The organism is Arsenicicoccus dermatophilus, from assembly GCF_046267915.1.
Lineage (GTDB): Bacteria > Actinomycetota > Actinomycetes > Actinomycetales > Dermatophilaceae > Arsenicicoccus > Arsenicicoccus dermatophilus_A.
This window is the reverse complement of sequence record NZ_CP176520.1, coordinates 956,576-1,071,918: the sequence shown is the minus strand read 5'-3', so window position 1 is coordinate 1,071,918 and position 115,343 is coordinate 956,576. Positions and strand designations below refer to the sequence as shown.

The following is a 115,343-nucleotide window of genomic DNA, read 5'->3' as shown; positions in this document are numbered from 1 at the left end:
CACCACCCCTGGGCGGCCCGGCGCGGCGCGGTCGAGGACATGGCGCGGCGCGACCCCACGCTGGACGTGACCCTGGAGCCGGGCGACGTGCTCTACCTGCCGCGCGGCACGGTCCACGCCGCCTCGACCTTCGGCGAGATCTCCTCCCACGTCACCATCGGGGTCCACACCTGGACGCCGTATGCCGCTGCCGAGGTGATGGCCGAGCTCGCCCTGGAGCGCGCCGCGGCCGACGTGGCGGTGCGGCGCTCGCTGCCGGTCGGGGTGGACATCACCTCGGACACCTCGGGATTCGACGACGCCCGGGCCGCACTCGTCCGCGCGGTCGAGGAGCTCGACGACGCCGCGGTCAGCCGGGCGCTCGCCCGCCGGGACGAGTGCAGCCGCCGGCTGGCGCCGCTCTCGCCGATCGCGCAGGTGCAGGCCGCCCTGGACCTGGACGGGGCGAGCCGGGTCCGGCTGCGGCCGCACCTGGCCGTGACCGTCGAGCCGGTCCCGGCTGACGACGCGCAGCTGATGCTGACCAGTCGCCGCGGGACCCAGCGGGTGCCCGCGGACCGTGGTGAGGCCGTGGCCGCCCTGGTCTCCGGCGAGCCGGTGACCGCGGACGAGCTGGGCCTGGAGACGACGCGGGCGCTGCTGCGCGCCGGGGTGGTGCTGGGCGGCTGACCCGCACGGCCGGCGCAGCCGGCTCCCGCCGGAGAGCGGCCCCGACCAGGCATCCTGGGCGGGGCCGCTCAGTCGTGGGCGGGCCCTGCCCGGCAGGAGCCGGGGGCTCGTCGGCGGGGTGTCCGAGACGGCCGCCCCGCGACGGTGGATCGACATCGGTGCGCGAGGTGGGCCCCTTCCGACCCCACTGATGATTGCTTGCAGTAGTTTTATATCTACACAAAGTGACTACTGGCAGGAGTCCCGCTATGCCCGCACACCCCACGCCCCGCCCGGGTCGGGTGCTTCCCCTCGTGACCGGCGCCGCTGCCGTCACGCTGGGTCTCACCGCCGCCGGCGTCCCCGCCCAGGCTGCAGGCACGGGCCCGGACCGGCTCACCATCGCCACCGCCGACCTCACGACGCCGCGCACCGCGCGCCCCGCGGCCGGCGCCCGCGCCACGCTCGACGCCCGCACCCGCGACACCGCACCGCGGGTGGCCGGCGCCGCCCGACGCGCCGCCACCACCGCCAAGGGCCGGCTGAGCATCGCGGGCACCACCCAGGCCGTCCCGGCCGGCTGCGCCCCGCTCGGGCTGCAGGCCGACCAGCTGCGCGACCGCACCTGGATCCTCTGGAGCACCACCGACGCGTCGGGTGCCCCCGTGGTGTCGGGCACCGCCACGGTCTCCCGGCTGCGCGAGGGCTCGACGACCTGGCAGACGGTCGGCACCGTGCCCGCGACCGCCGGTGCCGTCCTCGACGGCAGCCAGTCGCCCGCGGGCCCCGCGTCGTACCGGATCACCACCACCGTCAACGGCGCCACCCTCACCTGCGAGATGGCCGACGCCGCCGGCGAGCCCGTCGGCGGGCTGAGCATGTTCCCCGACGCCGGCCCCGGCATCCCGGACTTCGCGGCCGCCACCACCGCCACGGCGAGCCTGCAGCTGCAGAACGACAGCTCCCTCGCGATGCCGCTGGAGCCCTCCTCGAGCCTGCCCGACACCGTCACCCCGGCCTTCAGCGCCGACGGGCAGTGGCTCGCCTACAGCCGCTGGACCGACGGCTCGCGCACCGGCGCCGACCTGGTCCTGCAGCGCGCCGACGGACGCGGCACCCCCAGCATCCTGCGCGGGGCGGCCGCCGACACCACCGCCCCGGTCAACCTGGAGCCGAGCTTCTCCCCCGACGGCCGCTGGCTGTCGTGGGTGCGCTACGCCCCGGACACCGCAGGGCGCTACGTCCCCCGCGACATCCAGATCCGCGACAACGCCACCGGCGCCGTCCGCACCCTGTCCAAGGCGTACGGCGCAGCGACCTGGGACCGCGACAGCGCCCACCTCGTGGCCGCCGACGTGCTCACCCCCACGGGCGGCCTGGTCCGGATCGACGTGACCTCCGGTGCGGTCACGGCCCTGTCGGGCACCGCCGGGGGCTACGACCCCACCGTCACCCGGACCGGTCAGGTCGTCTTCGCCTTCGACACCGGCACCGCGCGCGGCCTGCGGACCCGCAGCAGCACCGCCACCACGGGCACGGTCGCCACCCGCTACTCCGCGGGCGCCGGCGCCTCCCTGAGCAACCCCCGTGCGACCCGGGACGGCTCGGCCGTCTACTTCCGGATGGACCTGGACCCCGACGCCAGCCCCGCCTCGGGCGACGAGACCACGGGCGTCTACCGGCTCGTCGGCAGCAGCGCCACCCCCGAGATCACCGCGGTGGGGGCCACCGCCACGGACCAGTCCTCGGTCGCCGTCAGCTTCGACCTGCGGATGGCGTCCGGCAAGGGCACCTCCGACCTCGACGGCGACGGCGCGAACGACCTGGTCGGCAAGGACGCGTCGGGCAACCTGTGGCTCTATCCCAACACCCGCGTGGACGGCGCCCCGTTGCGCACCCGCACCCAGATCGGGGTCGGGTGGAACGTCTTCGACCTCGTCCTGACCCCCGGAGACCTCACCGACGACGGGATCGGCGACATCCTCGGCCGGGACGCCTACGGCAACCTCTTCCTCTACCCGGGCAGCGGCGTCGGCACCGTGCGGGGCAAGGTCCAGGTCGGCAAGGGCTGGACCGGCTACACCATCGTCTCGGTCGGCGACTGGGACCGGGACACCCATGCCGACCTCGTGGCACGCGACTCCGCCGGCGCCCTGTGGCTCTACCGCGGCTCCGGACGCACCCACGTCTCCAACGTGCTCTTCGGCAGCCGGGTCCAGATCGGCGCCGGCTGGTCCGGGCTCGACGCGATCGTGGGCGTCGGGGACGCGAACTACGACGGCAAGGCCGACCTGCTGGGTCGGGTGGCGAGCACCGGGCGGCTGGTGAGCTACTTCGGGCCCGGCGACGCGTCCCGCAACTACGGCGCGTCCACCACCACCAACCCCACGTCCTCCTTCGCGTCCTACTCCCAGATCGTCGGCGCGGAGCGCTACTCCGGCTACGGCACCAGCATGATGATGGTCGACGGGGCGGGGAACATGCAGGACGTGCTGTTCACCGGGGACGGACAGCTGGCCTACCCCTACAGCACGCAGCAGATCGCGACGGGCGGGTCGGCCTTCCGCTGGGCGCCCTGACCTGCCGCCCCCGAGCGCGGGCGCAGCGGGGGCGGCACCCGACCCGGACGCGGCGGGGGCGGTGCACCGAGGCAGGGTGCACCGCCCCCGCAGTCCCGCGGTTACGCTCTCAGGCGCGCCGGGAGCGCAGCTTCTCGCCCTTGGCGTGCGCCTGGTCGCGCAGGTCGGCCTGGAAGGTCGCCATCGCCGCGCGCACCCGCCGGGCCTCGTCGTCGGTGCCCGCGCCGATGATCCGCGCCGCCAGGAGCCCGGCGTTGCGGGCGCCGCCGATGGACACGGTGGCGACCGGCACCCCCGCCGGCATCTGGACGATGGAGAGCAGCGAGTCCATCCCGTCCAGGTGCTTCAGCGGCACCGGGACCCCGATCACGGGCAGCGGCGTCACCGCAGCCAGCATCCCCGGCAGGTGGGCGGCGCCCCCCGCGCCCGCGACGATCACCTGCAGGCCCCGCTCGGCCGCGGTCTCGCCATACCGGATCATCTCGGTGGGCATCCGGTGGGCCGACACGACGTCGGCCTCGTAGCCGATGCCCAGCTCGTCGAGCGCCTGCGCCGCGAGCTCCATCGTCGGCCAGTCCGAGTCCGAGCCCATCACGAGCCCGACCACGGGGCGCGGAGATTCGGTCATTCGGTCACCACTCCTTGCAGGTAGTCGCAGGCATGCCGCGCGCGCTCGCGCAGGTCGTCCAGGTCGTCGCCGGACACGTCGACGTGGCCGATCTTGCGACCCGGTCGCACGTCCTTGCCGTACAGGTGGAACTTCATGTCGGGGTCGCGCGCCATCAGGTGCAGGTAGGTCGGGTAGAGCTCGGGATGGTCGCCGCCGAGCACGTTGCCCATCACCGTCCAGCGCGCCCGGGGCCGGGTCGAGCCGAGCGGCAGGTCCAGCACCGCGCGCAGGTGCTGCTCGAACTGGCTGGTGACCGAGCCGTCGATGGTCCAGTGACCGGAGTTGTGGGGGCGCATGGCCAGCTCGTTGACGACGTATGCCGGTCGCTGCGCTCCGTCCGCCCCGGCCTCGCGGGTCTCGAACAGCTCGACCGCCATCACCCCGGTCACGTCGAGCTCGCCCGCGATCCGCAGCGCCGACTCCGCGACGAGCGAGGACAGCGTGTCGTCCAGGTCGGGTGCGGGCGCGAGGACCTCGGTGCAGATGCCGTCGACCTGCACCGTCTCCACGACGGGCCACACCGCCGCCTGCCCGGAGCGGGAGCGGGCGACGAGCACCGCGAGCTCGCGGGTGAAGTCGACGGCCTGCTCGGCGAGGAGCCCGTCGGACAGGCCACCCTCGCCGGCGGCGACCTGCTCGGCGGCCGCGTCCAGCCAGTCCTGGGCCTCGTCGGCGGACGCGACCAGCCGGACACCCTTGCCGTCGTAGCCGCCTCGCGGGGTCTTGAGCACCAGCGGCCACCCCGCCTCGGCGCCGAAGGCCTCGAGCTCCTCACGGTTCCGCACCTGCGCCCACCGTGGGCAGGGGATCCCGAGGTCGGTCAGCCGACGCCGCATCACGAGCTTGTCCTGGGCGTGGACGAGGGCCTCCGGCCGCGGCTCGACGGTCACCCCGGCCGCCTGCACGGCCCGGATCACCTCGGTGGGCACGTGCTCGTGGTCGAAGGTCACCACGTCGCACCGCCGCGCGAAGGCCACGACGTCGTCCACGCTCGTGTGGTCGCCCACCGGAGAGCTCGGCACGACCAGGGCCGCCGCGGCGGTGTCGGACTCGGCGAGGACGGACAAGGTGACGGCCAGGCCGACGGCGGGCGGCGCCGACATCCGGGCGAGCTGGCCGCCGCCGATGATCCCGACGACGGGGAAGCCACCGGGGGCGCGAGGAGGAGCGGAGGTCACGGCCCACAGACTACGGGCTGTGGCCGAGCGACCCCGCGATCACCCCGAGATCCAGCCTGCTGTCGCCCGATTCGGCATCTACCCCGCGGTAAGGCTAGGGTCCGGGCCTCATGGGAGCCAGACGGCAGGGGCGGGGCCAGGGGGCACCCGGCCGGCGTGGCCGGCGGGTTCTCGCCCGCCGCTCCTGCGGGGTCGAGGTGTGGCTGCCCGAGCCGGACCAGAGCCGTCCGGGCGCGGTCTCCCGCCCACCTCGAGCCCCGCGTCCCGCCCAGGCCCCGCGTCCCGCGCAGGCCCTGCGGCCGGCACCCTCCTCCCGCACGGCGCCGGACCCGCTCCCGGTGCCGTCCCCCCGCCCCAGGGCTCCTGCACGTCCGCAGCCGTCCCCACGGCTGGCACCACCGCCCTCGGACCGCCGTCGACCGGACCCGCCGCGCCGCGCGGAGCCGGGGCGGGTGTGGCCCCCCGAGGCCGCCGAACCACCCCGGCGGCGCCGCCGCCGGCGCCGCCGGGCCCCTCGCCCCTCCCGGGGCCGTCGGCCGGAGATCCAGGGGCTGCGCGCCCTGTGCATCGCCCAGGTGCTCTGCTACCACGCGTGGGGTGTCGGGTCTCCCGTCGGCGTCGACGTCTTCATCACCATCTCGGCCTATCTCATGACCGGTGCCTTCCTGCGCCGCGCGGAGGGGGGCCGGACCCCCTCCGTGGTGGAGCGCTGGGTGCTGACGTTCAAGCGGCTCCTGCCCCCGCTGGTGGTCACGGTGATCGCCGCCGTCCTGGCCGCGCTCGCCCTGCAGCCGCAGAACCGCTGGCACGGCGTCCTGTGGGACGGGCTGGCGTCGGTGACCTACTGGCAGAACTGGCGCCTGGCCGCCCTCGCCGCGGACTACTTCGCCGAGGACCACAGCGCGGCGTCCCCGCTGCAGCACCTGTGGTCGATGTCCATGCAGGGGCAGGTGTTCCTGCTCTGGCCGGTGCTGATGGCGGGCTGCCTGCTGCTGGCCCGGCGCGCGGGCCGCGGGGTGCGCTCCGTGGTGGCCCTCGCCTTCGCCCTGGTCGCCGCGGGCTCGCTGGCCTGGCTGCTGCTCGCGGCCCCCGCCGGGGGCGCGGTGTACTTCGACACGCGCGCCCGGCTGTGGGAGTTCGCCCTCGGCTCCGCCGTCGCCGCGGTCGCCCCGTGGGTGCGGCTCCCCCCGGCCGCGGCCCGGCTGACCGCAGCAGCAGGGCTGGCCGTCCTCCTGCTGTTCTTCGGCGTGCACCTGGGCAGCTACCCGGGCCCGGCGGCGCTGGGCCCGATGCTCGCGGTGAGCGCCATCCTGGTGACCGGCCAGGGCGAGGGCCGGGGCCGGGTCACCGAGCTGCTGTCGGCGCGCCCGCTGATGTGGGTGGGCGACATCTCCTACGCGCTCTACCTCGTCCACTGGCCGGTCTTCGTGAGCTACCTCGTCGCCACGGACCGCCAGCGGCTCGGGCTCGGGAGCGGGATGCTGCTCACGGTCCTCTCGCTCGGTCTGGCCCAGCTGCTCACCGTGCTGGTGGACCGACCGGCCCAGGCCTTCCCCCGGCGTGGGCCCTCCCTGCGGCTGCAGGCCGCGCTGGTGGCGGGCAGCCTGGCCGTCGGTCTGCTCCCGCTGCTCGGGGGGCAGGCGCTGCTCGAGCGCACCCACGCCCAGCAGGTCCGGTCCGCCGCGGCGGAGGCGGGCTCGGCCGCGCACCCGGGGGCCCGGGCCCTCGTGCCCGGCGCCCCGGTCCCGACCTTCGACGGACCGCCGATCCCCGGCCCGCTGGCCCTGTCCCAGGAATGGGTCCCCGGCTTCCCGGAGCCCTGCTCGGCCCGGCAGACGGCCCGGCTCGCCGGCCTCAGGACCGGCTGCGGCACCCTGGCCGCGACCCGTCCGGGGGCCCGCACGGTGCTCGTCGTCGGCGACTCGCACACCGAGCAGACGACCGTGCCGCTGGTGACCGAGCTGGCCCGACGGCACGGGTGGCAGGCGACGTCCTACCTCACCGGGGGGTGCGCCTTCGGGCAGGTGCGCCACTACGCCGGTCCCTGCGCCCGGCGCAACCAGGCAGTCCTCGACCTCATTGCCCAGGACCGCCCCGACGTGGTCTTCCTGCACACGACCTATGCCGTGGCCGACTCCCCCGCGGAGGAGCTGCGCCCCGGGGTGGAGCCGCTGGTGCGCGACCTCACCGCCCGGGGGATCACCGTGGTCGGCCTGCGGGACAACATCCGGTCCACCAGGCACCTGTACGAGTGCTCCTCCTCCCGCCCGGACCGGGGGGCCACCGGGGGATGCGTCCTGGACCGGACCCGCCACCTGGCTGCCACCGACCCGGGCCGGGCGCTGGAGCGGATCCGCGGCTACCACCACCTGGACCCGACCGACCTGTACTGCACCGGCACCCGCTGCCCGACCGTCATCGGCAACGTCTTCGTCTACCTCGACGCGCACCACCTCACGGCGACGTACTCCCGCACGATGGCCCCCCTGCTCGCCGATCGGGTCGACCGGCTCCTGCAGCTGCGGTGACGACCGTTCACCGCACGGTCATCCCTGCTCCCACCCCCTGTCGGCCCCAGGACAGGTCGGGTACGGTGCGACCGTGACTACCCCCCTCGTCCCCCGGTTGCAGCGTCTCGTCGAGGTGCTCTGGCGCGAGGTCGCGAAGTTCGGCGCCGTCGGGCTCGTCGCCTTCGTGGTCGACGTCGGCATCTCCAACGCCCTGTGGGGCACCGACGGCAGTCCCGGCCCGATGCACGACAGCGCCACCAAGGCCAAGTGCATCGCCGTGGCCGTGGCGACGGTCGTGGCCTACCTCGGCAACCGCTTCTGGACCTATCGGCACCGGCGCCGGCCGGCCATGGCGCACGAGTTCGCCATGTTCCTGTTCTTCAACGTCGTCGGCATGGCGATCGCTGCCGCCTGCCTGCTGGTCAACGACTACCTGCTGGGACGCACCGACGCCCTGTCCCGCAACATCGCCGGCAACGGGGTCGGCCTGGTGCTGGGCACCCTGTTCCGGTTCTGGGCCTACCGCACCTTCGTCTTCCGCGAGGAGCGCCCGGGCGACCCGCAACCGCTCCCGACCGAGGTCGCGCAGGCCCGGAGCGCGGAGCCCAGCGAGCCGTCCACCACCGTCGCCTGACGGGGCGGCTCCCGGCCCTGACGGGTCGGCGCCCGACGGCCGGTGGCGCCGGACGCCGACCGGGGCCGGTCAGACCCCCGGCCAGCGCGGGGTGCGCTTCTCGGCGAAGGCCCGCACGCCCTCGGCGCGGTCGCCGCTGAAGGCCGTCGCCCGCCAGCAGCCGTCCTCGATCTCCAGCCCGGCCACGAGGTCGACGTCGGTGCCCAGGCGCATGGCCTTCTTGGCGTTGCGGACGCCCACCGGCGAGTGCTGCGCGACGACCTCGGCGATCTCCAGCGCCCGGTCCCGTGCGGTGCCCGCCTCGACGACCTCGTCCACCGCCCCGAGCGCCACGGCCTCATCGGCCGTCATCCGGGCGGCGGTGAAGATCATCCGGGCCGCGCGGGACCAGCCGACGCGGCGGGTCAGCAGCTGGGTGCCACCGCCGCCGGGGATGACGCCGACGGACACCTCGGGCAGCCCCACGGTGGCGCCGGACCCGCAGACGATCAGGTCGCAGGACAGCGCGATCTCGAAGCCGCCGCCCAGCGCGAACCCGTCGACCGCCGCGACGGCGGGCACCGGCAGCGCCAGCACCCCGCCGTACGCACCACGGGCGACGGGCCGTTGCGCCATCAGGTCGGCGTCCGTGAAGCCGTTGCGCTCCTTGAGGTCCGCGCCCACGCAGAAGGCCTTGGGGTGGGTCGAGGTCACCACGACCGCGCGTACCTCACCGGTGAGCGCGAGGTCGGCGAGCGCCCGCGTGGCGGCGCCCAGGTCGCGGGCCAGGGCCGTGGAGACGGCGTTCATGGCCTCGGGCCGGTCGAGGGCGAGCTCGGCGACGTGCCCCTCCTGCCCGTGGCGGGTGATGGTGACGTTGTCGAAGGTCGGCGTGCTCATCGGCGAGGCTCCTGTCGGGCGCGGGTGATGGGGTCGGAGGCGATGGTGCGACGGGTCAGGGGTGCCGCGGCAGCGGATGCGGTATGGCGGGCCGCAGGGCGTCCATGGTCGAGGCCGGCACCGCCCGCTGCAGCAGGGAGGGGGTCACCACCCCGACGCCGCGCAGGGTGCGGGTGCGCTGGCGGGCGGTGCGCAGCTCGGGCACGCCCGTGAGCAGGCTCGCGAGCCGGTCGTCGACGAGGACCTTGCCGGAGGGCGCGACGGCGGTCAGCCGGGCGGCGCGGTTGACGGTGTCGCCGAAGACGTCGCCGAGGCGGGACACGAGCTTGCCGTGGGCGAGACCGACGCGCACGGGTGGCAGCAGCTCGTCGTGGCGGATCTCGTCGACCAGGTCGAGAGCGAGCCGGGCCCCGTCGACGGGGTCCTTGGTGACGAAGAGCACCTCGTCGCCGACGGTCTTGATGACCCGGCCCCGGTGGGTGGTGATGACGTCGGAGCACAGGGCCTCGAAGCGCTGCACGACCTGGGCGAGCTCCCGCTCGGACAGGCGTCGCACGAGCGAGGTGAAGGACACCAGGTCGGCGAATCCCACGCAGCGGCGCAGGCCCTGGGTGCTGACGGTGGGGTCGGCGTCGGCGACCATGCGGGCCGTGGCGGCGGCCAGGTGCCGCCGCCAGGCATAGACGAGGAGCGGCTCGAGGACATCGGCGAGCTCGGCCACCTTCTCCGCCGTGGCGATGGCGGTGGCCTCGTCGGGCTCGGCGCGGGTGGAGTCGTGGCCCTCGTCGGCCACGGCCGCGCGGTGCAGCTCGACGTCACCCTGGGCCCACGGCGAGAGGGACTCGGCGAGGACCGAGCACTGCCAGACCGAGAGTCGGTCCGCGGTGCGGGCGAAGGCGCGGGTCAGCCCCAGCGCGGTGTCCTCGTCGATCTGACCGCTGCGCACCAGCGCGGTCATCTGGTCGATGGCCTCCAGGTCGTAGCGGGAGAACACGGTGTCGCCCTGCGGGCTGACGGGGAAGCCCAGGGCCTTCCAGAACTTCTCGGCGGTGCGCACCGAGACGCCGACGGTGCGGGAGACGTCGCGGCGGTCGCGGTCGAGGGGGCCGCCCAGGATCGCGGTCTGGACGGTCTCCAGGCGCGGGTCGAGCCTGGCCTGGGCCTGCGAGAGGGACCGGGGCCGGCCCGTGGCCTCACCCATGGCTGCCTCCTCCCGGCCGCGCCCGCGTCGGCGCGCCGGGTCCATCTTGCCTCAGTCCGCGAGGCGGGCGTGCACGACGTCGCCGGCCGCGTGGGCGGTCTCGCCGGCGTCGGTGCGCACGACGAGCCGGCCGGCGGCGTCGACGCGCAGGGCCCGCCCCTGACGCAGCGACCCGTCCGGCAGGCTGATCGCCACGTCCCGGTCGATCGTGGCGCAGGCGTCGGCGTACTCCCGGACGAGCGCGGGCAGCCGGGCGGGGAGCGCCCACTGGGCATGGCGTCGGCCCAGGGCGGTGAGCACGGCGACGACCACGTCCTCGCGACCGACGTCCAGGCCGCACAGGGCCAGCGAGGTCGCGCGCTCCACCGGCAGGTCGGCCCGCCCCTGGTGCACGTTGATCCCGAGGCCGAGCACCGCCAGCCCCGCCGCGGGCACGAGCTCGCACAGCACGCCGCAGACCTTGCGCTCGTCGTCGGTGGTGACCAGGACGTCGTTGGGCCACTTCAGGACCGCGCCCGACAGGCCCAGCGAGACGAGCGCGTCGCGGACGGCGAGGCCGGTGAGCAGCGGCAGCCACCCGAGGTCGGCGGCCCGTCCGACCGGGGCCGGCACGCAGGCCGACAGGGTCACCGCCATACCGGCAGGCGTCTGCCAGGAGCGGGTCAGTCGGCCCCGGCCGGCCTGCTGGTGGTCCGCGGTCACGACCTGCCACGGGCGGGGGTGACGGACGAGCTCGGCGTTGGTGCTGTCCACCCGGTCCAGCACGGTCACCCCCTGCCAGGGGGACGAACCCCCCTCCGGACCAGCGGACATGGCGTCGGTCACACGTGCGGTCAGGGCGTCTGCTCGGAGGGCGGAGGTCACGACCCCAAGGCTATGGTGACTGCCATGGCTGACGCTTCCTCCACCCCTCCGGCCGAGTTCGACCTGGCGACCACCGCGGGTCGGCTGGCCGACCTGCACCACCGCGACGACCAGGTGCGGCGCGGTGCCTCCGACAAGGCCGTCGAGAAGCAGCACGCCCGCGGCAAGCAGACCGCCCGGGAGCGGGTCGAGGCCTTCCTGGACGAGGGCACCTTCGTCGAGCTGGACCAGTACGCCCGTCATCGCTCGACGGCCTTCGGCCAGGACAAGGTCCGCCCCTACGGCGACGGCGTGATCACCGGCTACGGCACGGTGGACGGTCGCCAGGTGTGCGTCTTCGCCCAGGACTTCACGGTCTTCGGCGGGTCGCTCGGCGAGGTCTTCGGCGAGAAGATCGTCAAGGTCATGGACTTCGCCATGAAGATCGGCTGCCCGGTCGTCGGCCTCAACGACTCCGGCGGCGCGCGCATCCAGGAGGGTGTCGCCTCCCTGGGGATGTATGGCGAGATCTTCCGTCGCAACGTCCTGGGCTCCGGCGTCATCCCGCAGATCTCGCTGATCATGGGCCCCTGCGCGGGCGGCGCGGTCTACTCCCCCGCCATCACCGACTTCACGGTCATGGTGGACCAGACGTCGCACATGTTCATCACCGGCCCGGACGTCATCAAGACGGTCACCGGCGAGACGGTGGGCATGGAGGAGCTCGGGGGCGCCACGGCGCACAACGCCAGGTCCGGCTGCGCGCACTACCTGGGCTCCGACGAGCAGGACGCGATGGACTACGTCAAGGAGCTGCTCAGCTATCTGCCCAGCAACAACCACGAGGACCCCCCGGTCTTCGACCACGAGGTCGACCTGGAGCCCACCGAGCTGGACGTGGCCCTGGACACGATCATCCCGGACTCGCCCAACACGCCCTACGACATGCACGAGGTCTTCACGGCGATCCTGGACGACCAGGAGTTCCTCGAGGTCCAGTCCCTGTTCGCCCCCAACATCATCACCGGCTTCGGCCGGGTCGAGGGCCACAGCGTGGGTGTGGTGGCCAACCAGCCGATGCAGTTCGCCGGCTGCCTGGACATCGACGCGTCCGAGAAGGCCGCCCGCTTCGTGCGCACCTGCGACGCGTTCAACGTGCCGGTGCTGACCTTCGTGGACGTGCCCGGCTTCCTGCCCGGCACCGACCAGGAGTGGAACGGCATCATCCGCCGCGGCGCCAAGCTGATCTACGCGTACGCCGAGGCCACCGTGCCGCTGGTCACCGTGATCACGCGCAAGGCCTACGGCGGCGCCTACGACGTAATGGGGTCCAAGCACCTCGGCGCCGACGTCAACATCGCCTGGCCGACCGCGCAGATCGCCGTCATGGGCGCGCAGGGCGCCGTCAACATCCTCTACCGCAAGGAGATCGCGGCGGCGCAGGCCGAGGGTCGCGACGTCGAGGCGACCCGGGCGCAGTTCATCAAGGAGTACGAGGACCACCTCGCCAATCCCTATGTCGCGGCCGAGCGGGGCTACGTCGACGCGGTCATCGCACCGCAGGACACCCGCCGCAACGTCGTCCAGGCGCTGCGGGCCCTGCGGACCAAGCGGGAGACCCACCCGCCGAAGAAGCACGGCAACATCCCGCTCTGAGCGGCCCCGAGCCCACCCCGACCGCGCGACCCCAGCCATCCCAGGAGCCCGCATGAGCGAGACCACCACCACCGCTCCCGAGGCGACGCCCGAGCAGCCGGCCGCCCTACCCACGCTGCTGACCGTCACCAAGGGCGACCCGACGGACGAGGAGCTCGCCGCGCTGCTGGTCGTGGTGGCCGCCGCGTCCGGCGACGAGGCCGACGACGGCGGCCCGCAGCACGGCATCTGGGCCAGCCGCGCCCGCAACCTCGGGGTCTCTTCGCTGGGGCACCGCCGCCGCTCCTCGTGGGCGTGGCGCTCCGCGCGCTGACCTGCCTGCACCTGACCACGGCCCGCCTGCCCGCTCCCCGGAGCGCGGCACGCGGGTCGTGGCCGTGCCAGGTCCGACGAGGTGGGCTACGGTCGGACGGGTGAGCAACCCCAGGATCGCCAGCCCCACCGCCGTCGACCGACTCGCCGAGGAGTTCGTGCGCGAGAGCCTCGCTCTCAGCCCGCTGCTCGCGACCTACATGGGGGTCGGCGGCCACGACGACGAGATCGACGACTTCTCCCCCGACGGCCTGCGCCGGCGCTCGGAGCTGCGCACCCGGACCCTGGCCGCCCTGGCCGCCGTCGAGCCACGGACCGACGCCGATCGCGTCACCGTGGCGGCGATGACCGAGCGGCTCCAGCTGCAGGAGGAAGTCTACGCCGCCGGCCTGGAGGAGGCCTCGCTCAACGTCATCGGCTCGCCGCTGCAGGACATCCGCGCGGTCTTCGACGTCATGCCCCACCACTCCGTGGAGGAGTGGGCGACGATCGCGCTGCGCATGGCCCGGGTCCCCCTCGCGCTGGAGCAGTACCAGGAGTCCTTGCTGACGGCCCGCGAGAAGGGCAACGTCTCCAGCCGCCGACAGGTCGAGGCGTGCGTGCGGCAGTGCCGGGACCTGGTGGCCCCGGACGGCTACTTCGACGGCTTCCTGCGGGGCGCGCTCGCCCCCACCGTGCCCCTGCCCGCCGAGCTGCGCGAGCGGCTGCACAACGAGGTGGGCGCCGCCCGCGCGGCCTACGCGCGGATGGCGGACTTCCTGCGCGACGAGCTGCTCGACGACGCCCCCGAGCAGGACGCGGTCGGCCGGTCGGTCTACGAGCTGTGCTCGCGCCTGTTCCTCGGCGCCACCGTCGACCTGGAGGAGACCTATCGCTGGGGCCAGGAGGAGCTCGCCCGGATCACCGCCCAGATGCAGGAGGTCGCCGAGCAGATCAGCCCGGGCGCCACCGTCGCCGAGGCGATCGCCGTCCTGGATGCCGACCCGGCCTACACCCTGCACGGCACCGACGCGCTGCGCGAGTGGATGCAGGGCAAGGCCGAGGAGGTGATGACCATGCTCGACGGTCGCCACTTCGACATCCCCGACCCGGTGCGCCGGATCGAGTGCTGCATTGCCCCCACCCAGACGGGCGGGATCTACTACACCGCGCCGTCGGACGACTTCTCCCGCCCCGGTCGCATGTGGTGGTCGGTGCCCAAGGGGGTCACCTCCTTCTCCACCTGGCGTGAGCTGACGACCGTCTACCACGAGGGCGTCCCCGGTCATCACCTCCAGCTGGGCCAGGCCGTCGCCAACCGGGAGCAGCTGAACTCCTGGCGGCGCCAGCTGTGCTGGACCTCCGGGCACGGCGAGGGGTGGGCGCTGTACGCCGAGCGGCTGATGGCGGACTTCGGCTACCTGGACGACCCCGGCAACCGCCTGGGCTGGCTGGACGGGCAGTCGCTGCGGGCCGCCCGCGTGGTCCTCGACATCGGGGTGCACTGCGGCTTCGAGGCCCCCGCCGAGGTCGGCGGCGGCGACTGGACCTACGACAAGGCCTGGGCCTTCCTCGACGCCCACGCCGCCATGGACGAGGCCTTCCTGCGCTTCGAGCTGGACCGCTACCTCGGTTGGCCGGGGCAGGCGCCGGCCTACAAGATCGGCGAGCGGCTGTGGCTGCAGCTGCGCGACGAGGTCCAGCAGAGAGAGGGAGAGTCCTTCTCCCTCAAGGATTTCCACCGTCGGGCTCTCGACCTGGGCGGACTGCCCCTGGACGTGCTGCGCGACGCGGTGCTCGGCACCCTGTGACCTGCGCCGCGCGCACCGGGCGGTGACCCGGGTCGCGCTGCGCTGCGCCGCCGAGCCGCGCACCCTCCTGGACGGGCCGGTGCCCGCTAGGGTCGCGGGTATGCCGGTGCCCCTGGTCCTCGCCTCCGCCTCCCCCGCCCGCCTCGCCACCCTCCGGGGTGCCGGTATCGTGCCTCACGTCCAGGTCTCCCAGGTCGACGAGCCGGTGGTGGTGTCCCGGATCGAGGCCGGGCGCGGCCCTCTCTGCCCAGCCGACCACGCCCTGGTGCTGGCCGAGGCCAAGCGCGACGACGTCGCCGAGGCCCTTCAGGTCCAGGGCCGCACGGACCGGCTCGTCCTCGGCTGCGACTCGGTGCTCGAGCTCGACGGCCAGGTCCACGGCAAGCCCGGTCTGGCGCAGGTCGCGATCGAGCGCTGGCGGACCATGCGGGGCCGCTCGGGCACCCTGCACTCCGGGCACGCTCTCATCGACCTGCGCACCGGCAGGTCGGTGAGCCGGACCGCGAGCACCGTGGTGCACTTCGCCGACCTCACCGACGACGAGGTCGTGGAGTACGTCGCCACGGGCGAGCCCCTCCGGGTCGCCGGCGCGTTCACCGTCGACGGCCTCGGCGGGGCGTTCGTCACCGGGATCGAGGGCGACCACCACAACGTCGTCGGCGTCTCCCTGCCGCTGCTGCGAGAGCTGCTGCTGACGCTGGGGGTCGGCTGGTTCGACCTGGAGCGCGTCACCCCCGGCACGACCGTCTGACCTGCGCCAGGACACCGCAACCCGTCCGCGACGGGCGTCCGGGATCGGACGTCCGGCACGACCACCCGGGGTCGCGGCGGAGGGTGGACCTCAGATCACCGTGCGGCAGCCATCTATGCGCCGGCGCGAATTTGTAGTCACCCGTTCGGCGCAACTCCGAGGTACAGCCTGGACATATCCGCCGCGAGCGGGTGTGATCTTCCAATCAGCCTTGGATCGAAGTCTGGCACCTCACAGCCAATTTCGTCCCTGTGGCACCTCCTCCCGCCGGCACCCCCCATCGGCTGGCGGCCTCGAGAAAGACGCACCAGATGAAGCGTTTCACCGTCGCAGCGACCTTCACCCTCGCCTGCGCCACGGCCATCACCCCGATCGCTCTCACCGCCGGCGCCTCGGCCGCCGGTGGCGACAACGGCGGCCGTCAGGCCGTTCTTCTCGCCCCCTCGGCGCGAGCCTCGGCCATGGCCTCGGCGCAGGACGCCGCCGGTGACATGGTCAAGGCGCTCGGTCTGACCTCCGACGACTCCTTCAAGGTCAAGGCCATCATCAAGGACGCCGACGGCTCGACCCACGTCCGCGTCGACCGCTTCCACAAGGGCATCAAGGTCGTCGGCGGCGACCTGATCGTCCACCGCGACAAGGCCGGCAAGGTCACCGGCCACGACGGCATGTTCACCGGCAAGATCACCGTGGACACCAAGCCCTCCATCGCCAAGGCCACCGCCGAGACCAAGGGACTGGCCGCCGCCAAGGCCGAGGCCGGCTCCAGCAAGCAGAAGCGCGGGCTCAACCAGGCCGCCCTGGCCGGCAACACCCTGGTCATCCACGTCGACGACAAGGGCACCCAGAAGCTCGCCTACGAGGTCAAGACCACCGGCTTCGCCAGCGACCGGACCCCCTCGCGGATCAAGTCGTACATCGACGCCGACACCGGCGCGACCATCTCCGCCTACGACGAGATCGCCTTCGGCTCGGGCAACGGCATCTTCGTCGGCAACGTCACGCTGAACACCACCTCGTCCGGGGGCAGCTACCTGCTCAAGAACCCCACCACGGGGAACTACACGACGGACGCGAACAACCAGAAGATCAACGGCACCACCTTCACCGACCCGGACGACACCTGGGGCAACGGCTCCAACTCCAACCGTCAGAGCGCCGGTGTGGATGCGCAGTTCGGTGCGGACAAGACCTTCGAGTACTACAAGAACGTCATGGGCCGCAACGGCATCTGGGACAACGGCACGGGTGCTCGTTCCCGGGTGCACTACGACAACAACTACACCAACGCCTTCTGGGACGGCACCCAGATGACGTACGGCGACGGTGCGGGCAACAACGCCCCGCTGACCGAGATCGACGTCGCCGCGCACGAGATGAGCCACGGCGTCACGGAGAACACCGCCGGTCTGGCCTACGAGGGTGACGCCGGTGGTCTGAACGAGTCCACGTCGGACATCTTCGGCGTGGCGGTGGAGTTTTACGCCAATCTGCCGAAGGACAAGCCGGACTACTTCATGGGCGAGGCCATCAACCTCAACGGCGACGGCACCCCGCTGCGCTACATGGACAAGCCCTCCAAGGACGGCGTGTCCTACGACTGCTGGTCCACCAGCGTGGGCAGCGCCGACCCGCACCACTCCTCCGGCCCGGGCAACCACTGGTTCTACCTCGCCTCCGAGGGTTCCGGCGCCAAGACCATCAACGGGATCAGCTACAACAGCCCCACCTGCAACAACTCCACGGTGACCGGCGCCGGTCGGGAGAACATCGAGAAGGTGTGGTACCGCACCCTGTCGACCAAGCTCACCTCCACGTCCAACTACAAGGCCGCTCGTGAGGGCGCCATCAAGTCGGCCATCGAGCTGTACGGCGAGAACAGCCAGGTCTGCAAGTCGGTCGAGGCCGCCTTCAGCGCGATCTCGGTCCCCGCGGGCACCGCCAAGTGCGGCACCGGCACCCCGACCCCGGCCCCCACCGGCACCGCCACGCCGACCTCCTCGCCGTCGCCGACCGGCACGGCCACGCCGACCAGCACCGGGACCGCGACGCCGACCTCCACGCCGCAGCCCGGCGGCAGCGTCGTCGTCAACGGTGACTTCGAGGCCGGTCAGTCCGGCTGGACCGGCTCGACCGGCCCGATCACCGACAACTCGGGTCGCAAGGCCCACTCCGGCAACTGGAAGCTCTGGCTGGGCGGCAACGGCTCCAGCGGCACCGAGTACGAGCAGCAGACCATCAAGGTCCCGGCCGGCTCACCGAAGCTGACCTACTGGGTGGCCATCGACACCGCCGAGACCTCGTACTACTCCAAGTACGACACCGCCAAGGTCCAGGTCATCGACGACGGCACCAAGGTCGCCTACACCGTGGCCAGCTACTCCAACCTGGACAAGACCAGCGGCTATGTCCAGAAGACCGTCGACCTGTCCTCGTACGCGGGCAAGACGGTCACCCTGAAGTTCACCTCCACCGAGGACTCCATGAACCAGACGTCGTTCGTCTTCGACGACGTCGCGGTCCAGTGACCGGAGCCTGACGGCACCCCGCTCGACGCGAGCGCCCCGGACCTCACGGGTCCGGGGCGCTCGCCCGTGTCGACGGCAGGGTGGCAGCGGCCCGAGGACCCTTGGCGGTCGTCGCAGGTCAGACCGGGGAGATGCCGGTGTGCCGCGCGGTGAAGTAGCGCGAGCGCCCTGAGGCGTAGCCGAGCCGGTGGATGATCTGGGCCCGCAGGTCCTCGGGCTCGCAGATGTCGTCGATCACCAGGTCGGCGGCCAGGCGCTCCAGGTCGATGTCCTTCTCGTACTCCTCGCGTCGTGCCTGCACGAAGGCGTCGCGCTCGGGCCCCTCGGGGATCTCGGCGATCTTGTTGGCGTAGACCGCGTTGACCGCGGCCTCGGGACCCATCACGCCGATGCGCGCCGTCGGCAGCGCGATCGTCGCGTCCGGGGCGAAGCCCGGGCCGCCCATCGCGTAGAGCCCCGCCCCGTAGGCCTTGCGGACGACGACGCACAGCTGGGGCACGGTCGCCGCGGACACGGCATACACCATCTTGGCGCCGTGGCGGATGATCCCGCCGCGCTCCACCTCGGAGCCGATCATGAAGCCGGGCACGTCCGCCAGGTAGACGATCGGGATGGAGTAGGCGTCGCAGGTGGTGATGAACCGCGCGGCCTTGTCGGCCGAGTCGGTGAACAGCACGCCGCCCTTGACCGCGGAGTTGTTGGCGACGAAGCCGACGGTCTGACCGGCCACCCGCCCGTAGCCGACCACGAGCTCGGCCGCGAAGGTGGGCTTGACCTCGAAGAACTGCTCGTCGTCGACGAGCCGGTCGATGACCTGGTGGATGTCGAAGGGCACGGACTCGACCTCGGGGATGTCCGCCCGGGTCAGGGGTTGGACGGGCTCCTCCGCGGCGAACACCGGGGTGGGCGAGCGCCAGGAGAGCGGCATGTAGGAGAAGTACTCCCGCGCCAGGTCGATGGCCTCCTCGTCGTCGGCGGCGAGCAGGTCGCCGACGCCGGACACGGTGCAGTGCATCCGGGCACCGCCGAGGTCCTCCAGCGAGACCTTCTCCCCCACGACCATCTCGGCCATGCGCGGCGACCCGAGATACATGGAGGCGTTGCCGTCGACCATGATCACGACGTCGGTGAAGCTGGGGATGTAGGCCCCGCCGGCCGCGGACGGCCCGAACAGGCAGCAGATCTGGGGCACCTTGCCGGACAGCGCCACCTGGTTGTGGAAGATCCGGCCCGCGCCCCGGCGGCCGGGGAACATCTCTACCTGGTCGGTGATCCGGGCCCCGGCGGAGTCCACGAACCAGAAGACCGGCAGCTCCTCGCGCAGGGCCGTCTCCGTGGCCCGGACGATCTTCTCGACCGTCCGGGCACCCCAGGAGCCCGCCTTGACCGTCGGGTCGTTGGCGACCACGATCGCGGGCCGCCCCGCGACCAGGCCGCGCCCGGTGACGACCCCGTCGGCGGGCAGCCCGCTCGCCGTCGCGTTGGCGTAGCGCCCGTCCTCGACGAAGCTCCCCTCGTCGAAGAGCAGCGCGATGCGGTCGCGGACGTAGAGCTTGCCCTGGGCGGCGAGCTTGTGGGCGGCCTTGGTGGGCGGGGTGGCGGAGGCGGCGTGGGCGGCGGCGAGGCGCGCGCGGACGTCGGCGACCTGGGGATCCGGCTGGTGAGCCATCAGGTGTCCCTTCGGGTGCGGTCGACGGTGCGACCGACGGGTGCGATCAGGGGTATGACGACATGCTGGCGCGCCACAGGACGACGCGCCACCGCGCCTACCGGCGGCGGTCGGGTCCGCCCGCGCGACGACGCCAGGCGCACCCGACCACCCGGGGCAGGTGTCAGGCGGTGGGCAGGCCCAGGCCGCGGCCGATGAGCATGCGCTGCACCTCGGAGGTGCCCTCGCCGATCTCCAGGATCTTGGCGTCGCGGTAGAACCGCGCCACGGGGTACTCCTCCATGAAGCCGTTGCCGCCGAAGATCTGCGTGGCCATCCGGGTGGAGGTCACGGCCGCCTCGGAGGTGTAGAGCTTGGCGATGGCCGCGGCCTGCTTGAACTCCTGCAGGCTGCGACGCCCGGCGTCGAGCTCGTCCTTGAGCCAGGCCGCCTTGTAGGTCAGGTTGCGGGCGTTCTCCAGCATCACGGCCATGTCGGCGAGCTGGAAGGAGACACCCTGGTTGACGCCGATCGGCCGACCGAAGGTCAGGCGGGTCCTGGCGTAGGCGACCGACTCCTCGAGCATGCGCGCGATGCAGCCGACGGCGAGCGCGGCGATGGCCACGCGGCCGTCGTCGAGGGTGGCGAGGAACTGGCCGTAGCCCTTGCCCCGGGTGCCGAGCAGGTTGGCCTCGGGGACGCGGACGTCGGTGAAGGACAGCCCGTGGGTGTCGGAGCTGTTCCACCCGAGCTTGTCGTACGGCGGGGCCACGTCGAAGCCGGGGGTCCCGCTGGGGATCATGATGGCGCTGATCTCGGTCTTGCCGTCCTCGCGGGTGCCGGTGCGGGCGGTGACGGTGACGACCGAGGTGATGTCGGTGCCGGAGTTGGTGATGAAGCTCTTGGCGCCGTTGACGACCCACTCGCCGTCGACCAGCTCGGCGCGGGTCTTGGTGCCACCGGCGTCGGAGCCGGCGTCCGGCTCGGTCAGCCCGAAGCCGGCGAGGGCACGGCCCGCGGCGAGGTCGGGCAGCCAGCGTTCCCGCTGCTCCTGGGTGCCGAAGGTGAGGATCGGGTTGATGCCGAGCCCCACGCCGGCCTCCAGCGTGATCCCCATGGACTGGTCGACCCGGCCGAGCTCCTCGATGGCGAGGCACAGGTAGGTGAACTCGCCGTCGCTGTGCTCGCCCTTGTGGCCACCGAGCTCCTCGGGGACGACCAGGCCGAAGAGTCCGAGCTCGCCCATCCTGGGGATCAGGTCGGCGGGGAAGTGGTGCTCGCGGTCCCACCGGGCGATGTGCGGGGCGATCTCGCCCTCCGCGAAGTCGCGCACGGTGCGACGGAAGTCCTCGTGGTCCTGGGTGAGCTCGAACACGGCGACGCTGCCTCTCGACGGGCTGATGGGGGGGTGACGGGTGGCTTGACGTTGACGTAAACGTAAAGCACGATGCACGGCATGACAACCCCGGACGAGTGGTCGATCGCGCAGATCGCGGACGACTTCGGGGTGACGCACCGCACCGTCCGCCACTACGAGGACCTGGGCCTGCTCTCCCCCGAGCGGCGCGGCACCCAGCGCATCTACCACCGGCGGGAGCGCACCCGGCTCGCGCTCATCCTGCGGGGGAAGCGGCTGGGCTTCCCCCTCGAGGAGATCCGCACCATCGTCGACATGTACGACGAGGCGCAGGGCCCGACCTCACAGCTTCGCTACGTCCTGGACCAGATCGACGACCGTCGCGAGGACCTGCGCCAGCGCCTGGAGGACCTGCGGGCGTCGATGGCCGAGCTCGACCGCTTCGAGCAGCGCTGCCGCGAGGAGCTTGCCCGGCGTGAGCTGCGGTCCGACCCCGGGGCGGCCGCGGCCGACACGGCGGCACACTCCTCCCCTCTTTCGGGCTAGTTACCTCGCTTTGCGTGTGAGTTCAGAGGCGTTCCGCATACGGTCGACGGGTACGCCCACGACCTGAAGGACCTGCATGTCTTCCACCAGCCCGCGACTGCTCGCGTCGGCCGGCACGCTGCTCGCCCTGTCCCTGGTGAGCGTGTCGCCGGCGATGGCGGCAGCCCCGAGCGACCCGGCCGCCCCCGTCCCGGGCGGTCGGCCGGCGCTGCCGGTGACCATGGACCGGGCCGGGAGCGCCTTCACGTCCCTCGCCGCCCCGCTCGAGCTGGACACGGACGGCGACGGGACCCGGGACACCGTGGCCTACCAGCTCACCCTCACGCCGGAGATCGAGCAGGCCACCCGCCTGCAGGTGCGTCAGACCCGGTCCTCGACGGGTACGCGTGCTCCCCAGATCGCCCTGGCCGCCGCGACGCGCGCCCAGCGTCTGGCCCTCGGCCGTCAGGTCCCCGGCGCCGCGGCCCTCGACGCCGACCTCCTCGACCGGGTCGTGGCCGACGCCGCCCAGGTGGCCGTCTGGCACCAGGGCGCCCCGGTCCAGCCTGCCGACCGCCCGTACGCCACCGCCCCGGCGGGCGTCGACCCTGGGGTGCTGGCCGCCGTCCACGTCGCGGTCTACCGGGCCCTGCTCGCCGTGCCGGTCGGCGGCGCCCCCGGCTCCGAGCTCGTCGCCACCACCCCCGCCGGGGTCGTCGCCCGACTGATCCCGGTCGCCGGCACCGCACCCCTGACCCGCACCGTGCCCACGCTGGGCGTGGCGCTGCCCGGCGGCGCCCCCGCCCCGCGCGCCACGACGGCGCCCCCCGCGGCGCCGACGACCCCGAGCGCAGCCCCCACCGCCACCCCCACCGGCGCCCCCACCCCGGCACCGACCTCCCCGGCACCCACCGCCGCTCCGACCCCCGCACCCACCTCCCCGCCCCCCACCGCCGGCACCCCGACCGCGACACCGACGACCGCGCCGCCGACGACCGCGCCGCCGACGGCACAGACCCCGGCCCCCACCGCGACGGCCCCCGGCCCGACGCCCAGCGCGCCGCGTCGTCCGGTTTCCCCGACGCTCCCGCCGGCCTCGGCCGCCCTGCAGCCGGCACGGCAGACGACGGTCCCCGTGCCCGTCACCGTCGTCCTGCCCGGTGACGCCACGACCGGCCCGCAGCGCCGCACCGTCCTCGCGCTCCCCTACGACTTCGACGCCGACGGCGACGGGACCCGCGACACCACCGGCTTCACGCTGGAGCCCGACCTGCCCGTCCCGACGACCAGCTCGGTGACCCTCAGCGGCATCGAGGGCTGGAGCAGCAACAGTGCGCCGTCCGCCGTCCCGGACCCGGCCGAGTGGTCCGCGATCCACGACCGCGTGGCCACCCTCACCGGCCTGGCCGCGACCGCCGACGGCCGCGCCGTCCTGCTGCGCCGCGCCGGGGTGGACCTGTCCGCCGAGCCCGCCGGCGAGCGGGACGCCCTGGTGCTGCAGGCGGTCCAGGTGGCGGTGTGGCAGCTGTCGTCCGACGTCCGACCGGCGGACGACTACACCTACGCCGCCGACCCGCAGGTCCCCGTCACCGGCGACCGGGCCGCGCTGGGCCGGGCCTTCCGCGCGCTGGCAGGACGGCTCGCCGAGCTCCCCGTGGAGGCGTCCGGCTCGGCCGAGGTCTTCCGCGTCGACCTGCCCGCGGCCTCCGCGGACGCGACCGCGCCCACCGTGAGCGGCGGCCGGTCGGCCGTGCGGGCCGCCGGCGCCTACCGCGCCCCCTCCCTCGTGGTGGGCACCGCCCGTCCGAGCCGGGTGCAGGCCCTGGCCGCCGCCCCCGGCCTGCCCGCCGCCCCCGCGCCGAGCGTCGGAGCCCTGCCCCCCGTCGCCGACAAGTACTCCTCCTGCCTCGCGCTCAAGCGCACGGACATCAGCAAGCAGGACGCGGACTACCGCAAGGCGCTCGACAAGGACGGTGACGGGATCGCCTGCGAGAGCAACGCGCAGGACGGCCCCGTCGACCTCGGACGGCCGGTCGGCGCGGCCGCCGCGCCCGTCGCGCCCGTCGTGGTCCAGGCGGCCGCCGCACCCCAGAGCCCGACCGTGGTCCCCACCTCGGCCGCCGCCGCGACCGCCAGCGCCGGCGGCGGCACCGGGATGACCTGCCCCGACTACGCCGCCCAGGGAGTGACCAACATCGCGTCGGGCGACCCGCGCTACACCGCCTCCCTGGACTCGGACGCCGACGGGATCGGCTGCGAGGCGGGCGGGGAGGGCACGGCGCCCGGTCAGCAGCTCGCCCAGACCGGCGCCGACGTGGCGACCCTTCTCGGCGGCGCGGGTGCGCTCCTCGCGGCAGGCGTCGGCCTGGTCCGCGTCGGTCGCCGCCGCCGCCCGGCCGGGCCGCGCTGACCCGGATCCCAGGGGTCGGCCCGCAGACCGGGCAGGGCGCCGACCTCGCCGCCCGTGCCGCGCGGCGGACGACATGCCGTCGCCCGGTCCGCGCACGGGGCCCGACGGTGCCCCGATCGTGATGTGCCGCAAAGGCTTCCTGGCGTCACGGCGGCTCGGACCCAGGCACAATGTGCGCCATGGCCCGACTGAACCGTCCCGCCCGCCTCTCCCTCGCGGCGTTCGTGGCGTCCGCGGCTCTCGCCGGGTGCAGCGACGCCAGCCGGACCACCACCTCGGCGTCCTCGGTCACCGCCGGCTCCGTGGTCCCCGCCGCCACGGTCACCGTCACCTCCACCTCCGCCCCCCGCGCCACCGTCACGGTGACCCGGACCGAGGACGCGCCGCCCGCGACCACGGTGGTGCGACCCGCCGCCGAGGAGACCACCAGGACCATGGTGACCGAGCACGTCGGCACCGCCGCGGCAGCCGGCGTCGCCCCCGCGGGGGACGTCAAGGGCGGGCGGATGCTGCTCATCCTGGACTCCTCGGGGTCGATGGCGGCCAAGGACGCCGCGGGGCGCAGCCGGATGGCAGGCGCCCAGGCGGCGCTGCGCTCGGTGATCGACGGGTTGCCCGACGACGCCCAGGTCGGGCTGCGGGTCTACGGTTCCCGGGTGCGGGTCTCGGGCAAGGCCGCCCCGGGCTCCCCCGCCTGCACCGACAGCCGCCTGGTGGTGCCGGTGGGCCGGCTCGACCGGCGGGCGATGAAGGACCAGATCGCCCGCTTCGCGCCGTACGGCGACACCCCGATCGGCTACACCCTGGAGCAGGTGGTGAGCGACCTCGGCCGCAGCGGGCAGCGGTCGGTGGTGCTCGTCTCGGACGGCGAGGAGTCCTGCTCCGGCGACCCCTGCGCGGTGGCCAGGCGGCTGTCGTCGGAGGGGATCGCCATGAACGTGCACACCGTCGGCCTGGAGGTCGGCGAGGGGGCCAAGCGACAGCTGCAGTGCATCGCGGAGGCCACCGGCGGCAGCTATCACGACGCGACCAGCCGGGACCTCACCCGGACGATCAACGAGACGGTGACCACGGCGCGCGGCACGGGCCGCGCCTGGGGGACGTCGAGCAGCCACCGGGGCCCCGAGCCCGGCGCCCTCGGCGCCACCATCGTGATCGTGTTCCTGCTGTGGTTGCTCACCCGGAGCAAGAAGTAGCCCGGGGGGTCGGCCGTCGGCGACTCCCGGGCCGGCAGGTCGGAGCGCGCCATACGCCTGCAGATCCCCACCCTGAGCATCTCTCGTGTCACGATGGGTGACATGCATGCGCTGCTTGCCGAGCTCCCTGCCGTGGCTGCCGCCGCCTCGACGACGGGCCGTGACGTCGCCATCGCCCTGCTGCTGATCGGGCTCATCGCCTGGCTGCTCAACAACTGAGCGCCGACGCAGATCACACCGCGCACGACGGGCCGCCACGCGCGGGCCGTAATAGGCTCCGGACCATGGCCTCCATCACCAAAGTCCTGATCGCTAACCGTGGCGAGATCGCGGTCCGCGTGGCCCGTGCCTGCACGGACGCGGGCATCGCCTCGGTCGCCGTCTACGCCGAGCCCGACCGCGACGCCCTCCACGTCAAGGTCGCCGACGAGGCCTACGCCCTCGGGGGGTCCACGCCCGGCGAGTCCTACCTCGTCCAGGACACGCTCCTGCGGATCGCCGCGGAGTCCGGGGCCGACGCCGTGCACCCCGGCTACGGTTTCCTGTCGGAGAACGCCGAGTTCGCCCAGGCCGTGATCGACGCAGGCCTGATCTGGATCGGCCCGCCGCCGGCCGCCATCGACTCCCTCGGCGACAAGGTCAAGGCTCGTCACATCGCCACGAAGGCCGACGCGCCCCTCGTGCCGGGGACCAAGGACCCGGTCGAGTCCGCCGACGAGGTCGAGGCCTTCGCCCAGGAGCACGGCCTGCCCGTCGCCATCAAGGCGGCCTACGGCGGCGGCGGGCGCGGCCTCAAGGTCGCCCGCAGCCTGGAGGAGATCCCCGAGCTCTACGACTCGGCCGTCCGCGAGGCCGTGACGGCCTTCGGCCGCGGCGAGTGCTTCGTCGAGCGCTTCCTGGACAAGCCGCGGCACGTCGAGACCCAGTGCCTCGCCGACCAGCACGGCAACGTCGTCGTCGTCTCCACCCGCGACTGCTCGCTGCAGCGCCGCAACCAGAAGCTCGTCGAGGAGGCACCCGCACCGTTCCTCACCGACGAGCAGAACGCCGAGCTCGTCCGGGCCTCCAAGGCCATCCTCACGGAGGCGGGCTACCACGGCGCCGGCACCTGCGAGTTCCTCGTCGGCCAGGACGGGGTGATCTCCTTCCTCGAGGTCAACACCCGCCTGCAGGTGGAGCACCCGGTCTCCGAGGAGGTCACCGGCATCGACCTGGTCCGCGAGATGTTCCGCATCGCCGAGGGCCAGGAGCTGGGCTACGACGACCCGCAGGTCCACGCCCACTCCATCGAGTTCCGCCTCAACGGCGAGGACGCGGGCCGCAACTTCCTGCCCGCCCCCGGCACGGTCACCCGCTTCGAGCCCCCGGCCGGGCCCGGCGTCCGACTGGACACCGGCATCGTCGAGGGCGACGTCATCGGCGGCAGCTTCGACTCGATGCTGGCCAAGCTGATCGTCACCGGCGCCACCCGGCAGCAGGCGATGGAGCGGGCCCGCCGCGCGCTCGACGAGTTCCAGATCGAGGGCATGCCCACGGTGCTGCCCTTCCACCGCAAGGTCGTCCGCGACGAGGCCTTCGCCCCGGCCGACCCGCGGCAGCCGTTCACGGTGCACACCCGGTGGATCGAGACCGAGTTCGCCAACGACGTCGAGCCCTTCGGCGGCGGTGCGGGCGACGCACCCGAGCCCGAGGAGCGGCAGAAGGTCGTCGTCGAGATCGGCGGCAAGCGCCTGGAGGTGTCCCTGCCCGGCACCCTGTCCCTGGGTGGTGGCGGCTCCGCCTCGACGGCCAAGAAGAAGGCCCCCCGCCGCGCGGGTGGCGCTCGGGCGGGCGGCGCCATGGCGTCGGGCGACTCGCTGACGGCGCCCATGCAGGGCACCATCGTCAAGATCGCCGTCGATGAGGGTCAGCAGGTCCAGGCCGGCGAGCTGGTCCTGGTCCTGGAGGCGATGAAGATGGAGCAGCCGATCAACGCGCACAAGGCCGGCACCGTCACCGGCATCACCGCCGCGGTGGGCGAGACCGTGTCCAACGGCGCCGTGCTCATGGAGATCAAGGACGCCGACTGACCTACCGGCGGTCGTCGGATCGGCCGGGGTTCGACGCCCAGGCCGATCCGACCGCCCCCGGCGAGTCCGCGGACGACCAGGCCCGGCCTACCTCACCAGAGGAGGTATGCCGGGCCCGCCGTCGTACGTGCGCACCCGCCCCCGGCGGTGACGGTCCTTCCCGACCTGGCGGGCGGGGAAGCCGCCCGCAGGGCCGGCGGCGGGATCAGCCCGGCAGCGCGGCCAGGACGGCCTTGACGAAGGCCGGGATGTCGTCCGGGTTGCGGCTGGTGATGAGGTTTCCGCCGACGACGACCTCTTCGTCGACCCACTCACCGCCCGCGTTGCGGATGTCCGTCCGGACGCTGGGCCAGGACGCCAGGCGGCGGCCCTGGACCACGTCGGCCTCGACGAGGACCCACGCGGCGTGGCAGATCGCGGCCACCGGCTTGCCGGAGCCGACGAACTCCGTGACGAAGGACACCGCGTCGTCCTCCATCCGCAGCGCGTCGGGGTTGGCCACGCCGCCGGGCAGGACGAGGGCGGCGTAGTCGTCGGTCCGCGCCTGGGAGACCACGACGTCGACCGGGCGCTTCTCGGCCTTGTCGAGGTGGTCGAAGGTCTGGACCTCCCCGGTCTCGATGCTGATGAGGACGGGCTCGTGCCCGGCCTCGATGACGGCGTCCCACGGCTCGGTGAGCTCGACGCGCTCGATGCCCTCGCCGGCGACGAGGAATGCGACCTTGGACATGGTGCTACCTCCTGGGGATACGAGAGAGGGACGGTCACCCGTCCCCCACCTCGTGCCCTACCCCCGCCCACCCGGGTCTCAAACCCCGTCGGGCCGCGCGTCGCTCACTCCGCCGTGTGCAGCCGGCGCGCCGCCTCGGCGATGGAGCCGGTCATCGACGGATAGACGGTGAAGGTGTGCGCGACCTGATCGACGGTGAGGCGGTTCTCCACGGCCAGGGCGACGGGGAAGATCAGCTCGGAGGCCTTCGGCGCCACCACGACCCCGCCCATGAGCAGCCCCGACGCCTTGCGGGCGTAAAGCTTGACGAAGCCGTCGGTGAACTGGTCCATCTTGGAGCGCGGGTTGGTGTCCAGCGGCATCATGATCTCGCGGACGTCGAGCTCCTGGTCGGCGATGTCCTTGGCGGACACGCCGACGGTGGCGATCTCGGGGTCGGTGAAGATCGTCGCGGACACGCCGTGCAGGTTGAGCGGCTGGACGGCGTCGCCCAGGGCGTGCCACATCGCGGTGCGCCCCTGCATCGCCGCCACCGAGGCGAGCGGCAGGGCGGCCGTGCAGTCGCCCGCGGCATAGATGCCGTTGACGCTGGTGCGCGACACCCGGTCCACCTCGATGTGTCCGGACCCGGTGAGCTGGACCCCGCACTCGGCCAGCCCCAGGCCCTCGGTGGCGGGCACCGACCCGACCGCCATGATGCAGTGGCTGCCCTCGACGGTGCGGCCGTCGGTGAGCGTGGCGACGACGCGGTCGCCCACCCGCTCGACGGTCTCGGCGCGAGAGCGGTTGAGCACCACCATGCCGCGCCGGCGGAAGACGTCCTCGATGACGCGGGCGGCGTCCGGGTCCTCGCCGGGCAGGACGTGGTCGCGCGAGGAGATCAGCGTGACCTTGCTGCCCAGCGCGAGATAGGCGTGGGCGAGCTCTGCGCCGGTGACGCCGGAGCCGACGACGACGAGGTGCTCGGGCACCTCGGGCAGCGCCCAGATCTGCTTCCAGGTGAGGATCCGCTCACCGTCGGGACGGGCGCTCGCGAGGACCCGCGGGGTGGCGCCGACCGACACGAGCACGACGTCGGCGTCGAGCACCTCCTCGGCGTGGTCGCGCTCGACCCCCGGCTGGTCCTCCTCGGTGACGTGCTCCGGCGCCGTCGCCACGACGGGTGTCACCGAGACCTTGCCGGGGGCGACGAGCCGGCCGACGCCCTTGACCACGGTGATGCCCTCGCTGAGGAGGCGGGCCTCGATGTCCTGGGACTGCCGCACCGCCAGGCGCAGGATCCGGGCGTTGACCTCGGGCAGGTCGGCCACCGCGACGTCGTCGGCCTCCAGGTCCGAGCTCTGCCCGGTCGTGGGGTCCTCGAGGTGCACCCCCATGTCCCTGCTCTGCGACATACGCGTCATGAAGCTCGCGGTGGAGATCAGGGCCTTGCTGGGGACGCAGTCGGTGAGGACCGCCGCACCGCCCAGGCCGTCCCGGTCGACCACGGTGACGGTGGCGCCGAGCTGAGCGGCGACGAGGGCCGCCTCGTAGCCGCCCGGGCCACCACCGAGGATCACGACAGACTGGTTGCGTTCGATCACGGGTCCATCCAACCATCACGACGCGTATGCCGGGGCACGGACCTTGCGTGACCGACGTGTCCCGATTCCCTAGCCTGGGTCCCATGAACCTGGGCGTGGACCTCGGCACCACCCGCACGATCGTCGCCACCGCAGACCGGGGCAACTATCCGGTCGTCACCTTCTACGACAACCACGGGGACGCGAGCGATCACGTCCCCTCCCTCGTCGCCCGCGACGGGGACCTGCTCCGGCACGGCTTCGACGCCCTGCGCGCCGCCGCCGACGGGGCCGAGCTCACCCGATCCTTCAAGCGGGTCCTGTCGGACCCCCTCGTGACCGCGCAGACCCCGGTGGTGGTGGGCGGCCGCCCGGTGCCGGTCCTGGCGCTGCTGACGGCCTACCTGGGCGCGCTGCGCACCCAGCTGGTCGAGCGCTCCAGCCTGTCGCCGCACCTGACCCACGACAGCGAGCTCCGTGCCGCGGTCGGGGTCCCGGCCCACGCGCACGGGGCGCAGCGCTTCCTGACGCTGGAGGCCTTCCGGCGGGCGGGTTTCACCGTGGTCGCCATGCTCAACGAGCCGTCCGCGGCGGGCTTCGAGTTCACCCACCGCCAGGCCCGCGCCCTCTCCCGCACCCGGACCCAGGTCGTGGTCTACGACCTCGGCGGCGGGACCTTCGACGCGTCCGTGGTGGACGTCGCCGGCACCCACCACGAGGTGCTCGGCTCGGCGGGCCTGAACCACCTGGGCGGCGACGACGTGGACGAGGTGATCGCGGCCCTGGCGGCCGAGCACGCGGGCACGACCCTTGCCGAGCTGCCCCGCGCCGCCCGGGCCGCCCTGCTGGACCAGTCCCGGGACGCCAAGGAGCGGTTGTCCCCGCAGACCCGCCGGATGCTGCTGGACGTGGCGGGCCGCGACATCAAGGTCGACGTGGCCGAGGCCTACCAGCGGGTGGCGCCGCTGGTGCAGCGGTCGGTGGACCGCATGGCTCCGCTCGTGGACGGCATCGACGACGGCGGTCTCGCGGGGATCTACCTCGTCGGCGGGGGCAGCGGGCTGCCCCTCGTGCCGCGACTGCTGCGGGAGCGCTTCGGACGCCGCGTGCACCGCTCCCCCCTGCCGGCGGCCTCCACGGCGGTCGGGCTCGCCATCGCCGCGGACGGCACCGAGGGCTACTCGCTGCGCGACCGGTTGTCGCGGGGCTTCGGGGTCTTCCGCGAGCTGCGCGACGGCGAGGCCTTCTCCTTCGACCCGATCTACGGCCGCGAGGACGTGCTCGACCCCTCGGCCGCGCGGGTGGTGACCCGTCGCTATCGCGCGGCCCACAACGTCGGGTGCTACCGGTACGTCGAGCACTCCGGCCTCACCCCGAGCGGCGACCCCTCCGGGGACCTGATGCCCTTCGCCGAGGTGGTGTTCCCCTTCGACCCGACGCTGCGGGACGGCCGGGGCCTGGTCGGCGCGACCGTCGAGCGGCGCCCCGGGGGCCCGCTGGTCGAGGAGCGCTACGTCCTGGACGAGCACGGGATCGTCCAGGTGAGCCTGACCGACCTGGAGACCGGCTACGCCCAGACGCACGCCCTCCGGGTGCCGGTCCGGGCCGCCCACTAGGGTGCGACCCATGAGCCCCGACCTGCGTGATCCCGCCACCGATCCCTTCGAGGTGGCGCGCGCCGCCGCCGCCGTCGTCGCCGAGCGCACCGGCGTCGAGGCCCACGACGTGGCGCTGGTCCTCGGCTCGGGCTGGGGCGGCGCCGCCGACCTGATCGGCGAGACGCTGACGGTCGTCGACAACGCCGACGTGCCGGGCTTCACCACGTCCGCGGTGGCGGGCCACAGCAGCACCGTCCGGTCGGTGGCCCTCGGCGACACCGGCCGCCGCGCCCTGGTCTACGGCACGCGCACCCACCACTACGAGGGCAAGGGGGTGCGGGCCGTCGTCCACGGCGTGCGCACCGCCGCCGCCGCGGGCTGCCGCACCGTGGTCCTCACCAACGGCTGCGGGGGGCTGCGCCCGGAGTGGGCGCCCGGCACCCCGGTGCTCATCAGCGACCACGTCAACCTCACGGCGCAGTCCCCGCTGGAGGGCGCGACCTTCGTGGACCTCACCGACCTCTACTCCTCCCGCCTGCGGGCGCTCGCGCGCGAGGTCGATCCCGGGCTGGCCGAGGGGGTCTACGTGCAGTTCCCCGGCCCGCACTACGAGACGCCCGCCGAGGTGCGGATGGCGCGCACCCTCGGCGGCGACCTGGTCGGCATGTCCACCGCCCTGGAGGCGATCGCCGCCCGCCACGTCGGCCTGGAGGTGCTCGGCGTCTCCCTGGTGACCAACCCCGCGGCCGGCGTCTCGGACCGGGCGCTCTCCCACGAGGAGGTCCTCGAGGCCGGTCGGGCCGCGGCCGGCCGATGCGGTCGGCTGCTCGCCGACGTCGTCACCCGGATCGCCGCGGTCCACCCCGCCGACCACGAGGAGCGTCGGGCCGGATGACGAACCACACCGACGCCGCCCGCGCCGACGCGCTCGCCGCCCTGCTCGCCACCGCCCGTGCCTGGCGTGACGACGATCCCGACGAGACCACCCGCGCCGAGCTCGACGAGCTGATCCTCGCCGCCGAGCGCGGCGACACCGTGGTCGCGACGGACCTGGCCGACCGCTTCGCGGGGACGCTGGAGTTCGGCACCGCCGGGCTGCGTGGCGCCCTCGGGGCAGGCCCCCGCCGGATGAACCGCGCCGTCGTCATCCGCGCCGCGGCCGGGCTCGTCGCCTGGCTGCAGCACGAGGGCGGGCGGGTCGCGCCGGTCGTGGTCGTGGGCTTCGACGCGCGCCACGGCTCCGAGGAGTTCGCCCGGGACACCGCGGCCGTGGTCACCGCCGCGGGCGGGCGGGCCCTGGTGCTCCCCCGCCCGCTGCCGACCCCGGTGCTGGCCTTCGCCGTACGGCATCTGGGGGCGGACGCCGGCGTCATGGTGACGGCCTCGCACAACCCGCCGCAGGACAACGGCTACAAGGTCTATCTCGGGGACGGCTCGCAGATCGTGCCACCGGTCGACGCCGAGATCGCCGCGCACATCGCCGCGGTCGGGTCCGTCGCGGACGTGCCCCGCGCGGACGACGGCTGGCAGACCCTGGGCGAGGAGCTGCTCGACGCCTACGTCGCGCGGGCCGCGGCGCTGGTCGACCCGGACACCCCGCGCGACGTCACCGTGGTGCACACCTCCCTGCACGGCGTCGGCACCGAGACCGTGCAGCGGGCCTTCGCGCAGGCGGGTCTGCCTGCGCCGCGGGAGGTCTCGAGCCAGGAGGCCCCGGACCCGGACTTCCCCACCGTGGCCTTCCCCAACCCCGAGGAGCCCGGCGCGGTCGACGCCGCGCTCGCCCTCGCCGCCGAGACGGACCCGGATCTGGTCCTCGCCAACGACCCGGACGCCGACCGGTGCGCCGCAGCCGTCCGCGACGACGCGGGCTGGCGGATGCTGCGCGGCGACGAGCTCGGCGCACTCCTCGGGCAGGCTGCCGTCGACCGGCTGCTCGCCGACCCCACCGCCCCCCGACGGGTGCTCGCCTGCTCGATCGTGTCCTCCCGGCTGCTGGCCGCCATGGCGCGCGCGGCGGGGCTGGAGCATCGCGAGACGCTCACCGGCTTCAAGTGGATCGCCCGGGTCCCGGGCCTGGCCTACGGCTACGAGGAGGCGCTCGGCTACTGCGTCGACCCGGACGCCGTGCAGGACAAGGACGGCATCGGCGCGGCGCTCGTGCTCGTCCAGCTGGTCGCCCGCCTCAAGGCCGAGGGCCGCACCCTCACCGACGTGCTCGACGACCTCGCCGTCACCCACGGCGTGCACGCGACCGACGCCTTCTCGGTGCGGGTGGGCGACCTGGCGCTGATGCCCGCCCTGATGGAGCGCCTGCGTGGTGAGCGCCCCGAGCAGATCGGCGGATCCGCGGTCGAGCTGGTCGACGACCTGGCTGCCGGCTCGGCCGACCTGCCCCCCACCGACGGGCTGCGCTACCACCTCGCGGACGGGTCCCGGATCGTCGTGCGGCCCTCCGGCACCGAGCCCAAGGTCAAGGTCTATCTGGAGGCGATCGAGCCGGTGCGGGGCCGGGAGGACCTGGCGCGGGCCCGCGCCGAGGCCGCTCGACGGCTGGCCGCCGTCCGGGAGGACCTGACCCGGCTGACCGCGCTGTGAGCGACGCTCCGGCACCGTCCCCGGCGGCCGCCCCCGGCGACCGCGCCCGGGTGGTCGTCGTGTGCGGGCCGAGCGGCGCCGGCAAGTCCCGCCTCGCCGACCGGCTGCGCCGCGAGCTGGGCTGGCCCACCGTTCGGCTCGACGACTTCTATCGCGACGGCGACGACCCGGGCCTGCCCAGGCTCGCCGGGCTCGGCATACCGGACTGGGACGACCCGCGGTCCTGGGACGACGCCGCCGCCCTCGACGCCCTGGAGGCCCTGTGCCTGACGGGTGAGGTCGACCTGCCGGGATATGACATCGCCACCTCCCGCCGGGTGGCCGGGGTGCGGGTGACGCTGCCGCCGGGCCGGCTCGTGGTCGCGGAGGGGGTATTCGCCGCGGAGCTGGTGGCCGACCTGCGGCGCCGCGGGCTGCTGCGGGCGGCCTGGTGCGTGCGGCGCACCCCGTGGATCACCTTTGCCCTGAGGCTCGCCCGCGACCTGCACGAGCGGCGCAAGCCCCCGCTGACGCTGGTGCGCCGCGGGCTCGCGCTGCGCCGGGGCGAGCGTGGCACCGTCGCCCACCAGGTGTGGCTCGGGGCCGACCCGGTCACCCCCGGCGAGGCCTGGCAGCGGGCCCGGCACCTCGACGGCCGCCGGTTGCGGTGACCGGAGACGGCGGTCGAGCGGTCACGGTCCTGCCCTCGTGACGCGGGACCTGCTGGTCAGCACGCCGAGCCGATCCCGCCGGTCACGCCGAGCCGATCCCGCCGGTCGCGACGACGCGGTCGCGGCGCGCCGCGAGCGGGGCGGTCCGCGGCGGACGCGCCGACGGCCCCGGCTGCGCCTGCCGGGGCCGTCGTCCTGCGCGCGGTGTGGGGAACGCCCAGGTCAGCGGACCTTGAGGGCCACCGCGTCCACCTGGAAGGTCGTCTGCTTCCAGGAGTCTTCCTTGCCGGTCCAGGTCAGGGTGAGCGTCTGACCGGCATACTTCGTCAGGTCGATGGCGGCGTCGACGTAGCCCGCGGAGGTCTTGCCCAGGTTGGAGTAGGTCGCCAGCGTCGCGCTGCCCGCGGACACGGTGAGGGTGTCGCGCGGCGTGGTCGTCGTGATCTCGTCGCTGAGGACCTTGAGCTTGAAGCTCAGGGTCGCCTGCGAGGTCGCCGGGATGGTCACGCTGCGGCTCAGCGTCGCGGTGTTGGTGCGGCCCTGGCCGTTGAGCCTGGCCAGGTGGGTGCCCTCCGCGGCGTCTCCGGTCGTGATGACCGTGCTGGGGGTGGCGGTCCAGCCGGTGCTGCCCGATTCGAAACCTCCGTTGGTGAGGATGTCGCGGCCCTGGTCGGGAACCTTGCCGGTCACCTTGGCGACCGCGGCGCCCGCGTCCAGGATGCCCGCGCCGCAGCCGGTGCAGGAGGACGGGAACCTGCGGGCGGTGGACGTCAGCGTGCTGCGCACCTCGGCGGGGGTCATCGTGGGCTTGAGCCCCACGAGCAGCCCGGCCACCCCGGCGACGTGGGGCGCCGCCATCGAGGTGCCGGCGTACTGCGCGTAGGTCGGCGCGCCGGGCGTCGTCTTCCCGGCGTTCATGGTCGACAGGATCGCGGTGTCGCCGAGGATCTTGTCCTTCTCCCCGCCGGGAGCGGCGAGCGCGATGGTGGAGCCGTAGTTGGAGTAGTAGGTGAGCGCCCCACCCTTGCCGGTGGCGCTGACGTTGACCACGCCGGTGCAGTTGCCGGGGGCGTAGTTGGCCGCGTCGTCGTGCGAGTTGCCGGCGGCGGTGACGATGGTCATCCCGCGTCCGGCGGCGGCGTCGATGGCCTCCTGGTATGCCGGGGTGCAGGCCTCCTTGCCGCCGAGGCTCAGGTTGGCGATCTTGGCGGGGTTGGCGTTGGCGGTGGTGCCGGCGACCGTGCCGCCGGAGGCCCAGGTGATGGCGTCGATGACGTCGGCGTCCGAGCCGCCGCACTTGGCGAGGACCCGGACCGGCACGATCTTGGCCTTGGGTGCGATGCCCGCGATGCCGGTGCGGTTGTCGGTGACCGCGGCGATGGTGCCCGCCACGTGGGTGCCGTGCCAGCTGGAGTCGTGCTGGAAGGACGCGGAGCACTCCCCGTCGGCGTTCCAGTCGCCCTCGTCCTGCGGGTTGGCGTCGCGACCGTCGTCGTCCCGGGCGTAGGCCGCCTTGCTGACCATGTCGTAGCCGGGCAGCACGTTGGCGTCCAGGTCGGGGTGCTTGGTGATGCCGGTGTCGATGACCGCGACCACGGCGCCGTTGCCCTGGGCCTGCTGCCAGGCGGCGGGCGCGTTGATGCCGCCGATGGCATCGTCGAGGTCCCACTGCTCGGGGTAGCGCGGGTCGTTGGGGGATCCGGGCAGGTCGAAGCCCGCGACGCGGCCGTTGACGACGGCATACTCCACGGCGCCGCTGGCGAGCAGCGCCTGCCGGGCCCGCTCGGTGGCGGCCGCCGTGGTGGCCGTGGTGGCGACCAGGGTGGCCCCGATGCCGAGCGTGCGGACCTCGGAGAGGGTCGAACCGCCCTGGCGGCCCGCGGCGGCGAGGGTCTGCTTGCGGTCGGAGGTGGCCTGCAGGCCGCGGTGCTCGGCCTTGAACTTGACGATGAGCTCGGCGGGCTCGGCGGTGCGGGCCGTGGGGGTGGGGGCGCCGGCCTCACGCGGCTGCGTCGCCGCCTGGACGGGCGCGGCCAGCGCCCCGGAGGCCAGGGTCAGCGACGCCGCGAGAGTGATCGCGAGGCGCCCGGGCTTGGTGATGGAGCGTGACATGGGGGATCCAATCTGTCACCTGGATGGGCGGTGGAAGGTGAGCAGACTGTAGATCCCTGAGTCATACCTGTTCAAGAGACACGGATGGACTATCGGTCAACCGCTTCAGCGCGGTCGATGTGACCAGGAGATATCACGGAAAGTTAATCGGCATATCCCGACTTGATCACGTCGTCGATGAGGGCCAGCCGCTCGTCGAAGGGCAGGAACGCCGACTTCATCGCGTTGATGGTGGCCCATCGCAGATCGCTTGCGTCCCAGCCCGACTCGCGCACCAGCAGGGTCATCTCCCGCCCCATCGAGGTGTCGCTCATCAACCGGTTGTCGGTGTTGACCGTCACCCGGAACCGCAGGTCCTTGAGCAGGGTGATCGGGTGCAGCGCGATGCTCGGCGAGGCCCCGGTCTGAACATTGCTCGACGGGCACATCTCCAGCGGGACGCGCTTGTCCCGGACATAGGCCGCCAGGCGCCCGAGACGCACCTGGGCGGGGTCCGGCAGCCGGCCGTGCTCGGCCAACCACGATGGCACCGGCGTGCCGTGGACCGTGAGGTCGTCGACGATGCGCACCCCGTGCCCGAGCCGGTCGGCCCCGCACCAGGTCAGCGCCTCCTGGATCGAGGGCAGCCCGAAGGCCTCCCCCGCGTGGATCGTGAAGTGGGCGTTCTCCCGGGCGAGGAACTGGAAGGCGTCCAGGTGCCGCGTCGGCGGGTGACCGGCCTCGGCCCCGGCGATGTCGAAGCCGCTGACCCCCTCGTCGCGGAACTGCACCGCCAGCTCGGCGATCTCGCGCGACATCGCCGCGTGCCGCATGGCGGTCAGCAGGGCGGTGACACGGATCGGGTGGCCGGCCTCGCGGGCGAGCTCCTCCCCCTCGCGCAGCCCGGCGTTGACCGCCTCGACCACCTGGGCCGGCGTCAGCCCGCGCTCGAGGTGCAGCTCGGGGGCATAGCGCACCTCGGCATAGACGACGCCGTCGGCCGCGAGGTCCAGGGCCTCCTCGCGGGCGACCCGGCGCAGCGCGTCCTCGGTCTGCAGCACCGCGACGGTGTGGGCGAAGGTCTCCAGGTAGCGCTCCAGCGACCCGCTGTCCGCGCTCTCGCGGAACCACCGCCCCAGGTCGCCCGGCGTCGTCGCCGGCAGGCCGGCATACCCGGTCTCCCGGGCCAGCTCGAGGACCGTGCCCGGGCGCACCCCACCGTCGAGGTGCTCGTGGAGCAGGACCTTGGGGACGCGGGCGACCAGCGGGTCGACGTCGTATGCCGGAGGGGTCACGGGGTCGCTCACGTCCGGGGGTCCTCGTCGCGGTGGGCGGTGTCCGGGGTGAAGGCCGGGGTGCAGATCGCGAGGTACTCCGCGCCCTGCGAGCCGCAGGAGTAGCGGATCCGCTCCCCGGCCCGGGTGACGACGCTCTGACCCGGGCCCACGCGCGTGGTGCCCCCGTCGTGCTCGACCAGGACCTCGCCCGCAAGCACCACCGTCACCTCGTCGAAGTCCGGCGTCTGGGCCGGCTCGCTCCACCCGGCGGGAGCGCTCATGCGGGCCACGGAGACGCCGCGGTCGCCGGTGGTGGCGGCGCCGACGTGCTCCTCGATGACCTTCCCACCGGGGACGGGGATGCGGACAGGGTCGGTGATCAGCTCCGGCATCCCCTCAACCTAGCGGGGTCGTCCCGCGCTCGGGGCGAAGATCCCGTCCTCGGCGTCGGTGAGGCCGCGGCGCAGCGAGGGGAAGAGCAGGGCCGCCACCAGGCAGCCCCCGATCGTCAGCCCGACCCACACGTGCGGCAGGTGGTGGCCGATCAGCATCCCGCCGAGGCCCGGCCCGACGATGCCGGACACGATCCAGGTCATCGCCTGCAGCGCGTTGTAGCGACCGCGCAGCTCCTCCGGGGCCAGGTCGTTGACCAGCGCCGGGGCGAGCGGCGCCCACAGGGTCTCGCCCGCGCCGAAGATCGCCATACCGACGACGATGCAGGCGACCGCCGCCGGTCCGGAGACCCAGTCGCAGGCCGCGACCACGGTCCAGGCCAGCGCCCAGGTGGCGGCGCACACCGCGAGCATGGTGAAGCGGCGGCGGCCTCGGATCAGCCGCAGGGCCACGAGCTGGGCGCCGACGACGGCCGCGGCGTTGGCGGCGAAGGCCCACCCGAGGCTGCGCGGGTCGATCCGCGCCACGTCGGTGGCGTAGGCCGGGAAGCCGGTCTCGATCTGGGCATAGCCGAAGGTGAGCAGCAGCACCGAGAGCAGGACGATCTTGACCAGCCGGGTGTCGCGCAGCACCACGCCCCAGCCGGACCGCGGACCGCCGACGGCGCGGGGCTCGGGCGCGTGGTGGCCGGTCCAGCCGGCCATCGAGGCGATGATCACGAGGTAGGCGAGGTAGGACAGCGCGTCGAGGGTGTAGAGGCGCTGGAAGCTGCCGACGTCGGCCATGTCGATCATCCGCGAGCCGATCACCCCGCCGAGCCCGAAGCCCGCGTTGATCAGCATGAAGTGGTAGCCGAAGGCCCGCGCGGTGGAGTCGACGTGACCGAGCAGGTAGGCCGACACCGCCTCGACGGTGACGCCCCACAGGATCACCGGCCGCGGCCCGAAGCGGTCGATCAGCGTGCCGCCGAGGGGCGCCAGCAGGGAGCTCAGGAAGCCCATCATCGCAAAGACCAGGCCCACGGTGGTCGTCTGGATGTGTCGCATCTGCGAGAGGTAGACGTACAGGTAGGGCATGGTCAGCCCGGAGCCCAGGCAGGAGAAGGCGATCCCCACGAACATCCGCGTGACCAGGGGTGTCATGGTGCGGCCGGGGTCGACGGGTGCGGTGACGGTCGTCACGGCGCGAGTCGGTCAGGGCAGGTAGGCCGTCGCCACCGGGTTGTCGCAGCCGTGGTCGGGGCGGACCGGACCGCGCCGCCGGGCGGCACACCGCCCTCTCCTGGCGCCTCCTGATCGGCGGTCAGCGTCTGCCGAGCTGGGCGCCGAGGACGAATCCGCCGAAGACCCCGACGAAGTGACAGCCCGCCCTCACGACCCGCGACGGGTCCGCGAGCAGCTCGATCCTGGTGGACAGGAACCCCTCCACGATGACGGGCGCGGCGAACGCGAGGACGGCGAACGCCAGGGCCAGCACGACCCTGGCCCCCAGCCGCAGCCGGGGCGCGAGGACGCCCTTCATCAGGCTGACCGCGGTCGCGGTGGCCACGAACGACAGGATCAGGATGGCGGCGCCGCCCACGGGTGGATCTCCTTGCGGTGCAGTTGGTAGCCCCGGTGTGGGCTCCGCACCCTACCGGCCGGTCGCAGGGTCGACCTCGGTGCCCCCGCCGGTCGTGACGCCAGGGAGGGTGGGTCACCCGCGGCGCGCCCGGTTGCGGTTGTGCAGCCAGACGTAGACCCCGGTCAGGGCGAAGGCCACGGTGGGCAAGGCCCAGACGGACGGCCGCCGGACGCTCAGCAGGATCAGCGGCCCGAAGACCATGAACATGATGATGGTCGCGAGCGCCTTGCCCGCCCACCGGTTGCCCTCCATCAGCGGTCCTCCCCCGCCACCGCGGCCAGCCGGCGCAGACCCTCGTCGATGATCGCGGGGCCCGTGCCCACGTTGAAGCGCACGTGGTCGTGCCAGCGCGCGCCGAACTCCGCGCCGATCCCGACCGCGAGCCGGGCATCGGTCAGCAGCCGCCCCGCGGGGTCCTCACCGAGCCCCAGCCCCGAGACGTCCACCCAGGCCAGGAAGGTCGCGCGGGCGGGCGCGACGACCCGGGCGCCGGCGGGCAGCCCGCGGCGCAGCTGCTCGTGGTGGGCGGCGAGGTCGGTGACCAGGTCGTCCAGCCAGGCGTCACCGCCGCGATAGGCCTCCTCGGAGGCGAGATAGCCGAGCTGCCCTGCGTGGTAGGGCAGCTCGTAGGGCAGGCCACCCTGCAGACGCCGTCGCATGGTGGCGCTGTCGGTGACGATGAGGGCGGCCTTGAGGCCGGCGATGTTCCATGCCTTGGAGGCGGCGTGCAGCGCGACGCCGTGCTCGCGCGCGGCGTCCGAGACGGCGAGGTAGGGCGTGAACGTCGTTCCCGGCAGGGTCAGCGGGGCGTGGATCTCGTCGCTGATGACGTAGGCGTCGTGGCGGGCGACCAGCTCGGCGAGGGCGGCCAGCTCGGCGCGTGGGTGCACCAGACCGACGGGGTTGTGCGGGTGGCACAGCAGCACCGCGCGGGCGCCGGCGCGCAGCTCGCGCGCGATGCCCTCCAGGTCGATGGCGTGGCCCGCGTCGCCCAGCAGCAGCGGCACCTCGACGGTGCGCATGCCGGTCTCCGCGCCGTAGTGGAAGAACGGCGGGTAGACCGGCGGCATGATCACCACCGTGTCGCCCTCGTCGAGCAGCGCGGTCATCGCGGCCATGATCCCGACCGACACGTCGGCGCACAGCGTCGCCTGCGCCTCGTCCACCTGCCAGCCCCAGCGGCGCTCGGCGAAGCCCGCGAAGGCTTCCTGCAGCCCCCGCCCGAAGCTCGGGTAGCCGGTGTCGCCGCGCGAGATCGCCTCGTGCAGCGCGTCGGCCACGACCGGCGCCAAGGCGCAGTCCATCTCGGCGACGGGCATCGGCAGCACGTCGGGCTCGTAGAGCGACCACTTGGCGCTGGTGCGCTCCCGCAGCTGGTCGAGGGCGGGCCACCGGACGAGGCTCATGCGGATCTCCTTGCGTGCGTATGCCGAGAAGGATCTGGTCGGACCGGTCGGCGCTGCGCCGGTCCGTGCGCTGCGGGCCAGGGGTTCACCCGCGGGCGATGCGGTCCAGCACCACCTCGCGGCGCTCAGGCTGCCCCTCGCCGATCGCCCACGCATCCTCGAGCGCGGCGACGGCGCGGTCGAAGCGCTCCGGGGTGTCGGTGTGCAGGGTGAGCAGGGGCTGCCCCGCGGTCACGGGGTCGCCGGGCTTGGCGTGGATCTCGACGCCGGCGGCGGCCTGCACCGGGTCCTGCCGGCGGGCCCGCCCGGCGCCGAGCCGCCAGGCCGCCAGGCCCACGGCATACGCGTCCAGACGCCGCAGGACACCGCTCTCGGTGGCGGTGACCACGTGCTGCTCCCGGCTCGTGGGCAGCGGGGCGTCGGGGTCCCCGCCCTGGGCGGCGATCATCGCCCGCCACACGTCCATGGCGCGGCCGTCGGCGAGCGCCTCGGCCGGGTCCGCGTCGGGTCGGCCGGCGGCCGTGAGCATCTCGCGGGCGAGCGCCACGGTGAGGTCGACGACGTCCTGGGGTCCGCCTCCGGCGAGCACGTCGACGGACTCGCGGACCTCGAGGGCGTTGCCCGCGGTCAGCCCCAGCGGGATGCTCATGTCGGTGAGCAGCGCGACGGTGGTGACGCCGGCGTCGGTGCCGAGATCGACCATGGTGCGGGCGAGCTCGCGGGCGTCGTCGAGGGACTTCATGAAGGCGCCGGAGCCGACCTTGACGTCCAGGACGAGCGCGCCGGTGCCCTCGGCGATCTTCTTGGACATGATCGAGCTGGCGATGAGCGGGATCGCCTCGACGGTGCCGGTGACGTCGCGCAGGGCATAGAGCTTCTTGTCGGCCGGGGCCAGCCCGGAGCCCGCCGCGCAGATGACGGCGCCGACGTCCTCGAGCTGGCGCATCATCTCGTCGTTGGTGAGCGCCGCCCGCCACCCCGGGATCGACTCGAGCTTGTCGAGGGTGCCGCCGGTGTGGCCGAGCCCGCGGCCCGACAGCTGGGGCACGGCGACGCCGCACGCCGCGACGAGGGGGGCGAGCGGCAGGGTGATCTTGTCGCCGACCCCACCGGTGGAGTGCTTGTCGGCCGTGGGTCGGCCGAGGGAGGAGAAGTCCATGCGCTCGCCGCTGGCGATCATCGCCGCGGTCCAGCGGGCGATCTCGCGCCGCTCCATGCCGTTGAGCAGGATCGCCATCGCGAGCGCCGCCATCTGCTCGTCGGCCACGACCCCGCGGGTGTAAGCATCGACCACCCAGTCGATCTGGCTGTCGCTGAGGGCGTGGTGGTCACGCTTGGCCCGGATGACCTCGACGGCGTCGTGCTGCTCGCTCATGGCAGGACACTACCGGCGGTCCGGGTCGGTCCTCCGCGCGGTGCCCCCCGCACCGGGTCCGGCGCCCGGGCCTTGCTCTCGGCATGCGGCGAGGAGCGCGAAGCAGTCATGACGTTCGTAGGCGACCCTGCGCGTGGCGGTGGCGTCCTGGCGGTGTCTCGCGACCTCGCGACCGGGCCTGCCGACCGTCGACCACGGCGACACCGTGGACGACGTCGATGACCTCGTGCACGGCCTCTGGGACCCCGCCGGCAGCAACCACGCCGCCGGCGTCACCGCCGCGGACAAGGCCTGTGCCTGGTCCGGGGCCCAGGGCACACCCGACGTCTCCGAGTCCGACCCCGTGGGCCGGCCGGGGTCAGCTCAGGGCGTCCGGCGCGACCGCCGGGGTGGGGCGGTCGGGCCGGGGTCGGCTCGTCAGCGCCCAGGCGACGCCCACCGCCGCGAGGGCGGTCCCGCTCAGCAGGGCCACGATCAGCCCCCACCCCGGTGACATGCTCAGGCCGTCGCGGTGGGTCGTGGCGATCGCGCGCAGCGCCGGGACGGTCGACCCCGCGCACCCCGCTCCGAGCGCCGCGAGCGTCCACGGCGCCCAGCTCATCCCGACGCCGCCTCGGCGCCGGTGCAGGTGAGCCGTCGCCGCCGCGAGCAGACCGAGCGCCAGCGTGTAGACGCCGTCCCCCTGCGTTCCCGCGACGGTGAGCTGACTGGTCATGACCGTCCCGATCAGCCACGGCCCGAAGGACCCGAGCACCGCCAGCGCGGAGGCCCCGAGGGCATAGCCCGCCCACTCCCGGTCCGTCATCGGGGCCACCGTCCGCTCCGGCACCGGGGCGGCTTCGACCGGCGCGGCAGGGCTGGCCTCCCCCGGCTCGGTGGGGGCTCCCCCGGGAGCGGCCCCCGGGACTCTCCCGGGGGCGACCGTGAGGTCCGGCGCCGCGGCGTCGGTCCCGAGGCGGGACGGCAGCGGCGGGGCTGCGGACAGGTGGACGGTGCGGTCGGTCATCGGGCCCTCCGGTCGGAACGGCGGGCTGGGCACCGCCGAGGGCTCATGGTCTCTCCGGCCATCCCGGGGCACGGACGGATCGTGACCAAAATCCGCTATCCGTCACCCGGGTGGGCGTCTGACGCCGCCGCTGCGGCGCACCACTCGTGATCGCGACGACGCGGTCAGGTCGCTGCGGAGACCTCGGCGCGATAACGCACGAAGGACGGCACGACCGCTGCGCAGACCAGCACCCCGACGACCACCAGGACGCCGCCCGCGACGACCGTCCAGGCCGCCCCCAGCCACCCCGCGGCATACCCGTGCAGCACGTCCGCGACCCGCGGCCCACCCGCCACCACCACGATGAAGACGCCCTGCAGACGACCCCGCACCTCGGGGGTGGCCGCCGTCTGGAGCATCGCCTGCCGGAAGGACGACGACGCCATGTCGGCGGCGCCGCCGATCGCCAGCCCCGCCGCGCACAGCCACAGCCAGGGCTGCATCCGGCCGTCCGCGGGCACCACGGCCAGCCCGGTCGCCACCACCCCCAGGCCCCACACGACGATGCACACCACGACGGCGAGGCCGTGGCGCGCCACCCGGGACACCCACCCGGAGAAGACGCCGCCCAGGACCGCCCCCACCGGCAGCGCGGCATACAGCACGGCGAAGGCCGGCCCGCCGCCGATCTCGCCGCCCAGGTCCACGTGCGCGATCTCCGGGATCAGGGCCCGCGGCATCCCGAAGACCATCGCCACCAGGTCCACCACGAAGGACATGAGCAGCACCGGGTGACCACCGAGGTAGGTGAACCCGTCGACGACCGAGCGCAGCCCGGGCGAGGAGTCGGGATGGGCCTCGCCCGGGACCCGCGGCAGCCGCCGCACGGCATACAGCGTCGCCAGCAGGCAGACCGCGTCGGCGAGGTAGAGCCAGGAGAAGCCGAGGACCGGGATCAGCGCGCCCGCGACGAGCGGCCCGGCGATCGCGCCGGCCATGAAGAGCGTCATGTTGAGCGCGTTGGCGGCGGGCAGCAGCTCCGTGGGCAGGATCGCGGGGAGCAGGGCCACGCGGGCGGGCTGGTTCACCGCGAAGAACGCCTGCTGGACCGCGAAGAGGCCGAGCAGCACCCAGACGTCGGTGGACCCGAGCGCCGCCTGCGCCCAGAAGGCGATCGACGTCGCGACGATGCCGAGGGTGCTGAAGGTCAGCAGCCGTCGCTTCTCCAGGTGGTCCGCGAGCGACCCTCCCCACAGGCCGAACACCACGAGCGGGACGAGCCCGAAGACGCCGGTCAGACCGACGTACTCCGACCTCCCGGTGTCGCGGTAGATCTGCGCGGGGACCGACACGATCGTGAGCTGGGCGCCGACGACGGTGACGCAGTTGGCGAGGAAGAGCCGGCGGTAGTGCCCGTGCTGCAGGGGGCGGGTGTCGGCGACGATCGAGCGCAGGTCCACCGGCCCAGACTAGGTGTCCCCGGGCGCCGACCAGGGGCTCCGTCCGCGGCCGTCGTGCAGGCAGGATGGCGGTATGACGATCCCGAGGCTGCCGGACCCCGCCTACCTGACGCGCCTGCCGGACGGCACCGTCAAGCAGCTGAACCCGTTCACCGGGACGCAGGTGTGGACCGTGCCCGGACGCGGCCACCGCCCGGTGGGCTCACCGGTCGCCGACCCGACGCCCGTGACGGCGGAGGCGGCCCGCCGGGTGTGCGCCTTCTGCGAGGACCGGCAGCGCGAGACGCCGCCCGAGAAGTCCCGGCTGGTGCGGGGACCCGCGGGCCCGCAGATCCTGCGCGGGGTGCTGCCGGGCGCCCTCGGGCAGACCACCGCGCAGTTCCGGCGGGTGCCGAACCTCTTCGAGATCCTGTCCTACGACTACTGGCACCTGGGATACGGCTACGAGCTGCCGGTGGCTGCGCGGGAGCACCGGGACGCCTACCTCGCCGACCCCGCGGGGCGCGCCCACGTCCTCGCGGTCGCCCGGGCCAAGGCGCTCGCCTCCGGGACCTCGGCCGCGGCCTGGGCAGCGCTGGACGAGGACTCGCAGCTCGCGGGGACCACCGGCTTCTTCGGCGGCGGGCACGACGTGATCATCGGCCGACGTCACCTCGTCGACGGCGCCACCGACACCGGGCAGCTCGCGTCCTCCGGCACGCTGACCGTGGCGGAGCACCGGGACTACCTCGCGCTGACGCTGGACGCGCTGGGAGACCTGTACGACGCCAACAGGTTCGCGCGGTACGTCGCGGTCTTCCAGAACTGGCTCCGCCCCGCGGGCGCGTCCTTCGACCACCTGCACAAGCAGCTCGTGGCCATCGACGAGCGCGGGGTGCAGACCGAGCAGGAGATCGCCCGGCTGCGCGCCGACCTCAACCTGTTCAACGAGGCCGGCCCCGACTACGCCGCCCGGCACGGGCTCGTCCTCGCCGACACCGAGCACGCCGTCGCCTACGCGGGATTCGGCCACCGCTATCCCACCGTCGAGATCGTCTCCCGGTCCGCGACCAGCGAGCCCTGGCTCCAGTCCGAGCCGGAGCAGACGGCCATGGCGGACCTGGTCCACGCCGTGCACGCCGCCACCGGACCCGACATCCCGTGCAACGAGGAGTGGCACCACCGGCCTGTCGACGTGGACATCCCGATGCCCTGGCGGGTGCTCGTGAAGTGGCGCGTGTCGACGCTGGCGGGCTTCGAGGGCGGCACCAAGATCAACGTCAACACCATCTCCCCCTGGGCGCTGCGCGACCGCCTCCTGCCCCGGCTGCACGAGCTGCGCGCCGCGGGCACGATCTGCGGCGACCTGCGCCTCGGCGAGGAGTGCGACGTGCGGCCCTGCCTGCTGCGCTACAACCCCCTCCTGCGTAGGCCGTGAGCCGTCGGCGGGCGGCTGTCACCGATCACCTCCCGGCATACGTCCTGCAGACATGACGACGACCGGGCGCAGGCGATGAGCCGACCACCCGCAGGGTTCGACGGGTTCGCCCGGGCGAGCGCGACCCCGCTCTGCGCGCGCGCCATGCTGCTGCGCCGGGACCACCACCTGGCCGAGGACCTGGTGCCGAAGACCCTGGCGGCGAGGTACGTCCGGTGGCGGCGGATCGGCGAGGTGGGCGATCCGCTCGCCTACGCCCGGCGCACCCTCGCCAACGCCTACGTCGACCGGACACGCCGCCGGGGCTGTCACGAGCCACCCCTCGAGCACCTTCCCGACCCGGGCACGGACCCGTACGACGGCACGGACCACGCCGCGCTGCGCATCGACCCGGATCATGCTCTGGCCCGCGTCACGCCCGAGCAGCTGAACCGGCCGCCTCCTGCTTCCCGCCCGCTCCATCGCAAGGGGCACGTGGCGGGTCACGCGCGGCGTGTCGCCACCACTGGGGGCACGTGGCGAGAAGGCGCCCGGGGGACGCCGGGCAACGAGGACGGAGGCGGCGCCTGAGCACCGCCTCCGTCCTCCCGTCGTGAGGGACGTCGGTCAGAAGCTGTCCCCGCCGAAGTCGCCGCCCCCGAAGTCCCCGCCACCGAAGTCGCCGAAGCCGTCGCCCCCGAACCCGCCGTCGAACCCGCCGCCGTCGGAGAACCCATCATCCGCGAAGGACTGGTCCCCGCCGAAGCCGTCGCCGCTGGTCTCGACCGGGTCGCCGAAACCGTTGGCGTCACCACCGAAGCCGCCGTCGCCGAACCCGCCGTCGGCAAAGCTCTGGCCGCCGTTGGTGTCGTGGTCCCAGGCGTCGAAGCCGTCCATCATCTCGTGGGCGATGGCGGTGCCGATGACGCTGCCGGCGATGGAGCCGAGCATCGAGCCCATGATCATGCCGCCCATCCCCATGCCGCCCATGCCCATGCCGTAGCCGCCACCCATCCCCCCGCGGCCGAGGCCGCCGAAGGTGCGCTCCATGAAGCCGGGCTGGCGGTACTCCGCGCGGGTGGCCGCCCGCGCCAGCGACTGCGGGTCGTCGGCGGTGACGCGCTCGCCGCCGTCGGCGAGCCCCTGGAGCACCTGGCGGCGCTGCTCGGGCGTGAGCCTGGCGAAGGCCTCGGCGTGCGCCTGCTCGACGGCCTCCGGCGGGGCGGTCTGCAGCAGGTAGCGGTAGCGCGCGATGGCCTGCCGGTCCTGCTCGCTCTGGCCCGGCCGCCCCGGCGACCCCTGCTGCGGATACCCCTGCCGGGGGTAGCCCGCCGGGGCCTGCCCATAGGTCGGCTGCTGCGGCTGGTAGGCCTGCGGCTGGCTCTGGCGGCCGAAGAGGCGGTCGAGGAAACCCATGGCTCACTCCTGCGTGTGGGGGACGATTGCCTGTCGGCATACCCCCAGGAGAGTCCCTCAGTCCCCGCGGCCGGCCTCGGCGAGCCGGCGGGCGGCGTCCATCGCGATCCAGAACACCTGCTCGTGCGCGTCCTCGGCGCTCACCCAGCCGCGGTGGTCCCAGTCCTCTCCGGCGAGCGAGTCGGCGCTGAACAGGATCTGGCCGAGCTCGACCCCGCGGAAGGCCGCGACCGCGAGCAGCGCGGAGGCCTCCATCTCCACGACGGCGCACCCGGCCGCGATGCGGCGGGCGACGGTGGACCGGGTCTCGCGATAGATCCCGTCGGTGGTCCAGGTGCGTCCGCTCCGGTGCGGCGCCCCGGCGGCGTCGAGGGCATCGATGCAGGCCTGTATGCCGGTCGGCGGCGCCGCGACGACGCTCGACGTCACGCCGTAGTGCGCGCTGGTCCCCTCGTCCCGCAGCGCCGACGTCACGACGAAGGGGTGCCCCATCACCAGGTCGGGCACGAGCACGCCCGCGGACCCGACCGCGACGAACCGGGTGATCCCGCGCGCGATGGCCTCCTCGAGGAACATCGTCGCCCGCGGCGCCCCGATCTCGGGGAACAGGAAGGCGATCCGCCGCCCGCCGACCTCGCGGACGTGGCACGGCTGCTCGCCGATGATCCCGGAGAAGGTGAACGCCACCGAGCTGCCCTCGCGGGCCCCGATCGCCCGCACGGTGTCGGGGAAGAAGCACAGGACGGCGGCGTCGGGCACCTCGTCGTCCGGGAGCCGTCGGTAGATCTGGGCGGGCTCCAGGACCCCGGGCTCGTCGAGGTCACCGGCCAGGTGCAGCGGCTCCGCCCGGTGCGGCTCCTGCGGCGGCGGCCCGCTCATCGCCGCCCCACCCGGTCCAGGTCGCCCGCCCCGAAGGCCTGCGGCAGCACCTCGCGCAGCGGCGCGATCCCCCGCGGCGTCTCGAGCAGGCAGTCCGGCCCGCCGTGCTCCCAGAGCAGCTGGCGGCAGCGCCCGCACGGCATGAGCGCGGCCCCGTCGGCGTCGACGCACGCCACGGCCACGAGCCGACCGCCGCCGCTCGCGTGCAGCGCCGACACGAGCCCGCACTCGGCGCACAGCCCCACGCCGTAGGACGCGTTCTCCACGTTGCACCCGACGACCACCCGGCCGTCGTCGACCAGCCCGGCCACGCCCACGGGGAAGCGCGAGTACGGCGCGTAGGCCCGCCCCATCGCCGCGGTCGCGGCGGCCCGCAGGCTCGGCCAGTCGACCGGGGTCGGCATACCGCTCATCCCACCTCACCCTTGCGGTAGACGAGCCCGTCGGCCTGCGGCATCCGCAGGGTCTGGCTCGCCAGGGCGAGCACGAGCAGCGTCGCGAGGTATGGCGCAGACCCGGCCAGCTCGCCCGGGATCGTGTCGGTCGTCAGGTAGGCACCGCAGGCGAGCGCGCCGAGCGCCAGGGTGATCAGGCCGCCCACGAGGCGCCGCTTCCCGAGCTGCCGGACGCCCCAGGCGAGCAGGAGCACGCCGACCACGAGCAGCAGCGCGTGGATCGCGCCGCCGCGCAGCTGCACCGCGTCGAAGTAGCCGAAGAGCAGCGAGCCGGCCGCGAGCGACCCAGGCCGCCAGTTGCCGAAGATCATGGCGGCCAGACCGATGTAGCCGCGCCCGCCGGTCTGCCCGTCGCGGAACATGTTGGCCGCCACCAGCGCGAGATACCCGCCGCCGAGCCCGGCGAAGCCGCCGGAGATCAGCACGGCGAGGACCTTGTAGCGGTAGACGTCGACACCGAGCGACTCGGCGGACCAGGGGTTCTCGCCGCACGACCGCAGCCGCAGCCCGAAGGTCGTGTGCCACAGCACCCACCAGGACGCGGCCACGAGCAGCGCCGCCAGGATCGTCAGGACCGACAGGCGGGTGACGAAGGCCGCGAGCACGCCGGCGAGGTCGGAGACGAAGAACAGGTGCTTGCCCTCCAGGGAGATCAGGGCGCTGGACAGGCCCGGCACCGTCACGTCGGGCAGCTCCGGCAGCGGCGGGGACTGGGTGGCGCCGCCCCCCTCGGTGCCGGTGAAGACCCGGGCGGCGAGGTACTTCGCGCCGCCCGCGCCGATGAGGTTGACCGCGACGCCGGAGACGATGTGGTCGACGCCGAAGACGACGGTGGCGAGCGCGTGGACGGCCCCGCCGACCGTGCCGAGCAGGATCGCCCCGAGGATCCCGGCCCACGGTCCCCAGTGCCAGGCGAAGAACGCCGCGCCCCAGGTGCCGAGGATCATCATGCCCTCCAGGCCGATGTTGACCACGCCTGCGCGCTCGGCCCACAGTCCGCCCAGACCTGCCATGCCGATGGGCACGGCCAGGCCGAGAGCCGCCGCGAGCGCGCCGGAGGAGGCCAGGTCGTTCTCGCCGGTGACCACCCGCATCACCGAGACGAGCAGGATCCCGAGCAGGATCAGGCCGAGGTGGTGCCGCACCCCGAGGCGGCGACGCGGCCGGAGGGCCAGCGACCCCCGGGCGCCGCGGCCGTCGGTGTCGGTGGGGGCGGTCACGGCGGTGCTCATGCGCGGGCTCCTGACGTGGTGGTGGCCGAGGTGGCGCCGCCGGCCGAGCCCGTGCGGGAGCCCGGGGCGGGGGTGCCGGAGGTCGATGACCCCGATGCCTCGCCGAGGTCGCGGGCCACGGCGGACTGCTCGAGGCGGGCGGAGAGCCGACGCACGATCTCGTAGGCGATGACCACGGCGAGCACGATCACGCCCTGGATGATGTTGACCAGCTCGGGCGAGACGCCCGCCTTGATCTGCAGGCCGTTGCCCTGCTGGTCCAGATAGGCCCACAGCAGCGCCGCGACGGCCATGCCGATCGGGTGGTTGCGGCCGAGCAGGGCGATGCCGATCCCGGCGAAGCCGATGCCCGCCTGGAAGTTCGTGCCGTAGGCGTGGTCCTGGCCGAAGAGCAGCGGCAGCCCGATCAGGCCGGCGCAGGCCCCGGACAGCAGCAGCGTGCGCACGACCATCCGCCGGGCGTCCACCCCGCTGGCGACCGCCGCGGACTCCGACAGGCCGGACGCCCGCAGGTCGAAGCCGAAGCGCGTGCGCCCCAGGACGATCCAGTAGGCCAGCCCCACCAGGAGCGCGAGCGCGAGCAGGCCGTAGACCTTGGTCGAGCTGCCGGGCACCAGGGCCAGTCCGGGCACCCAGGAGTCCTGCGGCAGCGGCGTGGTGTTGGCGACGTTGGAGCCCGCGTCCGCGGAGGAGTCCCGGGTCCTGGTGAGCAGGAAGGCCACCAGCCCGGTCGCGACGGCGTTGAGCATGATCGACGAGATCACCTCGGACACACCGCGCTTCACCTTGAGGTAGGCCCCGATCGAGGCCCACGCGGCACCGACGGCCATGGCCACCAGGGTGGTCGCGGTGATGTTGGCCCACCCGGGCAGGAAGCCCTGGGCGCCGAAGACCGCGGCGGCGAAGACCGCCACGCGGTACTGCCCCTCGACGCCGATGTTGAACAGGTTCATCCGGAAGCCGACGGCCAGGGCGACCGCGGCGAGGTAGTACACGATCGCGCCGTTGAGGATCTTGGCGACGAGCCGTGGGCTCGGCCGCCGCAGCAGCTCGGTCCACACGGTGCCGACGGGGTCACCCGCGACGGCCAGCACGAGCGAGGTCACCACGAGGGCCACGAGCAGCGCCAGGAGCGGCGCCGCCAGGGCCAGGGCGAGGGAACGGGGCGAGAGCTTCATCGGTCGTCCTCCTGCTCGTCCAGGGGTATGCCGGTGGCCCCCGAGGCGTCGGCACGGTGCGCGTCGTCGACCCCGATGGCACCACCGAGGCCCTCGACGGCGCCGCCCTGCATGGCAGCGCCGAGCTGCTGGGGGGTCAGCGTCGTGGGCAGCGGCTCGGTGAGCCGGCCGTCGGCGATGACCCGGATGGTGTCGGACAGGCCTCGCAGCTCGTCCAGGTCGGCGGTGATCAGCAGCACGGCCAGGCCTGCGCGGCGGGCCCGCTTGATGTGCTCCCAGATCGCGGCCTGGGCACCCACGTCCACCCCGCGGGTGGGGTGGGCGGCGACGAGCACCCGCGGTTCGTGCGCCATCTCCCGGCCGATGATGAGCTTCTGCTGGTTGCCGCCGGACAGCGCCCCCGCGGTGACGTGGATCGAGGGCGTGCGGACGTCGTACTCCCGCACGATCGTCTCGGTCGACGCCTTGGCACCACGGGCGTCGACGAAGGGCCCCGCGGTGTTGGGGGCCTGCGTCTGGTGGCCCAGCACGCGGTTCTCCCACAGCGGCGCGTCGAGCAATAGCCCGTGGCGGTGCCGGTCGGCCGGGACGTAGCCCACGCCGGCCTCGCGGATCTGCCGGGTGGACCACTCGGTGATGTCCGCTCCCCCCAGGTAGACCCGTCCGCCCGTCGGCTCGCGCATCCCCATGATCACCTCGACCAGCTCGTCCTGGCCGTTGCCCTCGATCCCGGCGACGCCGAGGACCTCCCCCGCGTGGACGGTAAGCGTGACGTCGTCCAGCGCGTCCCGGGCGCCGGGCCGGGCGAGCCGGACGTGCTCCAGCCGCAGCACGACCCGGTCGGTGACGGTGGACTCCTCGGTCTGCGGGCTGGGCAGCTCGCGGCCCACCATGAGCTCGCCGAGCTCGTCCTTGGTGACCGTGCGCGGGTCGGCGCCGCCGACCGTGGTGCCGCGCCGGATGACCGTGATCGCGTCGGCGACCTCACGGATCTCGTCGAGCTTGTGGGAGATGAAGATGATGGTCAGCCCCTCGGCGGTGAGGGCCCGCAGGTTGTCGAAGAGCTCGCTGACCTCCTGCGGCACCAGGACGGCGGTGGGCTCGTCGAGGATCAGCACCCGCGCCCCGCGGTAGAGCACCTTGAGGATCTCGATCCGCTGCTGGGCCCCCACGCCGAGGTCGCCGACGCGGGCGTCCGGGTCGATGCCCAGGCCGTACTCCCGGGAGATCCGCCGGATCTCGTCCTTGGCGCGTCCGCCGATGCCGTGGAGCTTCTCGGCGCCGAGGACGACGTTCTCGGTCACCGTGAGGTTGTCGGCCAGCTTGAAGTGCTGGAAGACCATCCCGACCCCGGCCGCGATCGCGTCGCCCGGGCTGTGGAAGGTCACCTCGTGCCCGTCGATGGCGACGGTCCCCTCGTCGGGCCGCTGCACGCCGTACAGGATCTTCATCAGCGTGGACTTGCCGGCGCCGTTCTCCCCGACCAGCGCGTGGATCGAGCCCTTGGCGACCGTGAAGGTGATGTCCTCGTTGGCCACCACCCCCGGGAACCGCTTGGTGATGCCGCGGACGGCCACCGCCGGCGGCGCCTCGGGGTGAGCGGTGCTGGCTGACGTCGAGATGGTCCACGCTCCTTGCTCGGCCGGCGCCAGGGCACGGCGGTCCTTCCAGGTCAGCCTACCGGCGCCCTGCCGGGCCGGGCCGGCCGCCGCACCACCCGGCACGGGCTGGGCCCGGTCGCCCGCCGGGAGGAGGACGGCCGGGCCCGGTCGCAGGTGTTCCGCCCGCTGCGGGTGGTGGGGTGGTGCGCAACCGTCGTGGCCGCGCCCCGGTCACTTGCTGGGGACGACGATCTTGCCCGAGATGATGTCGGCCTTGGCCTTGTCGAGCTCGCCCTTCAGCGCGTCGATCCTGCCGCCCGTGGTGGCCAGCTCGACACCGTTGGACTTCAGGTCGTAGACCGCCTCGCCCGGCGTCAGCTTGCCGTCCTTGACCTGCTTGGCGAACTCGAGGACACCCACGTCCACGCGCTTGACGACCGAGGTGATGATCGAGCTGCGGACGTCGGGCTGCGCGGTCCTGGCCTGGTCGGAGTCGACGCCGATGGCCATGGCGTTCTTGGCCTTGACGGCCGTGAAGACGCCGCTGCCGGAGCCGCCGGAGGCGTGGTAGATCACGTCGGCCCCCGCTGCGAGCATGCCCTCGGCGGCGGTCTTGCCCGCGGCCGGGTCGGCGAAACCCTTGAAGTCCGGCGGCTGGGATAGGTACTTCACCTGGGACTTGATGGCCGGGTTGGTGGCCTTGGCCCCGGCGAGGTAGCCCGCCTCGAACTTCTTGATCAGGTCGGTCTGCACACCGCCGACGAAGCCGATGCTGCCGGTCCTGGACAGCTTGGCCGCGACGACGCCCGCGAGGTAGGAGCCCTCCTGCTCGGAGAACACGATGTTCTGGATGTTGGCACCCTTGGCGTCCGTGGAGTCCACCAGCGCGAACCTCGCGTCGGGGTTCTCGGCCGCGACCTTCTTGACGGCGGGGGCGTACACGTAACCCACGGCGACGATGTTGGTGAACCCGGCCTCGATCAGCTGCTGGAGGCGCTCCTCGCGCGCGGACTCCGGCTCTCCCGCGGTGGCCGTGGACTCCTTGGTCTGCGCGCCCAGCTCGGCCTTGGCCTTGTCCAGGCCGGCGGCGGCGGAGTCGTTGAAGGACTGGTCGCCGCGGCCACCCACGTCGAAGGCCATGCCGATCTTCAGCGAGCCACCGTTGCCGGCGGCCGAGGAGGAGCCACCGACGGCGGCTCCGGTGGACGTGGTGCTGCTGGTGTCGGAGGGGCTGCCGCAGGCAGCGAGGGCGACAGACGCGACCGCCACGGCGGACGCGACCTTGACGGTGCGGATCACGGGGACTCCTCGGGTAGGACGGGACGTCGACCACACTAGACCTGCTGGTAGGCCTGACTGCGGTGCGTGAACCTTCTGTCCTCAACCGACGACGAACCGTTATGCGGGCACGTCAGCGCCCTGGAGCGCGGACAGGACCGTGCCGGCGAGCAGGCGCACACCGACCCCCACGGCCCGCTCGTCGACCACGAGGTCGGGACGGTGCAGGTCGTACGTCGGCCCTCCGGGGGTGCGCGTGCCGAGCCGGACCAGGGCGCCGGGCACGTCCCGCAGCATCCAGGAGAAGTCCTCACCGCCCAACGACTGCGGGGTCGGCGCGATCGCCTGGGGCCCGAGCATCGCCGTCGCGCCCGCCACGAGGTGGCTCACCGCGTCGGGGTCGTTGACGACGGGCGGGACGCCCTGGGTGTGCTCGATCTGCACCCCCACGCCGTACGGCGAGACCAGCTGACGGACGACCTCCTCGCACAGGGGCCCGATGGTGTCCCACACGTCCGCGTCGAGCATCCGCAGGGTCCCGCTCGCCGACCCCGACGCCGGGATCACGTTGGCCGCCTCCCCCGCGTTGATCGCCCCCCACACCAGGGCCAGGCCGGCGCGGGGGTCCACCCGGCGGGACAGCACCGAGGGCAGCTCGGTCACCACGGTGGCGAGGGCGAAGGTCAGGTCCTCGGTCAGGTGCGGGCGGGAGGTGTGCCCGCCGCGACCGGTCAGGCGCACGGTGAGGATGTCGGTGGCCGCGGTGATGGCGCCGGTGCGGATGCCGACCTGCCCGACGTCCAGGGCGGGGTCGCAGTGCAGCGCGAAGACCTGGTCCACGTCCCGCAGGTGCCCGGCCGCCACCATCCGGTGGGCGCCGCCGGGCATGACCTCCTCGGCGGGCTGGAAGAGCAGCCGCACGGCCAGCCCCTGCGACCGCAACCACTCGTGGTGGGGCGCGAGCGCCAGGGCGAGACCGACGAGGCACGTGGTGTGCACGTCGTGCCCGCAGGCGTGGCAGGCGCCCGGCGTCGTGGAGGCGTACGGCAGGCCGGTGGCCTCGGTGAGCGGCAGGGCGTCGATGTCGGCGCGGACCCCGACCCGGCGGCGCGGGTGAGCCGCTCCCAGGTCGACGACCAGGCCCGTGGGGTGCATCGGCGTGATCCGCAGGCCCGCCTGCTTGAGCCGGCGCGCGACCTTGGCCGTGGTGCGCAGCTCGTCGAAGCCCAGCTCGGGCTCGCGGTGGAGGGCCCGACGCAGCTCGACCAGCTCGCCGTCGAGGCAGGCTGCTGCCGCCTCGACCGCGGCCCGGACGGCGGCCCGCGTCTGGCCCGCGATCGCACCCTCGTCGGTCAGGTCATGCACGGCACCCATGACCGGCAAGGTTACCGCGCGCGCCGCGAGGCGCCGCGACCAGGGCGGGGGGCGACACCCTGGCCGACCGGGCCGGACGACCGGACGGCGGGTGACCGGCCCGAGGCTCGGTCACCCGCCGTCAGCGGTGATCGGGTCCGATCAGAAGGCGTCGCGCGGGACGTACATGCCCCAGACGTCGCGCAGCGCGTTGGAGACCTCGCCACCGGTGGCGTTCGCCTCCAGGGCCTCCTTCATCGGGAGCAGGAGGTTGGTGCCGGTGCCCTCGGCGGCCTGGCGCAGGGCGTCGAGCTTCGCCTCGACCTTGCCGTTGTCGCGGTTCCTGCGCAGCTCGGCCAGGCGCTCGCACTGGTCGGCCTCGATCTGGGGGTCCACCCGCAGCGGGTCGTAGTGCTCCTCCTGGTCGATCTGGAACTTGTTGAGCCCCACGACGATCCGCTCGCCGGAGTCGGTCTTGAGCTGGGTGGCGTAGGCCGAGCGCTCGATCTCGGACTTCTGGAAGCCCTGCTCGATCGCGGTGACCGCGCCGCCGAGCTCGTCGACCTTCTTGAGCAGCTCCCAGGCGGCCTCCTCGATCTCGTTGGTCAGCGACTCCACGACGTAGGACCCGGCGAAGGGGTCGACCGTCTTGCACACGTCGGTCTCGAAGGCGATGACCTGCTGGGTGCGCAGCGCGAGGCGAGCAGCCTTCTGCGTCGGCAGGGCGATGGCCTCGTCGAAGGAGTTGGTGTGCAGCGACTGGGTGCCACCGAGGACGGCGGCCAGGCCCTGCAGCGACACGCGGATGAGGTTGACCTCGGGCTGCTGGGCGGTGAGCTGCACGCCGGCGGTCTGGGTGTGGAAGCGCAGCATCTGCGACTTCGGGTTCTTGGCGCCGAACTCGTCACGCATGATGCGCGCCCAGATGCGACGGGCCGCGCGGAACTTCGCGACCTCCTCGATCAGGGTGGTGCGGGCGACGAAGAAGAAGGACAGGCGCGGGGCGAAGGCGTCGACGTCCAGGCCCGCGTCCATGGCGGCCTTGACGTAGGCCTTGGCGTTGGCCAGCGTGAAGGCGATCTCCTGCACGGGGGTGGCCCCGGCCTCGGCCATGTGGTAGCCGGAGATGGAGATCGTGTTCCAGCGCGGGATCTCCTTGTTGCAGTAGCCGAAGATGTCGGAGATGAGGCGCAGCGACTGGGCCGGCGGGTAGATGTAGGTGCCGCGGGCGATGTACTCCTTGAGCACGTCGTTCTGGATGGTGCCGGTGAGCTGGTTGGCGGCGACGCCCTGCTCGGCCGCGACGAGCTGGTACATCAGCAGCAGGGTCGACGCGGGGGCGTTGATCGTCATCGACGTCGACACCTTGTCCAGCGGCAGGCCGTTGAACAGCACGCGCATGTCGTCGAGGGAGTCGACGGCGACACCGACCTTGCCGACCTCGCCGCTGGCGAGGGGGGCGTCCGAGTCATAACCCATCTGGGTCGGCAGGTCGAAGGCGACCGACAGGCCACCGGTGCCGGCCTTGACCAGCTCGTGGTAGCGCTCGTTGGACTCCTTGGCGGTGCCGAAGCCGGCGTACTGCCGCATGGTCCAGGGGCGACCGGTGTACATCGTGGGGTAGACCCCACGGGTGAAGGGATAGGACCCAGGCGTGCCGAGCTTCTCCTCGGGGTCGAAACCCTCGAGCGACGACGCGTCGTAGACCGCCTCCAGGGGCAGGTCGGACTCGGTGCGGGCGGTGGGCTTGTCGGTGCTGTCAGCCATGGTCCAAACCCTATCGTCGGCGCCACCTGCGGTCACGACCACCCCCGGCTATCGACCCCGGCCGTACGACGCCCTCGGGCAGGGTCCCGACAGGTCCCGTCGCTCCCGTCAGGTCAGCTCGGGATAGCCGCGCTCCTTCATCAGCTCCACGATGGACTTCACGTCCTGCGCCTGCGTGCGGGTCGTGACCAGGAGGACGTCGGGGGTGTCGACGACCACCACGTCCTCCAGCCCGAGCAGCACGACCTGGCGGCCGGAGCGATTGACCACCACGCCCGAGGCGTTGCGGATGTGCACCTGCTCGGCGGAGCCCAGCACGGCGACGTTCTGGCGGTCGGGGGTCTCCCCCGCCGCCGGGAGCAGCCCGGCCAGCGAGTCGAAGTCGCCCACGTCGTCCCAGCCGAAGTCCCCGGGGATGACGGCCACGCGCCCGGCGGCGGCGGCGGGCTCGGCGACGGCGTGGTCGATCGCGATCTTCTCCAGGTCCTTCCAGGTCCGGTTGAGGGACCAGGGGTTGGCGGCGATCGCGCGCAGGCCGGCCGCGAGCTCGGGGTGGTACTGCGCCAGCACGTCCAGGAGCACCCGCGCCCTGACCACGAACATGCCGGCGTTCCAGCGATAGGTGCCCAGCGACAGGTAGGCCGCGGCCGTCCCGGCGTCCGGCTTCTCCACGAACTCGGTCACGACCTGGGCCCGCGGCGCCCCGGTCACCTGCAGGGGCTCGCCCGCGCACACGTAGCCGAAGCCCGTCGCGGGGAAGGTCGGCTCGATGCCGATGGTCACCACGTAGTCGTGCTGCGCCACGGCCACGGCCTCGCGCACGCACCGGTGGAAGGCGTCCACCTCGGTGATCACGTGGTCCGCGGCGAAGGAGCCGATGACGGCGTCGGGATCGCGCAGCTCCAGCACCGCCGCGGCCAGCCCGATGGCGGCCATCGAGTCGCGCGGACCGGGCTCGACCAGGACGTCACCCGCCGCCACCTCGGGCAGCTGCGCGTGGACGGCGGCCTCGTGCCTGGCGCCGGTGACCACGAGCACCCGACCGTCGCACAGCGGAGCCAGCCGGTCGTACGTCGCCTGCAGCATCGACCGGCCGCCGCCGGTCAGGTCGTGCAGGAACTTCGGTCGGCCGGACCTGGACAGCGGCCACAGGCGGGTGCCGGCTCCACCGGCCGGGATCACGCAGTAGAAGGAGGACGACGCGGCGGGGCTCGCGGAGGCGGTGTCGGGGGCCATGGCGCCACCGTAGCGGGACTTGCCCGGGCACGGCACGGAGTCGGGAACCACCGCCCAGGACGGGACGATCCGGACTCATGCACCACGCGCGGGTGCCCCCGGTCGGGTCGTCGGGAGACGGACCAGGTCACCCGCCGGTCACCTTCGCGCCACTCGACACACCCCGAGGTGTCGCCCCGGCGTGGCCCGGGTGCCCGACGCTGGGCCCGTGCGGATCGCCATCGTCACGGAGTCCTTCCTCCCCTCGCTCAACGGGGTGACCACGAGCGTGTGCCGGGTGCTGGACCGACTGCGTGAGACCGGGCACGACGCCGTCGTCATCGCCCCCTCGCCCGCGCCGGAGACCTATGCCGGCTTCCCGGTGCGGGCCGTGACCAGCATCCCGGTGCGGCAGTTCCAGGTGGGCCTGCCGACCGGGGAGATCGAGGCGATCCTGCGCGGTTTCCACCCGGACGTCGTGCACGTGGCGAGCCCCTTCGTGCTCGGGGCGCGGGGGCTGACCGCCGCCGACCGCCTGGGCATCCCCTGCGTCGCGATCTACCAGACCGACATGGCGTCCTACCTCGAGCAGCACGGCAACGTCGCCGGCGCCGCCACGGGACGCGCCGCCGCGAAGGCCGCCTGGCGCTGGATCCGGCGCATCCACTCCCTGGCCGACCTCACCCTCGCCCCCAGCTCCGCGGCCCTGCGCGACATCGAGGACCACGGGGTTCCCCGCACCGCGCTGTGGGGCCGCGGGGTGGACACCGCGCTGTTCCGCCCGGAGTGGCGCGACGACGCCGTCTCCCGCTCGCTGCGCCGGTCCCTGGCACCCGACGGCCAGGTGATCCTGGGGTATGTCGGCCGGCTGGCGCCGGAGAAAGAGGTCGACCGCCTCGTCACGTGCGCCCGGATCCCGGGCACCCGCATCGTGGTCGTCGGCGACGGGCCGTCCCGCCCCGCCCTGGCCGAGACCCTCTCCGAGGCCGTGGCCACCTCGCCCGGGCGTCCCAACCTGCCGCCGGTGTTCCTGGGGCGCCGCTCGGGGGACGACCTGGCCCGGGCCTACGCGGCGTTCGACGTCTTCGTGCACACGGGCACCCGTGAGACCTTCGGTCAGACCCTGCAGGAGGCCGCGGCGACCCGCCTGCCGGTGGTCGCCCCCGCCATGGGCGGCCCCCTGGACCTGGTCGACCACGGCCGCACGGGCCTGCTCTTCGACCCGGGGTCGACGACCGACCTGGCCGACTGCGTGCGCCGGCTCGTGGGCTCCGAGCAGGAGCGGGACCTGATGGGGGCGGCCGCTCTCGCCCGGGTGTCGCAGCGCTCCTGGGCCGCGCTGGTGGACCAGCTCGTGGGGCACTACGCCACCGCGATCGCGCGTCACCGCAGCCACGCCGCCTGAGGGTCTTCCACCCCGAAGGGGGTGCGCAGGGCGACGACGCGCCGCTAGGGTGCCGCGAGGGGAGGGCAGTCGACCACCCCAGGGGGTTTCTCGTGCACACGTCGTCCACCGCAGTCTCGGCCGCCCGTCGGCCTGCCCGCCAGCAGGTCCGCACGGGCGCCGTCCGCTCGGCGGTCGCCGCGCTCGCCCTCCTCGCAGGAGCCGTCGCGCCGGTGGGCGCGGTCGCGGCGCCCACGCCACCTCCGGCGCCGGCCACCGGCGCACCGACCGGCACCGAGCTCGTGCCCGGTTACACCGCCACCAAGAGCCCCTGCCCCGGGACCCTGGCACCCCCGCCCCCGCGGGCACCCCACGCCCGCCACGGCGCCGCGGTCACCCCGCCACCTACCCCGACGCCGACCGGGGCACCCGCCCGCCATCCCGCGCCTCGGGTCGACGCCGGCCCGCACCCCGTGGGCGGCGACCAGCTCGGCACGGCGTCCCTCGTGGCGTCCCTCCCCGCCGGGGTGCCCGCGCCGCCCGAGCTGGACGCGACGTCATACGTCCTGGCCGACCAGACCACCGGGGCCGTGCTCGTCGCCAAGGCCCCGCACGCCAAGCTGTTCCCCGCGTCCACGCTCAAGACCTTGACCTCGCTCACCCTGCTCCCCCGCGTCCCGGCCGGGCGCACCATCGTCGCCACCCCCGCGGACCAGAACGCCGAGGGCACCCGCGTCGGCATGGTCGCCGGCAACCCTTATCGCTCCGAGCAGCTGTGGAGCGCGCTGCTGATGTTCTCGGCCAACGACGCGGCCTACGCGCTCGCGCGGACCGCGCCCGGCGGCGTGCCGGGCAGCGTGGCGGCGATGAACGCCACGGCCGCCGCGGTGGGTGCTCGCGACACCCACGTCGTCGACCCCTCCGGGCTGGACCAGCCTGCCCAGACGAGCAGCGCCTACGACCTTGCCGTGATCGGCCGGGAGGCGATGAAGCGCAAGGACTTCCGCGGCTACGTCGGCACCCGGACGATCACCTTCCCCGGCGCCCGGCAGCCCGACGGCAGGGTGGTGGCGCCCTTCCAGGTGGCCAACCTCAACCACTTCTGGTGGAACTACCCGGGCGCGACGGGGGTCAAGACGGGCTACACCACGGGGGCCCACCGCACCTTCATCGGCTCGGCGACCCGGGGCGGGCGCAGCTACCTGATCAGCTACATGTGCTCGGACACCGTCAGCTGGCAGCACGTGGGCGCGCTGATGGACTGGGCCTTCGCCCACGGGGCCGCGGCCCGTCCGGTCGGCACCCTCGCCGTGGCCGGGCAGACCACCGCGCCGACGACCGGCGCCAGTCCTGCGGGCCGGTCGAGCAGCCCGACCCCTGCCGTCACGACCGGTCCGGGGGCGGCCACGGCGCCCGTCACCGAGTCCGCCGCCGCGGCCACACCGGTGCCGCTCGTCGGCCCGGCCTCGGCCTCGTCGCCGGCGCAGCGCTGGTGGCCGGCCGGGGTGCTCGTGGGGCTCGCGGCCGTGCTGGCCGGCGTCCTCGTGCGGCGTCGCCCCCGTCGTGGCAGACCCACCCACCGCTCCTGAGGATCGTCCGCGGGACGGCCTCAGGGTCGACGTCGGGTCGGCGCTCAGCCTGCGGGACGGACGGCGGCGCCGCCCAGGCGATAACGCTCCAGGGGGCGCCAGACCTCGTCCGCACCTTGCACGTGCAGGTGGATCTCCTCGACCAGGAAGCCGCAGCAGTAGCCCGCGAGCTCCCGGTAGGCGCGCTCGAGAGCCTCCTCGGGGACGTTGTGGGCGACGGTCACGTGCGGGTGGTAGGTGAACGTCAGCGGGCGCTCCAGCAGCCCCCGACGGACCTCACGCTCCAGCTGCTCGCACGCGGGCACGCCGCGCGCCACCTGCACGAAGACCACCGGCGAGACCGGCAGGAAGGTGCCGGTCCCCCGAAGGTCCAGGCGGAAGGGCTCGACCCGGGCCGCGGCCTGGCGGAGGTGACCGTGGACCTCGTCCATGACCTGGTCGCTGATCTGCGTGGGCGGGAGCACGGTCACGTGCGTGGGGATGCCGACGGCCTGCTGGTCGCCGTAGGACAACCGAGCGCGCTGCAGCTCGCCCCCCCAAGGCTCGGGCACGGCGACGGAGACTCCGATGACGGGCATCCGGACAGCTCCTCGATCAGGCGCGGGACGCCGGACGCAGCAGGCCCACGGCGTCGTAGACACGACCAATGGTGGCAGAGGCCACCTCTCGGGCGCGCGCCGCACCCGTGGCCAGGATCCGGTCCAGCTCGGCCGGGTCGTCCATGAGCTCCAGGGTGCGTGCTCGCAGGGGCGTCACCCACTCCACGAGCACCTCGGCGGTCTCCTTCTTGAGGTCGCCGTACATCCTGCCCTCGAAGCGGGCCTCGAGCTCGGGGACGGGCGTCCCGGACAGGACCGAGTGGATGGTGAGCAGGTTGGAGACGCCGGCCTTGTGCTCCGGGTCGTAGCGGACCACGGCCTCGGCATCGGTGACGGCCGAGCGGATCTTCTTGGCGCTGCGGGCGGGCTCGTCGAGCAGGTTGATCAGGCCCTTGTCCGTCGCGGCGGACTTGCTCATCTTGGCGGTGGGGTCCTGCAGGTCCTGGATCTTGGCCCCCTCCTTGACGATGTGGGCCTCGGGGACCACCAGCGTGTCCCCGAAGCGCTGGTTGAAGCGGGTCGCCAGGTCGCGGGTGATCTCCAGGTGCTGGCGCTGGTCCTCCCCGACCGGAACCCGGGCCGCGTCGTACAGCAGGATGTCGGCGGCCATGAGGATGGGGTAGGTGAACAGGCCGACGTTGGCCGAGTGCCCCTTGGCGGTCTTGTCCTTGAACTGCGTCATCCGACCGGCCTCGCCGAAGCCGGTCTGGCACGCCAGGATCCAGCTCAGCTCGGTGTGCTCGGGCACGTGGCTCTGGACGAACAGCGTCGACCGGGTCGGGTCGACGCCGGCCGCGAGGTACTGCGCCGCGGTCACGCGGGTGCGACGCCGGATGACCTCTGGGTCCGTCGCGACGGTGAGGGAGTGCAGGTCCGCGACGAAGTAGAACGCGTCGAAGTCCTCCTGCAGGCCCACCCAGTTGACCAGCGCCCCGAGGTAGTTGCCGAGGTGCAGCGAGTCGGACGTGGGCTGCATGCCGGACAGGGTGCGGGGTCGGGTCGCTTCGGGCGTGGACATGAGATCCATTCTGGCAGGTGCTCGGGCGTGCTCACGACAGGGTGGGGGGTGAGCCGGCAGGAGCGGGGCGACGGGGTGAGGCGGGCGCCAGGACGACCCTCCCGGCACCCGCCTCGGCCGTCGCCGGTGGCCTCAGCCCTGCAGGACCGTGCCGTCCTCGACCCGGCGCGGCTCGCCCTCGTCGGCCAGGGACACCTCGCCCTTGACGACCACCCGGTCGCCGAAGGTCCAGTCGCCTGCCACCGCCAGCCGCGTCGCCTCGCGCAGCGAGGGCACGTCGCCCGGCACGCGCTGCTCGAAGTCCGCGATCTTCGCGAAGTGGCCGTCCAGGCAGACGACCGGGGCCTTGTCGACGAGCAGGTGCAGCGTCCCGTCCTCGCGCAGCTCGTACACGTCCGAGCGCAGCAGCATCAGCTCGTTGGTGGTCTTGACCGGCAGGAACCGGCTGCGCGGCACCTCGACGGCCTGGGCGCCCTGGAAGACGGCGACCGCGGCCCCCATCGCCGACTCGATCTGGTAGACCTCCGGGCTCGAGGGGTCCTTGGGGTCGACGGTCTTGACGTTGCGGATGAGCGGCAGCCCGAGGACGCCGTCGCGCTCCACGAGCAGCGCGTGCAGCCGCTCCAGGTCCAGCCACAGGTTGTTGGTGTGGAAGTACGCGTGCCGGTGCTCGTCGGTGAAGTGGTCCATCTCCTCCGGCGCGGTCTGCGCGGTCTCGCGCAGGATCAGCTGGCCGTCGTCGACCCGGATCGCCAGGTGGCCGCCCTTGCGGTCCATGGCGGTCCGGCGGCAGACCTCGGCGGCGTACGGCGCGCCGGAGGCGGCGAACCACCCGGCGAGCCGCGCGTCGGGGGCCGCACCGAGGTTGTCACCGTTGGAGACCGTGGCATAGCGGAAGCCCTTGTCCAGCAGGGACTCCAGGATCCCCGAGGAGAGCAGCGAGGGGTAGAGGTCGCCGTGGCCCGGCGGGCACCACTCGAGCTTGGGGTCCGCCGGCCACCGCACGGGGGTCAGGTCGTCGGTGCGCAGCTTGGGCTCCTGCGACTGCAGGAAGTCGAGCGGGAGGTCCTCGACGGCCAGCTCGGGATAGGCCGCGAGCGCCGCGAGGGTGTCCTCCCGGGTGTTGAAGGAGTCCATGAGCAGCAGGGGCAGCCGCACGTCGTACCGCTGCCGGGCCGCCAGGACCTGCTGGACCACGATGTCCAGGAAGCTCTTGCCGTCCCGGACCGGGAGCAGGGACTTGGCCCGGGTCATGCCCATGGAGGTGCCGAGCCCGCCGTTGAGCTTGATGACCACGGTCCGGGAGAGGGCCTCGCGGGCCTGCTCGTCGGTGACCTGCATGCCCTCGAGCGAGGGTGGCTCGGTGAGCGGACGGATGGAGTCCTCCCGGATGACACCGGTCGCTCCTTCCTCCAGCTCCCCGTAGTAGTGGCTGAAGACCTGGATCGCCGTGGCGTTGACGCCGGCGTCGGTCATGACCTGCTGTGCGCGTGCGAGTCCGTCCTGGCTCATGGGCCCAGACTCTCACGGGCTCCGGTCGCGGCGGGCACCGCGGTGGCAGGATGCACGCACGACCACACCGCCACCGAGGAGCATCATGACCGCCGTCCAGGATCGCGCCCTGCAGACCTTCCGGCAGACCTTCGCCGCCGAGCCGGAGGGGCGATGGGCCGCGCCCGGTCGGGTCAACCTGATCGGGGAGCACACGGACTACAACGACGGCCTGTGCCTGCCGATCGCGCTCCCGCACCGCACGGTGGCCGCGGCCCGGCTCCGCTCGGACGACCGGCTGGTGGTGGTCTCCGCGGACGTCGCGGGCGACCAGGTCGAGGTGGAGCTGGGCCAGGTGGCGCCCGGCGTGCCCGGAGGCTGGGGGGCGTACGTCGCCGGGACCCTGTGGGCGCTGCGCGAGGCCGGCCACGAGGTGGGTGGGATGGAGATCGCGGTGGCGTCCGACGTGCCGATCGGGGCGGGCCTGTCCTCGTCGGCGGCGCTGGAGGGCTGCGTGGCGGCCGCGGCGGCCGACCTGTGGGGGCTCGTGCTCCCGGCGCGGGAGGGGAGCGAGACGCCCGGGGCCGCCGGTGCCGCGCTGCTGGCGACGGACGCGGGCCGCGACCACCTGGCCGGCTGCTGCGTCCGCGCCGAGAACGTCATCGCGGGGGCACCCACCGGTGGCCTGGACCAGGCCGCCTCCCTGCGTTGCCGCGACGGCCACGCCCTGCTGCTGGACTGCCGCGACGGGTCCACCCGCCCGGTGCCCCTCGACCTGACGGCGTACGGTCTGGAGCTGCTGGTCGTGGACACCCGGGCGGCCCACGCACTGACCGACGGGCAGTATGCCGAGCGACGCTCCGCGTGCGAGCGCGCCGCGGCCGCCCTCGGGGTCACCGCGCTGCGGGACGTCGCCCCCGCCGACCTGGACGCGGCCCTGGCCCGGCTGGACGAGGACGTGCTGCGCCGCCGGGTGCGGCACGTGGTCACCGAGATCGAGCGGGTGCGGTACTGCGTCTCCGCGCTGGCGGCGGGCGACCTGGCGCGGGTGGGGCAGGTGTTCGACGCGTCGCACGAGTCGCTGCGCCACGACTACGAGGTGACCGGGCGGGAGCTGGACCTGGTCGTCGACACGGCTCGGGCGCACGGGGCGCTGGGGGCGCGGATGACCGGTGGCGGCTTCGGGGGCTCCGCGATCGCTCTGGTCCCGGCGGGTCGCGGCGAGGCGGTGGCGGCGGCGGTGCACGACGCCTTCGCCGCGGCGGGCCTGCGCGACCCCCAGCACTTCGTCGCGGTGGCCGCGGGTGGGGCCGAGCGCCTGGGGTGAGACCTCCGGGACGACTACCCGCTTCGGGGGAAGTTTCCGCACTCTTTGTTACCAGTGATTACTGTTGGTAATAGCGTCCGGGCATGACCGACTCCTCCCCCACCCGTCGGGCCGTGCTCGCCGGCGCCGGCGCGGCCGGCGCCGCCCTCGCCCTCCCTACCACCTCCGCCGACGCCGCCGCGGCCCGCAACGTCCAGCTGTGGCGCTGCACCGGCGCCGCGCTGGCGGGCGGCACCCACGCCGGGACGCGCTACGCCACCGGCGCGGTCGTCCTCGGCCGCCCCGCCGGACGCACGACCTACACCGACCCCTACGGCGCCCGCACCACCCGGGCCTACGACCACGGCTCCTGGTCCACCAGCTGGTCGCCGATCCCCTTCGCCTTCACCCAGCTCGTCCCCTCCTGGCGCGCCCTGACCCCGGGCGGCTCCTTCGTCTCGGTGTGGGTCCAGGCCCTCACCACCACCGGCCGCACCACCCGGTGGTTCTCCCTCGGCCGCTGGTCCGACATGACCGGCGGGTCCCCCTCGCGGATGACGGTGAACGGGCAGTCCGACACCTACGCCACCGTGGCCACGGACACCCTCAAGGCCCGACCCGGCTACGCCTTCAAGGCCTGGCGCCTGATGGTCACGCTCTACCGCCCCGCCGGGACCACGGCGACGCCGTCGCTCACGGCGGCCAACGTCATGGCGTCCGCCGTCCCCACCGGCTCGACCGTCACCGTCCCCGTCTCCCCCGTCGGGATCGGCCGGGGCACGGTGCTGCCCGTCCCGGCCTACAGCCAGATGGTCCACGCGGGGCACTATCCCGCCTGGAACGGCGGCGGCGAGGCCTGGTGCTCGGCCACCTCCCTGGCGATGCTCCTCGACTACTGGCGGGTGGGCCCCTCGACCACCGAGACCGCCTGGGTGCGCCCCACCCCGCACACCAACCCCCAGGTCGACCACGTCGTCGGCAAGGTCTTCGACCACGCCTACGACGGCTCCGGCAACTGGGCCTTCAACACGGCCTATGCCGGGGTCCGCGGCCTGGACGCCTTCGTCACCCGCCTGCGCTCGCTCGCCGAGGCGGAGCGGTTCGTCGCCGCCGGGATCCCGCTGGCGATCTCCACGTCGTTCACCCGCACCCAGCTGACCGGCGCCGGCTTCGGGACCAACGGGCACCTGATGGTCATCGCCGGCTTCGACGCCGCCGGCGACGTCGTGGTCAACGACCCGGCGTCCGGGATGGTCGCGTCCAACGCCCGGGTGCGCAAGACCTACGCCCGCGCCCAGCTGGAGAACGCCTGGGCACGCTCGGGCGGCACGACCTACGTGCTGCACCCCGGCTCGCGGCCGCTGCCGACGCCCCCCGCGCAGCGCAACTGGTGACCCCGGACGACGGCGCCCGCCCCTCCCGGTCCTCGGCAGGGGCGGGCGCTCGCGCGTGCCGCCGGGCGGCGCGACCTCAGAGGGCGTCGATGACGGCGTTGAGCGTGGCGCTCGGACGCATGGCCGCGGTGGCCAGCTCGTCGTCGACCTTGTAGTAGCCGCCGAGGTCCACGGGCTTGCCCTGAACGGCGATCAGCTCCTCGGTGATCTGGGTCTCCTTGGCCTCCAGCTGCTCGGCGACCGGGGCGAAGGTCGCCTTGAGCTCGGCGTCCTGGTCCTGGTCGGCGAGGGCGCGGGCCCAGTAGGACGCCAGGTAGTAGTGCGAGCCGCGGTTGTCGATCTGACCGACCTTGCGCGCCGGGGAGCGGTTCTCCTCCAGGAAGCGGCCGATGGCCACGTCCAGGGCGTCCGCGAGGACCTGCGCCCTGGCGTTGTCGTAGTGCGAGGCCAGGTGCTCCAGCGAGGCGCCGAGCGCGGAGAACTCACCCAGCGAGTCCCAACGCAGGTAGTCCTCGGCGACGAACTGCTGGACGTGCTTGGGGGCCGAGCCGCCGGCCCCGGTCTCGAAGAGCCCACCGCCGTTGAGCAGCGGGACGATCGACAGCATCTTGGCGGAGGTGCCGAGCTCGAGGATCGGGAACAGGTCGGTGAGGTAGTCGCGCAGCACGTTGCCGGTCACCGAGATGGTGTCCTCGCCCTTGCGGATCCGGTCCAGGCACAGCTGGATCGCCTCGGCCGGCGGCAGGATCTCGAAGGTCAGCCCCTCGGTGTCGTGCTGCGGGAGGTACTTCTCGACCTTGGCGATGACGTGACGGTCGTGCGCGCGCTCCTTGTCGAGGTAGAACACGGCCGGGGCGCCGGTGGCGCGGGCGCGGGTCACCGCGAGCTTGACCCAGTCCTGGACCGGGACGTCCTTGACGCGGGACATCCGCCAGATGTCGCCGGCCTCGACCTGGTGCTCCATGAGCACGGTCTGCCCGTCGAGGACCCGCACGGTGCCGGCGGACTCGACGACGAAGGTGGTCGGGTGCGAGCCGTACTCCTCGGCCTTCTGGGCCATCAGCCCGACGTTGGGCACGTCGCCCATCGTGGCCGGGTCGAGGGCGCCGTGGGCCCGCATGTCGTCGAACACCTGGGCGTACATCCGCGCGTAGGAACGGTCGGGGACCAGGGCCAGGGTCTGCTGCTGCCTGCCCTCGGCGTTCCACATCGTGCCGGAGTCCCGGACGACCACCGGCATCGAGGCGTCGATGATGATGTCGTTGGGGGCGTGCAGGTTGGTGATGCCCTTGTCGGAGTCGACCATGGCCAGGGCCGGACGCTCGGCATACACCGACTGGATGTCGGCCTCGATCTGGGCGCGCTCGTCCGCCGGCAGGGAGGCCAGCCGCGCGGTGAGGTCGCCGAGGCCGAGGTTGGGGTTGACCCCCAGCTCGCGGAAGATGTCGGCGTGCTTGGTGAAGACCGGCTCGAAGAAGGTCGTCACCGCGTGGCCGAACATCACCGGGTCGGAGACCTTCATCATCGTGGCCTTGAGGTGCACCGACAGCAGCAGGTCGGCGGCCTTCGCGGCCTCCATCTGCGCGGCGAAAAAGGCACGCAGCGCACGGGCGCTCATGAAGGTGCCGTCGACGATCTCGCCGTCGGTGACCGCCAGGTCCTCCTTGAGCACCGTGGTGCCCTGCTCCGAGACGAGCTCGATGCGCAGCGCGGCGTCGTGGTCCATGACCACGGACTTCTCGTTGCCGTAGAAGTCGCCCTCGTCCATGCAGGCCACGGCGGCCTTGTTGTCCGCGCTCCAGGCTCCGAGGCGGTGCGGGTGGGACTGGGCGAAGCGCTTGACCGACAGGGGCGCGCGGCGGTCCGAGTTGCCCTCGCGCAGCACCGGGTTGACGGCCGAGCCCAGGACCTTGGCGTAGCGGCCCTGGACGTCCTCGTCCGCGTCGGTCGTCGCCGTCTCGGGGTAGTCGGGGATGTCGTAGCCCTTGTCCTGCAGCTCCGTGATCGCGGCCTTGAGCTGCGGCACGGAGGCGGAGATGTTGGGCAGCTTGATGATGTTGGCCTCGGGGGTCTGGGCGAGCTCGCCCAGCGCCGTGAGGTTGTCGTCGACCCGCTGCTCGGCCGTGAGCCGGTCCGGGAACTGCGCCAGGATGCGGCCGGACAGGGAGATGTCCTTGGTCTCGACCTCGACACCGCCGGCGCGGGTGAAGGCCTGCACGATCGGCAGGAGGGAGTAGGTCGCGAGGGCCGGCGCCTCGTCGATCTTCGTCCACACAATCTTCTGTGACGTCATGAGACTCTCCAAAGTCGTCGGTGTCGCGGGTCCTGGCGGGTCACCAGGGCGGCGCTCACGGGCCGCGGCCAGGTTATCTCAACGTCGAGATATCGGCGCGGGCCAGGTCCGACGGGGTGCTCGGTCCCGACGTGCGACGAGGTGCCGGCCGCGGTGCGGGCGTCCCGGTTCATCCTACGGAGGCGGTGTGCCGCCGCTCCTGCGGGGCCACCCCGCGGCGGTCACCAGGTGCTCAGCACCCGCTCCCCCGCGCCCGCCGGACCACGTCCCCGGGGCCACCGCGCACCGCTCGCGCCAGCAGGGCGTCGCTCCAGGCGCCGAAGGGCGAGGAGTAGGACACGGCGTCCGTGCAGCCGCCCTCGTGCAGGCCCCCGATCACGCCCGTGACCAGGTGGTGACCGGTGGGCCGGGCGACCACGAGGGGGCCGCCGCTCACGCCTCCCGTCATACCGCCGCAGACGAGAGTGGGGTAGCCCCAGGCGAGGCTCTCCCGGTTGACGCACCCCACCGGACGGTCCCCCGCCCCGGCGCGATAGCCATAGCCGTGGATCGGGGTGGCGTAGGGGGCCGCCCGGCCCAGCCGGTAGCCTCCGACCACCGAGGCGATGGTGCGTCGGACGCCCCCGATCGTCTGGGGAGCCACGCGCAGGACGGCCAGGTCGCGACGGGGGTCGGCACCGGCCTGCCACGCCGGGTCGACGTAGGTCGCCACGACCGCCCAGGTGCCGTAGGGACGCCGCCCGCTCTCGTAGCCCGGGGTGATCCTCAGGTTGGTGCCGCGGCCGCCGGTGCAGTGCGCGGCCGTGACGACCAGGCTGCCGCCGGGGGCGTCGAGCACGGCGGCGGAGCAGGTGTGCCGAGAGGCGGTGGGTGACACCCAGACGGCAGCGACCGCAGGCCGGAGGCCCACGGGGGGCCGCGCCTGGGGCATGGCGACGGCCGTGACGGGCCGGGAGCCCGCTGCAGGAGCCGCGGGGACGGCGGCCCGGGCACCGGCGGGGGTCCGTCCGGCGGCCGGAGCCACCACCGGAACCCCGGCGAGAGCCACCGCCGCCGCGACGCGCGCCACGATCGAGAGGGAGAGGACAACCATGAGACCAAGGTGATTGTTTGATCACACTCAGTGGCATGGGTGGTCGATTGTTAAGTCGAAAGGGGGAACAAAGGCAGGGAGCAATCTGACAAAAGCCCGGACGACGTCCCAGGCAGCGTGTCAGGATCGACCAGCCACCCGACCGAGCTCCCGCGCCGCCTGCGGGGATTCGGGCGCGTCCAGCCCCGGCACCCCCATCTCGCGTCCGGGCCCCGCCATCCCCGTCCTCAGGAGCAGCACCGTGCCACGTCCTACCCTCGCCCATCGCCTCGGCGCCGAGTTCCTCGGCACCTTCTGGCTCGTCTTCGGCGGCTGCGGCAGCGCGATCCTCGCCGCCCACGTCATGCACAAGACCGACCCCGTCGACATGGGCATCGGATTCGTGGGGGTGGCCCTGGCCTTCGGGCTGACCGTCCTGACGATGGCATATGCCGTCGGCCACGTCTCCGGTGGCCACTTCAACCCGGCCGTCACCCTCGGCCTGACCGCGGCCCGCCGCTTCGAGGTCAAGGACGTCCTGCCCTACGTCCTCACCCAGGTCGTCGCCGGCCTCGTCGCCGGCGGTGCGCTCTACGCGATCGCCTCCGGCCGGCCAGGCTTCGACGCCGGCAAGGGCTTCGCCGCCAACGGCTACGGCACCCAGTCCCCCGGCGGCTACTCGATGACGGCGGTCTTCCTCTGCGAGCTGCTGTGCACCATGTTCTTCCTCTACGTCATCCTCGGGGCCACCGACGACCGGGCCACCACGGGCTTCGCGCCGATCGCCATCGGCCTGGGGCTGACGCTGATCCACCTGGTCTCGATCCCGGTGTCCAACACCTCGGTCAACCCCGCCCGCAGCACCGCCGTCGCGTTCTTCCAGGGCGGTGAGGTCGTCGCCCAGCAGTGGCTGTTCTGGGTGGCGCCGATCCTCGGCGCCGTCGTCGCCGGGGTGACCTACGCCGCGCTGACCGGCGTCGACCGCTCGCACCTGGACCTGGCCGGCGAGGCCGAGCGCGCTGCCGCCGCGGCCACCGAGGGGGCCACCCGCCGCGTCTGACGGCTTCTCGGCATACCCCTCCCGCACCCTGGACGGTCCTGGCACGCCCCAGGCCCACCCGGGGTGAGGCGTCTGCGGGTGGCTGATAGGTTCGAGAACATCCACCAGTCTTCGAGCGTGAAGGACTCTCTCGTGAGCGCTACCCCCGTCAAGGTCGCCGTCACCGGCGCCGCCGGCCAGATCGGCTACAGCCTCCTCTTCCGCATCGCCAGCGGTGAGCTCCTGGGCAAGGACACCCCGGTCGAGCTGCGTCTGCTCGAGATCACCCCCGCCCTCAAGGCCCTCGAGGGCGTCGTCATGGAGCTGGACGACTGCGCCTTTCCGACGCTGGCCAAGGTCGTCATCGGTGACGACCCCGAGGAGATCTTCGCGGACGTCGACTGCGCCATGCTCGTGGGCGCCATGCCCCGCAAGGAGGGCATGGACCGCGCGGACCTTCTCGCCGCCAACGGCAAGATCTTCACCGGCCAGGGCGCCGCGCTCAACAAGGTCGCCCCCAAGGCCAAGGTCCTGGTCACCGGCAACCCGGCCAACACCAACGCCCTCATCGCCATGAAGAACGCGCCCGACATGGCCCCGGAGCAGTTCAACGCGCTGACCCGCCTGGACCACAACCGCGCCAAGTCGATGCTGGCCAAGAAGCTCGGCGTCACGGTCGACGAGATCAAGGACCTGGCGATCTGGGGCAACCACGACGACTCGATGTACCCCGACCTGTTCAACACCCACGTCAACGGCAAGGCCGCGACGGACCTGGTGGACGAGGCCTGGATCACCGGCGAGTACATCCCCACCGTGGCCACCCGCGGCGGCGCGATCATCAAGGCCCGTGGCGCCTCCTCGGCCGCCTCCGCCGCCAACGCCACCATCGACCACATGCGCGACTGGATGCTCGGCACCGAGGAGATCGTCTCCATGTCGGTCCCGTCCGACGGCTCCTACGGCGTGCCCGAGGGCATCATCTCCTCCTTCCCCTGCCGGGTCCGCGACGGGAAGTACGAGATCGTCCAGGGCATCGAGCTCAACGACTTCTCCAAGGAGCGCATCCTGGCCTCCGCCGCCCGCCTCGAGTCCGAGCGCGACCAGGTCAAGGAGCTCGGCCTCATCTGACCTACCGCCGGTGGTCGGGTCCGCCGCGCTTCGTCGACCAGGCGGATCCGACCACCGGGGGCAGGTTTTCCACACGTTGCCGCGACCGGGCCCGCGTCGTCCACAGGGGCGGCGCGGGCCCTGTCGCGGGCTGCTCCCCCAGCGGCACCGTCGAGGTATGACGCGACCACCGCTTCCCCCAGAACCCGTCTTCTCGACCCAGCAGGCCTACGCCCTCGGGTGGACCCGGGACACGCTCGCCGAGGCCGTCCGCTCCGGGGTGTGCCATCGCGTCCTGCGCGGGTGGTTCGCGGCCGGCCCGACCCCGGCCCTGCGGGAGCTGCACCGGGAGACGGTCGTCGCGACCCACCTGGACCAGCAGGGCGCGTGGGTCACCTCCGGGCCGAGCGCCTGCTTGTGGCACGACCTCCCGGTCGACGACAGGGACCTCCACCGGGTGCTCGTCACCCGCCGCGCCGGGGCGGACGGGCAGCCGCCCCCGGCCCACGGCTCGACCACGTCGCGGGTGATCGTCCGGTCCCACGTCGAGCCGCAGGACGTGCTCGACGACGTCCCGGTGCTTCGCCCGGCCGCGGCTGTCGCGGAGTATGCGTTGCACGCGGGCATGTCGGTCGGTGTGGCAGCTGCCGACGCGGCACTCGCGCGAGGGCTGGTCACCGAGGACGATCTCGGGGACGCGCTGGCCCGTCGGTCGGGGCGGCGCGGGATCCGTGCGGTCACGACCCTGCCACGATGGACGGACCCGCTCGCCGAGAACCCTGGCGAGAGCAAGGCCCGCTACCGTCTGTCCCGGGCGGGGTTCCGGCTCGTGTCGCAGGTCTGGTGCGAGACCCCCGGTGGCGCCTACCGGCTGGACTGGTTGGTCGAGGGTACGGCGACGGGCATCGAGCTGGACGGGACGACCAAGTACCTCACCGACGACGGCTCTCTGCGAAGCGACCGCATCCGCCGCCAGCGCCGCAGGGACCGAGACTGCGCCGCGATCGGCCTGACGCTGGTGCACCTCACCTTCGACGACTTCCGGCTGGACGACGCCGGGCTGCGGGCGCTGGTCGAGCGGGAGGCCGGGGACGCGCTGCACCGACCCACCCCGCAGCTTCGCGGGCGCCGACGGGCGTGCTGAGCCGCGTCCCTGGGATCGCCATACCTGCCGGGGGTGGTCGGACTCGCCTGCACCACGATCCCCGGCGGACCCGACTACCGCCGGTAGGTCAGCGCGGGGGGTGCCAGTTGACGGCGTTGGCGCCGACCAGCACCACCAGGGCGAAGGCGAGGTACATGACCACGTCCAGGGCCCGCGGACGGATCGCCAGACCGCCCACCAGGGCGGTGGGCAGCACGAGCCGCAGGAGCGCAGCTCCCACGAACGACGCAGCCAGGATGTTGCCGCCGAGCCGGGGCGCCCCGAGCGCGAGGACCACCAGGGCGGCCACGCAGCCAAGCCCCAGCAGCCACCACAGGCCCAGGCGCCCCAGCCCAATCGAGGTCACGCGCGCCCGCGGGCCGAGCGCTCGGCGGACTCGACGATGTTGCTCAGCAGCAGGGCGCGGGTCATCGGGCCGACGCCGCCGGGGTTGGGGGTCATCCAGCCGGCGACCTCCATGACGTCGGGGTGGATGTCGCCCGCGACCTTGGACCTGCCGTCCTCGCCCGTCACGCGGGACACACCCACGTCGAAGACCGCGGCGCCCGGCTTGACCATGTCGGCGGTCAGGATGTTGTGGACGCCCGCGGCGGCGACGACGATGTCGGCCCGCCGGGTGTGGGCGGCCAGGTCGCGGGTGCCGGTGTGGCACAGGGTGACGGTGGCGTTCTCGGACTTGCGGGTGAGGATCAGCCCGAGCGGACGGCCCACGGTGATGCCGCGGCCGATCACGACGACCTCGGCGCCCTTCAGCGGGACGTCGTAGCGCCGGCAGAGCTCGACGACGCCCATCGGGGTGCAGGGCAGCGGGGCGGGAACGCCGAGGACGAGGTTGCCGAGGTTGACGGGGTTGAGCCCGTCCACGTCCTTGGCCGGGTCGACGCGGGCCAGGATCGCGGTGTCGTCCAGACCGGTGGGCTGCTGCACGAGGAAGCCGGTGCATCCCGGGTCGGCGTTGAGCTCGTCCACGACCGCCTCGACCTCGGCCTGGGTGGCGGTGGCCGGCAGGTGACGCTGGATCGAGGCGATGCCGACCTCGGCGCAGTCCTTGTGCTTGGCACCGACATACCAGGTGCTCGCCGGGTCGTCGCCCACGAGGACGGTGCCCAGACCGGGGGTGATGCCCTGCTCCTTGAGCGCGGCCACGCGCTCCTTGAGCTCGGACTTGATGGTGGCCAGCGTGGCCTTGCCGTCGAGGAGTGTCGCAGTCACGCCTGTCATCTTGCCACTCACCGCCGGCGCTGCGCCGTCACCCCCGCCCCTAGCGCGGCGAGCAGCGTCAGGCCCACGCCGAGCAGCAGCTGCGGTCCCACCTGGCCGCGCGTGGCCGGGGTCAGCAGATCGAGCAGGACCGCCGAGAGGAGCTGTCCGGTGAGGGTCATCAGCGCGGCGACGAGCACGCCGAGGTGCCGCACGACCACGGCCCCCACCCCGACGAAGACGAGGCCGAGGACGCCACCCACGAAGGCCCACCACGGCGCCCGCCAGGTGTGCGGCGGGTGCAGCTGCCCCCGGGCGGCGAGGACCGCGCCCCAGCCGGCGAGGGCGAGCAGGCCCCAGGTGAAGTTGATGGTGGTCGTGGCTAGCACGTCCCGGCTGAGCGCGTTGACCCGGCCGTTGATCGCCTGCTGAACGGCCATGCCGGCACCGGCCATCAGGGTGAGCACCAGGGGCAGCAGAGGTATGTCGGAGGCCCCGTGCGCCCCTCCCCTGGCCAGGGCCGCCACCCCGACCCCCACGAAGGTGAGCGACGCCGCGGCCACCCGCCACGCGGACACCGGCACCCGTCCTGCGGGGCCGAGGCCGAGCCGGTCGACGACCAGGGCGTTGGCGGTCTGCCCGCCGACGATCGCGACGGTGAACAGCGCGACGCCCAGCGTGGGCACCGAGGAGGACTGCACGGCGACGAAGAAGGCCCCGAGCAGACCGCCGAGGGTGGTCCACAGGCGCATCCGCCCGGTCCGCACCCCGCGCGCCACGCGCCGCAGGCCCGCGCGCACGCCGGGGCGCGTCAGCGCGAGGAGCAGGAGCAGCACCCACCCGGACACGAAGCTCCACAGGGCGGCGTCGACCGCGGACCCGAAGGTCCCGGCGAGCTCGGCGTTGGCCCGGGACTGGACGGACGCGAGGGCGCCCACGAGCAGGGCCGCGGCGGCCGACAGCGCCACGACCGGGCGCCCCTCGCGGGGTGCCCGGTCGCCGGTCGCCGCGGCGACCGCGGCGACCGCGGGCTCGTCAGTGGGCAAAGTGGCGGGTCCCGGTGAAGTACAACGTCACCCCGGCGCGCTCGCACGCGGCGATGGTCTCGTCGTCACGCATCGACCCGCCCGGGGCGACGATCGCCCGCACGCCCGCGTCGAGCAGGATCTGCGGGCCGTCGGCGAAGGGGAAGAAGGCATCGGAGGCCGCGACCGCGCCCTGGGCCCGCTCGCTCCCGGCCCGCTCGACCGCGAGGCGGCAGGAGTCGACCCGGTTGACCTGACCCATCCCGATGCCCACGGACGCGGCGTCCTTGGCGAGCAGGATCGCGTTGGACCTGACGGCGCGCACGGCCTTCCACGCGAAGTCGAGGTCCACCAGGGTCTGGTCGTCGGCGGACGGACCGGCGACGAGGGTCCAGTGCAGGGGGGCGTCCCCGTGCCCGGCGGTGGGCTTGTCGTCCTCGCCCGGCTCGACGACCGCGTCGATCCGGTCGGTCTCCTGGACGAGCAGCCCGCCGGAGATGGGCCGCATCTCCAGCGTCACGTCGGCGCGCACGTCGGCGGGCAGGCGCAGCAGCCGGATGTTCTTCTTCTGCCGCAGGATCTCCAGCGCCTCGGGCTCGAAGTCGGGGGCGGCCACGACCTCGGTGAAGATGTCCTTGACGGTCTCGGCCATGGCCCGGGTGACGGTCTGGTTGGTGGCGATGACGCCCCCGAAGGCCGACAGCGGGTCGCACTCGTGGGCTCGCCGGTGCACCTCGGCGATGTCGTCGCCGGGGCGGCCCACGGCGATCCCGCAGGGGTTGGCGTGCTTGACGATGGCCACGGCCGGCAGCCGACCGTGGTCGTGGGCGGCGCGGACCGCGGCGTCGGTGTCGACGTAGTTGTTGAAGGACATCGCCTTGCCGTGCAGCAGCTCGGCGGAGGCGACCCCGGATCCCTCGCCGCGGTAGAGCGCGGCGTGCTGGTGGGGGTTCTCGCCGTACCGCAGGTCATCGACCTTGGTCCAGGTCTGGCCGGTGAAGCCCGGGAAGCCGCCCCGCTCCCCCTCGGGGACCGGCACGTAGCGCTCGGCCATCCAGGACGCGACCGCCACGTCGTACGCCGCGGTGTGCGCGAAGGCCTGCGCCGCCAGCACCGTGCGCTCGTCGAGCGTGAAGCCGCCGTCCCGCACCGCCGCCAGCACGTCGGCGTAGCGCGTGGGGTCGACCACGACGGCGACGCTGGGGTGGTTCTTGGCCGCCGCGCGGACCATCGAGGGGCCACCGATGTCGATCTGCTCGATGCACTCGTCGGCGCAGGCCCCGGAGGCCACCGTCGCGGTGAAGGGGTAGAGGTTGACCACCACGAGCTCGAAGGGTGCGACCTCGAGCTCGGCGAGCTGGCGCAGGTGGTCGTCCTTGCGGGTGTCGGCGAGGATCCCGGCGTGCACCCGCGGGTGGAGGGTCTTGACGCGCCCCTCGAGGCACTCGGGGAAGCCGGTCAGCTCCTCGACCGGGGTCACCGGCAGCCCGAGGTCCCCGATCAGGCGGGCGGACCCGCCGGTGGAGACCAGCTCGACGCCCGCGTCGTGCAGGCCCCGGACGAGGTCCTCCAGGCCGGTCTTGTCGTAGACGGAGATGAGGGCTCGGCGGACGGGTCGACGCCCGAGATCGGTGCCAGACATGGATCGCTCCTGAGTGCGGTGGTGGTCTCGCGGGGCACCCAGGCGGCCGATGCCCACGCCGGTCACTCCCTGGTGGTGGCCCACCTGCGCCAGTCGTGTGCGGTCAGCCTAGCCGCGGTGCGGGGATGGTGGGTATGCCGGGAAGGGGTGGTCGGACGGCTCACGCCGTGCCCAGCCGGACCCGCCGTCCGTCGACCCGCCACCCGCCCCGCGCCATCCGACCCACGACGTCGACGAGCATCTCGCGCTCGGCGACCTTGATGCGTTCGTGAAGGGTGTCCTCGGTGTCGTCGTCGGCGACGGCGACCGCGCGCTGGGTGATGATCGGGCCGGTGTCGACCCCGGCGTCGACGAGGTGGCAGGTGGTGCCGGTGATCGCGACGCCGTGGGCAAGGGCGTCGCGGACACCGTGCGCGCCCGGAAAGCTGGGCAGCAGCGCCGGGTGCGTGTTGATGACCGGAGGGCCGGCGAGCACGCGCTCCCCCAGGATCCGCATGAAGCCGGCGCTCACCACGAGATCCGGGACGTGGCGCCCGATCTCGTCGGCGAGAGCGACGTCCCAGGAGGCGCGGTCGGTGAAGTCCCCGGGCCGGACGACGAAGGTCGGGACGCCCGCCCGTCGCGCCCTCTGCAGCCCGGCGATCCCGTCCCGGTCGGCGCCCACCGCGACGATCCGCGCGCCGAGCGTCGGGTCCGCGCTCGCGTCCAGCAGGGCCTGCAGCAGCGTCCCCGACCCGGAAACGAGCACCACGACGGACAGGGGAGAGGTCACGGGAGCGTCACTCACGGACAGCACCCTAGCCGGATGGGGGAAGATGGGGCCGTGCCTGCCGAACGCCACGACCGCCCCGCCCCGCGAGACCTGCCCCGGGACTCCCCGCAGACCCGCCGCGCCCTGGCCGCCGGCCAGCGTGCCACGACCCTCGTGCTGCTGGCCGTGCTGATGTCCTCGCTGCCCCACCCCTGGTCCCTGCTGGCCCTGGTGACCGCCCTGGGCGGGCTCGTCCTGGCCCTGCTGGCGACCACCTGGCAGGCGCGGGCGGGACGCTGGGGCTGGGCGGCCTGGCACCTCGTGGCCGTGTCCTTCGCGGGCTACCTGCTGTGGGCAGGCTCGCTCCAGGCGATGTATCCCGGCCAGGTCGCGAGCTGGTCCTCGTGCAGCAAGGCCGCGAACACCTATCAGGCGCAAGCCCTCTGCGACACCGCCCTCGGTCGGTCGACGCCGGCGTGGTTCTCCCGGGTGCTCGGGCTGGCCTGACCCAGGCCTGCCCGCGGCGGTGGCGCACACGGCCCGTCCCGATGACGGTGCCGTCCCGGCACGAGGCAGGCGCTTCGACGGCGCCTGCTCCAGGGCGTCATCGCGGTCCTGCGCTCGGCCGGCGCGCTGCCACCAGGGCCCTCGCCGAACCCTACGCAGCCACGCCTCCCGTTCAGCACCTGCCGGCCACGACGAAGAGGACTCCTGACGTGGAGGTCGTGCAGGAGAACGGACAGGCCCAGCGGCGGGTGATGGCGCCTCCGGGGTGGATGCCGGAGCGTCATGTCATCGAGGGGTTCGCGTCCCGGCACCAGAAGCGGTCTCGCTGCGGTGGAGCCTGTCGGCTCGTCCGGTCTCGGCCGCGGCCCAGCGGGCGTTCGTGACGAACATGGTCGGGTTCGCCGCCCGGGCCGGTCGTGACGGCCGCCTGGCCTACGAGGCGCTGTCGGCGGCCGATCCCTCGCCTGCCGGGGATAGACGTCTACAACAAGGCTCTGTGATGAGCCCGGCCACGACCGAGGGGCCCGTGCGGGTGGTGCTGCGCATGGGCCCCTCGGGCCGTCAGGAAGCCCTGGTCGACGACGTGCCGGTGATGGCGGCCATGGGCCAGTCGGTCAAGGACGCCGCGCTCGTGCAAGTCGCCCGGATCGCGTCGGCGCGCGGCCAGGGCGACCCCCGCGAGATCACCGCGGTGATCTGCGACGAGGACGAAGGCGGCCAGTGGCCCCTGATCGTGTCCGCGACAGGCCAGGTCCGCGCCGAGCTGCCACCCACACCCGCGGCCGAACGGTCTCGATGGCGACCCCCGGCCTGGAAGGCAAGCCTCGGGACAGGCCTGCCTCGTGTCTCCTGGCGGGGTGCTTCCCGTCTGGGCGCGTCGCCGGTGGCGGCCCGGCCGGGGCGCGGGTCGGCGCTGCTGATCGCGGGCGTGGCGGCGTTCCTGGTCGCTGCCCTGGTGTTCGCGGTGACCACCTTGACCAGGAACGACCCGGCCACGACCGTGAGCATGGGCTCGGGTGTCTACCCGGGCACGGCGCCGGGCGGGTTCACCGCTCAGGCGCGGTGGGTCACCCCGGCGCTGCTTCCCGGCGCCGGCCCGGTCGTCGGTGCCGGCGACCGGGCGTTCTTCGTCACCGCCGACCGGAAGGTCGTCGCCGTGGACGCCCAGAGCGGTGACGTCGCCTGGACCCGTGACCTGCCCGACGGCGTGCCACGCGGGGTCCTGGCCGCGACGACCGTGGCCGGGACGCCCGCGGTCGCGATCCACCTCGGTGACCACCTGTGCTGGTGGTCCCGCGACGACGGCCGCCCCCACCAGGTGGACCTACCCGTCCAGGGCGCGGTGTCCTACCTGGGTGACGGCCCCCTGATCGGCATGGACGCCTCCAGCGTCGCCGTCATCGACGACCAGGACCGGCTCCGACGCACCATGGTCCCCGCCGGGGCGCTGGCACTGGCCGCCCGAGCCGACGGGCGGGTCACCGCCGCGAGCAGCGCGGGCTGGTGGCACCTGACCCCCGGGCAGGCCCCCAGCCGGCCCACTCCCCTGGAGGTCCCCGACCCCGCCCAGACCGCACCCACGGCCAGACCGGTCATCGCCAGCTACGTGGGTGGGTCGATCCTGACGATCTGGCCCACCGACGCCCAGGGCAAGACCCACGCCGCGGTCTACCACGACGACGCCTCCTCGGTATGGCTGTCCTTCCGCGCCCCCCTGCAGATCAGCGACCCGAAGAAGCAGACCCAGCTGACCTGGACCCCCTCACCGGCCCGGACCTGGGGGATCCTCGGGCGCACCATGATCGACGTCAAGGGCGGACGCGCCGAAGACCTCGGAGCCTGGACCACCACCTTCGTCGGCATCGACCGCGCCCTGGGAACCGTCGCAGGACGACCCGCACAAGTCGGACCAGCCCTGCCCAGGACGACCCACACCCCCGGGACCGGGGCCCCCGAGACCGACACCCCAGCCGGCATCGGCATCCGCCACCAAACCGACGGCCACCAACAGGTCTACCTACTCCCACCAACCAACTAACCCACTCGAGGCAGAGACGGTGGAGGTGCTCAAGCCAAGACTCGAGCACCCCCACCGTCATCTTTCACCTCACCAAGCAGGCCCCACCGCGTCGGGCCCCAGGCGACGGCCAGCAACACCCGCGCGAGCAGCACTACGCGACGTCCATGACCCCGGCCCGGTGCTCCACGGTGGCTGCGTGGGCGACACATCACCTGACCATCCAGGTCACTTAGGTCACCTGATGCAGATAGTGAGGTTTTCTCACCAGGCGGCTGAGGTGCCGCGGAGGCGGCGCTGTGACCTGGCGCGACGGTCATCAGGTCGGTCCGATGGGGTGGTGCGGACGAGGCGGTGCACGGTGCGGCCTTCGTGTTGCGTCCCGGCAGGTCAGGATCCCGCCCCGCTACCGCAGCCCATCTCCTGGCGAGAAAACCTCAGTGCATCTATGGCACATAGGTCATAGCTGCGCCTGACATGACGTGACGAATGGTCTACGGAACGTGGAACCGGCGGGTAGGGCAGTGGCGTCTGTCACGGTGAGAGGGTCCCCGGCCGGGGGTCCTGAGACACGTTGGAAGTGAGGGGTTTTCATGGGTCGTGAGCATCAGGTGCTCGCGCAGGTACGGGACGCGGGGCTGGTGGACGTGGTCGCCGGCATGGCCGAGATGGGCGGCAACGTCGGCCAGCAGGACCTTGCCCACCTGGCCGGCAGCGAGGACGAGGCCATCGACGCAGGATCGACGCTCGCCGACCTCGGGCTCGTCGGGCCCGCGGTCCTGTCAGGAGAGCGAGGCCTGACCGCGCTGGGACACCGGGTCGCCAAGCTGATCCAGGAATCGCGGGGCCCGAACGGACCCGACCGCCACGAGGCCGTCGCCCGCGCCCTGCTGACCTGGATCAGCAGCAGCCCCCACGGCCGGTTGCAGTCCAGCGACTTCCTCGAGGACCCCGCTGCCACCGCCTTCGGGGAGCGCTTCGCCGAGCACGAGATCGAGCAGGCTGAGCAGTACCTCGTCGACAGTGGCCTGATCAAGGCAGATGAGGGTTTCAACGCCCGGTTCAACCTCAAATCCACTTCCCGCGGGAAGCAGGTCCTGTGGAGCGACCGACCCATCCATGAGCAACTGACCGGAGACCCGATGATGCCCCCCTCGATCACCAGCCATATCACCGTCGGCCGTGACATGAACGGCGTCGCCGTCGCCACCGGCAGCCACCACACCCGCCAGCACGCCTCGCAGACGACCATCACGGTCACCACCGAGCAGCGGCAGGCCGTGGTCGACGAGCTGCAGCAGATCCTGGACGGGCTGCCCGCCGACGCGCCGCAGGTCGCCCGCGAGGCCGTCTCCACGGCCCTGGCCGAGGCCTCCGACCCGCGGGCCACCAGCACGGTCGACGACATCAAGACCGCGGTCACGCAGGCCTCAGCGACCCTGGCCGCGAACGCCACCCTCCCGTGGATCGCCGAGCACGGCATGGGGCTCATGCAGCAGCTCGCAGCGGTGGCGTCCATGCTCGGCTGACCACCACCCGCTCGCCCGTCCTGCGCGCGCGAGGGCGAGACCTACCCCCAAGGCGCCCCGAGGAGAGCCCCATAGTGGGTTGACCAGCGGCATGACCAGCCCCGCGGCCACGGCAAGCACCGCGATACCCTGCCGGCTCCTTCCCGACCCCACCCCACCCAGGAGCCCAGCAAGGGGCATGCCCACCCACGACCAGCCACCAGCACGCCCCGGCACACCCCTGGCCGCACGCCCCACCAACACCGCCAGCACCACCAACGAAGCATCCGGCGCCGCCTCGCCGGCGGCGGCACTGCTGGGTCGCGCCCACCACCGGCACCGGACCACCCCACGCAGGCCTGGTCCTGGCCTGGCGACGCACCCCGACCGGGGCATGGCAACCCCGAGTCACCTACGTCGTCGACGACGGCCCCGACCCGGTCGTCGTCGCCCAGTGGCTCGACCCCGCCCTCGTGCGACCCGCCGGTGACTAGGGCGTGTCTCTTAATGCTGGTAGCCAGAGGGTGATGGCGCGTAGGAGGATGGCGGCGCGGTAGGTGAGGGCGAGCTTGTCGTAGCGGGTGGCGATGGCGCGCCATTGCTTGAGCTGTTGGAAGCTGTTCTCGACGACGTGGCGTTTGGCGTACAGGCCAGGGTCGGTCTTCGGGGGCCGTCCGCCCTTGGACCCGCGGCGTGTGCGGTTGGCGCGTTGGTCGCGGGGCTCGGCGATCGCGGTGGTGATCCCGCGCCGCCGGAGCAGCGCGCGGTGGGCTCGACTGGAGTAGGCCTTGTCGGCCATGACCGCGTCCGGTGTCGTGCGTGGGCGGCCCGGGCCTGGGCGCGGGACCCGTACGGCGTCGAGCAGGTTGGTGAACATCCGGCTGTCGCTGCCCTGACCGGGACCGAGCAGCACCACGATCGGGCGGCCCTGGCCGTCGCACAGCTGGTGGACCTTGGTCGACAGCCCGCCGCGTGACCTGCCGATGGCGTGGTCAGCCGGCTCGATCCGCTGATTCTTGTGATTCGACCGATCCCCCCGCGAGGCGGGTGGTGTTCGTCGCGTGCTGGTGGGCGCGGGTGATGGTGGAGTCGACCGCGACGTCCCAGTCGATGACCCCCGCCGCGTCCGCACGGGCCAGCAGAGCCGTCAGCACCCGGTCCCAGGTCCCGTCACCGGCGAACCGGCGGTGTCGCTTCCACACGGTCTGCCAGGGCCCGAACTCGCCCGGCAGGTCCCGCCACGCGATCCCGGTCCGGTACCGGTAGATGATCCCCTCGACCACGGTCCGGTGGTCACGAAACCGCCTGCCCCGCTTTCCGTCCGCGCACGGCATGAACGGCTCGATCAGCTCCCACTCGCTATCCGAGAGCACCTGCATCCGCGACATGACACCGACAATCGCGTGTCACCACGCTCACCTTTGGGAGACACGCCCTAACCCCACCGACCCCCGTCGGGCCGGGGGCGCGTTGGCCGACATGGTGTAGGCATGTGGAGGGGCCCCGGCCTGATCGCGTTGGGGCCGACCCAGCAGCAGTAGCATCCGGGCGCCAGCAGCAGCTGCCCCTCACCCAAGCAGTGGCTCTTGACCGCGACGAGGCGATCTTCCGCGGTTCAGTTCACGCTCTGGTGTCTTCATGCCCTACAGTCAGGGTCATACACACCGGCCCCTCTACCTCGGCAACGAGGCAAGGGCCGGTTTTTTGTTGGAGAAGAGACCTACGTGAAGCACCCGAAGACATACGTGGAGTACACGAAGCCGCACCTGACGTACAACGAGCAGGTGGACAGGCTGCGGGAGCGAGGGCTGGCCGTCCCTGACGAGGCCGCAGCAGTCAGGCTGCTTCGCACCGTGGGGTACTACCGGCTCAGCGCCTACGTCTACCCCTTCCGCGTCCTCCTTCCTGCGGGCGCGCGAGAGAAGGGCCACACCCGGTCCGAAGATCTGGTCGAGGGCGCGTCCATCGACCACGTCCGTGACTTGTGGGAGTTCGACCGGCGGCTGCGCCTGCTGGTCCTCGACGGCGCCGAGGTGATCGAGGTCGGGCTACGCGCACAACTCGCCTACGTGCTGGGCCGCCGCGATACCTTCGGCCACCTCAACGAGGCGTCGCTCGACCAGCAGCGGTGCAACAAGCCACGGACCGTCCAGGGACAGAAGCGCCGGGCCTTCGAACGGTGGCTCGCCAGGTACGAGGAGTTGCGCCAGCGGGCCCGTCTTGAGCCGTTCGTCCTCTACAACAGCCAGAAGTACGGGCCGGACAAGCTGCCCGTATGGGTCGCCGTGGAGTTCTTGGACTTCGGGGCAGCCATCCGGCTGTACGACCTCCTGCACGACGACGATCGCAACGAGATCGCCCGAGCCATGGGCTTCAAGACCGGCGCCACTCTCCACCCCGTCCTGCTGGCCTGCAGCAACACCAGAAACACCGCGGCTCACCACGGACGCCTGTGGAACCGGCCAGCCATCTCGACGCCGCGCGCCAAGATCTACGACGCCGGCCCGATGCTGGACGGCTGGGCCAGCCTCAAGCACAACTACATGTACGCCCAGCTCCTGCTGATGGCGTACCTCACGAGACACATCGACCCCACCTCACGATGGCCGATCCACGTCCGGGAACGGTTGTCCAAGTTCCCCGAGCTACCCGGCATCGAGCTCCACACAGATATGGGCGTCCCTTAAGGGTGGCAGGACCTGCCCGTGTGGAAGGACCAGCCGAAGTTCAAGTAGCCGTCCTGGACTGTTCTGAGGACCCGGCTCAAAACTGCCCCTCCCTGCACAGAGACGATTCACCTCACTGCGACAAGACTACCCAGCGAGTAACGTCTCAGATGCACCCCGATCGGGGTCGAACGTCTCGCATGGAGGCTCGACATGTCAACCATTCCCGCCCTTTCCGCATTACTTCTGACGCTTTCTCCTGCGCTCGGATCACAAGCCCACACCCACACACTTTCGGAGGCTTCCGACGGTTTTGAAGTCGTCTTCACCGGCGAGGTAAGAACCGACGACTCGGGAGAAATAGACTCGAAGGCATTGGCTCAGGCCGGGGTGGACGTCCTGGAAGCCCCAGGCAACGCAGACGAGACGCTGATCCCCGCCGGGGAGCCCGACGCCTCTCCCGAGCTGGCCGCAGATAAGCGATATAATATCGTCGCCCAGTGGAAGGACAAGCGTGGGCGAAATGTGGTTCTCCGCATCGGCGAATACTCCCTCCTGTCGGACCGTGGGTGGGGCCTGGAGAAAATTACTCGGAAGCACAACTTGAACGAGAGGACGACCAGGTTCGCAACCGCCCGATTTGAGCATGAAGACAACGGTGCGATGCGCACTGTTTTCAACAGGGCGAAGTGTCGAAAGGTGGGACCCATCGTCGTCTGCAAGGTCATCGAAAGGCAGTGGGTCAGAACTGTCGTGAACTTCAACGAGAAGCCGCCCTACCTCCCCAAGGGCGTAATTACGTCTTACTGCGAAGGGCATGACGGGGCATGTCCGGCATGGCTGAAGAAGGTGGTGTAAGTAGTGGCGGATCGCATCGAGCACCTGAGACTAGATCAGGTGCACCGAGGACAAGCCGTAGAGTTGCTAGGCGAGCCTCTGTCAGTGGGGCCCCAAGGGGGATCCATCCACCCAGGTCACCCCGGGCTGATCGACGGTGACGATCCGATGCACGTCATGATCTCCTGGTTTGGGTTCGAAGAAGACTTCGCAAGCCAAGCCGTCGGATTCAACGCCGACAAGACAGGAATATTCCCAGGACTAGGATCACTAACACCCAGCGAATACTCTCGACGATGCGCGGAGATCACCTCACACCGAGACACAACACTCTGAGTCTCATTCATATTGCTCGACCAGAAGTGTTCAGGCCAGAGAGGTATCACTCGTAGCGCCGCAGGCCACAGGGGGTGTTTCCGCCGTGAACCTGGGAGACGTTTCCGCAGGTCAGAGGTCGAAATAAAAAACTCCTTGACCCAGCGAGTCTTTCTTACCAGGAAATTAACGGCCGTAGCGGGGCCGTACTCTGAACTTTCGCGATCCGACATGAAAATCCCACGGTGCATCGCTCTGGTTCGCGCCGCTTCCCCAAGCCGGACCGATGTCCGTTGCGCCAGGTCACGACGCTGTGTGCGCGGCGCCGCGGTCGCCTGGTGAGAAAAGCTCGCTATTGACAGAACAAGATGGAGAAGAATCATGGTCTGGCACGACATGCTCTCGGACGAGTTCCACTGGATCAGGGCGCTCTGGACAGCGGGACGGTGATGGAGCATAGGTCGGTGGGGCCTTCGGGCGATCCGAGATCGCTGATGAAGCGGGGGCGGGGTGGCGTGTGGGCGCCCCACTGCCACTTCGTGATCTCGTCGTGGACTAAGGTCATGTCGGCGTCGCTCCACTGCGGGTCGGTGGTGGCGAAGAGGAGCTGGTCAGCGCCCAGCAGCGCGCATACTCTTAGGCGTCGGTGCAGGTCTTGGGTGCGGGTCTTTCCTGTGCCCAGCGTGGCCGTGGACTTGCCCTCGCCGATGATGAGCTCGCCGTCGACATAGCTGATCAGATCGATCTCCGCGATATGGCTGCCCGCTTCTTCGCAGAAGATGATCTCGCCGGTGTCGGCGTACTGCTCGGCGTGGGAGCGCAGGTAGGCCGCTGCCAGGAGGGGAACATCACTGTGTTCCCGGGCGAGGCCGGCGGCGAGGGGATGCGCGTCGTAGAACCAGACGGGTTCACCGTCTGGGCCGGGCTTCTTCCAGGTGTCAGCGGTAAGGGGGACATGCTCACCGCATCGGGTGCACTGGTTACCGCTGCCCAGGCTGTCGATGTCGTAGAAGTCAAGATGGGTGCAGTGGAGGCACTTGAGGAGGATCCCTCGGCGTAGCAGTCCCGAGCCGACGAGCTGGTCAACGAGGGGTCGAGCCTCGTCTCGTCGGTCTTCGGGCCAGTGAGAGGCGATCGTCGTGAATGTGAGCACCGCGCGTGTCCGGTCCAGACGGATTCCACCACCCGCGAGGAAGCTGTCGCGCCCACCCATGGGTGGGGTCGCGAACTGATGCAGGGCCGCGCGTATCGGGCTGTCTACGATGTCCGTCAGGCTGCCGCGGCCGCCGGCGAGCCGCTCCAGCAGCCGAGTCTTGTGCCCGACGCTCGACGGGGCCACTGCCAGACCCGCGGCCTTGGCTCGTGCCGCCACCCACTGCTCGAGCGTGGGCAGTCCGAACTGCGGGGTGACGAGTCGACGGTGCAGGGATGATCCGCCCAGGACGAGCCCGAAGTTGTGGACGCTGTAAGAGATCTTGCCTCGCGCGCACCGGACCAGCACCTCGCGCTGACGCATCCACTCAAGGTGGTGGCCCAGGAGGAGATCGCCGGCGTCAAGGCCACAACTGGTGGGAATGTTCAGGCCGGGGGCGTCGATGTCGACGAAGTACGGCCGCATGCCGACCTCGCCCAGGTCGGTTGCCGGCAGCGGCAGAGGAGCTGCAAGACGGCGGGACCCGTCCTCGATTACCTCTACCGGCATGGGGATGCGACGGTCGAACGTGAACCGATCAGCCAGGTGCGTCCGGCAGCCACTAGCGATAGCCGCCTCGACGGCACTGCCCGCGGTGCCCAGGTGCACCGGCAGCGGCTCGTTCTCGAGAGGGACGCCGTTGACGACGAGAGAGGGGTGGCGGGCGCTGCGGAGGAACTCAGCGCACTGAAGCAGGCTCACCTCGTCCAGGGAGATGGAACTGATGACCACCCGTCGATAGTCGGGATAGAGCTGCCCCGTGGATTCAGGGGCGTCGAGATAGGCGTCGAGGATGTTGATTCGGCGGAGGCTGTCCGTCTCTTGGGACCAGTCGGGGTGCAGCCACAGCGCGCCGCCCGTGGTGCGCTTGAGGATCATAGCCAGAGCAAAGTCGTCGGCCTCCGCGCCGGCGACGACCTCGAACCGCTCCGCAGGAGTTGTAACCCTGGATACCCAGGTGAGCCCTTCCATGGTTCGGTCAACCGCCGTGACCGGTGGCGTCGTCTCAGGGGCGTCATCGACCGCGTTCGCAATCTGGTCGAGGGCGGACTGGAGCCGGGACGCGTGCAGGCGGGGATTCCACATGGCCGCGACGACCCTTGCCGCCTCATCGTCAGACACCGGCGCGCCGGCCGGCTCGAGATCGTCGATCACCCCGATGTCAAGAGCCGCTGCGAGAGCCGCGGGCCCACGCCAGGCAGGAGGCATCGACACGACCTTCTCGCCTACAGCCGGCAGGGCAAGCGCTGTCCTGCCCGGGAGACCGTTGTCCATCAGGCGAAAGTGCGGCCAGAAGTCCTGGCCCTGGCTGACGTTAACGTGCAAGGGCGCACAGGCCTCCCGGAGCCCGCGGGCCGCCGCGACCGTCCCAGAGGAGGGACGCGCCTGTGGCGGGGTCCTCGTGATCTCGGGAGCAGCAGGTGCGCTACCACCGTCACCTGCCTCAGCCTGAGCGAGGTGCTCGATTCGGTCGTGATGTGTCAGCGCGATCACGTAGTCGGGGTCGTACAGCCTGACCGCATCGCGCAGCAGATCGCTGACCTGCCCCCCGTGGTGAGGAACCAGCACGAACCCGGCCCCACCCCAGGTCAGACAGAACTGGCGCAATCCGTCCAGCGCCCGCACCTCCCACCCCGGACCACCGTCGAAGACCGCAGCCACCCTCGGAGCCCGCAGGGCCATATCCACCGAGACGTACCCCAGCACGTTCTCCTGCTTCCCCTCCAAGCGCGTCATGAACTCATGCTGGCATGACCACACCCACGCGCGTCCCGAACCTTCACAAGACGGCCCAAGGCCCGCGACGGTCATCTTGGACAGGCAAAGAGAACCGGTATGGACAGCGCTGGCGAGATCGGTTTACAGCGCCTCGGGGGTCGTCGTCCGCGTTGCAGTTGGACGCTGGCCCTACGAGGGAGCACGGTCACGAAGGCGGCGGAAGCTCGCGCGCAGGCCAAGACCGACGGACCCGGCTGGGTTTGGGTAGGACAGCGCAGATGTGGGCGGTTCGGGGGCCAGCCCTCTCGGAGCAGCGGCCACGACAACTATCTGCGGGGCGCTCCCTACGACGCCATCAAGGAGCGACAACCCGCCGCTCTGCGCGACGGCCAAGCTGGGATTGCGCATCCTCGAGACCGGGCTGGACCAGATGGCGTTCGCTTACCACCGCTGACCGGCCGGCCGCTGCGGCTGGAGCTTGGAAGACGGGTGTCTTCCCGCCGGTGACGTGGGCGTAGATGCCGCGGGCGTGGACGGCGTCGAAGACCACCCTCCTCGAGCACCCGTACGCGGCCGCGAGGGCGACCATGGTCTCCCCCGCCGTATGCCGGGCGCGCACCTGGGCGACCTGGTCCGGGGTGAGGGCCGGCCGCCGGCCCTTGTACACACCCTTGGCCTTCGCCGCCTCGATACCCTCCCGCTGGCGCTCCTTGAGGATCGTGCGCTCGAGCTGGGCGACCGCGGCGATCACCTGACGCTGGAACACCGCATGCCCGTCCTCCCGACCCGGGGCGAAAACCAGGTGCCGGTCCACGAACTCCACCGTCACCCCACGACCGGTCAGCTCGTCCACGAGGGCCTCCAGGTCGACCACCGACCGCGCCAGCCGGTCGATCGACGCCACCCGCACCGTGTCCCCGTCGCGGACGTAGGCGAGCAGGGCCCGCAGCTGCGGGCGGTCGCTGCCGTGCGCTCCTGACGCGGTCTCGGTGAACAGGCGGTCGACCTCCCCCACCGCCACGATCTGCCGATCCAGGTGCTGACCCGCGCTCGACACCCGCACGTACCCGACGACCTGCCCATTGAGCGCCATGGCTCTAGACCCTACGACACACGACGGCAACAAGCCCGGAAGCGACCCTAGATGCCGGACGCGACCTGCAGGTTTGCCCGGACGAGCATGTGGCGTCTGGGGTGTACGCCAAACGCCACGTCGTCGAGAACGGCTTCCAACAGCTCAAGCAATGGCGCGCCATCGCCACCCGCTACGACAAGCTCGCCCTCACCTACCGCGCCGCCATCCTCCTACGCGCCATCACCCTCTGGCTACCAGCATTAAGAGACACGCCCTAGATGCGTCCACCGAGAACGGTGATTGAGACGGCCGTGACAGCGCGGTCATGTCCATGACAGTGCGCTGGGTGGGTGTCTGCCAGGTGGGTGTCTGCCAGGTGCAAGTCAGACGGAGGGCGCGACGCCCTGACGCCATCGCTCGGCTTCCTGCCTTGGCAGAAACGGCGCGCGCCAGTAGTCCCCATGAACCTCGCACAGCGGCTTCCAGACGATCTGCGCGGCGTCCTCGCCCGGAACGGCGACGAGCACGTCGGGTCCGTAGATGGCCAATCGTTCTCGGCACACTCCGCAGGGGCTGAGGACCACGAAGCGCTCTGCATCCTCGCGGTGAAGGCAGATGGAGGCGCGAACCGGCTGATCGAGGCGGTAAGCAGCGCAGAACGGCTCGATCTCGTGACACACCTCGACAGACGGGTTCACGCACGCCGGTGCCGTCCCCGTGACGATGGTGCCGTCGGCCAGCAGCATCGCGGCCGCCCCCTCGTCGAACTGCCCCGCGAAGCGGATGTCGATGAGCTCCCTGCATGCTTGCACGGTGTCGGCCAGGGCCTGCGCGCAACTTCGGTCAACGTTCATGGACGCCAGTCTGCCGTCCCCTGTAGGGCTCAGCATCCGAATATGCCGCTGACAGCTCGTCGCTGGTGATCTCGCCGCGCACGTACCGGTCTTGCGCCGCGCGCACCTCGTCGCTGGACCGCCCGCCCTCCATCTGCGTCAAGTGCCGCGCCTGCTCCACCGCCCACGCCCGCGCCTGCATCTCGGCCGCGCTGATCGCCGGTCGCGTCGTCTCGTCGTGGCTCATGCCTGCCCCTTTCCCTCGCGCAGATCGTCGCGCAGCAGCTGCACCCCGTGCCCCTCACCGTCCTGGGTCACCACGGCGCGAGTGAAGGGGTCCCCCCGGGCGCTCGGAGACGGCAGGACGAAGGCGCGCGAGGTTGCCCGGGAGGGTGCGGGGAGAGCGCCCCGGGGGGGACCCACCATCTGATTTGGTTACGTGACGCACTTGAAACACGCCGAACGGCATCCCCCACCCTCGCGGCGGTCGGTGGGAGGGTCCGGCCATGACGGCGACCGAGACGGGTCACCCGAGGGGTCGGGTCAGGCTGGGAAGTTCTTCTTGGCCCAGGTGCCGACGGCGTGGGTGCTGGCCCCGTTGACGCTTCCTCCGACTACACCGCCGGCGACGGGGACGAGCTTGATCAGGTTGACCACGCCGGTGGTCCCGGCACGGGTCACCAGCCGGTACCCGACCTTGCGGTTGATCTCACGGAACACCTGGCCGGGGATCTTGCCGATCAACGCCTTGGTGCTGTTGGTCCCGATCTTCACTCCGGCCTTCGCGAAGGTCTCCGCGGCCGAGGACCCCAGCAGACTCATCAGGATGATGCTCTGCGTCTCCTCGGTGCTCAGGTCATAGCCACGCAGGTGAGCGACGCCCCCGGCCAGACGGCCCTGCAGCACCCACAGCGCGCCCATGTCGGCCGGGACGGCCACGGGCATGACCGCGATGCCGCCCAGGCCCGTCAGGAAACCTGACGCGGCCGCCATCCGCACGTGCGTGGCGATCAACCGGTCGACGGCCTTGTCCACGTCGCCATGGCGATCCAGGTGCTCGTCGGCGACCTGCGCCGCGCCCTTCCACCGGCCCGCGCCGTGCACGCCCACCGACATGATCTTGTCCGTCACGGCCTTCGCCGCCGCTGCGACCCGTTGCTCATCCCCCACACCCAGGAATCTACCCACCTCACCACCCCCGAGAGACAGGTTCTCGGACGCAGCCACGGCCTATCCTCGATCTCATGGCCCGTAGGTATGACGACAACCCGGCACGACGGCTGGAGGCCGTCCTCGAACGGTATGCCGAGGTATTGCCTGAGCGACGTGGCTCTGGCTACGACGCCGTCTGGGTCGAAACTCTCCAGCTGGATGGCTCTTATGCCGTCACGCTGGCCGTCGCCCAGGCGTTCAGCCTGATCCCCGAGATCGCCAAGGCCCTGACCATCACGGACGACCCGGCGAACACGAGACTGTTTCACCTGTTCGCGTCAGAATGGTCCAAGCCTTTCCTCCCCACGAACAGCGGCCGCGACCAGGTGGTCGGGGACGCTGCCGTGTCCGAGCACGCCATGGCTGCTCTGAGCAGCATCGCCTCGCACCTGCAGGACAACCTGCCAGAAGGCCCTGCCCTCGAGGAGATGACCGTCACGGACTGGCGTGAACAGATCCTGCCTCTGATCGAGGATCTGCGTGACGACGCCGGGCTTCCGCCGCAGGACCGGGCACTGCTCATCGCCCGGCTCCACGACATCCTCTGGGCCCTGGACCACGTGGATGTCATGGGCACCGAAGGAGTCCGGGCCGCCACGGAACGCCTCGCCATGGCCTACCTCCACGCCCACCTTCAGACAGCCACCGCCGCCGGTGACGACGACGCATCCGCTACCACGGAGGACCCCCTCATGACGCAGGTCAAGTCCCTGTTGACCGTGCTCTACCAGGGCCTGCAGGCACCGGGCTCCATCTACGCCACCTGGGAGCTTCTCGGCCCCGCGGTCCAGGCGCTCACCGGGGGATGACACGCAGGCTGTAACGCCCGGCAACGTCGGTGGAGGTGGAGTCGACCGGGTATGCGGCAGACTCGTGTCGACGGTCCTTGCCCGAGGTCGAGACGGAGAGACGGATGTCGGGATCCTTGCCGCGCAGCATCTTTCACTACACCAACTCTGAGACGGCTCTTCGGGGCATCATCCATAACCGGAAGCTCTGGGTAGCGGAGATGAAGGGCATGAACGACCCCCGGGAGACTCTCGTGGGCTTGGAGCTGGCACGCCGACGGCTCGCGGAACTGCCCGGGCTTGAGGACACGGCGCCACCCAAGCTTGAGGGCTCGGCTGATGACTGGCCGAACATCTCCGCAGATCGCGAGGGGTTGTACCACATTGCTTGTTTCAGCGCGGTGGGTGACCACCTGAGCCAGTGGCGTGGGTACGCCTCGGAGGGCTGGTGCCTGGAGTTCAGCACCGAGGGCATCCTGGAGGTCTTACGGAAGCACCAGGAGGGCCCTCGGTCCGTCGTCGCCGAGCTGGAGCCCGTGCGGTACGACCGAGCCTCGCAGCTGGAGCTCCTGGAGGAGTGGTTGGACTCCTGCCAAGCCCAGATGCTCGCAGCCCACGGGTACTCTTCACCCGCGGGCGCCTCGGTGGAGGCGGCCCGCAAGCACCACCGGCAGCTGGTGCTTCAGCACGCTCGTCGCCCGGCGACCTTGGAGCGCACCGGCCTCCGCAGGGCCTGCCACCTCATCAAGCACGAGTCGTGGTCGGACGAACGAGAGATCAGGCTCCTCGCCCATGTTCCGCATCTCGCCGAGGGGCATCCCGACCCGACAGGTGCCCGCCCCGGATGCCGGCAGGTTAGCGACCCCGGGGAGCCGTCGCGTTTCGCCCTGGCCCTCGAGGCGTCAGGCGCCCCGTTCCCGCTCCTGAGAGTCATCGCGGCCCCCGGCACACCCCAGGAGAAGAAGCCGCCCATCCTGCGGAGCCTCGACGACCGTATGCGCATCGCTAAGCAGGTTCTCGCCGGCGCAGGACTGAACTCGATCCCCCTCGACAAGTCGACGATTCCGGTCAACGGCCCAGTGGTGTCCGCACCTCAGGGCGAGGCTCCTGAGATGGGACACCGTAGGCTTCTCCCCCGCCGCCCGCACGTGGACACCGCCCTGGCCGACCTCGGCCTGCCGCCCGAGCAGATCGACGGCGCCCTCCGCGCCATCGCCGACGTCACCGAGAAGTGGGCCGAGCACTACAACAGCCGCAGGCAGCAGGCGGGGTACAAGGAGGACCGGGGCGCGCACGACGCGCTCACCAAGTTCTCCCTCCTGCTGCACAACGACCCCGCCCGCTGACGGTGAACACGACGAAGAGGCCCCGACGTGTTCACGGGACTGCTGTCGTTCTGGTTGACGGTGGTGGTGTGGTGTTTCAGGCCGTGTGAGCGGTCTGGTTGATGGTCTCAAACTCGATGGGGGTGAGCTTGCCGAGGGCTCGCTGCCGGCGTCGGCGGTGGTAGGTCTTCTCGATCCAGGTGACGATGGCCAGGCGTAGCTGGTCACGGGTAGCCCACCGCTGCTGGTTGAGGACGTTCTGCTGCAGCAGGGCGCAGAACGACTCCATGGCGGCGTTGTCCGCGCTCGTCCCGACCCGCCCCATCGACCCGGTCAGGCCGTGCGCTGTCAGCGCGGACACGTAGGTGCGGGCACGAAACTGGCTGCCGCGGTCCGAGTGGATGGTGCAGCCGGTCACGGCACGAGTGCCGCCCCTGCGCGTGACCGCCGTGGTCAGGGCGTCCACAGCGAGGCTGGTGGTCATGCGGTCGCTGATCGAGTACCCGACGATCCGGCGTGACCACACGTCCTTGACCGCGCACAGGTACAGCTTCCCCTCGCCGGTGGGGTGCTCAGTGATATCGGTGAGCCACAACCGGTTCGGGGCGTCCGCAGTGAAGTCACGCTCGACCAGGTCGTCATGGACCGGTGGTCCCGGACGGACCGTCTGGCCTCGCTTGCGCGAGTGCGCGCTGGTGATGCGCGCCTGGCTGCACAGGCGCCACACCCGTCGCTCGGACACCTCGTGGCCGGCCGCGGCGAGCTCGTCGGCGATGAACCGGTACCCGAGCCCCGGGTCGTCGGCGTGGACGTCCAGGGCCGCGTTGATCGCGTACGCGTCGACCAGGTCCCTGTCACTGACCGGGTCCGCGAGCCAGGCGTCGTAGGCCTGGCGGGAGAACTTCAGCACCCCGCAGGACACCGCGACCGGGACGCCATCGGCGGCGAGGTCGGTGACCAGCGGGAACATCATCTTGGGGACTGGCCCAGCCTCAGGTTCGCCTGTGACAGGTACGCGGCCGCGCGGCGCAGGACCTCGTTCTCCTGCTCCAGCAGGCGGATCTTGCGGCGGGCTTCCTTCAGCTCAGCGTTCTCCGCCGCGGTCGTACCGGGACGGACACCGGCCTCCACGTCGGCCTTCGCAAGCCACTGGCCTAGACATGACTCGCTGATCCCGAAGTCCTTCGCAATCTGAGCGATCGGCGCCTCGCCCCGACGCGCGACCGCGATCACGTCGTCACGGAACTCCTTGGGGTGTGGTGCCGGCATGCTGACATCCTTCCAGCAGGGCCCGAAGGCCCCACAAGTCGACTGTCAACCAAATCTTCAGCAGTCCCGCTCGAGGCGCAGGTGGCGGACTTGACGCAGGCGTTGGGTGAGGCTGCGATCGAGATCCGGGTGTGGAAGAAGTCTGCTGAGGGCCGGTTGGGCCCTTCGAAGACCTCGAGGTGATCCGTCAGGACGCGGGGATGTCGACCACGAGGTTCTGCGAGCTGTTCGACATCCCCGAACGGTCCTGGCGACGCTGGCAGTCCCGCTCGCGGGCCGGGCTCGCGGTGGTGAAGGGGCCGTGGCCGGCACCCTCACGCGAGCAGCACCGGCAGGTGGTGGTCGCGTTCGCGGGCGAGCACCCGGCGTGGGGGCATCGCAAGATCTGGGCGATGGCCCGCCACGGCGGGCACCTGGTGTCGGCGTCCACCGTGCGGCGCATCCTTGACGAGGAGGGACTGCTCCTCAAGGCCGACTACCAGCGCGAACGTCGCCAGCTCGCGGCGGCCCGCAAGGCCGCGTTCGCGGACCCGCCCACGGGCCCGAACCAGGGTGGGGGTACCGCCCGCTGCGACGATGCGGAGCATCGCAGCGGGGGAGGCAGTTCGACTTCAGCGAGTTCGAGACCGCTGGCGGGGGCACCTGGCGGGTCGCCGGGGTCGCGGACTACTGGTCCACGTACGAGTTCGGGTGGCACTGGTCACCGACCGCGAACCAGCACGACGCGATCACCGGCGTCGAGCTCGCGTCGGCCGAGACCGAGCGCCTGGTCGTCGAGTCCGGCGTGGCGTCCTGGCTGCTGGAGCACCTGAGCGACCCGGCCAGCGAGGAAGTCGTCCCGATCACGCTCGTCACCGACAACGGCGGCCCGTTCCGATCGATGCGGTTCGAGAGATTCATCGCCGTCCGGCCTGAGCTACGCCACGTCCGCACCCGGGTGCGCACGCCCGGGCAGAACGGTGTCCGCGAGCGGGCGTTCCAGTCGTTGAAGTACGAGCGGCTGTACCGCGAGCAGATCCACGACGCGAGCGACCTGGTCCGCGAGGCCGACGCCTACCGGGTGCAGTTCAACACCGTCCGACCCCACGAAGCGTTGTCCTGGAACCGACCCGCCGACGTCCACCGCGGCCTGGCCGACCCCACGACACCCACCCTTCCCGACCAGGAAAACCTGCCAACTCCTTGACGCGGGACACCTGAAACAACACCACCCACGGGACTTGACCGTATCAAGGCAAGTAGTCTGGTGGTGCAACCCGGAGGTGGGGCGGTCGCGCCCCGCGCCACCGACCCCGCCAAGTCCGCCGAAATCCGCCGGAGCCACGATCACCGGTGCCCGCGGCGCGGGACGCGGCACTATCACCAGCAGCGCGGACCGCCTCTGCAACGGGGAGATGCGGGCGTGGCTGCGCGAGCAGGGCCACCAGGTCAGCGCGAGAGGCAGGATCTTCCGGAGCTGCAGGATCTCTACACCGCTGCCCACTGATCACCGGGGCCGCCTCCCTCCGGGCCCCATGCCGAATGCATGCCGGGCACGAGAACCGCTGAGAAGCGGTGCCGCGACGAAGGGCGGTGCGGAACCGCGCGCCGACCTCGGTCCGCAGTCCACGGCCGCACGCCGGCACCGCTAACGGTGGTAGCGGCGCCATACCAGGGCAAGCATCAGCAGCCCGCCCAGCGCCGTCTCCCCCGCCACGGCGGCCGTCGTCGGAAGCACCCGGGGCCCGATCTCCGCGAGGGCCTTGGCGCCGAGCGAACCTCCAGAAACCCACAGCACCACCGCGGTCCCGAGCACCAGGACCACCCACGCGCCGAGGGCCGCCAGCGCCTTGCCCGCGAAGGGCGCCAGGGCACTGACCCGGCTGGTCGCCCATCGGGTGGTGAGCGCCCCCACGACCACGGGCAGCGCCCCCGCTGCCATCACCCAGGAGGGCAGCATGCCGTTGTCAGGCAGAGCCCCGAGGACGGGGACCATCGGAAGCAGGCCGGACCGGGACTCCTGCCAGGTGTAGGCCGATCCGAGTCCGACGGTGAAGCCGGGACCCGCCAGCCACGACAGCCCCCACGCGGCGACGTTCGGCAGCCAGGCCAGCTGAGCGAGCGCGAGGACGACGGTGCCGAGGAGCCCCGCGTCGAGCTCCCCGGTGAGGTCACGGACCCGGCCCAGGTGGACCGTCAGCGTGAAGGCCACGGGCAGCAGACCGACGAGCAGCAGGGCCCCGACGCCCTGCAGACCGGCGGACAGGGAACGGCGCACCGGCACCGGCACCAGCTGCACGGTCTTGTCGTGCCACGCCGGCGCGAGCTCGCGCGAGGCGATCTCACGCCGGAGCCCGACCGCGCCACCCACCAGGGGCACCAGCAGGCATCCGGCCACCGTGGTCGGCCAGACCGGGGACACCGGCATGGTGGCGGCGTGCGCGGACACCGCGAGGCCTAGCGCCGCGTAGGTCAGGACGAAGCAGCCCAGGAGCGCGACCACCCCCTGGCGCATCCCGCCCAGCCGGGAGATCCGCGGGCTGCGGTCGTCCTGGACCGGACCCGCCAGGGACCGACCGGCCGCGGCACAGGCCGCGAGCGGCAACAGGGTCAGCAGCAGCGGCGCCAGCGCCACGGTGGCCTCCCCCACCCGCAGCGACCCCAGGTGCGCGGTGACCCACGCCAGGCTCGCGACACCGAGGGCATCACCCCAGCCGACCGTGGTGCGGGCCGAGCCCGCCCAGCCGACGACGGTGAGCAGCGCGAGCGGGACCCAGCTGGACAGGACGGCCACCAGGGCGGCACGGGCCGGTCGGTGCAGCGGGGTGCTGGTCGCAGCGAGGGCAGGGAGGCGGAAGCGCGTTGTCTCACTCATGGGAGTGCCCATCGTCCCCCAGCCAGGGACCGCGACTCACCTCGGCTCGCCGGTCGCGTCCCGCTCCCGCACCACCACGCCGCGGTATGCCGAGAGCCGGTCACCCCGGGCGGGGGTGACCGGCTCTCGGCATACGCCTCGGGTCGAGGACCGACGGGCCGCCGCGGTCAGCGACCCTGCATGATCTCGCGCATGAGGGCAGCCGTCTCGGAGGGCGTCTTGCCGACCTTGACGCCCGCGGCCTCCAGGGCCTCCTTCTTGGCGGCTGCGGTGCCCGCGCCGCCGGAGACGATGGCGCCGGCGTGGCCCATGGTCTTGCCCTCCGGCGCGGTGAAGCCCGCCACGTAGCCGACGACCGGCTTGGTGACGTTCTCCTGGATGTACTTCGCGGCACGCTCCTCGGCGTCGCCACCGATCTCGCCGATCATGACGATGGCGACGGTCTCCGGGTCCTTCTCGAAGGCCTCGAGGCAGTCGATGTGGGTGGTCCCGATGACCGGGTCGCCGCCGATGCCGACGGCCGTGGTGAAGCCGAAGTCACGCAGCTCGTACATCATCTGGTAGGTCAGGGTGCCCGACTTGGAGACCAGACCGATCTTGCCGGCGCCCGCGATGTCCGCCGGGATGATGCCGGCGTTGGACTGGCCGGGGCTGATGATGCCCGGGCAGTTGGGGCCGATGATGCGGGTCGTGCCCTTGTCCTTGGCGTAGTTGAAGAACTCCGCGGTGTCCTTGACCGCGACACCCTCGGTGATGACCACGCACAGGCCGATGCCTGCGTCGACGGCCTCGACCACGGCGGACTTGGTGAAGGCTGGCGGCACGAAGACCACGGTGACGTCGGCGCCGGTGGCCTCCATGGCCTCCTTGACCGAGCCGAAGACCGGGATCTGCTTGCCACCCGGGAAGTCGACCGTCTGGCCGGCCTTCTTGGGGTTGACGCCGCCGACGATGTCGGTGCCGGACGCGAGCATGCGCGTGGTGTGCTTCATGCCCTCGGAGCCGGTCATGCCCTGCACGATGACCTTGGAGTCCGCGTTGAGGAAGATAGCCATTGCTGTGAATTCCCTTGTCTCTCTTGCTCGAACGCTTACTTGGCGGCCAGCTCGGCGGCCTTGCGGGCGGCGCCGTCCATGGTCTCCTCGACGGTGACCAGCGGGTGGTTGAGGTCGGAGAGGATCCGGCGCCCCTCCTCGACGTTGTTACCGTCCAGACGCACGACGAGCGGCTTGGTGGCCGAGTCCCCGAGGGTCTCGAGGGCGCCGACGATGCCGTTGGCGACCGCGTCGCAGGCGGTGATCCCGCCGAAGACGTTGACGAACACGGCCTTGACCTGCTCGTCGCCGAGGATGACGTCCAGGCCGTTGGCCATGACCTCGGCCGAGGCGCCGCCGCCGATATCGAGGAAGTTGGCGGGCTTGGAGACCCCGCCGGTGTGGTCCTGACCGGCGTAGGCGACGACGTCCAGGGTGCTCATGACCAGGCCGGCGCCGTTGCCGATGATGCCGACGTTGCCGTCGAGCTTGACGTAGTTGAGGTGCATCGCCTTGGCCTTGGCCTCCAGCGGGTCCTCGGTCTTCTCGTCGACCAGGATGGAATGCCCGGGCTGGCGGAACGAGGCGTTGTCGTCCAGGGTGACCTTGCCGTCGAGGGCGACGATCTCCCCGTCCTCGGTCTTGACGAGGGGGTTGACCTCGACGAGCGTGGCGTCCTCGTCGCGGTAGACCTCCCAGAGCTTCTGCAGGACCGGGGCGACCTTGGCGCCGGTCTCCGCGTCGAAGCCCGCCGCGGTCACGATCTCCTCGGCCTTGACCTGGTCGATCCCGACCTGGGGGTCGACGGCGACGCGGGCGAGGGCCTCGGGCCGCTCGACGGCGAGCTGCTCGATCTCCATGCCGCCCTCCTTGCTGCACATCGCCAGGTAGGTGCGGTTGGCGCGGTCCAGCAGGAGCGAGAAGTAGTACTCCTCGGCGATCTTGGCGCCCTGCGCGATCATCACGGTGTGGACGGTGTGGCCCTTGATGTCCATGCCGAGGATCTGCCGGGCGAACTGCTCCGCCTCCTCCGCTGTCTTGGCGACCTTGACGCCGCCGGCCTTGCCGCGACCTCCGGTCTTGACCTGCGCCTTGACGACCGTGACGCCGCCGGACCGGGGCCCGATCTCCTCGGCAGCGGCGCGGGCGGCCGCGGAGGTCTCGGCGGTCGCGCCCGCCAGGACCGGCACGCCGTGCTTCTCGAACATGTCACGTGCCTGGTACTCGAAAAGATCCACGCTCGATCCGTCCTTGGGTTGGGTGGTGGAGTGTCAGCGCGAGGATATCCCCCAGCGCGCGTCGGCTCCACGTGTGAGGGTCGCGTGGGACCGATGACACAACGTCCGCAGGCAGACGAACGGCCGGCCGCTCTCTGAGCAGGAGAGCGGCCGGCCGGTCGAGCACCCGTCACGGGGGATGCGTGAGCGGGTCAGAGCCGGGTCAGCAGGAGGTGGACCGCCCCGGCTCCGAGCAGGAGGATCAGCGCACCGAGACGTCGTCGAAGACGAACGAGGTCTGCTTGCCGTAGTCCTCGAACGCCCGGAAGGTCAGCGTGACCCGCTTGCCGGCATACGCGGTCAGGTCGACGGTCTTCTGCACGTAGCCCGAGGTCTTGTCCGTGCTGCTGTGGGACGCCACCTGCGTGTTGTCGACCATGACCTGGGCGCGGTCGAAGCCGACCAGGGAGGAGGTCTCGGCCGAGTCGATGGCGACCCAGTAGGTCAGCTTCGGCGAACCGGCCGGGACGGTGATCGTCTGCTGGACCTGGTCGATGGACGGGTGCCCGTGGCCACCGAGCCAGAGCTTCCAGGAACCCGAGTGCGCAGGACGACCGGCGTTGTTGGTCACCGGACCCGCCGGTCCGAGCCAACCGCGCTGGCCCGCCTCGAAGTCACCGTTGACCACGGCGTTGCCACCCGGAGCCGGCGTGGTGGGCACGGTGGTGGGGGTGCCCGTCGGAGCGGTGGTGGGAACGGTCGTGGGCGTGCCGGTCGGCGTCGCCGTCGGGGTGGCGGTCGGGGTCGCCGTCGGAGCGGTCGTGGGCGTGCCGGTCGAGGTCGCCGTCGGGGTGGCGGTCGGGGTCGCCGTCGGCGTGCTGGTCGGGGTCGCCGTCGGCGTGCCGGTCGGCTTGGCCGTGCCGGTGGGGGCCGGGGTCGGAGTGCCGGTGCCGCACTTGGCGAGGCCCGCGGGGACCGAGATCGCGTTGTAGGCGGCCTCGACCGACTTGCAGACCTGGCTGTTCTCGCCGAACAGCTCGATGGCCGACTTGATGGCGCCCTCACGAGCGGCCTTGTAGTTGGACGTCGAGGTGAGCTTGGTCGACAGGGTGCGGTACCACACCTTCTCGATGTTCTCGCGGCCGGCGCCGGTCACGGTGGAGTTGTTGCAGGTCGGGCTGTCGTACTGCACGCCGTTGATGGTCTTGGCGCCGGAACCCTCGGAGGCGAGGTAGAACCAGTGGTTGCCCGGGCCGGAGGAGAAGTGCGGGTCGGCGCTGGCCACGCTCGAGGACCAGCAGTCGTAGGAGCGACCGTCCCGAGAGGGCTTGTCCATGTAGCGCAGCGGGGTGCCGTCACCCCGCAGGTTGATCAGCTCGCCCATGAAGTAGTCCGGCTTGTCCTTCGGCAGGGCCGCGTAGAACTCCACCGCCACGCCGAAGATGTCCGACGTGGACTCGTTCAGACCACCGGCGTCACCCTGGTAGGCCAGACCGGCGGTGTTCTCCGTGACGCCGTGGCTCATCTCGTGCGCGGCGACGTCGATCTCGGTGAGGGGGGCGTTGTTGCCCGCACCGTCGCCGTACGTCATCTGGCGGCCGTCCCAGAAGGCGTTGGTGAAGTTGTTGTCGTAGTGGACGCGCGAGCGGGCACCCTTGCCGTTGTTCCAGATGCCGTTGCGGCCCATGACGTTCTTGTAGTACTCGAACGTCTTGTCCGCACCGAACTGCGCGTCCGCGCCGGCGCTGGCGCGGTCGGAGTTGGAGCCGTTGCCCCACTTGTCGTCGGAGTCGGTGAAGGTGGTCCCGTCGGCCTTGGCGTTCTTGGAGTCGGTCGAGTAGTTGCCCGTCTCGGGGTTCTTGAGGAGGTAGCTGCCACCCTCCTTGGTGGTCTTGAGCTCGTTGTCGCCCGTGAAGATGCCGTTGCCCGAGCCCTGGGCGATCTCGTCGAACGAGGAGATCGCAGCGCCGGTGTCGGCGTCGATGTAGGACCTGATCCGCGAGGGCGTCCGGTCCGCGGTGAGACCGGTGGTCTTGACCTCGTAGGCGAGCTTCTGGGCGCCCTGGTCGTCGACGTGGATGACCAGGGCGTTGCCGGCGTTGGCGGCGTTCTGCAGACCCTTGGGAGCAGCGAGGCCCCGCTCCTTGGCCTCGGCGCCGTTGAACGCCTTGGCGGCGGCCAGACCCTTGGCCTGCGCGGCACCCTTGTCCACCGACGGCTTGGTGTCCACGGTGATCTTGCCGGTGAACATGCCGTCGTGGCCGGTGACCTTGCCCGTCTTGTCGCGGTGGACGATCAGGTCGCCGCCGACGACCTTGATGCCCTTGTAGAAGCGGTCGACGCGGACGTGGGTCGAGCCGTCGGCGTCCTTGAGGACGTCCTTGACCTTGAAGGAGTCGTCAGAGGTCAGGCCGAGGGAGGAGACGAGGTCGCCCTGGGCGGCCTGGGCGGAGGAGACGAGGGAGGCGTGGGAGTCGGGAGCGACCAGGACCGTCGCCCGGTCGGGCCCGTCGCCGCCCGCAGCGTGGGCGCCGACGGCGACGACCGGGGCGAGGGCTGCGGCGCAGGCGAGGGCAAAGCTCGCGCCGAGGGTGATCTGCTTCATGGGTGAGGGCTCCTCAGAGGGGTGCAACCGTGGGTGACGGACCGGATGCTCGCCCCGCGGGGCGGGCATGTGGCTCCTGGGGCAGGGGGATCGCGAGTGGATCCACCACCGGCCCCTGAATCTCACCGCACACCCGGACAGGTGTAAATCGGCCGACGGACAATTAGGCCGATAGAGGGAGGAAACGGCGCCCTCTGCGGCCATCCACGTGGCGATCCACTACCCTACGTGCCCGTTCGGTTGGTGACGCGCGGACAATTCTCAGGCACTCACGGTGACCCTCCGGGTTATCGCGCCACGCCGGCTGCTCGGGGGCAGGGAGCGCCACCCGGCCGTCCGTGGACGCAGCAGGGCCCCGGACCGAGGTCCGGGGCCCTGCTGGATGTGCGGAGGGTCAGTGAGCCTGCACGTTGGCCGTGACCCACTCCACGATCTCGGTGGTGGTGGCGCCCGGCGTGAAGACGTGGGCGACACCCATGTCGGTGAGGGGCTTGATGTCGTCCTCGGGGATGATGCCGCCTCCGAAGACGACGATGTCCGCGGCGTCCTTCTCACGCAGGAGCTCGATGACCTTCTTGAACAAGGTCATGTGGGCCCCGGACAGGACGGACAGGCCGACACCGTCGGCGTCCTCCTGGATCGCCGCCTCGACGATCTGCTCGGGGGTCTGGTGCAGGCCGGTGTAGACGACCTCCATGCCGGCGTCACGCAGCGCGCGAGCCACCACCTTCGCACCGCGGTCGTGACCGTCAAGACCCGGCTTGGCCACAAGGATTCGCAACCTGGACTCGCTCATGCCCGCCAGCCTAGCGGAGGGTCACCGTCCGAGGCCCGGCGGGGGCCCCTCACGAGGGGCGCCGCCGCAGGTTGTAGGCCCGGGGGGGATGCCCCGGTGTGGCACTCCTCCCGTTGCGTCTCCAAAACGTCACGCGCTACCGTGAGCCCCCCACCCGCTCGCTCGTCAGGTTGACCATGACCTCCAGCTCTGCTTCCTCGGACGCCCACGCGGGCCGTCATCGGCCGCGCCATCGCGCCGAGCCGGTCCGCCCCGGTGCCCGCCGCGTCGGGATGATGGGCGCGGCGGCCACCCTCGCCACCGGCGTCGGCGCCACCGGCGTTCATCAGCTCACCGGCCGGGCGCAGGCCGCGGAGAGCCCCGCCGCCTTGTCCATGGCGCCCGTGTCGGCGCCCGAGGCCACCACCCCGACGGCGGCGCGCGCCCTCGACTCCGCTCGTGCCGACCGCAGCGCCCGGACCCCGGTGACCCCGGGGTCCCGCGCGGTGACCATGGCCGCTCCCACCGCGGGGCCCACGACCGCTCCCACCGCAGTCCCCACGACCACAGCCCCGACGACGACCGTCGCACTCCCGCCCAGGCCGGTCACCCCGCCCGCCGAGGCCGTGCCCCCCGCCGTGGTGGCGCCGCAGCCCGTGCCGGCCACCGCAGCCGCCGAGGCCATCGAGCGGGCCATCGCCGAGGCGGCCACCGCGCCCACCCGCAGCACCCGGCGCGCCGCCATGCGCGAGGCGGCCGGCGCCCACCGCGCCCCCACCCGCGGGCTCCTCGGTCTCGGGCGAGCCTCCCGCTCCACCACCCGCGTCGCCGGCACGCCCACGTGGGTGCTCCCGGTGGAGGCCTACCGCCTCACCTCCCGCTTCGGCGCCCGGTGGGGCGGCACCCACCACGGGCTGGACTTCGCCTGCCCGGTGGGCACACCGGTGCGTTCTCTGTCCGACGGGGTGGTCACCGACGTCCGCGACGGGGCTCGGGTCTACGGGCGCTACATCGACGTCACCTTCGAGGACGGCACCCTCGCGCGCTACGGCCACCTCAGCCAGCTCGACGTCACGGTGGGGCAGAAGGTCTCGGCGGGCGAGGTCCTGGGCCTGTCCGGCAACGAGGGCCGCTCCACCGGGCCGCACCTGCACCTGGAGATCCACCTGGACGGCGACCCCGGCCTCGGTGCGGCGGTCGACCCGGTCGTCGAGCTCCTCAAGCGAGGCCTGTCCGTCTGACCGACTCGTCCGACCCACCGAGCCCGCGACATCGCGGCGCCTGACCGGGACACCGGTCAGGCGCCGCCGTGCGTGTGGCCACCGACATCGGCTCGGACGGCGGCGCGCGGCTCACAGCCTGGTGATCGGGGCGATCCCCAGCACGAAGCGCTTCACCCCGGTGTCGCCGCCGAAGTCCACCGTCGCCATGGCCTTGGCCCCCAGCCCCTCCACACGCACCACCGTGCCCAGCCCGAAGGAGTCGTGGGTGACCCGGTCGCCCGAGGCCAGCGCCGGCACCGGCCGCTCGCCGCGGCCGGGACGAGCGCCCAGCCGGGCCACCAGGGGCTGCGTGGACGACGAGCCGGACAACGCCGACTCGGTGCGCTGCCAGTCGAGCAGGTCCGCCGGGATCTCGTCGAAGAAGCGCGACGCCGGGTTGAACTGCGGCTGACCCCAGGCGGACCGGACCGACGCCCGGGACAGGTGCAGCCGCTCCCGCGCCCGCGTGATGCCGACATACGCCAGCCGTCGCTCCTCCTCGAGCTCCTTGGGGTCGCCGAGGGCCCGGCTGTGGGGAAAGGTCCCGTCCTCCATGCCGGTCAGGAAGACGACGGGGAACTCCAGCCCCTTGGCGGTGTGCAGGGTCATCAGGGTGACCACCCCGGAGTCGTCGCCCTCCTCGGGGATCTCGTCGGAGTCGGCCACCAGGGACACCTGCTCCAGGAAGTCGTCCAGACCGCCCTCGGGATAGGTCTCGTCGAACTCGCGCGCCACGGCGACCAGCTCGTTGAGGTTCTCGATCCGGGTCTCGTCCTGCGGGTCGTGGCTGGCCTGCAGCTCGGCGACGTACCCGGTGCGGTCCAGGACCGCCTCGAGGAGGTCAGCCACCCCGGCACCGCCGTCACGGGTCTCGCGCAGACCCTCGAGCAGGGTGGTGAATCCCTTGATGGCCGTGACGGACCGGGTAGCGATCCCGGGCGCGTCCTCGGGGTGGCCCAGCGCGGCGACAAAGCTGGTGCGATCCCGCTCGGCGAGCATGGAGACGCAGGCCTCCGCCCGGTCGCCGATGCCGCGCTTGGGGACGTTGAGGATCCGGCGCAGGTTGACGGTGTCCTCCGGGTTGGCGACGACCCGCAGGTAGGCCAGCGCGTCCTTGACCTCGCGCCGCTCGTAGAAACGGGTGCCGCCGACGACCTTGTAGGGCATTCCGGTCCGGACGAAGACCTCCTCCAGCGCGCGGGACTGGGCGTTGGTGCGGTAGAACACCGCGACGTCGCCCGGGCGCACCCCGTGCTGGTCGCCGAGCCGGTCGATCGTCTGCGCGACGAAGGACGCCTCCTCGTGCTCGCTGTCGGCGACGTAGCCCACGATCTTGGCGCCCGCCCCCTGGTCGGACCAGAGGTTCTTCTCCCGGCGGCCCTCGTTGCGCGCGATGACGGCGTTGGCCGCCTGCAGGATCGTCTGGGTGGAGCGGTAGTTCTGCTCCAGCAGGATGGTCCGCGCCTGCGGGTAGTCCTGCTCGAACTCCACGATGTTGCGGATGGTGGCGCCGCGGAAGGCGTAGATCGACTGGTCGGCATCCCCGACCACGACCAGCTCGGCCATGGGCTGGTCCCCGCCGACCGTGGGCCCGCCCGCGAGCTGGCGGACCAGCTCGTACTGCGCCTGGTTGGTGTCCTGGTACTCGTCCACCATGATGTGCCGGAACCGGCGGTGGTAGTAGGACGCCACCTGCGGGAAGGCCTGCAGGATGTTGACCGTGGTCATGATCAGGTCGTCGAAGTCCATGGCGTTGGCCTGGCGCAGGCGGCGCTGGTACTCCACGTAGACCTGACCCAGCAGCCGCTCCTGGTGGGTGGCGCTCTCCCCCAGCCGGTCGCGGTAGGTCTCCTCGTCGACCAACTCGTTCTTGAGGTTGGAGACCTGGTGGCCGAAGGACCGGGGCGGGTAGCGCTTGGGGTCCAGGTCCAGGTCGCGCATCACCATCGCCATCAGGCGCTGGGAGTCGGCCGCGTCGTAGATCGAGAAGCTCGACGAGATGCCGATGACCTTGGCCTCGCGGCGCAGGATCCGGACGCACGCCGAGTGGAAGGTCGACACCCACATCGCGCGGGCCCGGCCACCGACGATCGCCTCGACCCGCTCACGCATCTCGGCTGCCGCCTTGTTGGTGAAGGTGATCGCCATGATCTCGCCGGGCTGCACGTCGCGGGCGGCGAGCAGGTGGGCGATCCGCTGGGTGAGCACCCGGGTCTTGCCCGATCCCGCACCCGCGACGATCAGCAGCGGCGAGCCCTGGTGCAGCACCGCCTCGCGCTGCTGCGGGTTGAGGCCCGCGAGGATCGCCTCGGGGTCCTGGCGCGCGCCCCCACCACCCCAGGCGCCGCGGGCCTGGCGCTCGGCATGCGCCTGCTCCTCCTCGGTGGGCGGGGCGTCGTCGTCACCGGGGGGCGGGGCGTCCGAGAGCGCCCACAGGGGAACGCCGGACGCGTCCACGTCACCGCTCGCGGGAGGGGAGGTCCGGCCTCGCGGGGGCGTCGTGGTGGCGGGGGTCAGGGGCAGGTCGTCGAAGAGGGAGTCCATCGCGCGGTCCAGCCTACGGGTGCGCACCGACAGACCCCTTAGGCTGTGGCTCGTGCTGACCATGCAAGACGCCCTCAGGATCCTGTCGGACTACTGGACCGAGCGGGGGTGCATGGTCGTTCAGCCGTTCAACACCGAGGTGGGAGCGGGCACGATGAACCCCGCCACGGTGCTGCGCGTGCTCGGGCCCGAGCCCTGGGACGTGGCCTACGTCGAGCCCTCGGTGCGCCCCGACGACAGCCGGTACGGCGAGAACCCCAACCGTCTGCAGATGCACACGCAGTTCCAGGTGATCCTCAAGCCCGACCCGGGCAACCCCCAGGAGCTCTACCTCGGCTCGCTGGCGGCCCTCGGCATCGACCTCGCCGCCCACGACGTCCGCTTCGTCGAGGACAACTGGGCCCAGCCGGCCATCGGCGCGTGGGGCCTGGGCTGGGAGGTCTGGCTCGACGGCATGGAGATCACCCAGTTCACGTACTTCCAGCAGGTCGGCGGGCAGAACCTCGACCCCATCCCGGTCGAGCTGACCTACGGCCTGGAGCGCATCCTCATGGCCATGCAGGGGGCAACGCACTTCAAGGAGATCGCCTACTCCCGCAAGCCGTCCGGCGAGATCATCACGTATGGCGAGGCCTTCGGCCAGAACGAGTACGAGATGAGCCGCTACTACCTGGACGACGCCGACGTCGACACCAACCGCAGGCTCTACGACGCCTACGTCGCCGAGGCCAGCCGCATGGTCGAGGCCCGGCTGCCCGTCCCGGCGCACACCTACGTCCTGAAGTCCTCGCACGCCTTCAACGTCCTGGACGCCCGCGGCGCGATCTCCACGACCGAGCGTGCCAAGGCCTTCGCGACCATGCGCCGGCTGATGCGCGACACCGCCGCGCTGTGGATCGAGCGCCGCGAGGAGCTGGGCCTGCCGCTGCTCAAGCCGGTCGAGCTGCCCGAGCTCGAGGTGCCGGTCGTGGACGCGTCCGCGCTGGGCGACGAGCCCCGGACGCTGGCCCTGGAGATCGGCGTCGAGGAGCTCCCTCCGCACGTCGTCACCGCGACGATCGAGCAGGTCCGGACCGCCGTGACCGAGCGCCTCGCCGCCACCCGCCTGGAGCACGGTGAGGTCCGCGTGGACGGCACGCCGCGACGCATCGTCGTCACGGTCGCCGACGTCGGAGCCCGCGAACCCGACACCGAGACCCTGCGCAAGGGGCCCAAGTGGCAGGCGGCCTACGACGCCTCCGGGGCGCCCACCAAGGCTCTGGAGGGCTTCGCGCGTGGCGCGGGCGTCTCGGTCGACCAGGTGGAGCGGGCCGAGGTGCAGGGCGGCGACCACGCCGTCGTCCGGGTGGAGCAGGCCGGCCGGGGCGTCATGGAGGTGCTCCCGCCGCTGCTCGCCGAGGTCGTGACCGGCCTGCGCGCCGAGAAGAACATGCGCTGGAACGACCCTTCGCTGTCGTTCTCCCGCGCCATCCGCTGGCTGGTGGCGCTGTGGGGCGACCAGGTCGTTCCTGTGGTCGCCTCCCGCCTGGTGGCGGGTCGGGAGACCTACCTGCAGCGCGGCGAGGGCACCCGCGCCGACGGGGTCCGGCTCGGCCACGTCACCGTGGCCTGCGCCGACGAGCTGCTCGACGTCCTCGCCGCGGGCGGCATCGAGCTGTCCGCCGAGCGGCGCCGCGCCTCGATCGTCGAGCAGGCCGAGCGGCTGGCCGCCGAGGTCGGCGGCCGGGTCGACACCGACGGCGAGAGCGCGCTCGTCGACCAGATCACCAACCTCGTCGAGGAGCCCCACGGCGTCCGCGGCGACTTCGACCCCCGCTACCTCGACCTGCCGGCCCAGATCCTCACCACGGTGATGCGCAAGCACCAGCGCTACCTGCCCGTGCTGGACGCCTCCGGCGCGCTGCTGCCGCACTTCGTCACCATGGCCAACGGGTCCTGCGACGACGCCGTCGTCAAGGCCGGCAACGAGTCGGTCATCCGGGCGCGCTACGAGGACGCGCTGTTCTTCTGGAACGCCGACCTCGGGGCCGACCGGGTCGACGAGTTCGTCCCCGGCCTGGAGAAGCTCACCTTCGAGGAGCGCCTCGGCTCGGTCGGCGAGCGGGCCCGCCGGATCAAGGACGTGGCGCTGGCGCTGTCCTCGTCCGTCGACCTGTCCGCCGAGGACCGCACCACCCTTGAGCGCGCCGGCTCTCTCGCGAAGTTCGACCTCGCCACGCAGCTGGTCGTCGAGATGTCCTCCCTCGCCGGCTTCGTGGCCCGGGAGTATGCCGGCCGCAAGGGCGAGACCCCGGCCGTCGCCGACGCCCTCGCCGAGATGGAGATGCCGCACACCGCCGCGGACGCCCTCCCGGCGTCGGTGCCCGGTGCGCTGCTCTCCCTGGCCGACCGCGCCGACCTGGTCATGGCGATGTTCGCGCTCGGCGCCAAGCCGACCGGCTCCTCCGACCCCTTCGGCGTGCGCCGGGCCTGCCTGGGCATCCTGCGCGTGCTGCGCGACCAGGGCGAGGTCGGCCGCTCCCTGTCCGGCCTGTCGGTCCGCCGCTGCCTCGAGGCCGCCGCCGACCGACTGCGGCAGCAGGGCGTCGAGGTCTCCCCCGAGTCCGTGGACGCCGCGCTGGAGTTCACCACCGGCCGGTTCGCCCAGCTGCTCCGAGACGAAGGCGTGGCCGTGGCCCTCATCGATGCGGTCCTGCCCGGCGCGTCCACCCCCGGGACGGCGGCCGAGACGATCCGCCAGGCCCAGGAGCTGCGCGGCGACGAGGGCTTCCGCTCGATCGTGGCGAGCCTGCAGCGCATCGGCCGGATCGTTCCCGAGGGCACCGAGGCGGCCTACGACGCCACCCGGCTCACCGAGCCGGCCGAGGTCGCGCTCGTCGCCGCCCTGGAGGGGCTGCCCGAGGGCTCGGCCCGCGATCTGGAGACCTTCGCGACGCAGGGCAAGGCGCTGGTCGACCCGGTGGCGCGCTTCTTCGACGACATCCTGGTCATGGCGCCGGACCCCCAGGTGCGGGCGGCGCGGCTCGGGCTCCTCGCCTCGGTGCGGGCCGCCGCGCCCGACCAGGTCGACTGGTCCGCCCTGTCGACGGCGCTGGCCTGATCACGTCCTGAGCCCCACGAGGCGGGCGGCCCCCGGAATCGGGTTGCCGCCCGCCTCGTGGGTGCCGGAGGGTGGTGCCATGCCCGAGCTCCGCGTCCCCACGCCCCGTCTCCACGCCAGCTGGCTCGAGTCCCTGCAGGAGTGGGGCCGGGGGGTCCACCAGGACGGCGCCGCGGTGCACCCGGACACGGACCACGACGACCCCGAGGCCTTCGCGGCCTGGGTGGAGCAGCTGCTGCTGCAGGCCGACCCCACCACCGAGCGGCCGTCCGGCTACGTCCCGGCCACCAACCGCTGGATCGTCGAGGACGACACCTATCTCGGCGCGATCCAGCTGCGGCACACGCTCAACCCCCACCTGCTCGAGGTCGGCGGCCACATCGGCTACGGCATCCGACCGTCGGCGCGCGGGCGAGGCCTGGCGACCTGGGCGCTGCGAGAGGTCCTGGACCTGGCTCGCCGCCTCGACCTGGACTCGGTGCTCCTCACCTGCGACGACACCAACCTGGCCTCCGCCGCGGTGATCGAGCGCAACGGCGGGGAGCTGGAGGACGTGCGGGAGCACGCACCGGGGGAACGGGTGCGGCGCTACTGGATCGCCCTGTGACCGGGCGCGCCTGGTGAGGTCGCCCGGCCTGCGGGCACGACTCAGGCGATCACCGCCCCGGAGATAGGTTGACGCCATGACCGAGACGGTGAAGGCCCAGGCCCTGGTGGTCCCGCTACCCGGAGACGCGAGCGTCCTGAGGGTGCACGAGCGGGAGATCCCGCCGCCCGGTGTCGGGCAGGTGCGGGTGCAGGTCGCTGCCGTCGGGGTGAACTTCATCGACACCTACCAGCGCTCGGGCGCCTACCCGGTCGCGACGCCCTTCGTCCTCGGCATGGAGGGCGCCGGCACCGTCGAGTCCGTCGGGGAGGGGGTGAGCGAGGTCGCCCCGGGCGACCGGGTGGCCTGGGCCATGCAGCTCGGCAGCGCCGCCTCCGTCGCCGTCCTCCCGGCGCAGGCCCTGGTGCCGGTCCCGGACCCGGTCGAGCTGGACGTCGCCGCGGCCGCGATGCTGCAGGCGATGACCGCACACTTCCTCGTCCACGACACCTACCCCTGCGACGAGGGCACGATCGCCCTGGTGCACGCCGCGGCGGGTGGGGTCGGTCAGCTGCTCGTCCAGCTGCTCAAGGCCCAGGGCTCGACCGTCGTGGCGACGGCCGGCAGCGACGCCAAGCTGGAGATCGCCCGGCGTCGCGGGGCCGACCACGTGATCGGCTACCACGAGCACGACGCCGAGTCGCTGGCCGCCGCCGTCCGCGAGGCCGCGGGCCGCGGCGTCGACGTGGTCTACGACGGGGTCGGGCGGTCGACCTTCGACGCCTCCCTGTCCAGCCTGCGCCCGCGCGGGCTCATGGTGCTCTTCGGCGCGGCCAGCGGGCCGGTGCCTCCCGTCGACCCGCAGCGACTCAACGCCGGCGGCTCGCTCTACCTCACCCGCCCCACGCTCGGCCACCACATCGCCGACCGCGATCAGCTCCTGCGCCGGTCGGCCGAGGTCTTCGAGCTCATCGGCAGCGGGCGGCTGGAGATCGCCATCGACTCGCGGCGTCCGCTGACCGAGGCCCGGGCGGCCTACGACGCCCTCGAGGGCCGCAGGACCACCGGCAAGGTCCTGCTGGTTCCCTGACAGTCGCCCCGGCCGGCCATCCGCTCGGTCGCAACGGGCCCCGCCCGAGCCCGTGCGGCCGATACGCTGTCCGGATGATCCGGCCCGCCACCCCGCAGGACCTGCCCGCCCTCCACCGGCTGGTGCGCGACCTCGCGACCTACGAGCGTGCCCCGGACCAGGCCACCGGCACCGAGGCCGACCTGGGCGCCGCGCTGTTCCCCGCGGACGGGCAGCCCCGCGTGTGGGCCGACGTCGCCGAGGTCGACGGTGCCGTCGTCGCCATGGCCGTGTGGTTCCCGAGCTTCTCGACGTGGACCGGGCGGCACGGCATCTGGCTGGAGGACCTCTACGTCGATCCGGCGCACCGGGGTCGCGGTCTCGGCGGGGCGCTGCTGGCCACGCTGGCCCACCGGGTCGTCGAGCGCGGCTGGACCCGGCTGGAGTGGACCGTCCTGGACTGGAACGCCCCCGCTCTGGGGTTCTACCGCTCGCTCGGCGCCGTCGGGCAGAACGGGTGGACCACCCAGCGGCTGACCGGCGAGGCCCTGGCCCACGTCGCCGCCCGCCCCACCACAGGAGACCTGCGTTGAACGTCGACCACCTGCTGATGTCCATCCCGCCGCTGCTCGTCTACGTCGTGGTGGCCCTCGTCATCGGGCTGGAGTCCCTCGGCATACCGCTGCCGGGAGAGGTCACCCTGGTCGCGGCGGCGATCCTCAGCGCCCACGACCAGCTCGACGTCAGTCCGCTGTGGGTCTCCGTCGCCGGGGCGACCGGGGCCATCGTCGGCGACTCCATCGGCTACGAGATCGGGCACCACTACGGCCGGCGTCTGCTCGTCTGGCTCCGGCGACGCTTCCCACGCCACTTCGGGGCCAAGCAGATCGCCTATGCCGAGCACGTCTTCACGCGCCACGGCATGTGGGCGGTGTTCTTCGGCCGGTTCGTGGCGCTGCTGCGCATCTTCGCCGGGCCGCTGTCCGGCATCCTGCGCCTGCCCTATCACCGCTTCCTCCCGGCCAACGCGGCAGGCGGGATCCTGTGGGCCTTCGGCACGACGTACGGCGTCTATCTCCTGGGCACGGTGGCCGAGCACTGGCTCAAGGCCTTCGCCTGGGTCGGGCTCGCGGTCTTCGTGCTCGGCGGCCTGCTGGCGTCCACGGTGATGGGGCGGCGCATCAGTCGGGCGGTCGACGACTACGCCGCCGCCCACCCGGACAAGGTCGCCGAGATCGAGGCGCAGGGCTGACACCCCGGCCGGGTCCACGGGAAGACCGACCGCACGACGAGAGGCCGGCCTCCCCGGTGGGCGGGGCGCCGGCCTCTCGGTCGTGCGGGAGCGGGGCGGCTCAGTGGGGCATCGTGTAGGCGATGATCAGGTTGACCAGCACGAGGGCGGCTGCGGCGTGCACCAGCGCCGGCTTGACCTGCCCACGCCGGCCGCGGGCGTGGGAGACCTCGGTGAGACCGACGACGGCCAGCATCACGACCAGCTTGATCCCGATGAAGGCGTGGTTGGCGTCCTTGGCCATCTCGGCGGCCATGGTGAGCAGCAGCCCGCTGAGCAGCTGCAGCCTGGCGCCCCAGACCATCGTCTTCGCGGCCGCACCAGCCTCGATGCTCTGGACGTAGCCGAAGATGAGGGCGGCGAGCGTGAGGTAGTGCAGGACCAGGAGGGCGAGCGTCATGGTCGTCATCCTAGGTGACGCCGGGGCACCCGAGGGGGATCGTCACCCTGCCGCGAGGGCCAGCAGGGTGCCCGCGAGCAGGGGCGGGCCGAGCGCGAGGTGATCGCCTCGACCGGCCCGGCGGGTCGCCAGGAGTCCGAGGGCCTGGACACCGCCGAGCCCCAGGCCGAGCCACAGCCCGAGCAGCACCTGGGACCACCCGAGCTGGGCGAGCAGCGCCGCGAGCAGACCGGCGAGCTTGACGTCGCCCAGACCGAGGCCGTGGCGGGGTGCGGCCAGCCACAGCAGCGAGCCCACGGCCAGGACGACGACGGTGGCGAGGCCAGAGCGGACGAGGGGGGCCGGGCTGCGGGTGGCGGC

96 protein-coding genes and 1 pseudogene (2 of these 97 running past the window's edge) are annotated in these 115,343 nt (G+C 72.4%); 43 read left to right on the top strand and 54 right to left on the bottom strand.

All coding sequences use genetic code 11. The annotated features are described in order from the left end of the window. Both ACK2IS_RS05315 and ACK2IS_RS05310 read left to right on the top strand, forming a co-directional pair. On the top strand, positions 1-669 hold the 3' portion of the coding sequence (locus ACK2IS_RS05315) for a cupin domain-containing protein (protein ID WP_409485108.1). 540 nt of this gene lie to the left of the window's left edge; only the last 669 of its 1,209 coding nucleotides appear in the window; its start codon lies beyond the left edge, outside the window; the stop codon is at positions 667-669. Between the two features lie 248 nt (positions 670-917). Next, on the top strand, positions 918-3,227 hold the full coding sequence (locus ACK2IS_RS05310; RefSeq protein ID WP_409485107.1) for a hypothetical protein: 2,310 nt from the start codon (positions 918-920) through the stop codon (positions 3,225-3,227). A 109-nt stretch (positions 3,228-3,336) separates the two neighbouring features. Here ACK2IS_RS05310 and purE read toward each other — a convergent pair whose 3' ends face one another. Together purE and ACK2IS_RS05300 are read right to left on the bottom strand one after the other, a co-directional pair. Then, positions 3,337-3,855 carry a 5-(carboxyamino)imidazole ribonucleotide mutase gene (purE, locus tag ACK2IS_RS05305; RefSeq protein ID WP_409485106.1) on the bottom strand — a complete coding sequence of 173 codons (519 nt, stop codon included), beginning with the start codon at positions 3,853-3,855 and terminating at the stop codon, positions 3,337-3,339. Further along, complete coding sequence (locus ACK2IS_RS05300; RefSeq protein WP_409485105.1) at positions 3,852-5,075, bottom strand: 5-(carboxyamino)imidazole ribonucleotide synthase; 1,224 nt, start codon at positions 5,073-5,075, stop codon at positions 3,852-3,854. Before ACK2IS_RS05300 ends, purE begins: the two co-directional genes overlap by 4 nt. Positions 5,076-5,527: 452 nt before the next feature. Here ACK2IS_RS05300 and ACK2IS_RS05295 point away from each other — a divergent pair, with 452 nt between their 5' ends. Continuing rightward, complete coding sequence (locus tag ACK2IS_RS05295) at positions 5,528-7,603, top strand: acyltransferase family protein (RefSeq protein WP_409485104.1); 2,076 nt, start codon at positions 5,528-5,530, stop codon at positions 7,601-7,603. A 73-nt stretch (positions 7,604-7,676) separates the two neighbouring features. Further along, positions 7,677-8,219, top strand: a complete 543-nt coding sequence (locus ACK2IS_RS05290) for a GtrA family protein (RefSeq protein ID WP_409485103.1) — start codon at positions 7,677-7,679, stop codon at positions 8,217-8,219. Between the two features lie 69 nt (positions 8,220-8,288). Here the strand turns inward: ACK2IS_RS05290 and ACK2IS_RS05285 are convergent, their stop codons facing one another. The 3 genes from ACK2IS_RS05285 to ACK2IS_RS05275 are packed head-to-tail and all read right to left on the bottom strand — an operon-like array spanning position 8,289 to position 11,163. Next, positions 8,289-9,098 (bottom strand): enoyl-CoA hydratase/isomerase family protein, encoded by an 810-nt coding sequence (locus ACK2IS_RS05285; RefSeq protein ID WP_409485102.1) that lies wholly within the window; start codon positions 9,096-9,098, stop codon positions 8,289-8,291. Between the two features lie 55 nt (positions 9,099-9,153). Continuing rightward, positions 9,154-10,299, bottom strand: a complete 1,146-nt coding sequence (locus ACK2IS_RS05280; protein ID WP_409485101.1) for an adenylate/guanylate cyclase domain-containing protein — start codon at positions 10,297-10,299, stop codon at positions 9,154-9,156. A 51-nt stretch (positions 10,300-10,350) separates the two neighbouring features. Then, a complete protein-coding gene (locus tag ACK2IS_RS05275; protein ID WP_409485100.1) occupies positions 10,351-11,163 on the bottom strand; it encodes a biotin--[acetyl-CoA-carboxylase] ligase in 813 nt (270 codons plus the stop codon). A gap of 24 nt (positions 11,164-11,187) precedes the next feature. On the opposite strand from ACK2IS_RS05275, the gene ACK2IS_RS05270 reads away from it, so the two are divergent. From ACK2IS_RS05270 to ACK2IS_RS05250, 5 genes are all read left to right on the top strand, one after another. Next, a complete protein-coding gene (locus tag ACK2IS_RS05270) occupies positions 11,188-12,798 on the top strand; it encodes an acyl-CoA carboxylase subunit beta (RefSeq protein ID WP_409485099.1) in 1,611 nt (536 codons plus the stop codon). A 52-nt stretch (positions 12,799-12,850) separates the two neighbouring features. Next, a complete protein-coding gene (locus ACK2IS_RS05265) occupies positions 12,851-13,111 on the top strand; it encodes an acyl-CoA carboxylase epsilon subunit (RefSeq protein ID WP_409485098.1) in 261 nt (86 codons plus the stop codon). A 100-nt stretch (positions 13,112-13,211) separates the two neighbouring features. Next, complete coding sequence (locus ACK2IS_RS05260) at positions 13,212-14,900, top strand: DUF885 domain-containing protein (RefSeq protein ID WP_409485097.1); 1,689 nt, start codon at positions 13,212-13,214, stop codon at positions 14,898-14,900. A gap of 100 nt (positions 14,901-15,000) precedes the next feature. Next, a complete protein-coding gene (locus ACK2IS_RS05255) occupies positions 15,001-15,651 on the top strand; it encodes a Maf family protein (protein ID WP_409485096.1) in 651 nt (216 codons plus the stop codon). A gap of 311 nt (positions 15,652-15,962) precedes the next feature. Continuing rightward, positions 15,963-18,179 carry a M4 family metallopeptidase gene (locus ACK2IS_RS05250; RefSeq protein WP_409485095.1) on the top strand — a complete coding sequence of 739 codons (2,217 nt, stop codon included), beginning with the start codon at positions 15,963-15,965 and terminating at the stop codon, positions 18,177-18,179. 118 nt (positions 18,180-18,297) lie between these two features. Here the strand turns inward: ACK2IS_RS05250 and ACK2IS_RS05245 are convergent, their stop codons facing one another. Both ACK2IS_RS05245 and ACK2IS_RS05240 read right to left on the bottom strand, forming a co-directional pair. Beyond that, positions 18,298-19,848 (bottom strand): acyl-CoA carboxylase subunit beta, encoded by a 1,551-nt coding sequence (locus tag ACK2IS_RS05245; RefSeq protein WP_409485094.1) that lies wholly within the window; start codon positions 19,846-19,848, stop codon positions 18,298-18,300. Positions 19,849-20,011: 163 nt separating this feature from the next. Then, positions 20,012-21,202: an acyl-CoA dehydrogenase family protein gene (locus ACK2IS_RS05240; RefSeq protein ID WP_409485093.1), complete on the bottom strand. Its 1,191-nt coding sequence runs from the start codon at positions 21,200-21,202 to the stop codon at positions 20,012-20,014. An 81-nt stretch (positions 21,203-21,283) separates the two neighbouring features. On the opposite strand from ACK2IS_RS05240, the gene ACK2IS_RS05235 reads away from it, so the two are divergent. The 5 genes from ACK2IS_RS05235 (at position 21,284) to ACK2IS_RS05215 (ending at position 27,384) form a co-directional block, all read left to right on the top strand. Continuing rightward, positions 21,284-21,730 carry a MerR family transcriptional regulator gene (locus tag ACK2IS_RS05235; RefSeq protein WP_409485092.1) on the top strand — a complete coding sequence of 149 codons (447 nt, stop codon included), beginning with the start codon at positions 21,284-21,286 and terminating at the stop codon, positions 21,728-21,730. 76 nt (positions 21,731-21,806) lie between these two features. Beyond that, on the top strand, positions 21,807-24,119 hold the full coding sequence (locus ACK2IS_RS05230; protein ID WP_409485091.1) for an excalibur calcium-binding domain-containing protein: 2,313 nt from the start codon (positions 21,807-21,809) through the stop codon (positions 24,117-24,119). A gap of 179 nt (positions 24,120-24,298) precedes the next feature. Beyond that, complete coding sequence (locus ACK2IS_RS05225) at positions 24,299-25,315, top strand: vWA domain-containing protein (RefSeq protein ID WP_409485090.1); 1,017 nt, start codon at positions 24,299-24,301, stop codon at positions 25,313-25,315. A 93-nt stretch (positions 25,316-25,408) separates the two neighbouring features. Then, positions 25,409-25,534, top strand: a complete 126-nt coding sequence (locus ACK2IS_RS05220) for a hypothetical protein (protein ID WP_409485089.1) — start codon at positions 25,409-25,411, stop codon at positions 25,532-25,534. 65 nt (positions 25,535-25,599) lie between these two features. Then, on the top strand, positions 25,600-27,384 hold the full coding sequence (locus ACK2IS_RS05215; protein ID WP_409485088.1) for an acetyl/propionyl/methylcrotonyl-CoA carboxylase subunit alpha: 1,785 nt from the start codon (positions 25,600-25,602) through the stop codon (positions 27,382-27,384). A gap of 205 nt (positions 27,385-27,589) precedes the next feature. Here ACK2IS_RS05215 and ACK2IS_RS05210 read toward each other — a convergent pair whose 3' ends face one another. Then, positions 27,590-28,114, bottom strand: coding sequence for a type 1 glutamine amidotransferase domain-containing protein (locus tag ACK2IS_RS05210; protein ID WP_409485087.1), 525 nt, complete (start codon positions 28,112-28,114; stop codon positions 27,590-27,592). Positions 28,115-28,218: 104 nt separating this feature from the next. After that, positions 28,219-29,697: an NAD(P)H-quinone dehydrogenase gene (locus ACK2IS_RS05205; protein WP_409485086.1), complete on the bottom strand. Its 1,479-nt coding sequence runs from the start codon at positions 29,695-29,697 to the stop codon at positions 28,219-28,221. An 83-nt stretch (positions 29,698-29,780) separates the two neighbouring features. Here ACK2IS_RS05205 and ACK2IS_RS05200 point away from each other — a divergent pair, with 83 nt between their 5' ends. The 4 genes from ACK2IS_RS05200 to ACK2IS_RS05185 are packed head-to-tail and all read left to right on the top strand — an operon-like array spanning position 29,781 to position 34,522. Beyond that, positions 29,781-31,292 (top strand): Hsp70 family protein, encoded by a 1,512-nt coding sequence (locus ACK2IS_RS05200; protein ID WP_409485085.1) that lies wholly within the window; start codon positions 29,781-29,783, stop codon positions 31,290-31,292. Between the two features lie 10 nt (positions 31,293-31,302). Further along, positions 31,303-32,169, top strand: coding sequence for a purine-nucleoside phosphorylase (locus ACK2IS_RS05195; RefSeq protein ID WP_409485084.1), 867 nt, complete (start codon positions 31,303-31,305; stop codon positions 32,167-32,169). Beyond that, complete coding sequence (locus ACK2IS_RS05190; RefSeq protein ID WP_409485083.1) at positions 32,166-33,872, top strand: phospho-sugar mutase; 1,707 nt, start codon at positions 32,166-32,168, stop codon at positions 33,870-33,872. Before ACK2IS_RS05195 ends, ACK2IS_RS05190 begins: the two co-directional genes overlap by 4 nt. Then, on the top strand, positions 33,869-34,522 hold the full coding sequence (locus ACK2IS_RS05185) for a uridine kinase (RefSeq protein ID WP_409485082.1): 654 nt from the start codon (positions 33,869-33,871) through the stop codon (positions 34,520-34,522). Before ACK2IS_RS05190 ends, ACK2IS_RS05185 begins: the two co-directional genes overlap by 4 nt. 222 nt (positions 34,523-34,744) lie before the next feature. Here ACK2IS_RS05185 and ACK2IS_RS05180 read toward each other — a convergent pair whose 3' ends face one another. From ACK2IS_RS05180 to ACK2IS_RS05135, 10 genes are all read right to left on the bottom strand, one after another. Continuing rightward, positions 34,745-36,634, bottom strand: a complete 1,890-nt coding sequence (locus ACK2IS_RS05180; protein WP_409485081.1) for a S8 family serine peptidase — start codon at positions 36,632-36,634, stop codon at positions 34,745-34,747. Between the two features lie 143 nt (positions 36,635-36,777). Further along, on the bottom strand, positions 36,778-37,920 hold the full coding sequence (locus ACK2IS_RS05175) for an adenosine deaminase (protein ID WP_409485080.1): 1,143 nt from the start codon (positions 37,918-37,920) through the stop codon (positions 36,778-36,780). Continuing rightward, complete coding sequence (locus ACK2IS_RS05170) at positions 37,917-38,282, bottom strand: cupin domain-containing protein (protein WP_409485079.1); 366 nt, start codon at positions 38,280-38,282, stop codon at positions 37,917-37,919. Before ACK2IS_RS05170 ends, ACK2IS_RS05175 begins: the two co-directional genes overlap by 4 nt. Positions 38,283-38,291: 9 nt before the next feature. Further along, positions 38,292-39,464, bottom strand: coding sequence for an MFS transporter (locus ACK2IS_RS05165; protein WP_409485078.1), 1,173 nt, complete (start codon positions 39,462-39,464; stop codon positions 38,292-38,294). Positions 39,465-39,585: 121 nt separating this feature from the next. Beyond that, positions 39,586-39,864, bottom strand: coding sequence for a hypothetical protein (locus tag ACK2IS_RS05160; protein ID WP_409485077.1), 279 nt, complete (start codon positions 39,862-39,864; stop codon positions 39,586-39,588). Positions 39,865-39,978: 114 nt separating this feature from the next. Then, on the bottom strand, positions 39,979-40,158 hold the full coding sequence (locus ACK2IS_RS05155) for a hypothetical protein (RefSeq protein WP_409485076.1): 180 nt from the start codon (positions 40,156-40,158) through the stop codon (positions 39,979-39,981). Continuing rightward, on the bottom strand, positions 40,158-41,312 hold the full coding sequence (locus tag ACK2IS_RS05150) for a MalY/PatB family protein (protein ID WP_409485075.1): 1,155 nt from the start codon (positions 41,310-41,312) through the stop codon (positions 40,158-40,160). Before ACK2IS_RS05150 ends, ACK2IS_RS05155 begins: the two co-directional genes overlap by 1 nt. An 85-nt stretch (positions 41,313-41,397) precedes the next feature. Continuing rightward, positions 41,398-42,687: a thymidine phosphorylase gene (locus ACK2IS_RS05145; protein ID WP_409485074.1), complete on the bottom strand. Its 1,290-nt coding sequence runs from the start codon at positions 42,685-42,687 to the stop codon at positions 41,398-41,400. Positions 42,688-43,045: 358 nt separating this feature from the next. Continuing rightward, positions 43,046-43,693: a hypothetical protein gene (locus ACK2IS_RS05140; protein WP_409485073.1), complete on the bottom strand. Its 648-nt coding sequence runs from the start codon at positions 43,691-43,693 to the stop codon at positions 43,046-43,048. A gap of 164 nt (positions 43,694-43,857) precedes the next feature. Then, the gene (locus tag ACK2IS_RS05135) at positions 43,858-45,135 is read right to left on the bottom strand and encodes an MFS transporter (protein ID WP_409485072.1); all 1,278 of its coding nucleotides are present in this window, start codon (positions 45,133-45,135) and stop codon (positions 43,858-43,860) included. A gap of 73 nt (positions 45,136-45,208) precedes the next feature. Between ACK2IS_RS05135 and ACK2IS_RS05130 the strand changes: the two genes are divergently transcribed. After that, on the top strand, positions 45,209-46,552 hold the full coding sequence (locus tag ACK2IS_RS05130; RefSeq protein WP_409485071.1) for a DUF4921 family protein: 1,344 nt from the start codon (positions 45,209-45,211) through the stop codon (positions 46,550-46,552). A 75-nt stretch (positions 46,553-46,627) separates the two neighbouring features. Further along, positions 46,628-47,122: a hypothetical protein gene (locus ACK2IS_RS05125; protein WP_409485070.1), complete on the top strand. Its 495-nt coding sequence runs from the start codon at positions 46,628-46,630 to the stop codon at positions 47,120-47,122. 36 nt (positions 47,123-47,158) lie between these two features. Here ACK2IS_RS05125 and ACK2IS_RS05120 read toward each other — a convergent pair whose 3' ends face one another. The 10 genes from ACK2IS_RS05120 to ACK2IS_RS05075 all read right to left on the bottom strand — a co-directional run bounded on the left by ACK2IS_RS05120 (position 47,159) and on the right by ACK2IS_RS05075 (position 58,926). Further along, positions 47,159-47,947, bottom strand: coding sequence for a hypothetical protein (locus ACK2IS_RS05120; RefSeq protein ID WP_409485069.1), 789 nt, complete (start codon positions 47,945-47,947; stop codon positions 47,159-47,161). A 57-nt stretch (positions 47,948-48,004) separates the two neighbouring features. Further along, complete coding sequence (locus ACK2IS_RS05115; protein ID WP_409485068.1) at positions 48,005-48,826, bottom strand: nucleoside phosphorylase; 822 nt, start codon at positions 48,824-48,826, stop codon at positions 48,005-48,007. Next, entirely contained in the window at positions 48,823-49,239 is a 417-nt protein-coding gene (locus ACK2IS_RS05110) for a cytidine deaminase (protein WP_409485067.1), read from the bottom strand. The genes ACK2IS_RS05115 and ACK2IS_RS05110 overlap by 4 nt, the downstream gene beginning before the upstream one ends. Then, complete coding sequence (locus ACK2IS_RS05105) at positions 49,236-50,513, bottom strand: ABC transporter permease (RefSeq protein WP_409485066.1); 1,278 nt, start codon at positions 50,511-50,513, stop codon at positions 49,236-49,238. Before ACK2IS_RS05105 ends, ACK2IS_RS05110 begins: the two co-directional genes overlap by 4 nt. Further along, positions 50,510-51,691 (bottom strand): ABC transporter permease, encoded by a 1,182-nt coding sequence (locus ACK2IS_RS05100; protein WP_409485065.1) that lies wholly within the window; start codon positions 51,689-51,691, stop codon positions 50,510-50,512. Before ACK2IS_RS05100 ends, ACK2IS_RS05105 begins: the two co-directional genes overlap by 4 nt. Then, positions 51,688-53,229: an ABC transporter ATP-binding protein gene (locus tag ACK2IS_RS05095; RefSeq protein WP_409485635.1), complete on the bottom strand. Its 1,542-nt coding sequence runs from the start codon at positions 53,227-53,229 to the stop codon at positions 51,688-51,690. The genes ACK2IS_RS05100 and ACK2IS_RS05095 overlap by 4 nt, the downstream gene beginning before the upstream one ends. Positions 53,230-53,523: 294 nt before the next feature. Beyond that, positions 53,524-54,591 carry a BMP family protein gene (locus ACK2IS_RS05090; RefSeq protein ID WP_409485064.1) on the bottom strand — a complete coding sequence of 356 codons (1,068 nt, stop codon included), beginning with the start codon at positions 54,589-54,591 and terminating at the stop codon, positions 53,524-53,526. Positions 54,592-54,690: 99 nt separating this feature from the next. After that, complete coding sequence (locus tag ACK2IS_RS05085; RefSeq protein ID WP_409485063.1) at positions 54,691-55,944, bottom strand: amidohydrolase; 1,254 nt, start codon at positions 55,942-55,944, stop codon at positions 54,691-54,693. A gap of 141 nt (positions 55,945-56,085) precedes the next feature. Then, positions 56,086-57,690: a methylmalonyl-CoA mutase gene (locus ACK2IS_RS05080; RefSeq protein WP_409485062.1), complete on the bottom strand. Its 1,605-nt coding sequence runs from the start codon at positions 57,688-57,690 to the stop codon at positions 56,086-56,088. 108 nt (positions 57,691-57,798) lie between these two features. Then, positions 57,799-58,926 carry a mannose-1-phosphate guanylyltransferase gene (locus tag ACK2IS_RS05075; RefSeq protein ID WP_409485061.1) on the bottom strand — a complete coding sequence of 376 codons (1,128 nt, stop codon included), beginning with the start codon at positions 58,924-58,926 and terminating at the stop codon, positions 57,799-57,801. A 208-nt stretch (positions 58,927-59,134) separates the two neighbouring features. On the opposite strand from ACK2IS_RS05075, the gene ACK2IS_RS05070 reads away from it, so the two are divergent. Beyond that, positions 59,135-60,310 carry a glycosyltransferase family 4 protein gene (locus ACK2IS_RS05070; RefSeq protein ID WP_409485060.1) on the top strand — a complete coding sequence of 392 codons (1,176 nt, stop codon included), beginning with the start codon at positions 59,135-59,137 and terminating at the stop codon, positions 60,308-60,310. Between the two features lie 92 nt (positions 60,311-60,402). Next, positions 60,403-61,878, top strand: a complete 1,476-nt coding sequence (locus tag ACK2IS_RS05065) for a hypothetical protein (RefSeq protein WP_409485059.1) — start codon at positions 60,403-60,405, stop codon at positions 61,876-61,878. 44 nt (positions 61,879-61,922) lie between these two features. Here the strand turns inward: ACK2IS_RS05065 and ACK2IS_RS05060 are convergent, their stop codons facing one another. From ACK2IS_RS05060 to ACK2IS_RS05050, 3 genes are all read right to left on the bottom strand, one after another. Continuing rightward, positions 61,923-62,456, bottom strand: coding sequence for a 2'-5' RNA ligase family protein (locus ACK2IS_RS05060; protein WP_409485058.1), 534 nt, complete (start codon positions 62,454-62,456; stop codon positions 61,923-61,925). Positions 62,457-62,472: 16 nt separating this feature from the next. Continuing rightward, complete coding sequence (gene trpS, locus ACK2IS_RS05055) at positions 62,473-63,495, bottom strand: tryptophan--tRNA ligase (RefSeq protein ID WP_409485057.1); 1,023 nt, start codon at positions 63,493-63,495, stop codon at positions 62,473-62,475. Positions 63,496-63,627: 132 nt separating this feature from the next. After that, a complete protein-coding gene (locus ACK2IS_RS05050; protein WP_409485056.1) occupies positions 63,628-65,007 on the bottom strand; it encodes a UTP--glucose-1-phosphate uridylyltransferase in 1,380 nt (459 codons plus the stop codon). Positions 65,008-65,092: 85 nt separating this feature from the next. Between ACK2IS_RS05050 and ACK2IS_RS05045 the strand changes: the two genes are divergently transcribed. Beyond that, complete coding sequence (locus ACK2IS_RS05045) at positions 65,093-66,313, top strand: galactokinase (RefSeq protein WP_409485055.1); 1,221 nt, start codon at positions 65,093-65,095, stop codon at positions 66,311-66,313. A gap of 83 nt (positions 66,314-66,396) precedes the next feature. Beyond that, positions 66,397-67,686, top strand: coding sequence for a peptidase C39 family protein (locus ACK2IS_RS05040; RefSeq protein WP_409485054.1), 1,290 nt, complete (start codon positions 66,397-66,399; stop codon positions 67,684-67,686). Between the two features lie 76 nt (positions 67,687-67,762). On the opposite strand, the gene ACK2IS_RS05035 is transcribed toward ACK2IS_RS05040, so the two are convergent. Further along, on the bottom strand, positions 67,763-69,979 hold the full coding sequence (locus tag ACK2IS_RS05035; protein WP_409485053.1) for an NADP-dependent isocitrate dehydrogenase: 2,217 nt from the start codon (positions 69,977-69,979) through the stop codon (positions 67,763-67,765). A 232-nt stretch (positions 69,980-70,211) separates the two neighbouring features. Next, positions 70,212-71,072 carry a trypsin-like serine peptidase gene (locus ACK2IS_RS05030; RefSeq protein WP_409485052.1) on the bottom strand — a complete coding sequence of 287 codons (861 nt, stop codon included), beginning with the start codon at positions 71,070-71,072 and terminating at the stop codon, positions 70,212-70,214. 241 nt (positions 71,073-71,313) lie between these two features. Here ACK2IS_RS05030 and aqpZ point away from each other — a divergent pair, with 241 nt between their 5' ends. The 3 genes from aqpZ (at position 71,314) to ACK2IS_RS05015 (ending at position 74,344) form a co-directional block, all read left to right on the top strand. Then, positions 71,314-72,111, top strand: a complete 798-nt coding sequence (gene aqpZ, locus ACK2IS_RS05025) for an aquaporin Z (protein ID WP_409485051.1) — start codon at positions 71,314-71,316, stop codon at positions 72,109-72,111. 132 nt (positions 72,112-72,243) lie between these two features. After that, positions 72,244-73,221 (top strand): malate dehydrogenase, encoded by a 978-nt coding sequence (locus ACK2IS_RS05020; protein WP_409485050.1) that lies wholly within the window; start codon positions 72,244-72,246, stop codon positions 73,219-73,221. 157 nt (positions 73,222-73,378) lie between these two features. Further along, on the top strand, positions 73,379-74,344 hold the full coding sequence (locus ACK2IS_RS05015; protein WP_409485049.1) for a hypothetical protein: 966 nt from the start codon (positions 73,379-73,381) through the stop codon (positions 74,342-74,344). Positions 74,345-74,432: 88 nt separating this feature from the next. On the opposite strand, the gene ACK2IS_RS05010 is transcribed toward ACK2IS_RS05015, so the two are convergent. The 5 genes from ACK2IS_RS05010 to purN all read right to left on the bottom strand — a co-directional run bounded on the left by ACK2IS_RS05010 (position 74,433) and on the right by purN (position 79,019). Continuing rightward, the gene (locus ACK2IS_RS05010) at positions 74,433-74,711 is read right to left on the bottom strand and encodes a DUF3017 domain-containing protein (RefSeq protein WP_409485048.1); all 279 of its coding nucleotides are present in this window, start codon (positions 74,709-74,711) and stop codon (positions 74,433-74,435) included. Continuing rightward, a complete protein-coding gene (locus tag ACK2IS_RS05005; protein WP_409485047.1) occupies positions 74,708-75,577 on the bottom strand; it encodes a bifunctional methylenetetrahydrofolate dehydrogenase/methenyltetrahydrofolate cyclohydrolase in 870 nt (289 codons plus the stop codon). The genes ACK2IS_RS05010 and ACK2IS_RS05005 overlap by 4 nt, the downstream gene beginning before the upstream one ends. 17 nt (positions 75,578-75,594) lie before the next feature. Beyond that, positions 75,595-76,611: a DMT family transporter gene (locus ACK2IS_RS05000; RefSeq protein ID WP_409485046.1), complete on the bottom strand. Its 1,017-nt coding sequence runs from the start codon at positions 76,609-76,611 to the stop codon at positions 75,595-75,597. Then, positions 76,601-78,232 (bottom strand): bifunctional phosphoribosylaminoimidazolecarboxamide formyltransferase/IMP cyclohydrolase, encoded by a 1,632-nt coding sequence (purH, locus tag ACK2IS_RS04995; protein ID WP_409485045.1) that lies wholly within the window; start codon positions 78,230-78,232, stop codon positions 76,601-76,603. The genes ACK2IS_RS05000 and purH overlap by 11 nt, the downstream gene beginning before the upstream one ends. A 160-nt stretch (positions 78,233-78,392) precedes the next feature. Next, positions 78,393-79,019, bottom strand: coding sequence for a phosphoribosylglycinamide formyltransferase (gene purN, locus ACK2IS_RS04990; protein WP_409485044.1), 627 nt, complete (start codon positions 79,017-79,019; stop codon positions 78,393-78,395). Between the two features lie 36 nt (positions 79,020-79,055). Between purN and ACK2IS_RS04985 the strand changes: the two genes are divergently transcribed. From ACK2IS_RS04985 to ACK2IS_RS04975, 3 genes are all read left to right on the top strand, one after another. Then, positions 79,056-79,490 carry a hypothetical protein gene (locus ACK2IS_RS04985; RefSeq protein WP_409485043.1) on the top strand — a complete coding sequence of 145 codons (435 nt, stop codon included), beginning with the start codon at positions 79,056-79,058 and terminating at the stop codon, positions 79,488-79,490. Between the two features lie 499 nt (positions 79,491-79,989). Further along, complete coding sequence (locus ACK2IS_RS04980) at positions 79,990-81,528, top strand: hypothetical protein (RefSeq protein ID WP_409485042.1); 1,539 nt, start codon at positions 79,990-79,992, stop codon at positions 81,526-81,528. Between the two features lie 572 nt (positions 81,529-82,100). Then, positions 82,101-83,036 carry a hypothetical protein gene (locus tag ACK2IS_RS04975; protein ID WP_409485041.1) on the top strand — a complete coding sequence of 312 codons (936 nt, stop codon included), beginning with the start codon at positions 82,101-82,103 and terminating at the stop codon, positions 83,034-83,036. 469 nt (positions 83,037-83,505) lie between these two features. Here ACK2IS_RS04975 and ACK2IS_RS04970 read toward each other — a convergent pair. After that, positions 83,506-84,403, bottom strand: a protein-coding gene (locus ACK2IS_RS04970; protein WP_409483857.1) for an IS5 family transposase whose coding sequence is annotated in 2 segments (ribosomal slippage) — positions 83,506-84,042 and positions 84,044-84,403 — 897 coding nt in all. Because the reading frame shifts where the segments join, the coding sequence is not laid out codon by codon here. A 357-nt stretch (positions 84,404-84,760) separates the two neighbouring features. Between ACK2IS_RS04970 and ACK2IS_RS04965 the strand changes: the two genes are divergently transcribed. Both ACK2IS_RS04965 and ACK2IS_RS04960 read left to right on the top strand, forming a co-directional pair. Beyond that, positions 84,761-85,702, top strand: a complete 942-nt coding sequence (locus ACK2IS_RS04965; RefSeq protein WP_409485040.1) for an Abi family protein — start codon at positions 84,761-84,763, stop codon at positions 85,700-85,702. A 192-nt stretch (positions 85,703-85,894) separates the two neighbouring features. Beyond that, complete coding sequence (locus ACK2IS_RS04960) at positions 85,895-86,539, top strand: hypothetical protein (protein ID WP_409485039.1); 645 nt, start codon at positions 85,895-85,897, stop codon at positions 86,537-86,539. 715 nt (positions 86,540-87,254) lie between these two features. Here ACK2IS_RS04960 and ACK2IS_RS04955 read toward each other — a convergent pair. Next, entirely contained in the window at positions 87,255-89,762 is a 2,508-nt protein-coding gene (locus ACK2IS_RS04955) for a hypothetical protein (RefSeq protein ID WP_409485038.1), read from the bottom strand. 337 nt (positions 89,763-90,099) lie between these two features. Continuing rightward, positions 90,100-90,837: a recombinase family protein gene (locus tag ACK2IS_RS04950; RefSeq protein ID WP_409485037.1), complete on the bottom strand. Its 738-nt coding sequence runs from the start codon at positions 90,835-90,837 to the stop codon at positions 90,100-90,102. A gap of 101 nt (positions 90,838-90,938) precedes the next feature. Here ACK2IS_RS04950 and ACK2IS_RS04945 point away from each other — a divergent pair, with 101 nt between their 5' ends. After that, a complete protein-coding gene (locus ACK2IS_RS04945; RefSeq protein ID WP_409485036.1) occupies positions 90,939-91,097 on the top strand; it encodes a hypothetical protein in 159 nt (52 codons plus the stop codon). A gap of 105 nt (positions 91,098-91,202) precedes the next feature. Here ACK2IS_RS04945 and ACK2IS_RS04940 read toward each other — a convergent pair whose 3' ends face one another. From ACK2IS_RS04940 to ACK2IS_RS04930, 3 genes are all read right to left on the bottom strand, one after another. After that, on the bottom strand, positions 91,203-91,673 hold the full coding sequence (locus ACK2IS_RS04940) for a cytidine deaminase (protein WP_409485035.1): 471 nt from the start codon (positions 91,671-91,673) through the stop codon (positions 91,203-91,205). Beyond that, on the bottom strand, positions 91,663-91,899 hold the full coding sequence (locus tag ACK2IS_RS04935; protein WP_409485034.1) for a hypothetical protein: 237 nt from the start codon (positions 91,897-91,899) through the stop codon (positions 91,663-91,665). The genes ACK2IS_RS04940 and ACK2IS_RS04935 overlap by 11 nt, the downstream gene beginning before the upstream one ends. A 296-nt stretch (positions 91,900-92,195) precedes the next feature. Beyond that, positions 92,196-92,822: an EcsC family protein gene (locus ACK2IS_RS04930; RefSeq protein ID WP_409485033.1), complete on the bottom strand. Its 627-nt coding sequence runs from the start codon at positions 92,820-92,822 to the stop codon at positions 92,196-92,198. Positions 92,823-92,896: 74 nt separating this feature from the next. Between ACK2IS_RS04930 and ACK2IS_RS04925 the strand changes: the two genes are divergently transcribed. Together ACK2IS_RS04925 and ACK2IS_RS04920 are read left to right on the top strand one after the other, a co-directional pair. Next, positions 92,897-93,673 carry a hypothetical protein gene (locus ACK2IS_RS04925; protein WP_409485032.1) on the top strand — a complete coding sequence of 259 codons (777 nt, stop codon included), beginning with the start codon at positions 92,897-92,899 and terminating at the stop codon, positions 93,671-93,673. 380 nt (positions 93,674-94,053) lie between these two features. Continuing rightward, on the top strand, positions 94,054-94,998 hold the full coding sequence (locus tag ACK2IS_RS04920) for a DUF2971 domain-containing protein (RefSeq protein ID WP_409485031.1): 945 nt from the start codon (positions 94,054-94,056) through the stop codon (positions 94,996-94,998). A gap of 76 nt (positions 94,999-95,074) precedes the next feature. Here ACK2IS_RS04920 and ACK2IS_RS04915 read toward each other — a convergent pair. Then, positions 95,075-96,246 (bottom strand): annotated as a pseudogene (locus tag ACK2IS_RS04915) (IS3 family transposase). Positions 96,247-96,446: 200 nt separating this feature from the next. Here ACK2IS_RS04915 and ACK2IS_RS04910 point away from each other — a divergent pair. Further along, positions 96,447-97,058 (top strand): IS3 family transposase, encoded by a 612-nt coding sequence (locus ACK2IS_RS04910; RefSeq protein WP_409485030.1) that lies wholly within the window; start codon positions 96,447-96,449, stop codon positions 97,056-97,058. Further along, positions 97,031-97,432, top strand: coding sequence for an integrase core domain-containing protein (locus tag ACK2IS_RS04905; protein WP_409485029.1), 402 nt, complete (start codon positions 97,031-97,033; stop codon positions 97,430-97,432). The genes ACK2IS_RS04910 and ACK2IS_RS04905 overlap by 28 nt, the downstream gene beginning before the upstream one ends. Before the next feature lie 441 nt (positions 97,433-97,873). Here ACK2IS_RS04905 and ACK2IS_RS04900 read toward each other — a convergent pair whose 3' ends face one another. The 5 genes from ACK2IS_RS04900 to ACK2IS_RS04880 all read right to left on the bottom strand — a co-directional run bounded on the left by ACK2IS_RS04900 (position 97,874) and on the right by ACK2IS_RS04880 (position 104,752). Continuing rightward, positions 97,874-99,100, bottom strand: a complete 1,227-nt coding sequence (locus ACK2IS_RS04900) for a DUF6350 family protein (protein ID WP_409485028.1) — start codon at positions 99,098-99,100, stop codon at positions 97,874-97,876. Positions 99,101-99,267: 167 nt separating this feature from the next. Beyond that, positions 99,268-100,155, bottom strand: coding sequence for a succinate--CoA ligase subunit alpha (sucD, locus tag ACK2IS_RS04895; protein WP_409485027.1), 888 nt, complete (start codon positions 100,153-100,155; stop codon positions 99,268-99,270). A gap of 35 nt (positions 100,156-100,190) precedes the next feature. Continuing rightward, on the bottom strand, positions 100,191-101,372 hold the full coding sequence (sucC, locus tag ACK2IS_RS04890; RefSeq protein WP_409485026.1) for an ADP-forming succinate--CoA ligase subunit beta: 1,182 nt from the start codon (positions 101,370-101,372) through the stop codon (positions 100,191-100,193). Positions 101,373-101,613: 241 nt separating this feature from the next. Then, positions 101,614-103,956, bottom strand: coding sequence for a M4 family metallopeptidase (locus ACK2IS_RS04885; protein ID WP_409485025.1), 2,343 nt, complete (start codon positions 103,954-103,956; stop codon positions 101,614-101,616). A 394-nt stretch (positions 103,957-104,350) separates the two neighbouring features. Further along, complete coding sequence (locus ACK2IS_RS04880; RefSeq protein ID WP_241451248.1) at positions 104,351-104,752, bottom strand: cobalamin B12-binding domain-containing protein; 402 nt, start codon at positions 104,750-104,752, stop codon at positions 104,351-104,353. Between the two features lie 176 nt (positions 104,753-104,928). Here ACK2IS_RS04880 and ACK2IS_RS04875 point away from each other — a divergent pair, with 176 nt between their 5' ends. Beyond that, complete coding sequence (locus ACK2IS_RS04875; RefSeq protein WP_409485024.1) at positions 104,929-105,972, top strand: peptidoglycan DD-metalloendopeptidase family protein; 1,044 nt, start codon at positions 104,929-104,931, stop codon at positions 105,970-105,972. Between the two features lie 111 nt (positions 105,973-106,083). Here the strand turns inward: ACK2IS_RS04875 and pcrA are convergent, their stop codons facing one another. Next, complete coding sequence (pcrA, locus tag ACK2IS_RS04870) at positions 106,084-108,537, bottom strand: DNA helicase PcrA (RefSeq protein ID WP_409485023.1); 2,454 nt, start codon at positions 108,535-108,537, stop codon at positions 106,084-106,086. Between the two features lie 61 nt (positions 108,538-108,598). On the opposite strand from pcrA, the gene ACK2IS_RS04865 reads away from it, so the two are divergent. From ACK2IS_RS04865 to ACK2IS_RS04845, 5 genes are all read left to right on the top strand, one after another. Further along, a complete protein-coding gene (locus ACK2IS_RS04865) occupies positions 108,599-111,637 on the top strand; it encodes a glycine--tRNA ligase (RefSeq protein ID WP_409485634.1) in 3,039 nt (1,012 codons plus the stop codon). A 79-nt stretch (positions 111,638-111,716) separates the two neighbouring features. Then, positions 111,717-112,244, top strand: coding sequence for a GNAT family N-acetyltransferase (locus ACK2IS_RS04860; RefSeq protein WP_409485022.1), 528 nt, complete (start codon positions 111,717-111,719; stop codon positions 112,242-112,244). A gap of 76 nt (positions 112,245-112,320) precedes the next feature. Then, entirely contained in the window at positions 112,321-113,313 is a 993-nt protein-coding gene (locus ACK2IS_RS04855; protein ID WP_409485021.1) for a quinone oxidoreductase family protein, read from the top strand. Positions 113,314-113,387: 74 nt separating this feature from the next. After that, on the top strand, positions 113,388-113,885 hold the full coding sequence (locus ACK2IS_RS04850; RefSeq protein WP_409485020.1) for an N-acetyltransferase family protein: 498 nt from the start codon (positions 113,388-113,390) through the stop codon (positions 113,883-113,885). Beyond that, positions 113,882-114,544 (top strand): DedA family protein, encoded by a 663-nt coding sequence (locus tag ACK2IS_RS04845; RefSeq protein ID WP_409485019.1) that lies wholly within the window; start codon positions 113,882-113,884, stop codon positions 114,542-114,544. Before ACK2IS_RS04850 ends, ACK2IS_RS04845 begins: the two co-directional genes overlap by 4 nt. 100 nt (positions 114,545-114,644) lie before the next feature. Here ACK2IS_RS04845 and ACK2IS_RS04840 read toward each other — a convergent pair whose 3' ends face one another. Both ACK2IS_RS04840 and ACK2IS_RS04835 read right to left on the bottom strand, forming a co-directional pair. Further along, the gene (locus ACK2IS_RS04840; RefSeq protein ID WP_409485018.1) at positions 114,645-114,983 is read right to left on the bottom strand and encodes a hypothetical protein; all 339 of its coding nucleotides are present in this window, start codon (positions 114,981-114,983) and stop codon (positions 114,645-114,647) included. A 42-nt stretch (positions 114,984-115,025) separates the two neighbouring features. After that, a protein-coding gene (locus ACK2IS_RS04835; protein WP_409485017.1) for a prepilin peptidase crosses the window boundary here: on the bottom strand, positions 115,026-115,343 show its 3' end. 345 nt of this gene lie beyond the right edge of the window; 318 of the gene's 663 nt are visible here — the last part of the coding sequence; its start codon lies off the right edge, out of view; its stop codon occupies positions 115,026-115,028.

What these genes read in the sequence shown, in the direction of transcription:
- ACK2IS_RS04850 (WP_409485020.1), top strand. Translation starts at nt 113,388, where the DNA reads ATGATCCGGCCCGCCACCCCGCAGGACCTGCCCGCCCTCCACCGGCTG.
- ACK2IS_RS04975 (WP_409485041.1), top strand. Translation starts at nt 82,101, where the DNA reads ATGGGTCGTGAGCATCAGGTGCTCGCGCAGGTACGGGACGCGGGGCTG.
- ACK2IS_RS05250 (WP_409485095.1), top strand. Translation starts at nt 15,963, where the DNA reads ATGAAGCGTTTCACCGTCGCAGCGACCTTCACCCTCGCCTGCGCCACG.
- ACK2IS_RS04935 (WP_409485034.1), bottom strand. Translation starts at nt 91,899, where the DNA reads ATGAGCCACGACGAGACGACGCGACCGGCGATCAGCGCGGCCGAGATG.
- ACK2IS_RS04865 (WP_409485634.1), top strand. Translation starts at nt 108,599, where the DNA reads ATGCAAGACGCCCTCAGGATCCTGTCGGACTACTGGACCGAGCGGGGG.
- ACK2IS_RS05015 (WP_409485049.1), top strand. Translation starts at nt 73,379, where the DNA reads ATGACGCGACCACCGCTTCCCCCAGAACCCGTCTTCTCGACCCAGCAG.
- ACK2IS_RS04950 (WP_409485037.1), bottom strand. Translation starts at nt 90,837, where the DNA reads ATGGCGCTCAATGGGCAGGTCGTCGGGTACGTGCGGGTGTCGAGCGCG.
- ACK2IS_RS04885 (WP_409485025.1), bottom strand. Translation starts at nt 103,956, where the DNA reads ATGAAGCAGATCACCCTCGGCGCGAGCTTTGCCCTCGCCTGCGCCGCA.
- ACK2IS_RS05080 (WP_409485062.1), bottom strand. Translation starts at nt 57,690, where the DNA reads ATGGCTGACAGCACCGACAAGCCCACCGCCCGCACCGAGTCCGACCTG.
- ACK2IS_RS05060 (WP_409485058.1), bottom strand. Translation starts at nt 62,456, where the DNA reads ATGCCCGTCATCGGAGTCTCCGTCGCCGTGCCCGAGCCTTGGGGGGGC.
- ACK2IS_RS05035 (WP_409485053.1), bottom strand. Translation starts at nt 69,979, where the DNA reads ATGACGTCACAGAAGATTGTGTGGACGAAGATCGACGAGGCGCCGGCC.
- pcrA (WP_409485023.1), bottom strand. Translation starts at nt 108,537, where the DNA reads ATGGACTCCCTCTTCGACGACCTGCCCCTGACCCCCGCCACCACGACG.
- ACK2IS_RS04980 (WP_409485042.1), top strand. Translation starts at nt 79,990, where the DNA reads ATGAGCCCGGCCACGACCGAGGGGCCCGTGCGGGTGGTGCTGCGCATG.
- ACK2IS_RS05190 (WP_409485083.1), top strand. Translation starts at nt 32,166, where the DNA reads ATGACGAACCACACCGACGCCGCCCGCGCCGACGCGCTCGCCGCCCTG.
- ACK2IS_RS05230 (WP_409485091.1), top strand. Translation starts at nt 21,807, where the DNA reads ATGTCTTCCACCAGCCCGCGACTGCTCGCGTCGGCCGGCACGCTGCTC.
- ACK2IS_RS04880 (WP_241451248.1), bottom strand. Translation starts at nt 104,752, where the DNA reads ATGAGCGAGTCCAGGTTGCGAATCCTTGTGGCCAAGCCGGGTCTTGAC.
- ACK2IS_RS05235 (WP_409485092.1), top strand. Translation starts at nt 21,284, where the DNA reads ATGACAACCCCGGACGAGTGGTCGATCGCGCAGATCGCGGACGACTTC.
- ACK2IS_RS05085 (WP_409485063.1), bottom strand. Translation starts at nt 55,944, where the DNA reads ATGGGTGCCGTGCATGACCTGACCGACGAGGGTGCGATCGCGGGCCAG.
- ACK2IS_RS05030 (WP_409485052.1), bottom strand. Translation starts at nt 71,072, where the DNA reads ATGGTTGTCCTCTCCCTCTCGATCGTGGCGCGCGTCGCGGCGGCGGTG.
- sucD (WP_409485027.1), bottom strand. Translation starts at nt 100,155, where the DNA reads ATGGCTATCTTCCTCAACGCGGACTCCAAGGTCATCGTGCAGGGCATG.
- ACK2IS_RS05145 (WP_409485074.1), bottom strand. Translation starts at nt 42,687, where the DNA reads ATGAGCGAGCAGCACGACGCCGTCGAGGTCATCCGGGCCAAGCGTGAC.
- ACK2IS_RS05155 (WP_409485076.1), bottom strand. Translation starts at nt 40,158, where the DNA reads ATGGAGGGCAACCGGTGGGCGGGCAAGGCGCTCGCGACCATCATCATG.
- ACK2IS_RS05100 (WP_409485065.1), bottom strand. Translation starts at nt 51,691, where the DNA reads ATGAAGCTCTCGCCCCGTTCCCTCGCCCTGGCCCTGGCGGCGCCGCTC.
- ACK2IS_RS04960 (WP_409485039.1), top strand. Translation starts at nt 85,895, where the DNA reads ATGTCAACCATTCCCGCCCTTTCCGCATTACTTCTGACGCTTTCTCCT.
- ACK2IS_RS05170 (WP_409485079.1), bottom strand. Translation starts at nt 38,282, where the DNA reads ATGCCGGAGCTGATCACCGACCCTGTCCGCATCCCCGTCCCCGGTGGG.
- ACK2IS_RS04955 (WP_409485038.1), bottom strand. Translation starts at nt 89,762, where the DNA reads ATGACGCGCTTGGAGGGGAAGCAGGAGAACGTGCTGGGGTACGTCTCG.
- ACK2IS_RS05180 (WP_409485081.1), bottom strand. Translation starts at nt 36,634, where the DNA reads ATGTCACGCTCCATCACCAAGCCCGGGCGCCTCGCGATCACTCTCGCG.
- ACK2IS_RS05125 (WP_409485070.1), top strand. Translation starts at nt 46,628, where the DNA reads ATGAGCCGACCACCCGCAGGGTTCGACGGGTTCGCCCGGGCGAGCGCG.
- ACK2IS_RS05270 (WP_409485099.1), top strand. Translation starts at nt 11,188, where the DNA reads ATGGCTGACGCTTCCTCCACCCCTCCGGCCGAGTTCGACCTGGCGACC.
- ACK2IS_RS05195 (WP_409485084.1), top strand. Translation starts at nt 31,303, where the DNA reads ATGAGCCCCGACCTGCGTGATCCCGCCACCGATCCCTTCGAGGTGGCG.
- ACK2IS_RS04875 (WP_409485024.1), top strand. Translation starts at nt 104,929, where the DNA reads ATGACCTCCAGCTCTGCTTCCTCGGACGCCCACGCGGGCCGTCATCGG.
- ACK2IS_RS05115 (WP_409485068.1), bottom strand. Translation starts at nt 48,826, where the DNA reads ATGAGCGGGCCGCCGCCGCAGGAGCCGCACCGGGCGGAGCCGCTGCAC.
- ACK2IS_RS04840 (WP_409485018.1), bottom strand. Translation starts at nt 114,983, where the DNA reads ATGACGCTCGCCCTCCTGGTCCTGCACTACCTCACGCTCGCCGCCCTC.
- ACK2IS_RS05120 (WP_409485069.1), bottom strand. Translation starts at nt 47,947, where the DNA reads ATGGGTTTCCTCGACCGCCTCTTCGGCCGCCAGAGCCAGCCGCAGGCC.
- ACK2IS_RS05045 (WP_409485055.1), top strand. Translation starts at nt 65,093, where the DNA reads ATGACCGCCGTCCAGGATCGCGCCCTGCAGACCTTCCGGCAGACCTTC.
- ACK2IS_RS05215 (WP_409485088.1), top strand. Translation starts at nt 25,600, where the DNA reads ATGGCCTCCATCACCAAAGTCCTGATCGCTAACCGTGGCGAGATCGCG.
- ACK2IS_RS05110 (WP_409485067.1), bottom strand. Translation starts at nt 49,239, where the DNA reads ATGAGCGGTATGCCGACCCCGGTCGACTGGCCGAGCCTGCGGGCCGCC.
- ACK2IS_RS04940 (WP_409485035.1), bottom strand. Translation starts at nt 91,673, where the DNA reads ATGAACGTTGACCGAAGTTGCGCGCAGGCCCTGGCCGACACCGTGCAA.
- trpS (WP_409485057.1), bottom strand. Translation starts at nt 63,495, where the DNA reads ATGTCCACGCCCGAAGCGACCCGACCCCGCACCCTGTCCGGCATGCAG.
- ACK2IS_RS05265 (WP_409485098.1), top strand. Translation starts at nt 12,851, where the DNA reads ATGAGCGAGACCACCACCACCGCTCCCGAGGCGACGCCCGAGCAGCCG.
- ACK2IS_RS05105 (WP_409485066.1), bottom strand. Translation starts at nt 50,513, where the DNA reads ATGAGCACCGCCGTGACCGCCCCCACCGACACCGACGGCCGCGGCGCC.
- ACK2IS_RS05050 (WP_409485056.1), bottom strand. Translation starts at nt 65,007, where the DNA reads ATGAGCCAGGACGGACTCGCACGCGCACAGCAGGTCATGACCGACGCC.
- ACK2IS_RS04925 (WP_409485032.1), top strand. Translation starts at nt 92,897, where the DNA reads ATGGCCCGTAGGTATGACGACAACCCGGCACGACGGCTGGAGGCCGTC.
- ACK2IS_RS05220 (WP_409485089.1), top strand. Translation starts at nt 25,409, where the DNA reads ATGGGTGACATGCATGCGCTGCTTGCCGAGCTCCCTGCCGTGGCTGCC.
- ACK2IS_RS04860 (WP_409485022.1), top strand. Translation starts at nt 111,717, where the DNA reads ATGCCCGAGCTCCGCGTCCCCACGCCCCGTCTCCACGCCAGCTGGCTC.
- ACK2IS_RS04855 (WP_409485021.1), top strand. Translation starts at nt 112,321, where the DNA reads ATGACCGAGACGGTGAAGGCCCAGGCCCTGGTGGTCCCGCTACCCGGA.
- ACK2IS_RS05285 (WP_409485102.1), bottom strand. Translation starts at nt 9,098, where the DNA reads ATGAGCACGCCGACCTTCGACAACGTCACCATCACCCGCCACGGGCAG.
- ACK2IS_RS05040 (WP_409485054.1), top strand. Translation starts at nt 66,397, where the DNA reads ATGACCGACTCCTCCCCCACCCGTCGGGCCGTGCTCGCCGGCGCCGGC.
- ACK2IS_RS05310 (WP_409485107.1), top strand. Translation starts at nt 918, where the DNA reads ATGCCCGCACACCCCACGCCCCGCCCGGGTCGGGTGCTTCCCCTCGTG.
- ACK2IS_RS04910 (WP_409485030.1), top strand. Translation starts at nt 96,447, where the DNA reads ATGTCGACCACGAGGTTCTGCGAGCTGTTCGACATCCCCGAACGGTCC.
- purE (WP_409485106.1), bottom strand. Translation starts at nt 3,855, where the DNA reads ATGACCGAATCTCCGCGCCCCGTGGTCGGGCTCGTGATGGGCTCGGAC.
- ACK2IS_RS05200 (WP_409485085.1), top strand. Translation starts at nt 29,781, where the DNA reads ATGAACCTGGGCGTGGACCTCGGCACCACCCGCACGATCGTCGCCACC.
- ACK2IS_RS05225 (WP_409485090.1), top strand. Translation starts at nt 24,299, where the DNA reads ATGGCCCGACTGAACCGTCCCGCCCGCCTCTCCCTCGCGGCGTTCGTG.
- ACK2IS_RS05210 (WP_409485087.1), bottom strand. Translation starts at nt 28,114, where the DNA reads ATGTCCAAGGTCGCATTCCTCGTCGCCGGCGAGGGCATCGAGCGCGTC.
- ACK2IS_RS05245 (WP_409485094.1), bottom strand. Translation starts at nt 19,848, where the DNA reads ATGGCTCACCAGCCGGATCCCCAGGTCGCCGACGTCCGCGCGCGCCTC.
- ACK2IS_RS05140 (WP_409485073.1), bottom strand. Translation starts at nt 43,693, where the DNA reads ATGACCGACCGCACCGTCCACCTGTCCGCAGCCCCGCCGCTGCCGTCC.
- ACK2IS_RS05075 (WP_409485061.1), bottom strand. Translation starts at nt 58,926, where the DNA reads ATGGCCCCCGACACCGCCTCCGCGAGCCCCGCCGCGTCGTCCTCCTTC.
- ACK2IS_RS05255 (WP_409485096.1), top strand. Translation starts at nt 15,001, where the DNA reads ATGCCGGTGCCCCTGGTCCTCGCCTCCGCCTCCCCCGCCCGCCTCGCC.
- ACK2IS_RS05130 (WP_409485071.1), top strand. Translation starts at nt 45,209, where the DNA reads ATGACGATCCCGAGGCTGCCGGACCCCGCCTACCTGACGCGCCTGCCG.
- ACK2IS_RS05150 (WP_409485075.1), bottom strand. Translation starts at nt 41,312, where the DNA reads ATGAGCCTCGTCCGGTGGCCCGCCCTCGACCAGCTGCGGGAGCGCACC.
- purH (WP_409485045.1), bottom strand. Translation starts at nt 78,232, where the DNA reads ATGTCTGGCACCGATCTCGGGCGTCGACCCGTCCGCCGAGCCCTCATC.
- ACK2IS_RS04900 (WP_409485028.1), bottom strand. Translation starts at nt 99,100, where the DNA reads ATGAGTGAGACAACGCGCTTCCGCCTCCCTGCCCTCGCTGCGACCAGC.
- ACK2IS_RS05280 (WP_409485101.1), bottom strand. Translation starts at nt 10,299, where the DNA reads ATGGGTGAGGCCACGGGCCGGCCCCGGTCCCTCTCGCAGGCCCAGGCC.